This window comes from Blautia sp. MSK.18.38, from assembly GCF_024460535.1.
In the GTDB taxonomy this organism is placed as follows: Bacteria; Bacillota; Clostridia; order Lachnospirales; family Lachnospiraceae; genus Blautia_A; species Blautia_A fusiformis.
Window position 1 is genome coordinate 1 of record NZ_JANFYP010000006.1, and the last position, 115,343, is coordinate 115,343.

At 43.8% G+C, this 115,343-nt stretch carries 99 protein-coding genes (1 of these 99 running past the window's edge); 88 read left to right on the forward strand and 11 right to left on the reverse strand.

Annotation, left to right across the window (positions count from 1 at the left end; translation table 11 throughout):
• From NE638_RS05240 to NE638_RS05350, 23 genes are all read left to right on the forward strand, one after another.
• The coding region (locus tag NE638_RS05240) for a hypothetical protein (protein WP_330603376.1) at window positions 1-1,413 on the forward strand (1,413 nt) is incomplete at its 5' end.
• Complete coding sequence (locus tag NE638_RS05245) at window positions 1,410-1,616, forward strand: hypothetical protein (RefSeq protein WP_173745864.1); 207 nt, start codon at window positions 1,410-1,412, stop codon at window positions 1,614-1,616. The genes NE638_RS05240 and NE638_RS05245, both read left to right, overlap by 4 nt.
• A 29-nt stretch (window positions 1,617-1,645) precedes the next feature.
• On the forward strand, window positions 1,646-2,707 hold the full coding sequence (locus tag NE638_RS05250; RefSeq protein ID WP_173745865.1) for a BppU family phage baseplate upper protein: 1,062 nt from the start codon (window positions 1,646-1,648) through the stop codon (window positions 2,705-2,707).
• A gap of 90 nt (window positions 2,708-2,797) precedes the next feature.
• Complete coding sequence (locus NE638_RS05255; RefSeq protein ID WP_173745866.1) at window positions 2,798-3,229, forward strand: alanine-zipper protein; 432 nt, start codon at window positions 2,798-2,800, stop codon at window positions 3,227-3,229.
• Window positions 3,230-3,232: 3 nt separating this feature from the next.
• Window positions 3,233-4,528 (forward strand): hypothetical protein, encoded by a 1,296-nt coding sequence (locus NE638_RS05260; RefSeq protein ID WP_173745867.1) that lies wholly within the window; start codon window positions 3,233-3,235, stop codon window positions 4,526-4,528.
• A gap of 364 nt (window positions 4,529-4,892) precedes the next feature.
• Window positions 4,893-6,278, forward strand: coding sequence for an RNA-directed DNA polymerase (locus NE638_RS05265; protein WP_173745868.1), 1,386 nt, complete (start codon window positions 4,893-4,895; stop codon window positions 6,276-6,278).
• Window positions 6,187-6,513, forward strand: coding sequence for a hypothetical protein (locus tag NE638_RS05270; RefSeq protein ID WP_173745869.1), 327 nt, complete (start codon window positions 6,187-6,189; stop codon window positions 6,511-6,513). The genes NE638_RS05265 and NE638_RS05270 overlap by 92 nt, the downstream gene beginning before the upstream one ends.
• Window positions 6,513-6,668 carry an XkdX family protein gene (locus NE638_RS05275; RefSeq protein ID WP_173745870.1) on the forward strand — a complete coding sequence of 52 codons (156 nt, stop codon included), beginning with the start codon at window positions 6,513-6,515 and terminating at the stop codon, window positions 6,666-6,668. Before NE638_RS05270 ends, NE638_RS05275 begins: the two co-directional genes overlap by 1 nt.
• Window positions 6,665-6,910, forward strand: a complete 246-nt coding sequence (locus tag NE638_RS05280) for a hypothetical protein (RefSeq protein WP_173745871.1) — start codon at window positions 6,665-6,667, stop codon at window positions 6,908-6,910. The genes NE638_RS05275 and NE638_RS05280 overlap by 4 nt, the downstream gene beginning before the upstream one ends.
• Window positions 6,900-7,205, forward strand: coding sequence for a hypothetical protein (locus NE638_RS05285; protein ID WP_071144195.1), 306 nt, complete (start codon window positions 6,900-6,902; stop codon window positions 7,203-7,205). The genes NE638_RS05280 and NE638_RS05285 overlap by 11 nt, the downstream gene beginning before the upstream one ends.
• Window positions 7,206-7,256: 51 nt before the next feature.
• Window positions 7,257-7,610, forward strand: coding sequence for a hypothetical protein (locus NE638_RS05290; protein ID WP_244094802.1), 354 nt, complete (start codon window positions 7,257-7,259; stop codon window positions 7,608-7,610).
• A complete protein-coding gene (locus NE638_RS05295; RefSeq protein WP_173745872.1) occupies window positions 7,607-7,981 on the forward strand; it encodes a hypothetical protein in 375 nt (124 codons plus the stop codon). The genes NE638_RS05290 and NE638_RS05295 overlap by 4 nt, the downstream gene beginning before the upstream one ends.
• Entirely contained in the window at window positions 7,965-8,330 is a 366-nt protein-coding gene (locus NE638_RS05300; RefSeq protein ID WP_173745873.1) for a hypothetical protein, read from the forward strand. The genes NE638_RS05295 and NE638_RS05300 overlap by 17 nt, the downstream gene beginning before the upstream one ends.
• Window positions 8,327-9,313, forward strand: a complete 987-nt coding sequence (locus tag NE638_RS05305; protein WP_244094803.1) for a hypothetical protein — start codon at window positions 8,327-8,329, stop codon at window positions 9,311-9,313. The genes NE638_RS05300 and NE638_RS05305 overlap by 4 nt, the downstream gene beginning before the upstream one ends.
• A gap of 14 nt (window positions 9,314-9,327) precedes the next feature.
• Window positions 9,328-10,008 (forward strand): hypothetical protein, encoded by a 681-nt coding sequence (locus tag NE638_RS05310; RefSeq protein WP_173745874.1) that lies wholly within the window; start codon window positions 9,328-9,330, stop codon window positions 10,006-10,008.
• Between the two features lie 722 nt (window positions 10,009-10,730).
• On the forward strand, window positions 10,731-11,747 hold the full coding sequence (locus NE638_RS05315) for an O-acetyl-ADP-ribose deacetylase (RefSeq protein ID WP_173745875.1): 1,017 nt from the start codon (window positions 10,731-10,733) through the stop codon (window positions 11,745-11,747).
• 109 nt (window positions 11,748-11,856) lie between these two features.
• Window positions 11,857-12,516 (forward strand): vWA domain-containing protein, encoded by a 660-nt coding sequence (locus NE638_RS05320; protein WP_110104170.1) that lies wholly within the window; start codon window positions 11,857-11,859, stop codon window positions 12,514-12,516.
• Window positions 12,517-12,863: 347 nt separating this feature from the next.
• Entirely contained in the window at window positions 12,864-13,058 is a 195-nt protein-coding gene (locus NE638_RS05325; protein ID WP_129974820.1) for a helix-turn-helix domain-containing protein, read from the forward strand.
• 16 nt (window positions 13,059-13,074) lie between these two features.
• A complete protein-coding gene (locus NE638_RS05330) occupies window positions 13,075-15,087 on the forward strand; it encodes a site-specific DNA-methyltransferase (protein ID WP_244094804.1) in 2,013 nt (670 codons plus the stop codon).
• A gap of 92 nt (window positions 15,088-15,179) precedes the next feature.
• The gene (locus tag NE638_RS05335) at window positions 15,180-18,050 is read left to right on the forward strand and encodes a DEAD/DEAH box helicase (RefSeq protein ID WP_173745876.1); all 2,871 of its coding nucleotides are present in this window, start codon (window positions 15,180-15,182) and stop codon (window positions 18,048-18,050) included.
• Window positions 18,051-18,076: 26 nt separating this feature from the next.
• Window positions 18,077-19,378 (forward strand): DNA cytosine methyltransferase, encoded by a 1,302-nt coding sequence (locus tag NE638_RS05340; protein ID WP_173745877.1) that lies wholly within the window; start codon window positions 18,077-18,079, stop codon window positions 19,376-19,378.
• A complete protein-coding gene (locus NE638_RS05345; RefSeq protein WP_173745878.1) occupies window positions 19,356-20,543 on the forward strand; it encodes a DEAD/DEAH box helicase in 1,188 nt (395 codons plus the stop codon). The genes NE638_RS05340 and NE638_RS05345 overlap by 23 nt, the downstream gene beginning before the upstream one ends.
• 38 nt (window positions 20,544-20,581) lie before the next feature.
• Window positions 20,582-22,240, forward strand: coding sequence for a helicase C-terminal domain-containing protein (locus NE638_RS05350; protein WP_244094805.1), 1,659 nt, complete (start codon window positions 20,582-20,584; stop codon window positions 22,238-22,240).
• On the opposite strand, the gene NE638_RS05355 is transcribed toward NE638_RS05350, so the two are convergent.
• Window positions 22,230-22,517 carry a hypothetical protein gene (locus NE638_RS05355; RefSeq protein WP_173745879.1) on the reverse strand — a complete coding sequence of 96 codons (288 nt, stop codon included), beginning with the start codon at window positions 22,515-22,517 and terminating at the stop codon, window positions 22,230-22,232. The genes NE638_RS05350 and NE638_RS05355 overlap by 11 nt on opposite strands.
• A 354-nt stretch (window positions 22,518-22,871) precedes the next feature.
• Between NE638_RS05355 and NE638_RS05360 the strand changes: the two genes are divergently transcribed.
• The 17 genes from NE638_RS05360 to galE all read left to right on the forward strand — a co-directional run bounded on the left by NE638_RS05360 (window position 22,872) and on the right by galE (window position 42,726).
• Complete coding sequence (locus tag NE638_RS05360) at window positions 22,872-23,171, forward strand: hypothetical protein (protein WP_110104167.1); 300 nt, start codon at window positions 22,872-22,874, stop codon at window positions 23,169-23,171.
• Between the two features lie 855 nt (window positions 23,172-24,026).
• Window positions 24,027-24,404, forward strand: a complete 378-nt coding sequence (locus NE638_RS05365) for a helix-turn-helix domain-containing protein (RefSeq protein ID WP_015527351.1) — start codon at window positions 24,027-24,029, stop codon at window positions 24,402-24,404.
• Window positions 24,404-25,222, forward strand: coding sequence for an ImmA/IrrE family metallo-endopeptidase (locus NE638_RS05370; protein WP_173745880.1), 819 nt, complete (start codon window positions 24,404-24,406; stop codon window positions 25,220-25,222). The genes NE638_RS05365 and NE638_RS05370 overlap by 1 nt, the downstream gene beginning before the upstream one ends.
• A gap of 16 nt (window positions 25,223-25,238) precedes the next feature.
• Window positions 25,239-26,042, forward strand: coding sequence for a hypothetical protein (locus NE638_RS05375; protein WP_021652251.1), 804 nt, complete (start codon window positions 25,239-25,241; stop codon window positions 26,040-26,042).
• Between the two features lie 397 nt (window positions 26,043-26,439).
• Complete coding sequence (cls, locus tag NE638_RS05380) at window positions 26,440-27,996, forward strand: cardiolipin synthase (RefSeq protein WP_173745881.1); 1,557 nt, start codon at window positions 26,440-26,442, stop codon at window positions 27,994-27,996.
• 17 nt (window positions 27,997-28,013) lie between these two features.
• Window positions 28,014-29,003 carry a choloylglycine hydrolase gene (bsh, locus tag NE638_RS05385; RefSeq protein WP_173745882.1) on the forward strand — a complete coding sequence of 330 codons (990 nt, stop codon included), beginning with the start codon at window positions 28,014-28,016 and terminating at the stop codon, window positions 29,001-29,003.
• Window positions 29,004-29,225: 222 nt separating this feature from the next.
• A complete protein-coding gene (locus NE638_RS05390; protein ID WP_021652255.1) occupies window positions 29,226-30,782 on the forward strand; it encodes an ABC-F family ATP-binding cassette domain-containing protein in 1,557 nt (518 codons plus the stop codon).
• 121 nt (window positions 30,783-30,903) lie between these two features.
• Entirely contained in the window at window positions 30,904-31,773 is an 870-nt protein-coding gene (locus NE638_RS05395) for a patatin-like phospholipase family protein (protein ID WP_092068663.1), read from the forward strand.
• An 84-nt stretch (window positions 31,774-31,857) separates the two neighbouring features.
• Window positions 31,858-34,872: a translation factor GTPase family protein gene (locus tag NE638_RS05400; protein WP_173745883.1), complete on the forward strand. Its 3,015-nt coding sequence runs from the start codon at window positions 31,858-31,860 to the stop codon at window positions 34,870-34,872.
• Window positions 34,873-35,088: 216 nt separating this feature from the next.
• Window positions 35,089-35,622 carry a CarD family transcriptional regulator gene (locus NE638_RS05405; protein WP_022427065.1) on the forward strand — a complete coding sequence of 178 codons (534 nt, stop codon included), beginning with the start codon at window positions 35,089-35,091 and terminating at the stop codon, window positions 35,620-35,622.
• Window positions 35,619-35,762 carry a hypothetical protein gene (locus tag NE638_RS05410; protein WP_158526432.1) on the forward strand — a complete coding sequence of 48 codons (144 nt, stop codon included), beginning with the start codon at window positions 35,619-35,621 and terminating at the stop codon, window positions 35,760-35,762. The genes NE638_RS05405 and NE638_RS05410 overlap by 4 nt, the downstream gene beginning before the upstream one ends.
• A complete protein-coding gene (gene greA, locus NE638_RS05415) occupies window positions 35,759-36,259 on the forward strand; it encodes a transcription elongation factor GreA (RefSeq protein ID WP_015527340.1) in 501 nt (166 codons plus the stop codon). The genes NE638_RS05410 and greA overlap by 4 nt, the downstream gene beginning before the upstream one ends.
• Before the next feature lie 286 nt (window positions 36,260-36,545).
• Window positions 36,546-38,366 (forward strand): Na/Pi cotransporter family protein, encoded by a 1,821-nt coding sequence (locus tag NE638_RS05420; RefSeq protein ID WP_015527339.1) that lies wholly within the window; start codon window positions 36,546-36,548, stop codon window positions 38,364-38,366.
• Between the two features lie 157 nt (window positions 38,367-38,523).
• Window positions 38,524-39,198 carry a winged helix-turn-helix domain-containing protein gene (locus NE638_RS05425; RefSeq protein WP_173745914.1) on the forward strand — a complete coding sequence of 225 codons (675 nt, stop codon included), beginning with the start codon at window positions 38,524-38,526 and terminating at the stop codon, window positions 39,196-39,198.
• Window positions 39,195-40,550: a sensor histidine kinase gene (locus tag NE638_RS05430; RefSeq protein ID WP_173745884.1), complete on the forward strand. Its 1,356-nt coding sequence runs from the start codon at window positions 39,195-39,197 to the stop codon at window positions 40,548-40,550. The genes NE638_RS05425 and NE638_RS05430 overlap by 4 nt, the downstream gene beginning before the upstream one ends.
• Window positions 40,551-40,693: 143 nt before the next feature.
• A complete protein-coding gene (locus NE638_RS05435; protein WP_021652265.1) occupies window positions 40,694-41,617 on the forward strand; it encodes a sugar phosphate nucleotidyltransferase in 924 nt (307 codons plus the stop codon).
• Between the two features lie 92 nt (window positions 41,618-41,709).
• Complete coding sequence (galE, locus tag NE638_RS05440) at window positions 41,710-42,726, forward strand: UDP-glucose 4-epimerase GalE (RefSeq protein WP_015527335.1); 1,017 nt, start codon at window positions 41,710-41,712, stop codon at window positions 42,724-42,726.
• Window positions 42,727-42,914: 188 nt separating this feature from the next.
• Here the strand turns inward: galE and NE638_RS05445 are convergent, their stop codons facing one another.
• Entirely contained in the window at window positions 42,915-44,024 is a 1,110-nt protein-coding gene (locus NE638_RS05445; RefSeq protein ID WP_173745885.1) for a tyrosine-type recombinase/integrase, read from the reverse strand.
• 311 nt (window positions 44,025-44,335) lie between these two features.
• Here NE638_RS05445 and NE638_RS05450 point away from each other — a divergent pair, with 311 nt between their 5' ends.
• From NE638_RS05450 to NE638_RS05515, 14 genes are all read left to right on the forward strand, one after another.
• On the forward strand, window positions 44,336-45,571 hold the full coding sequence (locus NE638_RS05450; RefSeq protein ID WP_173745886.1) for a zinc ribbon domain-containing protein: 1,236 nt from the start codon (window positions 44,336-44,338) through the stop codon (window positions 45,569-45,571).
• 329 nt (window positions 45,572-45,900) lie between these two features.
• Window positions 45,901-46,725, forward strand: a complete 825-nt coding sequence (locus NE638_RS05455; protein ID WP_059086096.1) for a DUF4422 domain-containing protein — start codon at window positions 45,901-45,903, stop codon at window positions 46,723-46,725.
• Window positions 46,726-46,736: 11 nt separating this feature from the next.
• A complete protein-coding gene (locus tag NE638_RS05460; RefSeq protein WP_092068645.1) occupies window positions 46,737-47,771 on the forward strand; it encodes a glycosyltransferase family 2 protein in 1,035 nt (344 codons plus the stop codon).
• 31 nt (window positions 47,772-47,802) lie between these two features.
• Window positions 47,803-48,927 (forward strand): glycosyltransferase family 1 protein, encoded by a 1,125-nt coding sequence (locus tag NE638_RS05465; RefSeq protein ID WP_092068641.1) that lies wholly within the window; start codon window positions 47,803-47,805, stop codon window positions 48,925-48,927.
• Window positions 48,928-49,260: 333 nt separating this feature from the next.
• Window positions 49,261-49,950, forward strand: coding sequence for a LicD family protein (locus NE638_RS05470; protein ID WP_237971833.1), 690 nt, complete (start codon window positions 49,261-49,263; stop codon window positions 49,948-49,950).
• A 24-nt stretch (window positions 49,951-49,974) separates the two neighbouring features.
• Window positions 49,975-51,057 (forward strand): hypothetical protein, encoded by a 1,083-nt coding sequence (locus tag NE638_RS05475; protein ID WP_092068636.1) that lies wholly within the window; start codon window positions 49,975-49,977, stop codon window positions 51,055-51,057.
• 48 nt (window positions 51,058-51,105) lie between these two features.
• Window positions 51,106-52,485: an O-antigen polymerase gene (locus tag NE638_RS05480; RefSeq protein WP_092068633.1), complete on the forward strand. Its 1,380-nt coding sequence runs from the start codon at window positions 51,106-51,108 to the stop codon at window positions 52,483-52,485.
• Window positions 52,486-52,561: 76 nt separating this feature from the next.
• Window positions 52,562-53,290, forward strand: coding sequence for an IspD/TarI family cytidylyltransferase (locus NE638_RS05485; RefSeq protein WP_092068630.1), 729 nt, complete (start codon window positions 52,562-52,564; stop codon window positions 53,288-53,290).
• A 50-nt stretch (window positions 53,291-53,340) separates the two neighbouring features.
• Window positions 53,341-54,378, forward strand: coding sequence for an NAD-dependent epimerase/dehydratase family protein (locus NE638_RS05490; protein ID WP_092068627.1), 1,038 nt, complete (start codon window positions 53,341-53,343; stop codon window positions 54,376-54,378).
• A gap of 43 nt (window positions 54,379-54,421) precedes the next feature.
• Entirely contained in the window at window positions 54,422-55,864 is a 1,443-nt protein-coding gene (locus NE638_RS05495) for a flippase (protein WP_173745888.1), read from the forward strand.
• A gap of 45 nt (window positions 55,865-55,909) precedes the next feature.
• Window positions 55,910-56,971 (forward strand): acyltransferase family protein, encoded by a 1,062-nt coding sequence (locus NE638_RS05500; RefSeq protein WP_092068621.1) that lies wholly within the window; start codon window positions 55,910-55,912, stop codon window positions 56,969-56,971.
• A gap of 62 nt (window positions 56,972-57,033) precedes the next feature.
• Window positions 57,034-58,149 carry a UDP-galactopyranose mutase gene (gene glf, locus NE638_RS05505; protein WP_334296280.1) on the forward strand — a complete coding sequence of 372 codons (1,116 nt, stop codon included), beginning with the start codon at window positions 57,034-57,036 and terminating at the stop codon, window positions 58,147-58,149.
• A 24-nt stretch (window positions 58,150-58,173) separates the two neighbouring features.
• Window positions 58,174-59,076, forward strand: coding sequence for a sugar phosphate nucleotidyltransferase (locus NE638_RS05510; protein WP_173745889.1), 903 nt, complete (start codon window positions 58,174-58,176; stop codon window positions 59,074-59,076).
• A 133-nt stretch (window positions 59,077-59,209) separates the two neighbouring features.
• On the forward strand, window positions 59,210-60,232 hold the full coding sequence (locus NE638_RS05515; RefSeq protein ID WP_092068612.1) for an acyltransferase family protein: 1,023 nt from the start codon (window positions 59,210-59,212) through the stop codon (window positions 60,230-60,232).
• Between the two features lie 91 nt (window positions 60,233-60,323).
• On the opposite strand, the gene NE638_RS05520 is transcribed toward NE638_RS05515, so the two are convergent.
• On the reverse strand, window positions 60,324-61,274 hold the full coding sequence (locus NE638_RS05520) for an Rpn family recombination-promoting nuclease/putative transposase (protein WP_202031289.1): 951 nt from the start codon (window positions 61,272-61,274) through the stop codon (window positions 60,324-60,326).
• 236 nt (window positions 61,275-61,510) lie between these two features.
• Here NE638_RS05520 and glf (NE638_RS05525) point away from each other — a divergent pair, with 236 nt between their 5' ends.
• From glf (NE638_RS05525) to NE638_RS05535, 3 genes are all read left to right on the forward strand, one after another.
• Complete coding sequence (glf, locus tag NE638_RS05525; protein ID WP_173745890.1) at window positions 61,511-62,626, forward strand: UDP-galactopyranose mutase; 1,116 nt, start codon at window positions 61,511-61,513, stop codon at window positions 62,624-62,626.
• A gap of 122 nt (window positions 62,627-62,748) precedes the next feature.
• Complete coding sequence (locus NE638_RS05530) at window positions 62,749-63,621, forward strand: hypothetical protein (RefSeq protein ID WP_173745891.1); 873 nt, start codon at window positions 62,749-62,751, stop codon at window positions 63,619-63,621.
• Between the two features lie 39 nt (window positions 63,622-63,660).
• On the forward strand, window positions 63,661-66,588 hold the full coding sequence (locus tag NE638_RS05535; protein WP_173722429.1) for a C1 family peptidase: 2,928 nt from the start codon (window positions 63,661-63,663) through the stop codon (window positions 66,586-66,588).
• Between the two features lie 117 nt (window positions 66,589-66,705).
• Here the strand turns inward: NE638_RS05535 and NE638_RS05540 are convergent, their stop codons facing one another.
• A complete protein-coding gene (locus tag NE638_RS05540) occupies window positions 66,706-67,152 on the reverse strand; it encodes an RbsD/FucU family protein (RefSeq protein ID WP_015527311.1) in 447 nt (148 codons plus the stop codon).
• 348 nt (window positions 67,153-67,500) lie between these two features.
• Between NE638_RS05540 and NE638_RS05545 the strand changes: the two genes are divergently transcribed.
• From NE638_RS05545 to NE638_RS05615, 15 genes are all read left to right on the forward strand, one after another.
• Window positions 67,501-68,352 (forward strand): class II fructose-bisphosphate aldolase, encoded by an 852-nt coding sequence (locus NE638_RS05545; RefSeq protein WP_015527310.1) that lies wholly within the window; start codon window positions 67,501-67,503, stop codon window positions 68,350-68,352.
• A 34-nt stretch (window positions 68,353-68,386) separates the two neighbouring features.
• On the forward strand, window positions 68,387-69,412 hold the full coding sequence (locus NE638_RS05550) for a LacI family DNA-binding transcriptional regulator (RefSeq protein ID WP_147602915.1): 1,026 nt from the start codon (window positions 68,387-68,389) through the stop codon (window positions 69,410-69,412).
• Window positions 69,412-70,929: a xylulokinase gene (gene xylB / locus NE638_RS05555; RefSeq protein WP_173745892.1), complete on the forward strand. Its 1,518-nt coding sequence runs from the start codon at window positions 69,412-69,414 to the stop codon at window positions 70,927-70,929. The genes NE638_RS05550 and xylB overlap by 1 nt, the downstream gene beginning before the upstream one ends.
• 2 nt (window positions 70,930-70,931) lie before the next feature.
• A complete protein-coding gene (locus NE638_RS05560) occupies window positions 70,932-71,984 on the forward strand; it encodes a galactitol-1-phosphate 5-dehydrogenase (RefSeq protein ID WP_173745893.1) in 1,053 nt (350 codons plus the stop codon).
• Between the two features lies 1 nt (window position 71,985).
• Window positions 71,986-72,915 (forward strand): 1-phosphofructokinase, encoded by a 930-nt coding sequence (gene pfkB / locus NE638_RS05565; RefSeq protein WP_022427200.1) that lies wholly within the window; start codon window positions 71,986-71,988, stop codon window positions 72,913-72,915.
• Between the two features lie 46 nt (window positions 72,916-72,961).
• Complete coding sequence (locus tag NE638_RS05570; protein WP_138276506.1) at window positions 72,962-73,963, forward strand: aldo/keto reductase; 1,002 nt, start codon at window positions 72,962-72,964, stop codon at window positions 73,961-73,963.
• Window positions 73,964-74,211: 248 nt separating this feature from the next.
• A complete protein-coding gene (locus tag NE638_RS05575) occupies window positions 74,212-75,828 on the forward strand; it encodes a response regulator (protein ID WP_173745894.1) in 1,617 nt (538 codons plus the stop codon).
• Window positions 75,825-77,612, forward strand: coding sequence for a cache domain-containing sensor histidine kinase (locus tag NE638_RS05580; RefSeq protein ID WP_173745895.1), 1,788 nt, complete (start codon window positions 75,825-75,827; stop codon window positions 77,610-77,612). Before NE638_RS05575 ends, NE638_RS05580 begins: the two co-directional genes overlap by 4 nt.
• On the forward strand, window positions 77,609-78,616 hold the full coding sequence (locus tag NE638_RS05585) for a substrate-binding domain-containing protein (RefSeq protein ID WP_022427197.1): 1,008 nt from the start codon (window positions 77,609-77,611) through the stop codon (window positions 78,614-78,616). The genes NE638_RS05580 and NE638_RS05585 overlap by 4 nt, the downstream gene beginning before the upstream one ends.
• Window positions 78,617-78,773: 157 nt before the next feature.
• Window positions 78,774-79,748 carry an ABC transporter permease gene (locus tag NE638_RS05590; protein ID WP_021652142.1) on the forward strand — a complete coding sequence of 325 codons (975 nt, stop codon included), beginning with the start codon at window positions 78,774-78,776 and terminating at the stop codon, window positions 79,746-79,748.
• A 21-nt stretch (window positions 79,749-79,769) separates the two neighbouring features.
• Entirely contained in the window at window positions 79,770-81,281 is a 1,512-nt protein-coding gene (locus NE638_RS05595) for a sugar ABC transporter ATP-binding protein (RefSeq protein ID WP_114002274.1), read from the forward strand.
• 11 nt (window positions 81,282-81,292) lie between these two features.
• Window positions 81,293-82,270 (forward strand): ABC transporter permease, encoded by a 978-nt coding sequence (locus NE638_RS05600; protein WP_118608415.1) that lies wholly within the window; start codon window positions 81,293-81,295, stop codon window positions 82,268-82,270.
• A gap of 145 nt (window positions 82,271-82,415) precedes the next feature.
• The gene (locus NE638_RS05605) at window positions 82,416-83,585 is read left to right on the forward strand and encodes a substrate-binding domain-containing protein (protein WP_022427194.1); all 1,170 of its coding nucleotides are present in this window, start codon (window positions 82,416-82,418) and stop codon (window positions 83,583-83,585) included.
• A gap of 266 nt (window positions 83,586-83,851) precedes the next feature.
• Entirely contained in the window at window positions 83,852-85,255 is a 1,404-nt protein-coding gene (gene rhaB / locus NE638_RS05610; protein WP_015527297.1) for a rhamnulokinase, read from the forward strand.
• A gap of 24 nt (window positions 85,256-85,279) precedes the next feature.
• Entirely contained in the window at window positions 85,280-86,698 is a 1,419-nt protein-coding gene (locus tag NE638_RS05615) for an arabinose isomerase (RefSeq protein WP_118608413.1), read from the forward strand.
• A 141-nt stretch (window positions 86,699-86,839) separates the two neighbouring features.
• Here NE638_RS05615 and NE638_RS05620 read toward each other — a convergent pair whose 3' ends face one another.
• The 3 genes from NE638_RS05620 to NE638_RS05630 are packed head-to-tail and all read right to left on the reverse strand — an operon-like array spanning window position 86,840 to window position 90,656.
• Window positions 86,840-87,223, reverse strand: coding sequence for a DUF3783 domain-containing protein (locus tag NE638_RS05620; RefSeq protein ID WP_021652148.1), 384 nt, complete (start codon window positions 87,221-87,223; stop codon window positions 86,840-86,842).
• Between the two features lie 47 nt (window positions 87,224-87,270).
• Window positions 87,271-89,094 carry a sensor histidine kinase gene (locus NE638_RS05625; RefSeq protein ID WP_110102891.1) on the reverse strand — a complete coding sequence of 608 codons (1,824 nt, stop codon included), beginning with the start codon at window positions 89,092-89,094 and terminating at the stop codon, window positions 87,271-87,273.
• Window positions 89,091-90,656, reverse strand: coding sequence for a response regulator transcription factor (locus NE638_RS05630; RefSeq protein WP_173745896.1), 1,566 nt, complete (start codon window positions 90,654-90,656; stop codon window positions 89,091-89,093). Before NE638_RS05630 ends, NE638_RS05625 begins: the two co-directional genes overlap by 4 nt.
• A gap of 265 nt (window positions 90,657-90,921) precedes the next feature.
• Here NE638_RS05630 and NE638_RS05635 point away from each other — a divergent pair, with 265 nt between their 5' ends.
• The 5 genes from NE638_RS05635 (at window position 90,922) to NE638_RS05655 (ending at window position 96,795) form a co-directional block, all read left to right on the forward strand.
• Window positions 90,922-92,427, forward strand: coding sequence for a sugar ABC transporter ATP-binding protein (locus tag NE638_RS05635; RefSeq protein WP_110102921.1), 1,506 nt, complete (start codon window positions 90,922-90,924; stop codon window positions 92,425-92,427).
• Entirely contained in the window at window positions 92,427-93,419 is a 993-nt protein-coding gene (locus tag NE638_RS05640) for an ABC transporter permease (RefSeq protein WP_110102893.1), read from the forward strand. Before NE638_RS05635 ends, NE638_RS05640 begins: the two co-directional genes overlap by 1 nt.
• Before the next feature lie 3 nt (window positions 93,420-93,422).
• Window positions 93,423-94,430, forward strand: coding sequence for an ABC transporter permease (locus NE638_RS05645; RefSeq protein ID WP_092068559.1), 1,008 nt, complete (start codon window positions 93,423-93,425; stop codon window positions 94,428-94,430).
• A 99-nt stretch (window positions 94,431-94,529) separates the two neighbouring features.
• Window positions 94,530-95,597, forward strand: a complete 1,068-nt coding sequence (locus NE638_RS05650) for a substrate-binding domain-containing protein (RefSeq protein WP_022427045.1) — start codon at window positions 94,530-94,532, stop codon at window positions 95,595-95,597.
• 214 nt (window positions 95,598-95,811) lie between these two features.
• Window positions 95,812-96,795 carry an AraC family transcriptional regulator gene (locus NE638_RS05655; RefSeq protein WP_092068556.1) on the forward strand — a complete coding sequence of 328 codons (984 nt, stop codon included), beginning with the start codon at window positions 95,812-95,814 and terminating at the stop codon, window positions 96,793-96,795.
• 17 nt (window positions 96,796-96,812) lie between these two features.
• Here the strand turns inward: NE638_RS05655 and NE638_RS05660 are convergent, their stop codons facing one another.
• Window positions 96,813-97,490 (reverse strand): GTP pyrophosphokinase, encoded by a 678-nt coding sequence (locus NE638_RS05660; protein WP_015527292.1) that lies wholly within the window; start codon window positions 97,488-97,490, stop codon window positions 96,813-96,815.
• Between the two features lie 531 nt (window positions 97,491-98,021).
• Between NE638_RS05660 and trpE the strand changes: the two genes are divergently transcribed.
• The 8 genes from trpE to NE638_RS05700 all read left to right on the forward strand — a co-directional run bounded on the left by trpE (window position 98,022) and on the right by NE638_RS05700 (window position 107,064).
• Window positions 98,022-99,509, forward strand: a complete 1,488-nt coding sequence (gene trpE, locus NE638_RS05665; protein WP_118608412.1) for an anthranilate synthase component I — start codon at window positions 98,022-98,024, stop codon at window positions 99,507-99,509.
• Window positions 99,506-100,084 carry an anthranilate synthase component II gene (locus NE638_RS05670; RefSeq protein ID WP_118608411.1) on the forward strand — a complete coding sequence of 193 codons (579 nt, stop codon included), beginning with the start codon at window positions 99,506-99,508 and terminating at the stop codon, window positions 100,082-100,084. Before trpE ends, NE638_RS05670 begins: the two co-directional genes overlap by 4 nt.
• A gap of 57 nt (window positions 100,085-100,141) precedes the next feature.
• Window positions 100,142-101,155: an anthranilate phosphoribosyltransferase gene (trpD, locus tag NE638_RS05675; RefSeq protein ID WP_118368707.1), complete on the forward strand. Its 1,014-nt coding sequence runs from the start codon at window positions 100,142-100,144 to the stop codon at window positions 101,153-101,155.
• 129 nt (window positions 101,156-101,284) lie between these two features.
• A complete protein-coding gene (trpC, locus tag NE638_RS05680; protein ID WP_173745897.1) occupies window positions 101,285-102,079 on the forward strand; it encodes an indole-3-glycerol phosphate synthase TrpC in 795 nt (264 codons plus the stop codon).
• A gap of 107 nt (window positions 102,080-102,186) precedes the next feature.
• Window positions 102,187-102,834: a phosphoribosylanthranilate isomerase gene (locus NE638_RS05685; protein ID WP_173745898.1), complete on the forward strand. Its 648-nt coding sequence runs from the start codon at window positions 102,187-102,189 to the stop codon at window positions 102,832-102,834.
• A gap of 1 nt (window position 102,835) precedes the next feature.
• Complete coding sequence (gene trpB / locus NE638_RS05690; RefSeq protein WP_110102898.1) at window positions 102,836-104,020, forward strand: tryptophan synthase subunit beta; 1,185 nt, start codon at window positions 102,836-102,838, stop codon at window positions 104,018-104,020.
• Window positions 104,013-104,786 (forward strand): tryptophan synthase subunit alpha, encoded by a 774-nt coding sequence (gene trpA / locus NE638_RS05695; protein ID WP_110102899.1) that lies wholly within the window; start codon window positions 104,013-104,015, stop codon window positions 104,784-104,786. Before trpB ends, trpA begins: the two co-directional genes overlap by 8 nt.
• A gap of 184 nt (window positions 104,787-104,970) precedes the next feature.
• The gene (locus NE638_RS05700) at window positions 104,971-107,064 is read left to right on the forward strand and encodes a glycoside hydrolase family 3 C-terminal domain-containing protein (RefSeq protein ID WP_173745899.1); all 2,094 of its coding nucleotides are present in this window, start codon (window positions 104,971-104,973) and stop codon (window positions 107,062-107,064) included.
• A 57-nt stretch (window positions 107,065-107,121) separates the two neighbouring features.
• Here NE638_RS05700 and NE638_RS05705 read toward each other — a convergent pair whose 3' ends face one another.
• Window positions 107,122-108,501, reverse strand: coding sequence for an aldehyde dehydrogenase (locus tag NE638_RS05705; protein WP_110102901.1), 1,380 nt, complete (start codon window positions 108,499-108,501; stop codon window positions 107,122-107,124).
• Window positions 108,502-108,571: 70 nt separating this feature from the next.
• The gene (locus NE638_RS05710) at window positions 108,572-109,786 is read right to left on the reverse strand and encodes an iron-containing alcohol dehydrogenase (RefSeq protein ID WP_092068531.1); all 1,215 of its coding nucleotides are present in this window, start codon (window positions 109,784-109,786) and stop codon (window positions 108,572-108,574) included.
• A 284-nt stretch (window positions 109,787-110,070) separates the two neighbouring features.
• On the opposite strand from NE638_RS05710, the gene NE638_RS05715 reads away from it, so the two are divergent.
• Both NE638_RS05715 and glgP read left to right on the forward strand, forming a co-directional pair.
• On the forward strand, window positions 110,071-110,988 hold the full coding sequence (locus NE638_RS05715) for an AraC family transcriptional regulator (RefSeq protein WP_015527280.1): 918 nt from the start codon (window positions 110,071-110,073) through the stop codon (window positions 110,986-110,988).
• Window positions 110,989-111,203: 215 nt separating this feature from the next.
• On the forward strand, window positions 111,204-113,471 hold the full coding sequence (gene glgP, locus NE638_RS05720) for a glycogen/starch/alpha-glucan family phosphorylase (protein ID WP_173745900.1): 2,268 nt from the start codon (window positions 111,204-111,206) through the stop codon (window positions 113,469-113,471).
• Window positions 113,472-113,675: 204 nt separating this feature from the next.
• On the opposite strand, the gene nudC is transcribed toward glgP, so the two are convergent.
• Window positions 113,676-114,512 carry an NAD(+) diphosphatase gene (gene nudC / locus NE638_RS05725; RefSeq protein WP_173745901.1) on the reverse strand — a complete coding sequence of 279 codons (837 nt, stop codon included), beginning with the start codon at window positions 114,510-114,512 and terminating at the stop codon, window positions 113,676-113,678.
• Between the two features lie 227 nt (window positions 114,513-114,739).
• Here nudC and NE638_RS05730 point away from each other — a divergent pair, with 227 nt between their 5' ends.
• A protein-coding gene (locus tag NE638_RS05730; protein WP_243148535.1) for a TraX family protein crosses the window boundary here: on the forward strand, window positions 114,740-115,343 show its 5' portion. It continues 122 nt past the right edge of the window; the window shows 604 of its 726 coding nt (coding positions 1-604); the start codon lies at window positions 114,740-114,742; its stop codon lies beyond the right edge, outside the window.

Here is a 115,343-nt window from a genome sequence, read left to right on the forward strand (position 1 = left end):
GCAGCGGAGAAGAACGCTAATGCAGCGACCGATGAGAAGCTGACAGAGTATTCCACCACAGAGGAGATGAAATCGGCAATCGACATGAAAGCCGATGAAATCAATTTAGGGGTGTCAAAGACCTATGAGACAAAAACCTCTGTGTCAGAGAAGATCACCGCAGCGAATAAGACGGCACAGGATGCAGCCAATGCAGCGGAGAAGAACGCTAATGCAGCGACCGATGAGAAGCTGACAGAGTATTCCACCACAGAGGAGATGAAATCGGCAATCGACATGAAAGCCGATGAAATCAATTTAGGAGTGTCAAAGACCTATGAGACAAAAACCTCTGTGTCAGAGAAGATCACCGCAGCGAATAAGACGGCACAGGATGCAGCCAATGCAGCGGAGAAGAACGCTAATGCAGCGACCGACGAGAAGTTGACAGAGTATTCCACAACGGAAGAAATGAACTCTGCAATTAAAGTAAAAGCGGATGCGATTGAATCAACTGTTTCAAAAAAAGTCGGAAGTGACGAGATTATCTCAAAAATCAATCAGTCAGCAGAAAAAGTGTCGATAAATGCAGAAAAAATAAGTTTGAACGGAGCAGTGACGGCAAACTCAAATTTTAAAATTAACACAGACGGTTCGGCAGAAACAAAGGCGTTAACAATCACAGGAGGTTCGCTGCTCATTGGAGGAAACTGTGAAATCACCAATGTGGGGAATGTGTTTGCGCTATCGCCGAAATTTTATTCCGGATTGTACATCAATAGTGAATTTAAAATAGGGACATTGTCACAACTCAATTACTCCATGTTACTGGGATATGTCGGGAAAAATATATATGTCGGTGAAGACGGTGGCACTCTATGGGGATATGGATTCACGGCGAATAATGATATATATGCGTATGGAGCTATCGGATGTTTAGGGAAGAAAACACGAATCATACACACCGATGACGGACGGAACATCGAGATGTACGCATATGAAACGGCATCCCCTACATTCGGAGACATGGGAACGGGAAAACTTGACGAGGACGGTCAATGCTATGTGTATCTTGATGATGATTTCCTGCTGACAGTAGAGAGAGACATGAAATATATTGTAATGCTCACCGCAAAGGGAACAGGCGAATTATACGTTGAATCAACAAATGAAAAAGACGGTTATTTTGTAGTAAAAGGCACACCGAAACTTGAATTTTACTGGGAAGTAAAGACAAGACAAAAGGGAAACAGAGACACAAGGATTGAACAGTCTGATATAACGGAAAAAGAAGATATAACGGCAGAGGAGCAGGAAATGCTCAATGAGCAAATGAGAAATCAGATGATGTTACTGTATGAGATGGAAAAGGATGAAATCGAAGTACAGGAAGAACAAAACCGAATAATTGAAAGAATGGAGGAATCAGAATGAGACGAGTTATCACAGGATTCAACGCCACAAATGCAGCACAGGGGCAGCGACTGGGGTTCACATACACGGAAATGACCGACAGCGGAAAAACCACCAGTGACAACAACAAAGGCAGCATGACGGTTTTGAGCGAGGAGGCACAAAGCCATATTGATTGGCTGAAAAAATTCATCAATGACTGGATTGAGGAACAGGGAGAATAAAAGAGGCAGCACCGAGAGGAGGCGAGAGCATGGCAGCGTTGACGAAATTGATAACATACATCAATCTTGAGATGTCCGGAGACACGAAAAGATATTTAGTATCTGCAAAGCAGGGAGACAAGGCAACACGATTCATCATTGCGAAATTACTCAATAACGGTGAAGCGTACACAATCCCGACAGGGTCGAGAGTGGTCATCAATATTGCAAAGCCGGACGGGAAACATGTGTATAACACATGTACATATTCCGGTTCGGATGTGACGGTCGAACTGACAAATCAAGCACTTGCAGCCTCCGGAACGGCGTATTGTGACATTGAAATCCGGACGAGTGACGATTCACAGGTTATCACATCCGCATCGTTCACAATGGAGATTGAACCGTCACAGAGGAACGACAATGCGATTCTATCAGCGAATGAGTTCACAGAACTTGAGAATCGTGTCAAGGGTCACATTGAGAGTATTGACAGCACGAATGAGGCAGTCAAGAAAGCGGAACAGGCAAGAGTGACCGCAGAAAATGCGAGAGTAAAAGCAGAACAGGCAAGAGCGACAGCAGAGAATAATCGACAGCAGAATGAAAACACCCGCATCCAACAGGAGCAGCAGAGGCAGCAGGACACCTCACAGGCGGTCAAGAATACGAACGATGCAACGGATGAATCCAAGAGGGCGACGACAGCCTGCAAAGAGGTCACAGAGCGGGCAGAGGACGCATTGCAGAATCAAGAGCAGCTTGAGGCGACATTGAACACGGCGACACAGATTCGACAGGATGTGTCACAGATGCAGACAGCAGTTGCAGAGGCAAAGAAACAGGTCGAGCAGGACAAAAAGGATATTGATGACACGATTCAAAATTCACTGCTTGCATCAGCAGAGAAAATCCTTGAGAGTGTGCAGGACTATTTCAACCGTGCAGAGGCGTTATATTCGAGCATGTATCTTGATTGTGACGGAGAAACGCCGTATCTGCGAACGGTGACACCGGTATTCATTGACGGAGCAACGCCACAGGTCAGAAATGCGAATGAGGGCGTTGATTTTGACGGAGGAACGCCGACCTCCCGACAATTAGCAGTATAATTCCATGATACTGGAAACAGACGGCGAAACGAACACAAAGGAGTGATTGTGTGATATATTCCATAATCACGGAGCAAAGGAGGTTGAACAATGGCAGCAATCAGACCATGCACCGGAACAACGGCAGACTGGAAAGCAGTTGAGGACACTCTGATTCTCAAGGAAAGAGAAATCGGAGTTGAGATTGACACATCCGGTCATTATCAAATCAGACAGGGAGATGGTAAAAAGAAATTTTTTGACCTGCCGATTATCGTTAACAATGCCCGTTATGAGGAAATACTGACATTGACACAGGGATATATGAACACCGTGAACAATTTCAGTAAGAACATGACGGAGGCGACGAACAGTGCAAACGGTGCAGCAGCAACGGCAAACAATGCAGCGTCGACAGCGAGTGCAGCAGCAAAAGCGTGTCAAGGCATTGTGAACGGTCTCAACACTATGGTTGATACCGTCACAAAGAAAACATGTGTCCTCACGGTTGAGGATGGAATTTTGACGATAAGGGAGGCTTAACACATGGCAAGCGGAGACGTAATTGTAAAAGTAGCAGACAAAGAAACACTCGACCGCACCTATGCGAATACAAACGCAATACTGGCAGCAGTCGGGGAGGATGTAAGAGTAAAGGGAGTAAAGCGTTACGGACTGAAAATCAATAAAAATGACAGCAATCCGGCGACACGCTGCACATACCTTTTCGATGCGGTGGGAATGACACCCGCTGCGATGAATTATTCTGCCGGACGGTTCGATTTTGGAGACTGGGGAAACGTCTTTTTTGTAAAGAACAATTATCCGGCAATGGTCAAATATGACGGCACAGAAGATTATAAACTCGACCCGAACGACCACACAAAGAAAGCAGACGGAAAAACGGCATCCGATGTCTCAAACACGGCATACGGAGGAAATGCAATGAGTGTATTCGATGGCAGCGGTGACAAGGGCAAGATTTGGCTCTCACAGTTTGAAGTCGGAAACTATGAGTACATGATTATTTCAAACGTCCAGTACGATGAATCATACAACGATGACGCATATGTCAGAGAGGACGGTTCACATGCGGACAAACTCTATTTCCCGATGTTCGGCGGTTCGTATGATGGAACACGCATCCGCTCACTTGCAGGACAGGCACTCATGTATAACACAAACGCATCAACAGAGATTGCAAGAGCAAAGGCAAACGGTGCGGGATGGAATATCGGCTCATGGAGCAAACGAAACCTGTTGAATTGTATGCTCAAGATTATGTCAAAGACAGACAATTCACAGACTGCATTCGGACAGGGTCAGACATCCGGATATGTTGATAATGCATCACAGAATTACGGACACCTTGCGACCGGAACACTCAAGGACAAAGGACAGTTTTTCGGATATAACGACACAACACATGAGGTCAAAGTGTTCTACATTGAAAAATGGTGGGGCAACCGTTGGGATAGAATCAATGGTCTGTTGATGGTAGGCGGTGAAATCCTTGCAAAAATGACACCTCCGTACAATCTGACAGGAAAGGACTTTGAAAAGGTCGGAATCACATTCGCATCATCCGGCAACGGTTATCAGAAAGGAACAAAGTCAAGCAGATTCGGACGCATTGTCAATTCAATAGGTGGCAGCAGTAGCACATACACATGTGACTATTTTTGGTGGAATGCCGGAATTACTGCGGTCGTCCTTGTCGGCGGTAGCTGTAGCTATGGCGAGAGCTGCGGTGCGGATTCCTTGATTTTGAGCTATTCTGCGGGCAATGCGTACTGGAGCTTCGGTGCGTCCGTTTTCTTAGAACAGCCTATCGCTGCGTAAGCAGCAGGGGGAGGAACGGAGGGGGAACGCCTCCGCTATTCCCGCCGTTAGGCGGTGTGGTCGTTTTTAGAAAAATGAATATAGGGATATAGGGTGCGGTGTCGGGCGGTGTTCCTGCTCCCTGCGGTCGCCCTTGTCGGCGGTAACTGTAACAATGGCGAGAACTGCGGTGCGGATTACTTGAATTTGAACAATTCTGCGGGCAATGCGAACTGGAACATCGGTGCGTCCAATTTCTTCTCATATCGGAGCGTTTAATCAAATGCAGCCTATATCCCACGCCACAAGGCGAAAATCATTCCGGATATAGGGTCGGTTGAGTAAGCATCCGCACAAAAACCGATAGGAGATAAGAAAATACTATATGAGAAGTTACAACAACCTATATGAACCAATGTTACAAGACGACTACATAAAACAGTGTTTTATAAATGCATCCAAAAAGAAAAAGAACAGGAATGATGTGCGGGAGGTATTAGAGAACCTCGACGAACACACAGAACTCTTGAAAAAGATGTTGACAGAGGAGTTGTTCATTCCGGACTATCACAAACCGAGCATCATCAACGAGAGCAGCAGCAAGAAAACACGCCGTATATTGAAACCGCATTACAAATATGAGCAGGTTATTCATCATTGTGCAATAGGTCAGTTCAAACCGATTGTGATGAATGGATTGTATGAATTTTCATGCGGGAGCATTCCGGGCAGGGGTGTTCATTACGGAAAGAAGTACATGAGAAAATGGCTTGATTCCTACGACGGAAAGAAATTCTTTGTTCTAAAGATGGATGTTCACCATTTCTTTGAATCCATAAACCGGAGAATCCTCAAAAGGAAACTCAAAGAGGTAATTCGAGATAAAGGGTTTTATAGATTACTCTGCATACTGATTGAACATGACAAAATAGCACTCGTTGCAAAGATTTTGACGGATGCAGGCGTTGAGATAGATGCAGAGCAGACAAAAACGCTTGTCGGATGCATAGCATTTGACGACATCTCCGGAGCGTTGGAGATATTGCAGGAAATCGGCATCACAGGAGCGATGTTCGATGAACTGAAAGAAATTATTGAGGAGATGCGAAAAGGCGTTCCGTTGGGATATTTCACATCGCAATGGTTCGGCAATTTTTACTTGAAAGCACTCGACCACTACATCAAAGAGGAACTCCGTGCAGAACATTACATGCGATACATGGACGACATGGTAATACTGGGAAAGAGCAAAAAGAAACTACACAAAATACATGCAGCAATCGAAACATATCTGAATGACAACCTCGACCTTGAAATAAAAGGCGATTGGCAGGTGTTTAGATTTGAATATCCGGTATTTGATAAAGGCGGGAATCCGGTACTTGATAAAGACGGAAAGCAGGTCACAAAGGGTCGTATGCTTGATTTCATGGGATTTCAATTTCACCATGACCGGACAACCATCCGGAAATCAAACATTGAGGCTGCGAGACGCAAGGCAAACCATATCTCAAAGCAGAATAAAATTTCATGGTATAACGCATCGGTGATGTTGTCATATATGGGATTGTTCAAACACACGGACACATACAACTATTACATTGATTACATCAAACCAAAAATCAATGTTAAGAAACTCAAGAGGATAGTTTCAAAGCATAGTAGAAAGGAGAACGAACATGACAGACTGGAAAAAGGTGACAGGAACACAGTCGGAACGTCCGGAGGAAATCGACAGGACATCGTCTCCATCAACGGTTTATCTGCGTAAGAACATCGAGCAGGTGGAGAAAGAGGTTGAGGGAGCAGACGGAAAGATGCAGACCGTGACCGAATGGCAGTATGACGAAAAGGAAATGACGGTCGAGGAATATGAGAACATGGCACTCATGAAGTCCATCGTTGAGGAGAACACATCCGGAATCGTCGAATCCGTGACACAGTTTCAGAAAGATGCGGTCATCGACGAATACACCGCACAGTTAATCGAGGAGGGTCTGATTTAATGAGAATACTTGTTGAAAGTCTGAAAAGAATGTACACAGTCAAAAAAACGCTCACAAAGGAGCAGATCGCCGAGAGAGTGGCGAGAGGTAGCATTTCAGCGGAAGAATATGAATACATCACAGGGGAGAAATACTCCGGCGGTGATGCAGAATGAGTCCGCTTGAAATAATCTCACGATTGTGTGATGTGACGGAGAACCTATCCACAATCGTGAAAAAGCAGCAAACAATCATTGAACAGTCGAAAATCGAGGAGGCGGTCAAAGCAGAACTCCGGCAGGACATAAAAGAGACAGACAGGGAGATGGATGTTCTCGAATATGGGATGCGGAGGTATTGCGACACCGATGACATCGAGGCGACAGAGTTCGGAAAGGAGAACGCCGTTGACGATTGAGATTTCCTTGCTGCTCTCCGGGGTATCTGTTGCGTTTGCGATTTTTTTTGGAATCTGCTCAAAGCAGAGAAATGAGAAAAAGGACACACAGGAAGATGCAGAACAGAGAGCAACGACCGACACAATGGTGATGGTGAAACTTGAGAACATTGCGGATGACCTCAAAGACATCAAACGGGAATCGAGAGAGAACCGTGAGGAGATGAAAACATTGAGAGAGCGTGTTGTCATTGTGGAACAGTCACTCAAGAGTTATCACAAGAGACTGGACGGAGAACAGCATTCCGACCGATAACAGGAGGGCAGGAAACAGGCAAGAATCAACCTCACAGAAAAGAGGCAATACATGAGAATGACAGAACAGGAACGTCGCATCAGAATCCGGCATCTGAAAAGAATGTACCGGATAAGAGAGCGAAAAGAGAGACATGACAAAAAGGTGTCCGGTCTGTTCATGAAACGTGTTGTATTCACTTTGATTCTTGCAGCATTTATCTTTACAGTCGTGATGATATTTGTGTTTTTACGGATGGGTTCAGAGCCGTCGACACTGATTGAGAATGTATTCAGATTTCTTTCGGTTGAGGGCGGGGCAATGGCACTCATTAAGTCCGTGAAAACGGTCAAGGGAACAAAGCCGAACGGAGAAATACAACACAATGATGAACCGGAGCAGAATGACGAGGAGGTACAAGGATGAAATACATCGTCGAGAATTGGTTCGTGATTGTGGGTCTGATTGCGGTATTGGCAGCGGGAGGATATGCGGTATATGTTTTCGTGAAAATGCCGTCAGACAAGCAGTTGAACAAAGTGAGAGAATGGTTGCTTTATGCAGTCACAAAAGCAGAAAAGGAAATGGGAGGCGGTACAGGTCAAATCAAGCTGCGATATGTATATGATATGTTCGTTGCACGGTTCGCATGGCTTGCAAGGGTGATCTCGTTCGAGGCTTTTTCAATGATGGTTGATGAAGCACTTGAGAAAATGAAAAAAATGCTTGAGAGCAACAAAGCGATGCAGGAACTCGTGAACGGTGAGGCAGGTGAGGTCGGTGAAAAAGCTATGTAATTTCGTAATCGGAAATATGCAGATGCTTGTGTTGATATATGCAATCATGGCGGTTGCCGTATTTGCAGCAGTCAATATTTTCTTTTGGAAAATCTCTTTTGATTTAGACAAAGAGATGCGGGAGGAAATGAGGAAATGCGGTGATTGTTATATCGACACGGACGAGGCGAGATTCGGAAAAGCGGTGACAAGGGTGTGCGGATTTATTCTTTCGATACCCGCTGCGTTGATGTGGTGGGGGACACCGTTGATCGTCGGATGCTTGATGCTATATGACAAAATACAGGAAAAGAATCCGGAATTATGCGGATTCACAGCAGATGAATTTGACAAGGAGGAAAACAAATGATTTCAAATTGTGGACATGATGAAAACAACAGATACAGCGGAGGAAAGGCAGGAGACCAGACGAGAACAGAGTGGCGGGTTATAAACTGGTATAATCGCCCGTGGAAATGTGTACTCCGTCATCCGGATGCAAAGGTTAGAAAAATGATCGCAAGCATGGCAAAGGCAGCAGCGGTCAATGACAAAATCGGATATGACCAGTCAGAGAGATACACATTTTGGGAGCATCTCAAGGCATCGAATTACGACCCTGCACAAATCACGATTGCGTGTGAGGCAGATTGTTCATCCGGTGTCGCTGCAATCGTAAAGGGTGCAGGTTACAGACTGGGAAATGAGAAAATGAAGAATGTGAGCATTTATCTCTATACCGGAAACATGAGAGCGGGTCTCAAGGCAGCAGGATTCGAGGTGTTGACAGATAGCAAATATCTGACATCGGATGCGTATTTGCTTGAGGGAGATATTCTCCTCAACGACAACGCTCACGTTGCGACAAATCTGACAACAGGTTCAAAAGCGCCCGAAACATCAGCACCGAGCAAAAGCATCAATGAAGTGGCAAAAGAGGTCGTCAACGGAAAATGGGGAAATGGTAGCGACAGAACGAATTGCCTCACAGCAGCGGGATATGATGCAAAGGCGGTTCAAAATGAAGTCAACAGAATCTTAAAAGGAGAAACATCAGCACCGAGCAAAAGCATCAATGAAGTGGCAAAAGAGGTCATCAACGGAAAATGGGGAAATGGTAGCGACAGAACGAATCGCCTCACAGCAGCGGGATATGATGCAAAGGCGGTTCAAAATGAAGTCAACAGAATCTTAAAAGGAGAAACATCAGCACCGAGCAAAAGCATCAATGAAGTGGCAAAAGAGGTCATCAACGGAAAATGGGGAAATGGTAGCGACAGAACGAATCGCCTCACAGCAGCGGGATATGATGCAAAGGCAGTTCAAAATGAAGTCAATAGAATTTTAAGATAACAGGAGGGATAATCATGTTATACTATTTAGGCAAAGGAACAAAGTTTAAGAAAGAGGACTGCAAAGAGTACAAGAAACTTGATGCAGCACTCAAGGCAGCAGCAAAGGACGAGAGCCTCATTGTTTGGGATGAAACAGGAAAGGCCATCGGTTCGCTCACGGATGATGTTCCGGAGGGAGCGTTGCAGACAAATCCGGACGGCAGTGTCAACACATATGATGCAGACGGAAAAAAGACCGGAACAGTAGACGCAGAGACACTCAAAGAAATGACGACAGTCAATGACGATGTGAGCGAACTTGCCACAGGAGACAATGAACAGAAATACACACAGGAGAACGCAGAGGATGACGAGAGCGCCTCAAACGGGGGCGAGGTAACAAATCCACCGACCGAACAGGAAAACGGCGAAAATGGGGCAAATACAGAGCCGGACGATACATCAGAGGACGAGCCGGAGGACAAAGTTATTATCCCGCAGGGCAAAATGAGAGTGACTGTCGTTTGCGATGGTTCACTCAACATCAGACGTTCAGCAGCGTGGGGCAATGGTAACATCTGCGGTCGTGCTATCAGAGGACAGTCATATTATGTGAAAGAGATTCATGTTGTGGACGGAAAGAAGATGGTCAGAACAATCGGCGACCTTTACCTCTCTGGAGAATCAGAGCATGTACAATTCGAGCAGTTATGATATAATAAAACAACGGGAAACAAGACGGGGTTTTATGTGTAAAACACAGGTAACGAACAAATGCTTGAAAAATGCCCGAAAATAGGCGTTCGGAGTTATGCAAGCGATAATTCCAATCGAATACGGAAATTTATTAAAACCTCGGAAAGCCTTGATTTTCCGGGGTTTTTTATATTTGAAATTTCTAAAATTTTCTAAAAAGGGGTCGATTTTGAAGTGTAGAACACACGTAGCGCACAAAACACCTTAAAAAATATATTGAGTATATTGCAAAGAAAAATTGTGTATGATATAATGCCAGTAGGCAAAAGAAATAATAAGTCCATGAGGACAAAAAGAATGAAGCCCCCAGTACCGCGAATACTGAGGGCTTCTTCTTATTTTTTATAGTGGACAAGAAACCACTAGGTCAGTGCTGTCCTTACTTGTCGCCGTCTAACCATTTGATGATGTAGTGGCAGGCTACACCAGCCATGCAGGAGACAAAGAAAGAAATAATAAATTCCATGAGGTTCACCTCCTCCCGTTGCCGGGTTTCGGTTGGACAACAATAGTATTATAGCATAGAACAATACGGACGGGAAGCAAATATATTTGCCCTTTATGGCAGTGTACTTGCAGGAACGGTGTAGCGCCGAAAAAATTGAAAGCAATGTATGAGACACTTTAATAGATATTTGATCAGACAAGGACTCTGATCGGACGAATGGGAGGTATGCTTCATGTCGTTACAGATTATCAGAAACGATATTACAAAAATGCGCGTTGACGCAATCGTCAATGCTGCCAACACTTCTCTTTTGGGCGGCGGTGGTGTGGACGGCTGCATTCATCGTGCCGCCGGACCGGAACTGCTTGCAGAATGCAGTACGCTGCATGGCTGCGAGACTGGCAGCGCAAAAATCACAAAGGGATATCGCCTGCCCTGCAAATATGTGATTCATGCAGTCGGCCCGCGCTGGCGAGATGGCAAGCATCAGGAACAACAGCTTCTGGAATCCTGTTATCGGACATCTTTGAACCTGGCAAAAGAAAATGGCTGTCAGGCGGTGGCTTTTCCGCTGATTTCCTCCGGCATCTACGGCTATCCAAAAGACCAGGCTCTGAAGGTTGCAGTCGATACCATCAGTGCATTCTTGCTGGAAAATGAGATGATGGTCTACATCGTTATCTTTGATAAGAAGGCATATCAGATTAGCGGAAAACTGTTTGCTGATATCGCGGCGTACATAGATGACTGGTATGTGGATGAACATACCGACAGTCGAGTAGAACAGAGACGGCGGCTTGAAGCGCTGTCAGAGGAATCCTGCTTTGAAGCTGCATCTGCCCCGCTGCCGTCCGAAGCAATCTGTAAATCTTGCAGCAGTCAATCTCTGGAGGAGGCACTGGGGCAGATTGATGAGAGCTTTTCGGAAATGCTGCTGCGGAAGATTGACGAAAGCGGCATGACGGATGTTCAGTGCTACAAGAAGGCAAACATTGACCGGAAGCTCTTTTCCAAAATTCGCTCTGATAAATTCTATAAGCCATCCAAACCAACAGTGCTGGCATTTGCTCTCGCTTTGGAGTTGCCGCTTGCCCAGATGCAGGAGATGCTCGGCAAGGCAGGATTTACCCTTTCCCATTCGAGCAAATTCGATATCATTGTAGAATATTTTGTCGAACGGGGAAACTACAATGTGTATGAAATCAACGAGGCATTGTTTGCTTTTGACCAGAGCCTGATCGGGGCATAAGGACAAAGAAATGTCGTTTTCTATGCGACCACTTCACAAAAGAAAATCGCTATATTATGGCTGTAAGGTACGAAACCGAGCAGCCATAATCTTTTGGGAGGACAAGCATATGAGAAAAAATTTAACAGAGATCGTTTTTATCTTAGACCGCAGCGGTTCCATGAGCGGATTGGAACGGGATACCATCGGCGGATTCAATTCCATGATTGAGCAGCAGAAAAAAGCAGAGGGCGAAGCACTGATCTCAACGGTGCTGTTTGACAATGTGAGCGAAGTCCTGCACGACCGTGTAAATGTAAAGGATATCCGACCGATGACTGACCGTGACTACACGGTTCGCGGATGCACAGCACTCTTAGATGCCATCGGCGGTGCGATTCATCACATTGGAAATGTTCATAAGTACGCAAGGCCGGAGGACGTGCCGGAACATACCATGTTCGTAATCACTACGGACGGAATGGAAAATGCCAGCCGCCGGTACAACAGCGAAAAAGTGAAGCAGATGATCGAGCGGCAGAAAGCGAAATACGGTTGGGAGTTTTTGTTCCTTGGTGCCAATATTGACGCAGTAGAGACTGCAAGCCAATTCGGAATCGGTGCAGATCGTGCAGTCAACTATCAGTGCGACAGTGAAGGAACCGCGTTGAATTATGAAGTGGTCAGCGAAGCAATCAGCTCTGTCCGGTGCAGTGCTCCGCTGAGCGCAGATTGGAAAAAGCGTATAGACGAGGACTACAAAAAGCGTGGAGGTTGCAAGCACAAGTAAATGTTTTTGAAGCCGGGATGATGATTCATTCCGGTTTTTTCTTTGGCGGAACTGCTGTTAAAGCATCCGGAACGGCGCAAGACGTCCGGTGGACGTCTGCTTTGCGCGGACCGGAGTGGAACGGAGACGCAGCAGCCCGATGCCGCAGGCAGCGTTCTAAGGGGATTGGGAAGTTTCCCCAACAAGCAGAAAATCGCTTTCGTGTCACGAAAGCCCTGCTTGCGAATTAGTGGGGTGCACGAAATCCCAAGCGCAATGAGGACAGAACATCTTGATTTTCCGCGAGGTTTGGAGTACAATTATTGTGATTACATGTAGAATTTGCTCGGATTAGATCGGAGAGGTGTATGGGCTATTTATCAATCAGACAGACAGCGGAAAAATGGAACCTTTCGGCAAGGTGGATCAGTGATCTTTGTAAAGCCGGACGAATTCCCGGAGCAACGAAAATCGGTTCATACTGGGCGATTCCAGAGGATGCGGAAAAGCCAGCTGACGCAAGAATCAAGAGTGGTCGCTACGTGAAGACAAAAGAAAACTAAGAAAGGGGTCGTACCAATGGCTGCAATCAATGATTTAATTAGCCAGATCCAAGATGAGACTCTTCGAAATAGAATCCAAGAAGAAGTGAGTAAAATGGCCAAGCAAAAGAAATTCGGCTTGGTCTTTGAAGAACATATGCCAGAAAGCACGCCTCTCTATGATATGCCTATCAAAAGAGGCTGTAATGTTATGCGCCGGGACAGCAAGGATGACAAATCCATCTATGTGGTTCTGAAAATCGAAGGAGATACTGTTGTTTGCGTTAAGTCAGAACAGAAAGATGAAGCAGTCACCTTTGAGCTGAAGGATATTGTTCGTGTTGCAGAATTTGGAGAATCCATCTATCCCTATCTGAAACCGTTGGATTCGGTTTGCAATGCACCGGATAGCGATCTTTGGCACACGCTGATTGAAGCGGATAACTATCACGCCTTGCAACTTTTGGAATATTTGTATGCGGGTAAGGTGGATTGCATTTATATTGACCCGCCCTACAATACCGGCGCTAAGGACTGGAAATATAACAATGACTATGTGGACGGAGCTGATGCATATCGCCACAGCAAGTGGCTTTCCTTCATGCAGCGTCGCCTGAGGCTTGCCAAAAAGCTGCTCAATCCCAAAGATTCTGTACTAATTGTAACCATTGATGAAAAGGAATATCTGCATCTTGGTTGCTTGTTGGAAGAAATGTTTCCAGAAGCGATAATGCAGATGATCAGCAGTGTAATTAGTTTTAAGGGTTCCGCGCGCAAGCAACAGTTTACAAGGTTAGATGAATATATTTTTATTCTTGTATTTGGAGAAGCAACAATACAAAGACTGCCACTATCTGATGAATGGCGTATGAATCCAGATGACGAAAGGGCAACGCATTTAACATGGAAGTATTTGATTAGAAGCGGAAGCGCTGGTTTTCGTGAAAGAAGTCCTGGGAATTTCTATCCTGTGTTTTTTACCACTGAAGGCAAATACCATAGCGTTGGTGAACCATTGCCGCTAGGGACAGACAGAACTACTGTTATTCCTCCGGAAGGAACTTTCGCAGTTTTCCCTGTTGATACACAAGGGAGGGAACATTATTGGAATATAAATCGTGATAAGTTCTTGGAATATAAATCCAAAGGATATATCAAATTTGGTAGGCCGACAAAAAACGGTGTGCCCATTACTTTTCTGACAAGCGGTGAGATACGGAAAGTAGAAGATGGAACATACAAAATTGATGGATACGCTGATGATGGATCTATTATCTCTTCAAATGAAGTGCGTGATATTATGCCGGGAACACAATGGCGCATCAAGTCACATGATGCAACGAGACAAGGAACGGATCTGTTGACAAAAATACTTCTTGGCAGACAATTTCCTTTTCCTAAATCGTTATATGCAGTACATGATGCTATTCGCTTTTTTGTTGCGCAGAAAACAAATGCGCTTATACTTGACTTTTTCTCTGGATCAGGCACGACTATGCATGCAGTGAACTTGCTCAATGCTGAAGATGGCGGGCACAGACGCTGTATCATGGTGACAAACAATGAAGTTTCTGCGGAAGAAGCAGGTACGCTATTAGCTCAAGGATATCAGCCCGGTGATGCGGAATGGGAAAAGCTTGGCATTGCCCACTATGTCACTTGGCCGCGCACGGTCTGCACTATTGAGGGGCATGATGTAAACGGCAATCCGCTCAAGGGTGATTATCTTGGCAGTGAACCGCTGATGCATATGGCAGATGGTTTCAAAGCAAATGCAGCATTCTTCAAACTTGGGTTCTTGGATCCGACAGCGGTTTCTCTCGGTATGCGTTTTTCGGAAATGTTGCCTACGTTGTGGTTGAAAACTGGTGCAAAAGGAAAATGTCCGGAATTGACCGGAGAGCAAATGCCGGACATGCTGATCTTGCCGGAGAATCAATTTGCAGTCTTGATCAACGAGAATACATTTGCCGATTTCGCAGAAAAGCTTGCAGAACATCCTGAAATCCAAACCGTATTCTTAGCAACCGATTATGAAGTGAACTATTAATCGATGGTAAAAAATCTGAATGTTGAAAATGCGTATCAGCTTTACCGGGATTACTTAGATCACTTTCGTGTGAACAGAGGGAGAAACTAAGAATGATTTGTGAATTATTCCCATTCCAAAAACAGGCGGTCAATGAAATGCGCCTCCGCGTGGCGATGGCTCTGAATAACTATCGCATGCTGAAAATCCCTCAGGTGGTGTCACTCCAGGCACCAACGGGTTCTGGCAAAACGATTATCATGTCTGCCCTGATTGAAGATATTTTTTACGGTTCAGAGCAGTTTACTGAACAGCCGGAGGCCATTTTTGTATGGCTTTCGGATTCTCCGCAGCTGAATGAGCAGTCCAAGCAGAAGATCGAGCTGAAGGCAGATAAGGTCCGCATGGATCAGTGCGTAGTGATTTCGGATGAATCTTTCGACCGAGAGATTCTGGAGGACGGTCATATCTATTTCCTGAATACGCAAAAACTTGGCAAGGCCGGTAATCTGAGCCGCCATTCGGATACGCGACAGTATACGATTTGGGAGACCATTGAAAATACAGCAAGAGAAAAAGCTGACCGTCTGTATTTCATTATTGATGAGGCACACCGCGGTATGCAGGGACGCCAGGCGGGAACGGCTACTACCATCATGCAGCGATTTATCAAGGGAAGCAGCGAGCAGAATCTGTCGCCCATTCCGGTCGTCATCGGAATGAGCGCGACCGCCGAACGTTTTAATTCCCTTGTTGGGCAGGCAACAAACTCTACATTGCATAAGGTTGTTATTTCCCCGGCCCAGGTTCGCCAATCTGGATTGCTGAAAGATCGTATTGTAATCACTTATCCGGAGGATCCAATCAAACACGGCGACATGGCTGTTCTCCAGGCTGCAACAGACGAATGGCAGGATAAGTGCAAGCACTGGTATCAGTATACTTATGAGCAGCACTACACCAATGTAAATCCGGTGTTTGTTATCCAAGTCTGCGCTGGTTCCGGTACGAAAGTATCCGACACCGATCTGGACGATGTAATTGCGAAAATCGAAGAACGTATGGGCGATAGCTTCAAGGAAAATGAAGTCGTGCATACCTTCGGTTCAACGGGCACATTGTCGATTCACGGATTGACCGTGCCGCATATCGAGCCATCCGAGATCGCAGAAGATCGCCGCATTCGTGTTGTCTTATTTAAGGAAAATCTGTCCACTGGCTGGGACTGCCCTCGTGCAGAAACTATGATGTCCTTCCGGCGTGCGGAAGACGCAACCTATATTGCGCAGCTGCTCGGACGTATGGTTCGTACACCGCTTCAGTGTCATGTTCTCGTGGATGACTCCTTAAATGATGTGCGGCTATTCCTTCCGTATTTCAACCAGGATACCGTCCAAAAGGTTATTGATGAATTGCAGGCAACCGAAGGTGGAGAGATTCCGACAGTTGTCGATGGTGAATCTCTTGAGGAGCAGAACTATGATACATGGTCGGTTCACAACCAGCGAAAGAAAACGCAAAAACTGACGGTGGGGCAGTTGAGCATATTTGATTATCCGAATGGCTTCCAAGAAGAGCCTGCTGTGGCACCTTCCACAGCAGTTGGCGATATGCCAAATTCTGGAGTTGTGGCAGTGAACCAAGGTAGAGTAGATTCAGAACTTCCCGCAGAAGGACAACACCAGACGATTCCACTGGAAACAGTGCCTAGAAACGATGTGCATGCAGGTCAAGAAATTGAGAGAACCAGTGAAGGTGACCAATCTGAGAAAAAAGAGCAGCCAGTGCTAACACCGGCTGTATCGCAGATGTCGATGCTTCCAACAATAGATCGTGAAGGAATTACAAAGTTCATCAATGAACAGGGATATCTGACTTATATCGTCCGTGCGGTAAAAATCAATAGTTATTTGAAGTCTTTGATGAGCTTGGCAGGGCTGTTATCGCAGTTCAATATCTGTATTACGGCGGCTGAGGATGTGAAAAACGATGTTGCTGAACTTATCCGCAACTATGTGAACGGTTTGCATGATGCTGGAAAATATGACGAGCTTACAAAGCAAGTCATGAAGATGAAACTGTCTGTTCAGATATTCGATGTTTTCGGTGAGAAAATACAAAGCGATAACCAGATAGATATGTTTACTGCATCCGAGTCGGACCTTGATCGTCAGCTAAGAGTAGCAGACGCAAAAATGGGTGGATGTGGTTTCCACTTGGCATATGGGCGTAAATATATCGACTTCGACAATCCGAACGCCTTTAAGGTGGATTGTATTCTGTTCGCATTCGACAGCGAGTGTATTGCGGAATTAAATAAATACGCTGAGAAGAAGTTCCATGAATTGAACGACCAGTATCGTAAATATATTGTAGCTAAACCGGAGAAGTGTCAAAAGCAGTATAGCGATATTGTTGCTAACGGCGATGAAATCAGTAAGCACAACTTTACTCTTCCGGAGACAATCAGTGCCAAGGTTGAAGCAGATGGAATAAAGTACACGGATCATCTTTTTGCCAATGCAGATGGAATAGCAAAAATTAAGTTGAATGGCTGGGAACAGGCTGTTTTGGCAGAAGAGCAAAAACGAGAGGATTATGTTTGCTGGCTGCGTAATCCGTCCCGACAGTCTTGGTCACTGCGGATGCCTTATGAAATGGACGGGAAATGCAAGGAGCTTTATCCGGATTTCATCATTGTTCGCCAAGATCCAATTCTCAAGTACATCGTTGATATTTTGGAACCTCACAATCCGGATTTCAAGGATAACTTGGGCAAAGCTAAGGGACTTGCAAACTATGCTGCAAATGAACCAAGAATTGGCAGAGTGCAGCTGATACGTATTGGAAAAGACGCAGCAGGAGAAAATCGCTTTAAGCGGTTAGATCTTGCAAAAGGCAGTATCCGCAATAAGGTGCTTGCCGCAATCAGTACGGATGAGTTAGACCATATTTTTGACACAGACGGTGTGTTTGAAGACTAAATTAATTACACAGATAGGGGTTCATCATGGAACGTATCAACGCCACAACAGGCTCTTACAATTTTATAGATTTATTTGCAGGAGCTGGTGGATTGTCCGAAGGCTTCATCCAAGCGGGCTTTTCACCTGTAGCGCATGTGGAGATGAACCCATATGCTGCTCAAACATTGGAAACACGAACGGGATACTATTATCTCAAAGCACAAGGGAAACTTGATATCTACAAGGATTATATTAGCGGAAAAATCACCCGCGACGAATTTCTGCAACATATTCCCGAGGAGCAGCTACAATCCGTATTTTGTGAAACGATGTCAAATGAAACTCTTCCAAGGTTATTTGAAAATATAGATAGGATCCTTACGCAAAGAGGCATCAAGCAAGTAGATGTCATTATTGGTGGACCGCCTTGCCAGGCATATTCTTTGGTGGGAAGGGCGCAAAGCAAGCATATGGAAACACCGATGTCAGCGGATCCTAGAAATGATCTCTATAAGTTGTATGCGAGATTCCTTCAGAAATATCATCCAAAGATGTTCGTTTTTGAGAATGTTATGGGAATCAAGTCAGCAAACAGTGGTGCAACCTGGCTGAAAGTCCAGGAAGCGCTGCGTTCCGTGGGCTATGAGATTGAATGCCATGAGCAAAATTCAAAGAATTTTGGTGTGCTGCAAAACCGAAGAAGAATGATCATTGTCGGGTGGCTGAAGAATACCGGGCTTTCTTATCCGCAGTTTGAGCAGACAATAGCGGATGCTACGGTTAACGATATTCTCAGTGATCTGCCAGCGTTGCAGCCAGGAGGGAAATCGGGTGAATACAGATCAGATGATTTCAGCGATTATTTAAGAAGCACTGGAATCCGCAAGGATTCTGACATTCTGACGCATCATTGCGCAAGACCCAATAAAGACAGGGACATTGAGATTTATCGGCGTACAATTGAACTCTGGAATGATGGGCACAAACGTCTGAACTATAATGATTTGCCGGATGAACTGAAGACACACAAAAACCGAAAATCGTTTCTGGATCGATTTAAAGTTGTAGAGGGAGACGAGGCGTACTGCCACACCATGTTGGCTCATATCTCAAAAGATGGACATTACTTTATTCATCCGGATATTGAGCAACACCGTTCGATTACTGTCCGGGAGGCCGCTCGCATCCAATCGTTTCCGGATGATTATTTCTTTGAAGGCCCGAGAACGGCTCAATTTGTACAGATAGGCAATGCCGTTCCTACGTTAATGGCTAAAGGCATCGCAGAAGGAATCGCCAATGAATTAAGTAAGGAGGGTATCGATGGAAAGCAATCTCCTACTTGAACAATATAGCTGGTATAAGAAGCAACAATTGGCCAAGGCTCCATTTGAATGTCTACTGAATGCGGATATTGAGCCAAATCCCCATCAGGTCAATGCCTTTTGTGCGGCCATTCAAGCATTAAAGACAGGCGGTATCATTCTGGCAGATGAAGTTGGTCTGGGCAAAACAATCGAAGCTGGATTAGTGCTTAACTATGTTCTGGATAACGGAGCAAAAAAGGTACTGATATCTCTTCCAGCTACTTTGAGAAAGCAATGGGAAGTAGAACTTTTAGAAAAGTTTGGACGTCAAGCTGTCATTCTGGATCGGTACACGGTTGAGCATGATCTTGCCAATGTGCAAACTCACCTTGGAAACGCAGATGAGGTTAGTATTGTCATTGCTTCTTATGATTATTCATCGAAACTAATTAAGCGTTTTCCCCATGTCAAATGGGACTTCCTGATTATTGATGAGGCTCATAATCTGCGGAATGTTTTTCATGGCACAAAGCGGGCAAAAAATCTATATGATTTGACACATGGGATTCCTAAAATTCTTTTGACTGCTACGCCGTTACAGAATTCCCTTACAGATCTTCATGGACTGGTTTCCTTTATCGATCCACGTATTTTCGGGTCAGAAAAGGTTTTCAACCGTCGATTTGTGGATGGCTGTGATTATGAGGAATTGAAACAGGAACTTCTTCCAGTGTTATATCGCACCCTTCGACGCGATGTCGGAAAATACATGGCCTTCAGCAAGAGAACCTGTATTACGGTCGATTTCCATCTAAGCACAGAAGAAAAAGAACTCTATGATGTGACCAATGATTTTCTGCGTCGTGATCCGCTGTATTCTATTCCGAATGCGAATCGTGGGCTGATTATTCTTGTTATTCGAAAGTTGCTGGCATCTTCCAGCTTTGCTTTGATAGAGACCTTTGAAGTATTAGAAAAACGTCTTGAAAAACTCTATGAAGGCACTAAATCTGCTTATGCCCAGGAGGGCTTCGATTTATTCTGGGGGTTTGTAGAAGATGAAATCGACGAGGATGGTTTCAACGAATACGATGATGAAGAAACAGCAGAGAAGAAACAGGCTATTCAAGCTGAACTTAAGATTGTAAGGCATATTCTTGAAATGGCAAGCGCAAAAATCCTGAGAGTGATATTGCTGGAATGATGTTCCAAGTCAACTTGCGTGCCTATTCCCAGGACAAAATGGATATCTTCGTGGCAGAGCACATATGCAGAAAAATTCTTGCCGTCGATGAATTTTACTTTGCCCAGCGACCTATTTTAGGAAGGGGACGTGGTTGCGCAGCAACTTGGAAAGCCAATAAAAATGGACGTGCTTCTGAAATTGTATCGACATTTATTCCAGAGTACGAATTTCCAGGTGTTAGCGCTGCTTTGGAAGGATTTGACCCGTTCTTCTTCTCTATGAGAACCCTTTCTGTTGCAAAGAAAAAAGACGACATCATTAACCGGCTGAATGTCTTGGCAAACTCCTATGAGGATTGGATTCAGAAAAAACTGATTCATGATTCAAAAATGGATGATGCTAAGTTCAAGAAAGAAATTGGCGACACAGTAATAAATAAATGTATAGAAGCTCTTGGAAGAATCCGCGCTGGCATTCAGCTACTTGTAGCAGACCATGCTCGGCATAATCGTACAGAAGAGTTACCCACATCTACACTTAGATCGATTAAACCATTCCTTCCGCCGGAGCTGATTATCCAAGATGAGCTGCATCTTATCACAGGACCTCTGGGAACCGTATACGGTGCATATGAAACAGTTATTGAAGATCTGTGTTCCTATACGATAGGAGAAAAGAAAATAAAGCCAAAGTATGTTGTTTCTACGGCAACTATCAAAAATGCTGCTGAGCAGACAAAATGCTTATATGGCAGAAAAGTAACTGCGCAATTTCCACCAAATGGGTTTGAAATCGGTGACAGTTTCTATATTCGTGAGGTGCCGGTTGAACAAGATCCGTTTAGAAGATACGTTGGTGTCTGCGCGCCTGGACAGTCTGTAAAGACAGCTTTGCTGCGTGTATATTCGATTATCCTTCAAAGTGCTTATAATCTTTCGCTGGATGATGAGTACAAGGATGTTATTGACCCTTACTATACCCTCGTTGGGTATTATAACAGTATTCGAGAACTCGGCGGTGCCGTTCGATTACTACAGGATGATATTCCTGACAGAATTCAGCGCATTAAGAAGAAATATGGAATGAGTAGGCAGCGTTTCCTTAATCATAAGGTTGAAATTACTTCCCGCATGTCTTCTTATGACATTCCGAAGAAACTAAGTCAGTTGGAAACTCCATATACAGATAGAAATTGCTTAGATACGGCAATTGCAACTAATATGATTGCTGTTGGTATGGATGTGGATCGGCTTGGGCTTATGGTGGTAACTGGTCAGCCAAAACAGAACTCCGAATACATTCAGGCAACTAGCCGTATCGGGCGTTCTTATCCAGGCCTAGTAGTTACTCTATATAACCCTTATCGTCCCCGCGACTTGTCTCATTATGAGAATTTTACCGGTTATCATGCTCAGCTATATCGTTTTGTTGAAGGTACAACAGCGACACCGTTTTCTGCGCGTGCAAGAGATCGCGTGCTGCATGCGCTGGTTATTTCTGCAATTCGTTTGCATTATCCGGAATTTGCAAGTAATGATGGAGCAGCAGCTATTGATAAGCTAACCGATGAGCAGCTTAATGAAGTGAAGGCTCTTATCATGAATCGATTGAACATCATCAAGCCTTCTGCTAAGGCCGATGCCGAACATGAGATTGATGATTTTATAAGCAATTGGAAATTGTTAGCAACTCAATCCAAAGAACTTAGATACTAAAGGGTCTATAGTTCTCTATCAGACTAATCTCATAAAATTCTTTCTTATTGTCTGCAATATTTTCTGATGTATCAAATTCGGCATCATCTGCAAGATAGGTACAATTGATAAAACCTGCCACCTTATCTTTTGTGCTAGAAAGCAACTTATCTGTTGCTCTGATTTTTTTGGTTTGGTATCCACTTTCATCGCGTAGGCAGGCATATATTTCAATACCGCAAACTGAACCAGAAAACATTATCGACTTAATCGATGCCTGAATTTCTTCCTTGGTCATTTGTTCATAGAAGAAAAAAAGGATTCTATGTCACAGGTACTGTCAGATATAAAGCCCCATATGACGAAAAAGTTCATGACGGCTCATTGTATTAATGAGCAAGATATTCAGTCTATCAGTCCAATCTTCCTGCCCAGATATAAGAATGTGTAGCTCATGCAGGGATTGACCAACAACAAGCTGGATTTCAGAATTCAGGTAAAAGGTGTGTTCGGGACAGAAAGAAACTAACGAAGGCTAAGTGGAAAGAAACACAGCTCTGGATTTTTTCTTCACCGTCATGAGGCTCTTTTTCGGAGCTGTCTACGATTGCGAAGAAAATCTAAAAGGCATTCGCTTTTGGACGAGTTGGAAATGAGATGGGAAGATGAACAAAAGCTAAACGGCCTGAGTTCTGTGCATAGCATGGGATTCAGACAGTTTATTTTTTACCTAGCTCATAAAGTTGATTTCATTGCCGAGATATTCCTTTGTACAATGATTTTATTTGGAAATGTAGGTGCTCAACCTGCCGCTTCCTTTTTGCTCAAGTTTGCCAGCTTTGCAAAGTTCCTTAAGCAACCGGAAAGCCTTTGTTGTTTCTGCACCAATCAAATCTTCAACTTCTTTTCTTGTAACACTGCCGTTTTCCAGTGTATATTGAAGAATGAGTAATTTCTGTTCATTCAGTGAAATATCTTTGTCCGCTTTATTAGATATCCGGACATTCGTTTCCGGCTGCTCATTCCTGTTGGGAAGTGTTACGCGGAAAACACCTTTTGCCGTTTCAAACTCTGGCGGGGATGGTCAATTCTTATATGCACATTCAATTTTTTCGATTTCTGTGCCATAACTTTCAATCAATCTCATCCTGGAGAAGACAGCCGCAAGGTTCGGATTTCTCGATTATGAAACACCCAGGAAAATGGATTCCAGTTCCAGACCGGATACAAGACCTCCAAGAGAGACAAATTCGATTCTATCCTCATAGACATTGACCAGATTGCTTCCGCTGAAAGAGTAATCACGGTGAACAATGCTGTTCAGTAAAGATTCTCTGATTGCATCCTCTGGATAATCTCTTCTGTCAGTTCGATCCAGATTTGAAAAGGTTGCCTTTCCTTTCTTTTTCTTTCTTTCTCATTATAAACAAGAAAGAAAGGTCAAGGGGTGTAGAAACAAGCATTTTGTCGACCTGCAACAATTACAAGCCTCGTTGGAAAAGCAATGGGGTGTTTTTTAACCGGTTTTTTGGTGGATTCGTTTTGAGAGCAACTTTGAAATCAAATTTTGTTGCTTCGGCAATGAGCTGTTCTATCATAGAAATCTCTCTGTTGAGGTTGTAGAAGGTCTTTTGAATGAGGAAAATACAGGTTTATAGCGTTAGTGTAAACCACTCTTCTGAAGGTTAGCGATGACTTGTAACTAAAATAGCGACAAAATAAATTAAAAACTAAGATCAGTCTCTAAATAATTGATATTCTATGTGAAAGAGCGTATAATATAAGTACAAGAACAGGAGGCGATTATATGCTGGATGTAAATATGATAATTGCAAACAACATTCAGGCTGAACTGAAAAAAGAAAACAAAAAGCAGGTTGATCTGGCAGAAGGAATTGGAGTCTCCAAACAGACAATGAGCAAAATTATGAATGGTGCAAGAGCAATCAATGCGATTGAACTTCATAAGATTTCTGAATATCTGCATGTGTCGATGGATTCTCTGATGAAGATGCCAGAAAAGCCGATGGATACGAATGTGATTCATGCGTTTATGGGGCGTGTTAAAACAGAAGAAGCAAGAAAGGGAATCCGGCTTGCGGATGAACTGTCCGACATGATTCTGTTCCACACTAGGGCATGCGAGAATGGCAAAAAGATGGAGCAGCTCTGGGAGGATAAGTGATGAACAATGTTCTGAAAGATAGCCTTTTTGTAAGCCAAAACAGGAAATTTGATGAAATTCAATTTGTTGTCAGGCAGTTTTCGGCAGAGTATGTCGGTAATTCTATTATCAAAGATAATATTTTTGCTGTTATACAGAACTATGCAAGAAAGAAAGAAATTGCACTGGAACTGCTTCGTTTTCCAATTCATGATGATGAATTATGGGCATTGACTTTTTTGAAGCAGGATACGATTTTTGTGTGCGTAAATACGGCACTTCCACTATGTAAGCAGTTTTTCGCTGCGTCGCATGAATTGTATCATATCTACTGTTATGTAGAAAATGCAGACCAGAGCTATATAAAAAATGGTTCTATGCTGGATTCGGCAACAGGTGATGAAACAGGAAGAACACAGGAGGACTTGGAAGCTAATGCCTTCGCAGGTCTGCTTTTGATGCCGGATCAACTTCTCCATGAGCAAATTCTACTGTATGGAATTGATAAAGATTTGGTTTCGGTAGATTCCGTTTTGATACTTATGGATATGTTTGCTATGCCCTACAAGGCAGTTGTACTGCGCTTGTTTGAAAGTGGAAACATATCCCACCAGCAGGCTGAAAAGCTGCTGGAGATAAGTTCTGCGAATGTAATGAAAAGGGCATCACTGATAGGTAAGGCAAAGCGCTGGCAGCTTGATGGCAGGGGAACAGAATCTTTTGGCACACTCCTTGAGAAAGTTGAGTATAACAGACAGCATGAGTATCTGACAGAATCCAGAGAAAATGACGATGTGGCTTACATTACTCAACTGAAAAAAGAGTACGGTTTGGATTGAGGGGTGTCAAAGCGAAGTGAAAAAATATGCACTGCTAGATACCGATTTCATTTCCAAAACGCACTCTGTTCAAGATGGCGGCGATAATCATTTGATTGACCGGGTCATGGAATTGCCGGAATATGTGTTCTTTTGTCATGCGCAAATCGTAACAGAACTTAATCGGTATAATGCTGATGCGCCAATCTGGTTGAGCGAAAAGATTGGCGCGCAAAAGATAAAAAGCTACACGGATCAAGAAATTCTTGAAAGCCTGTCACATGTACGAGGGCCGCTGGCGTGTGCGACTTATACACAGATGTTAAAATTGGCCTGTGATGTTTTTTCTAAAGATTACTTTTCGGAACATTATCGAGCATTGGAAGATGCTGATTACACGGCGATATCGAGAGAGGATTATTTGAAAGAGCTTGAACGACTCGATATCGAAGTGGGCAAGAAAAATAATCTTGGAGAAATCAAGTCTTTTGTGCTGTTGCAGGTCTTGTCGGTGATGCTTGGGGAGCAGATTTATGTGTTCTGCTCCGATGACCGAAATGCTCGGAATGGCGCTACAAATTTTGAAGATGTTCGATGTATTAGTCTGGTATCGGTATTCTCGCGTTTGAAGGAGGAAGCAAACTGGACGTTTGAAGATGCTGAGCCGTATATTGAATCGCTCATTGCATTTTATCAAGATCATCACCAAACTACTTTCCGAGTAATGGAAGCGTCTGAGGTTAGAAGATTGCAACGGATACCATGCAGACAGGTGTTGCAGGAAATCTTTAACGGAAAATTTATTGAATTGAAAAATGGTATGTTGCGGTACAAGCGGTAAGTGAAAACAGGTTAAAGAATACCAACAATCACATGTCTAGTTGGGAAACCAGCGGAGAAAGTTATTGCAATGATAGAAGCAAAGAGTTCAGTAAAAACAGAAACATCTTAAAAAGTATACAGAGTATATTGCGAAGAAAAATCGCATATGCTATAATGCTCGCAGGCAAAAAAGAATTAAAGTGTTTATAACAAAAAAATCAAAAGCCCTCGAAGTTGCAGCTTCCAGGGCTTTCTTCTTATTTCATTTTTTATTACAGTGGACAAGGAATCATCAGGTCAGAGCTCCGCTGTTTGTAGTATAGACGATAATTGTTGATTTTATTACGCAACAGGAATATTCAGTTAGGCTTACGCACAACAGAAAATTCTCATTCAATGCAGAAAGGGGCGGTTTTATGAAGCAGGATACACTGGAGGGCAGAGCAAAAACGAAAAACGGTGTCATTCGATTATGCTTTTCGGTGCTTTGCATTTTATTGGAAGCAGCTTTTATCATTATCGTGATCACAAGGCTGAATGAATATGCGGAGATCGTTAATCTGCTGACTAGAGTCTTTGCAGGAATTCTGGTTCTGGCACTATATGCATCCGATCAGACCTCTTCCATGAAAATGCCGTGGATCATTCTGATACTTGTGTTTCCGATTATGGGTGTAGCACTGTATCTGCTGATCGGATTAAATGGCGGAACCCGTAAAATGCGAGAACGATATGCGGATATCGACAGAAAGCTTCTGCCGCTTCTGCCGGATAATCGGGAAAAACTGGAAAATATCAAAAACAAAATCCCAAAAGCAGGAAATATCAGTGAGTATATTTGGAAAAATGCAGGTTATCCCGTATACCAGAATACGGATATTGTTTATTATGATGAGGCGGTAAAGGGATTAGAAGCACAGTTATCAGCACTGTCAAAGGCTGAAAAGTTTATTTTTATGGAATACCATGCGATAGAAGATGCAGAGGCCTGGAAAAAGATCCAGAAAGTGCTGGAGGAGCGTGTGCAGGCAGGCGTGGAGGTGCGAGTATTTTATGATGATATGGGCTCTATTGGCTTTATTAATACGGATTTCGTAAAAAAGATGGAGCAGATCGGAATCCACTGCCGGGTATTTAATCTTTTTATGCCGGGTCTGAATGTATTTCTGAACAACCGTGATCATCGAAAAATAACCGTGATCGATGGAAAAGTAGCTTTCACAGGCGGCTATAATCTGGCAAATGAATATTTCAATTATACCCATCCCTACGGACAATGGAAGGATACCGGGATCCGTCTTGAAGGCGATGCAGTTCAGTCGCTGACAGCAACATTCCTTGAAATGTGGAATGCAGCCAATGACAGGAATAATAATGAGGATTTCAGCAAATATTTTATAAGATCAGAATATAAGGCAGCTCAGAACGGATTTGTACAGCCTTATGCAGATAGTCCAATGGATGATGAACAGGTAGGAGAGGAAGTTTATATCAGCATGGTCAACAAAGCTGAAAAATACTGCTGGTTTATAACGCCATATCTGATCATTACGGATGAAATGACACATGCGCTGTGTCTTGCTGCAAAGCGGGGGATTGATGTCAGGATCATTACACCGGGAATCCCGGATAAAAAAATGATTTACAGTGTTACACGTTCCTTTTATCATGGACTGGTTAAAAATGGAGTGCGGATCTACGAGTGGACACCTGGCTTCTGTCACGCCAAGATGAGCGTGGCAGATGACTGTATGGCAACATGCGGAACCATAAATCTGGATTACAGAAGTCTTTATCATCATTTTGAAAACGGATGCTTTATGGCAGACAGTCCGGCTGTGTTATCCATAAGAAATGACCTGGAAGAAACAATGAAGGAATGTCGGGAAGTAACAGAACAATACCGTACAGGACGCAGTGCATATCTTCGTCTGGGACAGCTTTTCATGAGATTGTTTGCAGGATTATTGTAAGGAAGAGGTGTAGATCTATGTGTACAGCAGCAACGTATCAGACAAAGGATTTTTATATGGGAAGAACTCTTGACTATGAGTTTTCCTATGGTGAAGAGGTGACCATAACCCCAAGAAATTATGAGTTCGATTTCCGATATGCAGGAAAAGCAAAAACACATTATGCTCTTATAGGAATGGCGTTTGTAGCAGGAGATTATCCGCTTTATTATGATGCGGCTAATGAAAAGGGACTGGGTATGGCAGGACTTAACTTTGTGGGGAATGCGGCATATGCAGATGAAGCGACAGAGGCAGATAAGGATCTTGTCCAGGTGGCGCAATATGAATTTATTCCATGGATCCTTACCCAGTGTGCTTCGGTGGCTGAAGCAAGGAGGATGCTTTCCAATATGAAGCTTATGGGAACACCCTTCAGTGAACAGCTTCCAACGGCACAGCTTCACTGGATGATCGCAGACAAGGAGGAATGCATCGTTGTAGAATCCATGAAAGACGGAATGCACATCTATGACAATCCTGTTGGCGTACTTACAAATAATCCTCCATTCCCCGGTCAGATGTTTGCACTTAACAATTATGCAGGTGTATCCAGAAAGCAGCCGGAAAGTACATTTGCAGGAGTGCTGGAGCTGGATCCATACAGCAGAGGAATGGGCGGAATGGGAATTCCGGGAGATCTTTCAAGCCAGTCAAGATTTGTAAAGGTTGCATTTACAAAATTAAACGCAATATCCGGAGATGGGGAAAACGAAAGTGTCAGCCAGTTTTTCCATATTTTAGGCTCTGTTGATCAGCAGCGGGGATGCTGTGAGGTATCAGAGGGCGCATATGAGATCACGATCTATACTTCATGCTGCAACACGACAAAGGGAATTTATTATTATACCACATATGATAATCACCAGATAACCGCAGTAGATATGTATGCGGAAAACCTTGATTCAGACAAGCTGATCCGTTATCCGATCATATTAAACGGTGAGATCCGATGGCATAATAAATAAGAACAGGATTTTTACAGAAGATAATGAGATAGGAAGATGGAAAATTATTCAATAGTATTCAGCAGCTTAACCGGTAATACAAAAAGCTGCCAGTCAGCCGATCGCAGTGTATACAGAGATTTGACTTTACAGCAGAGAAAAATATCAAGTATAATACTATAGCATTATTAAAAATCCCTTCCGGGAAAACAGAAAAACCACAATGATAAAGGAATATAACAAATGAGTATTTTAAATGTAGAACACCTGACTCACGGGTTTGGAGACAGAGCGATTTTCGAAGATGTGTCTTTTCGGCTTCTTAAGGGAGAACACATCGGACTTGTAGGCGCTAATGGCGAAGGAAAGTCCACATTTATGAGTATCGTGACTGGAAAACTGATGCCGGATGAGGGCAAGGTAGAGTGGGCAAAAAATGTCCACGCAGGCTATCTGGATCAGCATGCAGTTCTGGAAAAGGGGATGACCATCGGCCAGGTGCTGAAATCCGCTTTTGATCCTCTTCTCAAAAAAGAAGAACGGATGAACGAGATCTGCGACAAGCTGGGAACTGCAGATCCTGACGAGATGGATGGTCTGATGGAAGAGCTTGGAACGATCCAGGACGAACTGACACTTCACGATTTTTATGCGATCGATGCCAAAGTGGAGGAGGTTGCCAGAGCTCTGGGCCTTCTGGATCTTGGGCTTGACCGTGATGTTACGGATCTAAGCGGCGGACAGAGAACCAAGGTACTTCTTGCGAAGCTTCTTCTCGAGAAGCCAGATATCCTGCTTCTGGATGAGCCTACCAACTATCTGGATGAGGAGCATATTGCATGGCTGAAAAGATATCTTCTGGATTATGAGAATGCCTTTATCCTTATTTCCCACGATATTCCCTTCCTGAATTCTGTAGTTAACATTATCTATCACATGGAAAATCAGGAACTGAACCGTTATGTAGGAGATTACGATCATTTTCAGGAGGTCTATGCGGTCAAGAAGGCACAGCTGGAGGCTGCTTACCGCAAACAGCAGCAGGAGATCAGTGAGCTGAAGGATTTCGTAGCAAGGAATAAGGCACGTGTTTCCACAAGAAACATGGCTATGTCCCGCCAGAAAAAGCTGGACAAGATGGATGTGATCGAGCTGGCAGCAGAGAAGCCGAAGCCGGAGTTCAAATTCCGTTATGGCCGAACACCAGGAAAGATGCTTTTTGAGACACATGACCTTGTGATCGGTTATGATGAGCCGCTTTCCAAGCCACTGAATTTTACTATGGAGCGAGGACAGAAGATCGCACTGGTGGGAACCAATGGAATAGGAAAAACAACACTTCTTCGAAGCCTTCTTGGACTGATCAAGCCTCTTTCCGGAAGCGTGGAGCAGGGCGAGAACCTTGAAATCGGATATTTTGAGCAGGAAGTTAAAGGTGAGAATCGAACTACCTGTATCGAAGAGCTCTGGCAGGAATTTCCGTCATTTTCCCAGTATGAAGTGCGTTCCGCACTGGCAAAATGCGGCCTGACGACCAAGCATATTGAGAGCCAGGTACGAGTTTTAAGCGGTGGTGAGCAGGCAAAAGTGCGTCTTTGCAAGCTGGTGAACCGTGACACCAATATTCTTCTTCTGGACGAGCCTACCAATCATCTGGATGTAGATGCAAAAGACGAGCTGAAAAAAGCTCTCCGGGAATACCGCGGAAGTATCCTTCTCATCTGCCATGAACCGGAATTTTACCAGGATGTGGTAAATGAAGTCTGGGATATGAGCAAGTGGACAACCAAGATATTCTGATAATGGATATAGATATATGGCAGAAAAGACCGATATAATTCGAAAAGTACAATAAATGGGACATAAAGATGACAGCATAAGGGCAGCAGAGTCTGCCAGACAGAATACAGAGGACAAATAAATGAAAGAAACACAATTGAAAAAATTCAGTATCGTTATGGAGGGCGGCGGTATGCGGGGCTTGTATACAGCCGGTGTGATCGATGTTCTGATGGAAAATGAGATTTACGCAGACAGTGCGGTGGGCGTATCGGCTGGAGCTGTTTTTGGATGCAATTATAAGTCCAGGCAGATCGGAAGAGTTCTTCGCTATAACAAAAAGTACTGCAAGGATAAAAGACTTGCAAGCATCCGGAACTGGATCACCACAGGAGATGTATACAGCCGGGAATTCGGATATTATGAACTGCCCTGGAAACTGGATATTTTTGACCGTCAGACCTACGCAGAAAATCCCATGAAATTTACAGTGGTGTGTACGGACCTGGATACAGGAAAACCGGTGTATCATGAATGTCCCAACGGAGATGTGGAGGATATTGAATGGATGCGCGCATCTGCATCGATCCCGATAGCCTCCCGACCGGTGAAGCTTGGGGGAAAGAGACTTCTGGACGGTGGTGTGTCTGATCCGATCCCGGTTAAGTGGATGCTTTCCAGGGGATACGAAAAAAACGTAGTGGTGCTTACCAGAGATGTGAAGTACCGAAAAAAAGCGAACCCGAAGATGCAGCTTTTTCTGAAAGCAGTATTACATAAATATCCGGCTTTTCTGAAGGATCTGGAGGAACGGCATATCCATTATAATGAAACACTGGAGGAACTGTCTGCTCTGGAAAAAGAGGGTCGCGTTCATATCATCCGTCCGAGCAGTCCCATCCAGGCGGCGATGATCGAGCGTGATGAGAGCAATCTGGAGCGGATCTACCAGACAGGAAGAGCAGATATGAAAAAGGATCTGGAGAAGCTGAAAGCCTACCTGGATTCCTGAATCACAGACCGAAACAAAATTCGACTTATACCCCTTTCTATGTTATGATATTGGATATCATTACAACAGAAAGGGGTATTTTCAATGGGAGAAAAACCTCAGAATATAAAACACAGACATATAAGCCTGGGCGTGCTTGCCCATGTGGATGCAGGAAAGACGACATTATCGGAAGGCCTGCTTTTTAAATGCGGAAGGATCCGGAAAATCGGAAGAGTCGATCACAAGGATGCGTATCTGGATACCTATGAGCTTGAGAGGGAGAGAGGAATCACCATTTTTTCAAAGCAGGCAGTTTTTTCCATGGGGGATATGGAAGTGACACTTCTGGATACGCCGGGGCATGTGGATTTTTCTGCTGAGATGGAGCGTACCCTGCAGGTGCTGGATTATGCGATCCTGGTGATCAACGGAGCAGATGGTGTGCAAGGGCATACACAGACATTGTGGAGACTGCTGACACAGTATAAGATCCCAACATTTCTTTTTGTAAATAAAATGGATCAGGAAGGAACAGACAGGGAAAGACTTCTTGAGGAGCTGAAGAAGAAATTAAGCGGATGCTGTGTGGATTTTAGTGGAGAACTGGAATGCTCCGGTGCAGAAGCAGCAGGGAAAAAGGAGAATCCTGTGGATAACTCCGGGAAATCTCCGTCAGCTGAAGGAATGCAGCTGAAAGACAACGCCAATGAAGCAGAAAAAGAGAATATATTCGAAACGCAGGGCGCTTCTGATAAAATAAATGGAACTGATGATTTTCTGGAAAATATCGCCATGTGTGAGGAGAACCTTCTGGAAAGCTTCCTGGAAACAGGAACGATCACAAAAAAGGACGTGGCAGAGCTGATCTTGGAACGAAAGCTTTTTCCATGCTTTTTTGGATCTGCCTTGAAGATGGAAGGCGTAGATGCTTTTATCCATGGAATGGAGACCTACATGGCAGTACCGTCCTATCCCGCGGAATTCGGAGCCAGGATCTTTAAGATCGCCAGAGATGAGCAGGGAAACCGTCTCACTTATATGAAGATCACCGGCGGCAGCCTGAAGGTTAAGGAGACGCTGACCAATGCAGGAAGAAATGGTATTCCGGCAGATGAAATCTGGGAGGAAAAGGCAGATCAGATCCGTATCTATTCCGGTGCAAAATTTGAAATGCTCAAAGAGGCAGAGGCAGGAACCGTCTGTGCAGTTACAGGTCTTACCGAAACATATCCGGGAGAGGGACTTGGCATTGAGGCGGATTCTGCCATGCCGGTGCTGGAACCGGTACTGAATTATCAGATCATCCTTCCGGAGGGCTGTGACGCTCACAGGATGCTGAAAAGCCTGAAGGAGCTGGAGGAGGAAGAACCGCAGCTTCATATCATGTGGGATGAGCAGCTGGGAGAGATCCACGCCATGCTGATGGGCGAGGTACAGATCGAGATCCTGAAGCATCTGATCTGGGAGCGCTTTCATGTGGCAGTAGAATTTGGAACCGGTAATATCGTATACAAAGAAACCATTGCCGCACCGGTGGAAGGCGTGGGACATTTTGAACCGCTTCGTCATTATGCAGAGGTGCATCTTCTTCTGGAACCGGGAGAGAGAGGAAGCGGACTGCAGTTTTTTACCGCGGCAAATGAAGATCAGCTGGATCGGAACTGGCAGCGGCTGATCCTGACACATCTGGAGGAAAAAGAGCATCTGGGAGTCCTTACCGGATCACCCATCACCGATATGCAGATCACACTTCTCACCGGGCGGGCACATCAGAAGCATACGGAAGGTGGAGATTTCCGGCAGGCGACCTACCGTGCTGTGCGCCAGGGCCTCAAGAAAGCGGAGACAGTTCTTCTGGAACCCTATTACAGCTTCCGACTTGAGGTTCCGGCAGAAAATGTAGGACGTGCCATGACGGATATCCAGAGGATGCAGGGAACCTTTCAGGGGCCGGAAACCCAGGGAGAGCTGTCGGTGATCACAGGAAGTGCGCCGGTGGCAAAAATGAGGGATTATCAGAGCCAGGTAGTTTCCTACACAAGAGGCAGAGGTCATCTGACCTGTACTCTGAAGGGCTATGAACCCTGTCAGGATCAGGAGCAGATCGCAGAGGAGATCGGCTATGATTCCGAGAGAGATCTTGAGAATCCTACAGGCTCTGTATTCTGTGCCCATGGAGCAGGCTTCGTGGTTCCCTGGTATGAGGTAGAAGAATATATGCATCTGGAAGGAGCTCAGCTTTCGGACAGTAATGATGCCTATGAGGATTCCGACAACAGCTTTGCAGGAGTGCGTTCAGTTCAGGGAACAGCCAAAAACAGTCCGGATCACAGAACAGCCAATGCCGGCCGTGGAAAATATACCTCCATGTATGGAAGCTACGAAGAGGAAAAAGAACTGAAGGCAATCTTTGAGAAAACCTTTGGTCCGGTGAGCTCAAAGAAATACAGCAGTAACAGCCGAAGCTTCGGAAATCCGGAAAGCGGAAGCAGCTTTTCCGGGAAGGGAGGCAAAGGTGCAGCAGATTCCGGCCTTCCGGCAAAAACCGGTCACGGCGCCTGGAGAAACAGCAGTCCGGCCATCCACAGAGAGGACTATCTGCTGGTGGACGGCTGCAATATCATATTTGCATGGGAGGATTTAAGAGATCTGGCACAGGCAGACTTTCATGCGGCACAGTCCAGGTTAATGGATATATTAAGCGATTATCAGGGAATCAAGGGCTGCATCCTGATCCTGGTATTTGATGCCTACCGTGTGGAGGGCCATCCGGAGGAAACCTTCCAGTATCATAACATTCATGTTGTCTATACAAAAGAAGCGGAAACTGCAGACCAGTATATTGAACGCACTGTCCATAAAATCGGACGGAAGCATAACGTGACAGTTGCCACATCAGACGGACTGGAGCAGATCATCATTATGGGACAGGGAGCCGCCAGGATCTCAGCGCGCGGATTCAAAGATGAGATCGCTTCCGCAAAACAGCAGATGAGAGAAGAATGGCAGGAGCGCAGGGACAACAGCAAAACCTATCTCTTTGACAGTATGACACCGGAACTGAAATCTCATATGGAAGACATCCGTCTGGGAAGAAAGAAAAAAGAAGAATTATAACAAAAAATATATGCCCTCATTGTGGGCATATTTCACAAAAATAAAAAAACTTTTTGAATTCTTTTGCAAATAAATGGGAAAAGTAGTAAAATAAGGATAGAATCCTCAGTGAGAAGCTCCTTGTCTGGATATATAACCTGGCAGGGAGCTTTCATTAGAGCACAATAAGCGCCAGGATAACAAAAGAAAAGTAAAAAAATGAAAGGAAGTGGAAAAATGTTTGAAACAGGCGAATATGTTGTGTATGGTCGTACCGGCATCTGCCAGGTAACAGGAGTTACCACAATGAGGGTGGATGGTTCCTCCGGCGAGAAGCTTTATTATGTACTGAGGCCCGGAGGAGAAACAGATGGGAAGATATTTACACCGGTGGAAGGTGGAAAGCAGGTGCTTCGCGGAATCATTACGAGGGAAGAAGCGGAGAGGCTTATCGATGAGATCCCATCCATTGAGACACTGAGTATTGAGAATGAGAAATTCCGGGAGGATAGCTACAAGAAATGCATCCGTACCTGTGAATGCAGAGATCTTCTTCGGATCATCAAGACGATCTACGTCAGAAAACAGGCCAGATTATCTCATGGCAAAAAAACAACCGCTACAGACGAGCGGTATCTGAAGCTTGCAGAGGATCATCTCTATTCTGAATTTTCCATGTTACTGGATATCCCCAAAGAACATATGGCAGATTATATTGAACAGCGAGTACACCAGCAGAAGGAAGCCGAAGAACAGGTATGCGCTGTTTGACAAAGCAGAGCGTATCTGCTATGGTATTTCCGGTAACCTTCCAGAAATCCTGTATCTGTGACAGAAGCTTCACAGGAAGTGGAGAACAGATCCAGGATCAGTCTGAATGTTATAAAGAAAAGGAGATGCCAGAGAAATGAGAGAACAGCTTACCCGCAAGGATGTTGAAAAAATAGAGCAGGAGATTGAACACCGTAAACTGGTAGTACGTAAGGAAGCCATTGAGGCGGTCAAGGAGGCACGTGCCCAGGGAGACTTAAGTGAGAACTTTGAGTATTATGCAGCCAAGAAGCATAAGAATCAGAACGAGAGCCGCATCCGTTATCTGGAGAGGATGCTGAAGACGGCATCCATTGTATCCGATGCTTCCAGATCTGACGAAGTGGGAATGGACGATATCGTGGAAGTTCTTTTTGAAGAAGATAATGAGGTGGAGAAGTACAAGCTGGTTACTTCCATCCGCGGAAATTCCATGGAAAACCGTATCAGTATCGAATCGCCTATCGGCAAGGCACTGCGCGGTCATCGTGTAGGAGACCGGGTGGAAGTAAAGGTCAATGATGATTACAGCTATTACCTTGTAATAAAATCCATCGACAAGACCGGATCTGAGGATGAGGAGATCCGCGGATTCTGATCACAGATCGCAGGGCAACTCTGCTCATGAGCATGCAGCTCAGCGGAATGAGAATATCCGCAGCACAAAACACATCATAAGGATAAAAACCACTGTACGATATATAGGACAGAGAGATCCTGACGGGAAATCGGTTTCCCGTAACAGGATCCTCTGTTTTATTTTTTTTACACAGATTTTACATTCCAGTGGGGAAAATTTTACAATAGGCCGCTATTATGAAAATCGTTGAAATGAGAAAAAAGGAAATCAAACATATCAAAAAGAGAAAGTGAAGGAGAGTATTATGGACTTTTTCAGCGTACTGGCATTGCTTGGCGGCCTTGCTATTTTCCTTTATGGAATGAACTTAATGGGAGACGGGCTTGCGAAGGTTGCAGGCGGAAAGCTTGAGCGGATCCTGGAGACACTTACCTCCAATCCCATCAGAGCCGTTCTTCTTGGAATGGGTGTGACTGCAGTGATCCAGTCATCCTCGGCAACTACCGTTATGGTCGTTGGTTTTGTAAACTCGGGAATCATGAAGCTGTCCCAGGTTGTGGGAATCATCATGGGTGCCAATATCGGTACTACCGTAACCTCATGGATCTTAAGTCTTACAGGTATCCAGAGTGATAACTTTATTATCCGGCTTTTTAAGCCGACGTCATTTTCACCGATACTGGCACTGATCGGCGTGGTTCTGATCATGTTTACAAAAAGCCAGAAGAAAAAGGACGTGGGAGCGATCTTTGTAGGCTTTGCGATCCTGATGTATGGAATGAATGCCATGAGCGGAGCTGTGGAACCTCTTGCAGAGGTACCGGAGTTTACCGGAATGCTGGTGAAATTCTCCAATCCGATCCTTGGAGTTGTGGCCGGAGCAGTGCTGACAGCGATCATCCAGTCGTCCTCCGCATCGGTTGGTATCCTCCAGGCACTGTGCCTTACCGGAATGGTACCGTTCAGTGCAGCACTTCCTATTATCATGGGACAGAATATCGGTACCTGTATCACTGCGATCCTTTCAGCCATCGGAGCCAGCAAAAACGCAAAACGTGCGGCTATGGTCCATCTGTATTTCAATCTGATCGGAACCATGCTGTTCATGGCAGTATTTTATGCGATAAATGCAGCAGTACATTTTTCATTTATGGCACAGGCAGCGACTCCGGCCGGGATCGCGATCCTGCACAGTGCCTTCAATATCACGGCAACTCTTGTTCTTCTTCCGTTTGGAAAGGCTCTGGAGAAGCTTGCCTGTCTTACTATCCGCGACAGGAAGGAAGAGGAGGAGAAGGTGGCAGCAGATCCGGATTTCATGATCCTGGAAAGCCGTTTTCTGGAGAAACCTGCATTTGCAGTTGAGCAGAGCAGGAATGCAGCGAAAAAAATGGCAGAGGATTCTCACAGAACTCTGTTTACCGCCCTGGACCTTCTGAAGAATTTCAGCGCAGAAGGAAAGGCTCTGGTGGAAGAAGCAGAGAAAAAGGTAGACCGTTATGAGGATGAACTTGGAACCTATCTTGTAAAACTGAACCAGAAGGATCTTTCCGTTCATGACAGTCATAGTGTTTCCATCATGCTCCACTGTATCGGTGATTTCGAGAGGATTTCCGATCACGGTGTGAACATCATGGAATCCGCACAGGAGCTTTATGAAAAAGGCCTGAAGTTTTCGGATAAGGCGCTGGAAGAGTTACGTGTCATGGAGCATGCGGTGGAAGACATTGTAGATATTGCTTACAAGGTTTACGAAAATCAGGATGTGCAGCTTGCGAGAGAGATCGAGCCACTGGAGGAAGTGATCGATGAACTCAGCAAGGAACTGAAATACCGGCATATCCAGAGACTTCGCGCCGGAGAATGTACTATTGAAATGGGATTCATCCTGTCCGATGTGACTACCAGCCTGGAGCGTGTGGCAGATCACTGTTCCAATATCGGTGTTTGTGTGACACAGGTTCATGAAGATGCTTTTGATACACATCAGCACCTGAAGCAGATCAAACATGGGCCGGACGAAACCTTCTACCGTGCGCTGGAGGTGATCCGGAGTCAGTATCAGCTTCCGGAAATAAAGGATGAGCCGGCGGCAGCCCAGATGGCAGCGGCAGGCAGCCAATAAAAAGATATCGAAATAATGCCATGCCCTGGTTATCTGTATCAGCAGACGGCCAGGGCTTGTGCAGTAAAAAGAAAGCAGTTATACTGAAGGCATGGAACAAAAAAGACCAGACGATTATGAAGTGCCAACGGCAAAAAAAGAACAGAGAGGATATAGAATGATCTACTGTGTGGAAGATGAGAGAAATATCAGAGAGCTTCTTGTCTATACCCTGGAGACAACAGGCTTTGAGGCAGAAGGTTTTGAAACCGGGGCAGAACTTGACACAGCCATGAAAAAAAATCTGCCGGAACTGATCCTGCTGGATATCATGCTCCCGGGTGAAGATGGGTATAATATTTTGAAACGACTGAAAAGTGATACCAGGACCCGGGATATCCCGGTGATCATGGTCACAGCCAAAGAAGCGGAGTTTGACAAGGTAAAAGGTCTGGAGGGCGGCGCAGATGATTACATCACCAAGCCCTTCGGGATGATGGAATTTGTAGCCAGGGTCAAAGCGGTCCTTCGGCGCTGCGCAAGGCAGAGCGAAGAGAGAGAGCTGTACTGTAAGGATCTTCGTGTCAATGTGTCCCGTCACGAAGTCAGCTATCAGGGTGAGGTGAAGGAGCTGACCAGAAAGGAATTCGAGCTTCTGGAATATCTTATGGAGAACAAAGGACTGGTCATGTCCAGAAACCAGATCCTGTGCCATGTGTGGGGCTATGATTTTGACGGAGAAACAAGGACTGTAGATGTTCATGTACGGACTCTTCGACAAAAGCTGGGGGAAGCCGGAAATCTGATCGAGACAGTGCGTGGCGTGGGATACCGGATCGGAGATCATGTATGAAAAAGAAAATTCTGCATCATACAAGCATTATGATCATTTTTGCTGTTCTTGTCACGTTTCTGGCAGCAAGTGTGGTCACCTACAATAAATTAAACACATACATGCAGCGGGGAGTCCGTGAGGAAGCGCAGTATATCTGCCTTGCCATGGATGAGTATGGAGATTCCTTTCTCACAAAAAAGCTTCAGACAGTATCATCAAGTCGTGTGACTCTCATCCGTAAAGACGGAACCGTTCTCTACGATTCTGAGGCCTCTCCGAAAAAACTGGCAAATCACAGTAATCGTCCGGAATTTATACAGGCAGAAAAAAATGGAAAAAGCGAAAGTATCCGTTATTCAGAAACCTTTGCAAAAAAGACCTTTTATTATGCGGCGAAGCTGGATGACGGAAACGTGCTCCGTGTAGGAAAAACCGTAGACTCCATATATTCCACATGGATCTCAAGTCTTGCTGTGCTGGGACTTCTGATGCTCCTGGTACTGATCCTGGAGTTTGTTTTTGCACAGAGACAGACCAGAGAGCTGATCCGTCCGGTCAACGATCTGGATCTGGAGCATCCGCTGAACAATGTGTGCTATGAGGAGCTGCGTCCCCTTCTTGTGCGGGTGGATGAACAGAACCGGCAGATCCGGCAGCAGGTAAAAGAACTGAAGGAGGCAGAGGAGATCCGGAAGGAATTTTCTGCAAATGTTTCCCATGAGCTGAAGACCCCTCTGATGTCCATTTCCGGTTATGCGGAGCTTATGATGAACGGCATGGTTCCGGCAGATCATATACAGGAATTTTCCGGAAGGATCTACCATGAATCAATAAGACTTTCCAATCTGGTAGCGGATATCATCCAGCTTTCCAGACTGGATGAAAGCAACAGTGAGGTTCCTTTTGAAGAGGTGGATCTTTATGAGCTTGCGGAAGACGTAAGAAATAATCTCAGACATCCTGCCGGAAAGAAAAATATTTTCCTTGAGCTTGCCGGAAGTGCAGAGAAGATCAAGGGTGTCCGCCATGTACTCTATGAGATGCTTTTTAATATTGCAGACAATGCAGTTCGCTATACAGAACAGAATGGTCATGTGCGGATCATGGTAGGCAACCGGAAAGGGCATCCGTTCTACTGTGTGGCAGATGACGGGATCGGAATCCCGAAAAGTGAACAGGGAAGGATCTTTGAGCGCTTTTACCGGGTAGATAAAAGCCATTCCAGACAGACCGGCGGAACAGGTCTGGGGCTTTCCATTGTGAAGCATGGAGCAACGCTTCATCATGCACAGATCAACGTGGAAAGTGAACAGGGAGTTGGAACCAGGATGGAGATCGTTTTCCCGGAGAATACTTCTGACCGAAAATAAACTGAAAATAATCAGTAGGATTTCACGGTGAAGTGTAGTATAATAAAAAAAGGTTCAAAGGCCGGTCGGATGAGAATCTGACCGGCTTAAACTATGTATGGGAAAAAATCCCTGTATTTCTAAAAATCAGGAGGAACAAAATTATGAAAGAGCCGGTTCTGGTAGTAATGGCAGCAGGAATGGGAAGCCGCTACGGCGGACTGAAACAGATCGATCCTGTAGATCAGGAAGGTCATATCATCATGGATTTTTCCATTTATGATGCCGTACGTGCAGGCTTTAAGAAAGTGATATTCATCATAAAAAAAGAGAATGAACAGGATTTCCGCGATGCCATCGGCGACCGCTTAAGTGACAAGGTGGAGATCGTTTATGTGCATCAGGATCTCAACAACATCCCGGAAGGCTTCCAGGTTCCGGAAGGCCGTGTGAAGCCATGGGGAACCGGACATGCGGTATTAAGCTGTGCCGGAGAGATCGACGGACCGTTTGTGGTGATCAATGCAGATGATTATTATGGAACCCATGCCTTTAAGATGGCGTATGATTTCCTGATCCAGGCCCAGGAGGACACCGTACCTGCCCAGTATATGATGGTAGGCTACCGTCTTGAGAATACCCTGACAGACAACGGCTACGTTTCCAGAGGTGTCTGTGAGACAGATGAAAATGGATATCTTGCAGATATCAATGAGCGAACACACATTGAGAAACGTGACGGCGGAGCAGCCTACACAGAGGACGATGGAAAAACCTGGACAAGTCTCCCGGGAGAGACTCCGGTATCCATGAACATGTGGGGATTCACCGGCGGATTTATGAAAGAGCTGGTAAAACGCTTCCCGGTATTCCTTGAAAAGAGCATCCCGGAAAATCCTCTGAAATGCGAATATTTCCTTCCGTTTGTAGTTGACGAGCTCCTCCAGGAAAAAAAGGCAGCAGTCAGGGTCCTTACCACACAGGATAAATGGTACGGAGTGACCTATAAAGAGGACAAACCGGTAGTGGTAGCCGCGATCCAGAATCTGAAGGATCAGGGACTTTATCCGCAGGGACTCTGGGATTAAGTAGTAAACCTGGTTTTCTGCTATTGTGGAAACAAAGGAACAGTGCTAAAATAAACAGGAACAGTTAGATCCAATAGAGGAGGAGAAAAACTATGGCAATTTTAGTAACAGGTGGAGCAGGATACATTGGAAGTCATACCGTTGTCGAGCTGCAGAGCGCAGGATATGATGTTGTAGTAGTTGACAATTTATGCAATTCCAGTGAGAAGGCTCTGGACAGAGTATCCAAGATCACAGGCAAACCGGTGAAATTCTATAAAGCAGATATCCTGGACCGCGAAGCATTAAATGAAGTTTTTGACAAAGAAGAGATCGACTCCTGTATTCATTTTGCAGGACTGAAAGCAGTTGGTGAATCTGTTGCCAAGCCGTGGGAGTATTATGAGAACAATATCGCAGGAACCCTTACTCTTGTAGACGTGATGAGAAAACATAATGTTAAAAATATTATTTTCTCTTCCTCAGCAACCGTATACGGAGATCCGGCAATGATCCCGATCACCGAGGAGTGCCCGAAGGGACAGTGTACCAACCCATATGGCTGGACCAAATCCATGCTGGAGCAGATCCTTACAGACATCCAGAAGGCAGACCCGGAGTGGAACGTAGTTCTTCTTCGTTACTTCAACCCGATCGGTGCTCATAAGAGCGGAACCATCGGTGAGAATCCAAATGGTATCCCGAACAACCTGATGCCATATATCACACAGGTAGCAGTAGGCAAGCTGAAAGAGCTTGGCGTATTCGGAAACGATTACGATACACCGGATGGAACAGGTGTCCGTGACTACATCCACGTAGTAGACCTTGCCAAGGGCCATGTAAAAGCCCTTAAGAAGCTGGAAGACAATTCCGGATTAAGCATCTACAACCTTGGAACCGGAAAAGGCTACAGTGTTCTTGATATCGTTAAGAACTTTGAGGCAGCTACCGGCGTCAAGATCCCATATGTGATCAAACCACGCCGCCCAGGCGACATCGCAACCTGCTACTCCGATGCAACCAAAGCTGAGAAAGAGCTTGGCTGGAAGGCAGAGAACGGAATCCGCGAGATGTGTGCAGACTCCTGGAGATGGCAGAGCCAGAACCCTAATGGATATGAGGCTTAAGGAACAGAAAGCTTAATTACATAAAAACATAAAAGCGATATAAAACACGGCAGACAGCCCCGGAGGGATGTCTGCCGTGTTGTTTTTTTGAGGGTAAAAAAGTCGCTTATCATTTCCATAAGCGACAAGCAAGCCGGAAACCCGTATAAATGCGGACTTCCGGCCTGCTTTGACCATAATTCTGACTGCTAATAGTTTAGCTTTTCCATGCACTTCTGCTTTTGTTTTATGCTGCTGTGCACATAAATATCCATGGTGATCTTGACGGACGAATGTCCCAGAATTTCAGAAAGTGTCTTGCTGTCAAATCCCATTTCCGTACAACGGGTGGCAAAAGCATGCCGGAGAGAATGAATGTTGATACTGGGGATTTCACATTGCTGAAGGAGCTTCTGGAATTTACGCTGTATATTTCTGGGCTCCATACATTTACGATTCGTACCCGTCAGCAGGTATGAATCAGGTTCAGCAGCAATCCGCTTCATTTTTTTCAATAAAAAATCAGGGATTGGAATATCCCTGATGGATGAGACTGATTTAGGAGGACCTATCATTAAAACGGTTTTGGGTTCGTCATCAGATTCACCAGAATAATCAAGATTTTTTATCCGTGAGATCGTTCGCCTTATATGTAGCAGCTTTTTATCAAAATCAATATCTTCCCAACGGATGCCGCTGAGCTCGCCAACGCGGATCCCTGTATAAATACATAGCAGGATGCCGATGGGAAATTCTGAGTCCTCAGCAGAGAGAACGGTGATCAGCTTTGTGAGATGTTCATGAGAAATAAGCTGAAAAGGACTGGTATTTATTTTGGGATACCGAAATTCAAGCTGTGAAAGATTCAGATACCCCTGTTTTTCACCATAGCGTAAAATGCTGTGGAACAGGATCAGAAGATTTTTGATGGTACGTGGCGAAAGCCCCTGCCGTTTCAGCTTTTCAGAGAAGGCATATACAGAAGCAGAAGAAATGTATCTCAGCGGCATATCACCAAATTCCGGAAGGATATGTGTATCAAGAAGTGTTTCGTAGCAGGCATAGGTGCTGAGCTTTACAGCGTAACGCATGGATAACATCCATTCTTCACTGAGGTTTCGAAATACATAACACTTTCCCGGAGAGTTTTGAAGATTATTCTGACATAAAATAGCCAGCTTTTTCTTTTTTACAGCCTCGTATGTACGACCATACAGATATCCGTACTGGATCCGTCCATTCTGGTCACGACATTTTTCATAGCGTGCTTCCCATCGGCCATCTTTTCTTTTTCTGATATTTTCCCCTTTTCTAGGCATAATCGTAGTCTCCTTTTCGCACTATTATAGCAAAAGTCTGACCATTTTTGTGACCACTAATAAGCGAAAAAAAGGAAAATTTGTCGTATATAAAAAAATTTAACCGAAAAAACCTGCATTTTTGGTCGAAAGTGGTGCATTTTTCGTATCTTGACAGTGACAGGGTGCAATGCTATCATTGATTAAGATTCAAAAACTATGCAATTTGAGAGAAAATCACCTGTCGCTTATGGAAATGATAAGTGACAAAAATAATAATTTAGATAAGTTATATTATAATGATTTTTCTTTGCAAAAAACGGAGAACCAAAATGAAAGAACCGGAAACCGGCAAAAAAGAAAACACCGGAAAAAGCGGCTACAGCATCACTACCTGGCGACTGCATCTCTGGTGCAGACATCCGGAATGGCTGCGGACCACGCAGGAATTTTATAACCGGATCGCTGAATTTTATTACAACCTGCTTCTGGATCATACGGATCTCTGGGAACTGGGAAGCCAGCAGACTTTGCGCGAGCTGGAGATCATGAGCATTCCGGGACGAGGCGGACGCATACCATCAGATCCCCTCCCCTGGCAAAAGGTTCCACTGTATTTTCGAAGAGCAGCAGCCAATGAAGGAATTGCTTCAGCCAAAAGCTATCTCAGCCGTTTTGCCCAGGATGAGAAGATCGGCAGAGCCGAGAAACTAAATGCAGCAGTTACCTATTACAAAGGAATGTATCAGGATTTTTCCGCTAAAGAGATCACGTTGCGTGTCTGGACAGGAGACACATGGACCTGGATGCATTGCCGGCTGTCAGGCAGAGACTTTCCGGAAAACGCCAGACTCATGTCACCATCCGTAGTTTTTGAATACAAATATGACATGCTGCATGTTCCAGTACGTCAGAACAATGAAAATACAGCAACCGTACGTCAGAGGATGCAGGCAGGATGCAGGATACTCTGTATTCAGTTTACAAACAGTGATGCCTTTGCGGTAGGCGTTGTTCTGGACGGAACCGGTCAGGAGATCGCAGTGAAGTTCTGGAAAGGCGGAAAGGAATACAGGCACCATTGCAGAAAGCTTCTGGAAAAGATCCAGAAGTCCCAGGAAGCAACCGGAGGCAGACAGACAGGCAGAGTTGATCAGAAATACTGGATGCATCTGAAACATCTTTCTGAACACTATGGACACCAGGTCACAAGCCAGATCTTACGTTTTGCTGTAGAGCAGGACGTTTCTGTGATCGTACTTCCACGTTATAACCAGGAATATTCCAGAAACGTCATGAAAGGCTCAGGAAACTGGGGCCCGCTCCACTTAAGCACCAGGATTCGCCAGTACCTGGACTACAAAGCCTGGAAAAACGGAATCATTGTTATCGAAGTCCACGCCACCGGCATCAGCAAAATTTGTGCAAAGTGTGGTGCAGAAATCATTCGGACTGACACCAGAACAGAACTATGCTGCTGTGCCAACGGACACCAGACGAATCGGTATCTGAATGCTGTGAGAAATCTCGGGAAAAAGTGCCTGACACAGTTTGGACGCAGAGCATGAAGGGAAGAACAAAGGAAACAGAATATCAGTATGAAAAGCGAGCAGGTGGATTGACCTTATGGCATGTCAGAAAACAGATGTCATAAAGTCAGTGCATCGGCTTTGCCGTGCTGACAAAAAGAAAGCGAAAGCAAAACACGGTGTATATCAGTGATAAACACCGTCGGGTTGAATACCGCCTGTCGTGTGTGTACCTGAAGAAGGTGTGGGCACGGCGAAGAATGTGCCGGCTTTTGAGTTGGGGAGTGTATTCGAAGTTATGAAAAATAAAAACTTGCATATGGAGGATGAATAGAAAAAAGAGAGAAAGCATGTAAGGAAATATTGAAATGACGAAGAATACGCCTACAGTAAAAATTATAGTAGCAACACATAAAAAATATGAAATGCCTCAAGATGCAATGTATCTTCCACTGCATGTTGGCGCAGAGGGAAAAACAGATCAGAATGGAAATCCGCTGGATTTAGGGTATCAAAAAGATAATACAGGAGAAAACATTTCAAACAAAAACGCTGCGTATTGTGAGCTTACAGGCTTATATTGGGCGTGGAAAAATCTTGACACGGATTATACAGGATTGGCACATTACAGACGCCATTTTGGAAAGAAAACCAAGGCACCATTTGAAGGTGTTCTTACGTATAATGAGCTGCGCCCAATGTTGGAAAAATATAAAATTTTTGTACCTAAAAAAAGAAAGTATTATATAGAAACCTTATATTCCCATTATGAACATACACATTATGCATCTCAATTAGATATCACCAGAGAGATAATCGCTGAAAAATATCCCGACTATCTGAAAAGTTATGATGAAGTTGTAAAACACACTTACGGATATATGTTCAATATGATGATCATGCAAAAAAGATATCTGAATGATTATTGTGAATGGTTATTTGATATTCTCTTCGAGTTAGAAAAACGCATCGATCCACAGGAATTATCAGCATTTCAGGGGCGATTTTATGGAAGAGTAAGCGAGATAATATTTAATGTGTGGCTTGATGGTGAGATTAAACTAGGAAAAATTAAGAAAAATGAGATTAAAGAGTTGCCTTACCAGCATATGGAAAAGATTAATTGGTGGAAAAAGAGTACAGCGTTTTTAAAAGCTAAGTTTGTTGGAAAAAGATATGAAGGGAGCTTTTAAATAAGAGGATTATGAATGAAAAAATATTAATTTCATATATTATTCCAGCATATAATGCGGCTGATACATTAGAAAGAGCTGTGGAAAGTATTACACATACTTGTAACATGGAGAAATGTGAAATATTGATTGTTGAAAATGGATCAACTGATTACACCAATAGTGTTGCATTAAAATTAATTCAAAAATATGGAGAAAATGTTAAACTAATTCATTCGGAAAAAGGAGTGTCAAGAGCTAGAAATGAAGGATTGAAAAACGCCAGAGGAGAATGGATTGTCTTTGTCGATGCAGATGATTATATAGTATCTAAAAGCAAAAAATATATTTACGAAGATATATTAAATGCTAAAGCGGATTTGTATGTATATAGTTACGAGATTGGTAATAGAGCAAATTATATAAACAATAAAGAAGAGAAAACATATTATTTTAATGACTCTGCAGAAAAAATGAAGTTGGAAATGATCGCAAATCCAACAAAATTCATGCAGGTTTGGGGAAAGATTTTTAGGAAAAGCATTATTTATGAAAATAGAATTGGCTTTAATACAAAAATGCAGCTTTCAGAGGATAGTGATTTTACATTACATTATTTAATGCATTGTTCCAGAATTAGCATAAGTGATACGATATTTTACCATTATTCTATAGACAATGAGTCTACGATGAGGAGTAACGCAGATAAAAAAGTACTTCAATATATTGAAGCTATGAATATAACGAGTAAGTATATTGAAAAACAACATGAAAATGTACAATTGGCATTTAATGATTATATTTTAATGCATTTAAATATAGCCTGTGTTAGAGGTATATTTTGCGTTAATAATAAAGAAAATTATGTAAAAAAAATAGAGCATATAAAAAAAATTATAAATACACCTGTATTCAAAGATGCGATAAAAAAGTTCCATATAAAGAATAATTTTTCAGCGAGAACATTGCCTGTTTTTTTTATGAAATATAAATTGGTTCATATTGCAAGTATCATATATATTGTGCGGGCATATCAAAATTATATTTACGAAAAAAGTAGAAATTAAAATAGTCAAACATTAAATTGTGAGGAAACCTATGTATAAAATATTAGTTTTTGGTATGACAGAAAATCCAGGTGGGGTAGAGAGTGTTATTATGAATTACTATCATTACATGGATAAGAATACCTTTCATTTTGATTTTTTATGTAATTCATATAATAAAATCGCTTTCGAAGAAGAAATTATTTCCAATGGTTCACAAACCTTTCATTTTCCTGCGAGAAGTAAAAATTATAAAAAATACAAAAAAGAATTAAAAAATTTTTTTGAAAATAATGCCTCTAAGTATGATGCAATATGGGTGAATGTGTGTAGTCTTGCCAATATTGATTATCTGAAAATGGCAAAAAAATATGGGATAAAAAGAAGAATTATACATAGCCATAATTCTCAAAATATGGATAGCAGGTTAAGAGGAATTTTACATAAATATAATAAAAAAAGAATTGCTTATTATGTAACGGATTTTTGGAGCTGCTCAAAAGAAGCTTCGGAATGGTTTTATGATTCTTCAATAATAAAAAAATCTATTATTATCAGTAATGCGATAGACGTAGAAAAATATTGTTTTGATGATGTGAAGCGAAAAAAATTGCGGCGAGATTTGAAGTGGGAAGAAAATTATATCATAGGAAATATAGGAAGGTTGCATTTCCAAAAAAATCAAATGTTTATTTTAGACATATTTGAAAAACTTATAAAAAAAGAACCAAAAGTAAGATTGATTTTAATAGGTGATGGAGAAGACAGGACAAAGCTTGAAAAAGAGATTGATAAAAAGAAACTAAATAAGTATGTACATATGGCCGGAATTCAGAAAGACATATGTGGATGGTTGAGTACATTCGATCTGTTTTTGTTTCCATCTAAATTTGAAGGCCTCAGCATGGCTGCGATGGAAGCTCAGGCAAATGGAGTACCTATGTTAGCATCTGACAGTGTAATTCCTAAAGAAGTTAAAATTAATCCATCATTTATATTTTGGAATTTGGAAAATTCAGCGGAGTCTTGGGCAGAAGAAATTTTAAATATCAAAGAAAATATAAACCGAGTGTCCCAAAAGGAGATAGTGGATAATTTTACAATGCGAGGATACGAAATTCATACTGAAGCAAAAAAATTAGAAAAATTATTGTTGAATGGTGTGGTGAACAAATAAGTTTAAAAATAAAAGAAACGGTAGTGGAATAATGGACTGATAAAGAGAAAATAAAAAAAACAATCAGACAATCAGACAATAAGGCTATTTCTATGAGACGTTTAATAGGGAAGAAAGATAGGAGCGCGTTTTATGGATATATATCGCACAATAACTATTTAACCTTTATATATTAAAGAAAGGACAGTGAGATAAGAGATTTGTGTTTTATCTCTGTAAAGTATGAGAAAGTTAGATAATACGGAAGTTAAAAAGTATATTTTGAATATATTATGTGAGTTTGCGGCATTCTGTGATCAGAATGGGCTGAGATATTATTTATCGGGAGGAACTTTGTTAGGAGCAGTACGCCATAAAGGGTTTATTCCATGGGATGATGATGTTGATTTATTAATGCCACGTCCAGATTTTGATAAATTACATGATTTATTAAGAAAAGGAAATATTCGACCATATTATAAATTAATCAGTCTACAGATGGGAAATAGTTTTTGGCCATTTGCCAAAATTATTGATACAAGAACCTATGTAAAAAATGAATATTCAAATGTTGATCAACATTTGTGGATTGATATTTTTCCGATGGATGGTCTTCCGGATGATAAGGAAGAAAGTGATATATTGTTGAGTAAAGCGGAACCATTAAAAAAATGGATTAATCGATGCAGTGCAACTATAGGAAAAGGAAAAGGTTTTGTACGAAGTATAGTTAAAATACCGATGATTCTTTTTTTGCGAATGTATACACCAGAAAGATTTGGGAGAAAATTAGATAAACTGGCTCATCAGTATGATTTTGACAAACAGGAGTATATTGGTGGAGTTGCTTGGAGTTTGGGTCCTAATGAAAGAATGAAAAAGAAAGAATACTTACCATATAATGATGTGGAATTTTGTGGGAAAAAATTTCATGCGCCAGCATGTTGGAAGTTTTATTTGACACAAATATATGGAGACTATATGCAACTTCCGCCAGAAAGTAAGCGGATAAATCATGAGTTTGATGCTTATATTGAGGGATGATTGAGGGAAAGGCGGATATAATAAATGAATTATTATGTTGTGGAAACCGATAAACATAAGTTGATACAAAAAACAGCTGGAGTTAAAGCCAGACAAGATGTAGAAACTATTTTTAAGTGGAATAATTTAAAAAAAATTGAGATTCCATGCCTGATAGAAGGACGTGAAAACAAAACAAGATTAGGAAAAATAAAAGCACATTATGATGTTTATATGTTATGGAAGAATGCATTAAAAAAAATAAAAAAAAATGATTGGATATATATTCAGTTTCCATTGTTAGAACATACAATGCTGTTTTCATTACTTATAAAAAATTTGGAAAAAAGAGGAATACATACTTCAATAATCATACATGACGTTGAGGCAATTCGTTTTACATTAAGAAATGATGTTCCATTATCTCGAAAAATTAGAATGAGATTTGAAGAAATTAGTTCATTTAAGAATTGCAGTAAAATCATTGTGCATAATGAAAAAATGAAGTCATTTATGCATGAAAAATGGAAAATACATAAAGATAAAATGGATATATTAGGAATATTTGATTATTTAGTTGAGAATTATAATGAAGAATTATTAGAAAAGAGAAACTTAAGCAGAAAAGGTCCAGTTATCATAGCGGGAGCATTGAGTAAACATAAGGCTGGATATATATATAATTTACCGGAAAATTGTAACTTTAATTTATATGGAATTAATTTTGAACGAGAAAAAGCTTCTTCAAATACAAATTATGTTGGGGCATTTAATCCAGAAGAATTAATTTATAATCTACAAGGTAGTTTTGGCTTGGTCTGGGATGGGGACAGCAGTGCTACTTGTACTGGAGTTTATGGAGATTATCTTAAAATTAATAATCCGCATAAGACATCAATGTATTTGGCAGCTGGAATTCCTGTAATTATATGGGAAGAAGCTGCATTAGCAAATTTTATTAAGAAAAATCATTGTGGAATAACAATAAAGTCAACAGATGAAATTAGAAACATAATAGACAATATGCTCGATGAAGAATATGAAACATTAAAAGCTAATGCGTGCAAAATTGGTGGGAAATTAAGAAGAGGATATTTCTTAAAAAGTGCAATGAAACAAAGTATATAATATTTGTGAAGTTATATTGAACTTCTAATATATGAGGAACAGGTGAAAATGTTTAATCTTATAGTACTTATTTTAGTAACAATTGTATTTTTAATGTTTGGGTATTTAATTACTCATGCAGATATTTTTTCTCCATTTTGCGTTTTTTGTGAAATGTTTTTAATTGCAGAATTTTTGTGCCTTTTTTTTGTAAGGATGTACAAGGTAGAAATTCATTTGAAGACTATTTTAGTAATTGCTTTAGGAACGATTTCATTTGGAATTGTTAGTGCTTTTTTTAACATGAAAAGAGTTGATGTTCGAAATTATGGAGAACAACATTCTAGAAATTATATTTCTATAAATTATTTGATTCAACTAGTATTTCTTATTTTGGAAGTTCTAGTAGTGTTTTATCATGCTAAATATATAAAAGATGTTGTAGCTGCGTTTGGGTATAGTACTTCATCAATTTTTGATATAGCCGGCAAGTACCATGTCATTGCACTGTTCAATTATAATAATTTTATTGAAAAGGCAGTCTCTGCATCTTTTATATATAGACATGGTATTGTTTGGATAACTGCATATGCATATGTATTGCTTTATATTTTAATTAATAATTTAGCCGTAAAGAAAAAAATAGAAATTATACAGATAATATATTTGGGAATTTATGCATTTGATCAGATGTTATCAGGTGGTAGAACTGCATTATTTAGGATGATAACTGCAATTTTGATAATAACGGTAATATGTTTTGGACTTAATAAACGTCGAAATTTTACAAAGTTATTATTTAAAATTGTAGGTATTATTTTTGGAATAATTTTATTACTTATCGGAATCAATATGCTTTTGAATCGTACGGGTGAGAATAGCACTTTAAATCTAATTCTGGAATCAATTTATGTATATATTGGAGCTCCAATACAAAATTTGGATACGTATTTACAAGGAACTCGTCATACACCTGAATTGTGGGGAAGTCAAGTGTTTCGTAATATCTATACGTACTTGGGAGGAAAATATGGAATAAGTCAATATTTATATCAATTAGATCTTCCATTTTTAAAACATAATGGATTAAATACTGGTAATGTATATACAACTTTTTATCAGTTTTATTATGATTTTGGTTATGATGGTATTGTACCGCTTATGGCAATAATTGCTTTATATTTTAGTTGTGCTTATAGAAAAATATATAACAATAAACCTTTTACAATAATAATATATGCATATTTATTTAATGATTTAATTATGTTGATTTTTTCAGACAGATTTTACGAAACGGTAGCATCAATAGGTTTTGTGAAGCACTTGTTAGTCACATTTATATTATATAAGGTGTTGATTGATAAAGGAGTTGCATTGGAGTATAGACATGGGATTAAACTTAAATTCAAAAGGCAAAAGAAAACAGTAATACCAATGGGAACAAATTAGAACAAAAAAAATGGACAAATAATCAAGAGATAATTGAATTTGATTAACACGAGCTAGAGACTAGGAGGTTCAAGGGATGAATATTGCAGTGATTTTTGCTGGAGGTGTTGGAAGCCGTATGCATAGTAAAGATCGACCGAAACAGTTTCTTGAAATGTATAATAAACCAATAATAATACATACATTGGAATATTTTGAAAACCATTCTATGATAGATGCGATTGTGGTTGTGTGTATAAAAGATTGGATTCCATATTTAAATAAACTTCTTTATAAATTTCGTATTGAAAAAGTAAAATCTGTAGTTCCTGGAGGGGAAACAGGTCAATTATCCATATACAATGGTCTTAAATCTGCAAAACAGATTGCAAAAGATGAAAAAAGCATTGTTTTAATTCATGATGGCGTTAGACCATTGATTAATGAGAAAGTAATTAGTGATAATATTCAATCGGTGATTAAATATGGTTCTGCAATCACAACAGCTAAAGTAAAAGAGACAATACTTGTTGTTAATGAGGGAACAGCAACAATTGATTATGTCCCAAGTCGGAACAATTCAAGAGTTGCCAAAGCTCCACAAAGTTTTTGGCTAGATGATATTTTGAAAGCTCATGAAAAAGCACTTTCAGAAGGTGAAAAGAATTGTATTGATTCTTGCACAATGATGCAAAGATATGGATATGATCTTTATCTGATTGATGGACCAGGAGAAAATATTAAAATTACAACACCAGAAGATTTTTATACTATGCGAGCTATTCTTGAAGCAAAAGAAAATGAGCAAATATATGGGCTTGAATAAGGATAATAAAAAGCTTATAAAGAAAAATAAATTAAAGGAGGAGATGCTGGATGAGAAAAGGACCGCTAGAGGATGATTTGCAATATATCGCAAAATATCCGTTACAGTATGAGCAGCTGAAGGAAACCACTGTTCTGGTAACTGGGGCAACTGGGCTTATCGGAGCTTCAATAGTAAGAGCGCTTATAGCAGTAGAAGGTATTCATATTATTGCATTAGTGAGAAATATTGAAAAAGCAAATAAATTATATAGTAGACATGAGTTGGACAATATTGAGCTTATTGTTGGTGATATCACATTTCCTATTAATGTTAATAAAAAAGTTGACTGGATCTTTCATTGTGCTGCTGTAACAACATCTAAATTAATGATTGAAAAACCAGTAGAGACATTATCTACAGCAATAGAGGGTACAAAAAATATTTTAGAACTTGCTCGTAAAAATAAATGTAAATCAATGGTATATATTTCATCAATGGAAATGTATGGAACATTTAATAATTCTGATACAGAGATAACAGAAGATAAGATTGGTTACATTAATCCATTGAAAGTACGTAGTAATTATCCTGAAAGTAAGCGGTTATGCGAAAATATGTGTGTTGCATATATGAGAGAATACGGAGTTAAAGTCAAGATTGCTAGGTTAGCACAAACGTTTGGCGCAGGAATTTTGCCAGGGGAGAATCGTGTATTTGCTCAATTTGCTAAAAGCGTAATTTCAGGAAGAGATATAGTATTGCATACGAGAGGATTATCGGAAGGAAATTATTGTTATACTCGAGATTGTGTTTTAGGATTATTTATAATTTTACTTTGCGGAGAAAATGGTGAAGCATATAATGTGGCAAATCCAAAATCACATACTACAATTGCAGAAATGGCGCATATGGTTGCGGATAAAATTTCAAATGGGAAAATTAAAGTAATATACGATATTCCTAAAGATAATGTATTTGGTTATGCAGAAGATACGAAAATGAAGTTAAATTCTGATAAATTACAAGCTTTAGGGTGGACACCAGAAATAGGCTTAGAGGATGCATATAAGAGAATGATTGAACAGATGAAGATTGAGGAAATATAGAGTAAGTACGAAAATCTTATAAGTAAGAGAGTAGAAAAAATAAATGAAAAAGAAATCAATAAAACTAAATTTTGTTATGAATATAATTCTGACAATGTCTTCTTTCATTTTTCCATTGATAACTTTTCCGTATGTATCAAGAGTTTTATTGCCAGTTGGAACAGGAAAAGTGTCGATGGCAACATCTGTTATTACATATTTTTCTATGTTTGCTCAATTAGGTATTCCTACATATGGAATTCGGGCGTGTGCAAAAGTTAGGGATAATCGTGAGAAACTTTCCAAGGTGGCACAGGAACTTTTGATCATTAATATAATCATGAGTATGATTTCTTATATGGTATTGATTATATTGTTGTTTTATGTATCTAAATTTAGATGTGAAAAAGAATTGTATGTAATATTGAGTTTTAACATTATTTTGACATCTATCGGCATGGAATGGTTATATAAAGCCTTGGAACAGTATACTTATATCACAGTACGATCAGTTATTTTCAAATTTATCGCGCTGATTTTTATGTTCTTTCTCGTACATAAACAGACGGATTATGTTATTTATGGTGGAATAACAATTTTTGCAGCTTCTGCATCGAATATTTTAAATTTGATTAATGCACATAAATTTATAAATCTGAAGCCTGTTGGAAATTACAATTTTAGACGACACCTAAAACCAGTATTGATATTCTTTGCTATGTCATGTGCAACAACAATATATACAAATCTTGATACGGTAATGTTGGGATTTATGACAACAGATACAGATGTGGGATATTATAATGCAGCAGTAAAAATTAAAGTAATCCTTGTGAGTGTTGTAACATCATTAGGGACAGTATTGTTGCCTAGAGCATCTTATTATATACAAAGAGGAGAATTGAAAGAGTTTCATAGAATTACAAGAAAGGCATTGAATTTTGTCTTTTTAATGGCAACACCTTTGTTTGTATATTTTATTTATTTTGCAAAAGAAGGGATTTTCTTTTTGTCAGGTAATAATTATGTTGGCTCTATTATACCCATGCAGGTGATTATGCCAACTCTTTTATTAATTGGTATTACAAATATACTTGGAATTCAGATACTTGTACCAACAGGACGAGAGAAAATTGTATTATATTCTGAGATTGTTGGTGCTGTCGTGGATGTCATTATCAATGCACTATTGATCCCGGTTTATGCGTCAACGGGAGCTGCAATAGGTACATTGGTTGCTGAGTTTGCAGTTTTTGTTGTCCAGTTTTATGCGTTAAAAGATGAAATTTTGAATACTTTTCGACAGATACATTATATAAAAATATTAATTGCATTGTCTGTCGGTAGTATTGTATCTTTGTGGGTGAAAATATTAAATTTAGAATGTTTTTTTTCATTAGTAATATCATCACTTCTTTTTTTTGGTGCATATGGATTTGTATTACTGATTTTGAAAGAAGAACTGTTTCTTGAAATTTTTAATACAATAAAAAATAAAATAATATAATATCTGTTGCATTAAATGATGAAAGGGAGAGATTAAATAAAAAGAATGGAAAATGTAAACAAAAACAACATATATCGGCAAGAAGATAAGGATATATTAAGAATTATATTGGTAGCTTTGGTAGTTATAGGTCACGGGACATATTATAATATAACTACAAAATTTGGAGGCATTAATTACGGAACTATGATGTCAGATGCGTCTATATCTGATACAATGTTTCATAAAATTACAAGCATTTTAACAAATTTTATTTATACATTTCATATGCCAGCATTTATAGCGCTATCTGGAAGTCTTTTTTCATTGAAAAAGAATATTAATACCAGGGGAACTATTATAAAAAAGACAAAAAGGTTACTGGTTCCATTTATTGCTGTATGGATTTTCTGGAATTTACCTGTTAAATATTTTTCGGGTTATTACCATGGTGTTAGTATAAAGGGAATGCTATTGCAGTTGATTTTTCCTTCATGTGTATATTTATGGTATTTAGAATGTTTGTTTTTGGTGTTTGTCATTGCAAGTTTTGTTTGTAAATTAGAAACAAAAAAGCAAATAGTTATAGTTAGCTTTTGTTGGTGCATAGGAGTAATCTTATATAAAGGATTGGATCAATATCACGTTTTGGGAGATCCTTTATATTATCTTTTATGGTTTTATCTGGGATATAGATTGGAAAATATGATTGAGTGGTTGAAAAAACATAATATTTGGAAAGATTCATCGATATTATGTTTGTTTGGGCTGGTATGTTTATCTTTTATTGTCGATAAAATAGTAAAGATTCATTTTTTCCATTTTTTGAGTTCGTATATTGTATGTCCATTTTTTATGTTGATAGTTTTAAACTATATAGTAAGGCATATAAAAATAAATGGTAGAGCAATAAAGTCATTGAGTGACTATGGAATGGGAATATATTTGTATGCAGAACCATTAAATTATTTATTTTTATTTTGGTTTTATCGTTTTTGTGGAATTGAATTTTTTGGTTCAGAGTTCGGGGCAGCAATAATATATTTTTCAAGAATTGTTATAACACCAATAATAGCAATAGGTATTACATGGATATTAAAAAAATTTAATTTGAAATATTTATATTAATAAGGCAGATAGAAAGTTAAAGATGTAACTAAAGAAATTGATAACAGGGAGAAATTAAAATGATGTACAATTATTTAGTAGTAGGTTCCGGCTTATACGGAGCAATCTTCGCGCACGAAGCAAAAAAATCAGGAAAGACAGTTCTTGTAGTAGACAAGCGACCGAATATTGCTGGAAATGTTTACACAGAGAAAACAGAAGGTATTAACGTACATAAATATGGAGCACATATTTTCCATACTAACAACAAGAAAGTATGGAATTATATCACTCAGTTTGCAGAGTTCAACAGGTTTACAAACAGCCCGGTCGCTAATTATAAAGGGGAACTTTACAGTCTTCCTTTTAATATGTATACATTTAATAAAATGTGGGGTGTGGTAACACCGGAGGAAGCTGCAGCGAAGATTGAGGAGCAGAGAAAAGAAGCTGGAATTACAGAACCAAAGAATCTGGAAGAGCAGGCAATTTCACTGGTCGGACGTGACATTTATGAAAAGTTGATCAAGGGTTATACCGAGAAACAGTGGGGACGTGACTGTAAGGATCTTCCTTCGTTTATTATTAAACGTCTGCCGGTTCGTCTGACATTTGATAATAACTATTTTAATGCTTTGTATCAGGGTATCCCAGTTGGAGGTTACACGAAGATGGTAGCAAATCTTCTGGAAGGTATTGAGGTTCGTTTGAGTACAGATTATCTGGAAAACAAAGATGAATTAGATGCGATGGCTGAAAAAGTAGTTTACACAGGTCCGATCGATGCATATTTTGATTATAAGCTTGGTACACTGGAATATCGTTCCGTGCGTTTTGAAACAGAAACTCTGGATAAACCGAATTTCCAGGGAAATGCAGCTGTGAATTATACGGATCGGGAAACTCCATGGACGCGTATCATTGAGCATAAATGGTTTGAATTTGGTAAGGATGAGGAAGGTAACGATCTTCCTAAGACAGTGATCAGCCGAGAATTCAGTTCTGAGTGGAAGCCGGGGGATGAGCCGTATTATCCTGTTAACGATGAAAAGAATGGAGCTCTTTACGCAGAGTATAAAAAGCTGGCAGAAGCTGAGACAAATGTGATTTTTGGCGGACGTCTTGGTGAATATAAATATTATGACATGGATCAGGTTATTGCGGCTGTATTAGACCGCTGTGAAAAAGAATTGCATTAAGATCAGGAAATGAGGGGAAATTAAATGCAAACAACATTACTTATCATGGCTGCTGGTATCGGTTCCCGTTTTGGCGGTGGTATCAAACAGCTGGAGCCGGTTGATGAACAGGGCCATATCATCATGGATTATTCGATTCATGACGCAATCGAAGCAGGTTTTAACAAGGTGGTTTTTATTATCCGAAAGGATATTGAAAATGAATTTAAGGATGTGATCGGGAATCGGATCGAGGCGGTCTGCAAGGCGCATTCTGTTACTGTGGAGTATGTTTTCCAGGATATCAACGATATTCCGGGAGAACTTCCGGAAGGCCGTACGAAGCCTTGGGGTACCGGACAGGCGGTTCTGGCTGCAAAGGATGTTTTGACAACGCCTTTTGTTGTGATCAATGCAGATGATTATTATGGAAAAGAAGGATTCCGTGAGATTCATGATTATCTTGTAAAAGGAGGCCAGTCCTGCATGGCTGGTTTTGTGTTGAAGAATACGTTGTCTGATAATGGTGGTGTGACACGTGGCATCTGCAAAATGGATGAGTATAATAATCTGACGGAGATTGTGGAGACTTCCAATATTGTAAAGAATGCAGAAGGTGCCGAGGCGGACGGCGTAAAGCTGGATACAGAATCACTTGTTTCTATGAATATGTGGGGATTGGCACCGGAGTTCCTGAAAACGCTGGAAAGTGGTTTTCAATATTTTTTTGAAAAAGTGGTCCCGGAGAATCTTATAAAGGCGGAATTTTTGATTCCAACATTTATTGGAGAACTTCTGGCAGAAGGAAGGATATCCGTAAAGGTTCTTCGTACCAATGATACTTGGTATGGTATGACTTATAAAGAGGATGTTGTTGCAGTGAAGGATAGTTTCAGAGAGATGTTGGAAAAAGGAATTTACAGAGAAGAGCTTTTTGCTGATTTATAAGAGTTTTTTTGTATAAAAGCGAGACCGTCAGTAAATGGGGATAATGTTACTATTATTTTATATAGAAGGCATATAAGAATATAGAATCATTTGCAAATGGCCCCAATATATAAAGAAATAAAGGAACATTGTGATGAATATATCGGTGATGAATTCGAAGGATAATTGGAATATATTTAGCAAAAATCGTAATGCAATTTATGGTGTGGCGATAATTTCAATTATGATATTTCATTTTTTTGAAGATATAGCAAATTCAAATTTATCCGGAGGGGGATTGGGATTTTTAGGCAAGTTGTATAACACATTCATTGGTAGTGTTGGAGTTGAGTTCTTTGTTTTTCTGTCCGGCGTTGGATTATATTTTTCGATGTCAAAAGATTCCAATATTTTGCATTTTTTTCAGAAGAGAATAAAGAGAATTTTGCCAGCTTATCTTATGGTTGCTATTCCATATTGGATTGTGATTGATCTTATTATCATGCAAAAAGGTGTCAAGATGTTTGCATTTGATTTTGGCTTTGTTACATTTTTTACACAAGGGACAAGAACCTTTTGGTATGTGTTATTTATTGTTTTTGCATATTTAATTTATCCATTTGTTTATAAGATATTGCATGTAAAGTGGTCAGATTGGGGGCAACTGTTAATTCTTCTTATTATAGCTTTAGTTATTCAATTTTTACCGAGAATTGTAGCTCCTGTATTGAATTTAAATATAGAAATTCTATTGGGAAGATTTCTTGTTTTTTTCATAGGGTGTTGGTGTGGAAAAAAAGTTTACCAGAATGCTTGTATTAATAATATAGATAAAATGGGAATTTTATTTGGAGTAATGATAATGCTGTGCGGCTTTTTACCGGTAACCAAAATAGTTGTGTCAAAACTAGGATTTAGGATTTTGATGTGTTTTTGGGGGATTTTTTTGCTGTATTGTATTGCTGTAAGTATGCGAAAGATGCCTAAAAGAATTGTAAAGATATTGGAGCAGTTTGGAAAAATGTCTTATGAATTATATTTGACTCATGTTGCAATTAGAGCACTTATGAATGTTATAGGGATAAAGACATTTTATTTTCAAAATTATGTTTTTTGTATTTTGATAAGTTTGTTTTTGACATACACAATTGTAAAATTACAAAAAAAGCTGATTTAGGGTAATAGATAATAATCGGCTTCTGCCTTGGTCAGAAGAATAGCAAAATGCTCAGATCCTCTGTAAAGGATCTGAGCATTTTCAATACGAACTATTTCTTCTGTAATTTCAGCACGTCCTCAAGAGAAAGGCCTGAAAATCTGGAGATGTCTTCAGGAGAGAATCTTGGATCCTGAAGCATACGCTGTGCTGTCAGCATAGCTTGTTCCTGATGGCCTTCGGCACGCGCATCATCGCACATTTCCTGAACAGCCTGACACATATTAACCCTCCCTTCTGTTTCTGTGAAACGTAAATTGATACCGGTTATGGAGTCGATGACCCGGGCTGCTTTGAGCTCGAGTGAGCGGAAGCCGGGGGTCTGTGAGGTAAGCTCCTGGAGCTTCCGTTTATCTTTGGAATATTTGATGAAGAGCATGACTTCTTTGAGATTGCTCTGGAGTTTGTCAAGTTCTTCATCCTTTATCTCGGCAGGTGAGAAGAGATTGATCCGGTAATCCGGGACCATGGAAAGAATTTCGGGGTCCTGGACAGAGAGCATTTCGTGGAGGCTCCTGGGAGCGTTCCAGGTGTCGGAACCGAAGTACACGACCGTGGTTATGACTGGGATGAGCCGGTCATCCTTGTAGAAGCCGGTGAGATATTCTCCGGATGTGGAAGGCCATTGTTTCGCTTCTCTGTGGGATCTGGCGGAATTTTCTACCTGCCCTGCGTATTCTAATGCATCATAGACCATGTTCTTGACCGGCATTGCGAAGTGAGGTTCCGACTGGTTCTCAATCCCCAGGAGAAGATAGATCCTTGAATCGTCGTGCATAACATTAAGAGATTTGAATTCGTCCCGGAATTTCTGGACAGGAACTTCTGAAATGCCGGATCCGTAGGGGACAGCGAGAGCTGTGGTATCCAGTGGATGAAGCGTGTCAGGGTCTATGACGTTTTTTCCTTTGTACAGCATATGGTTGAACACATCCGCAAAAACGCGGTTGTCAGCCATGTAATCTTTGGTGATGGTATCCTTTGTACCTATAGGTTTCACCATCTTCGATCTGTTTATGTGATCAGAGTAGTTTATTATCTGATCCAGTTACAGGGTATCATACATTTTGGTGTTTGAGAAGCGGATATCTGATATTTTATCATTTTTGCAGCTTGCGGAGATCTGTTTGACAACATTCTTATATAAGATTTACCGGGATTTTACAGTGCTTCTTGCCAGCTGCCCTTTTTCGGTGTTAAAATAACAGCATCAATGAAAGAACAGGGAGAATGAAATCAATGTACGATTATCTTATCGTAGGTGCCGGTCTTTACGGTGCGGTTTTTGCACAGGAGGCGAAGCGTGCCGGGAAGTCAGTGCTTGTGATCGACAAGCGTCCGCATATTGCGGGAAATGTATATACAGAGAAGGTGGAAGGAATCAACGTGCATAAATACGGTGCACATATTTTCCATACCAATAATAAGAAAGTCTGGGATTATATCACCCGGTTTGCCATCTTCAATCGTTTTACCAACAGTCCGGTTGCCAATTATCACGGGGAGCTGTACAGTCTTCCGTTTAATATGTATACCTTTAACAGGATGTGGGGCGTGGTGACTCCGGAAGAGGCTGCGGCAAAGATCGAGGAGCAGCGGCAGGCTGCAGGGATCACGGAACCTTCAAATCTGGAGGAACAGGCTATCAGTCTTGTAGGTACGGATATTTATGAGAAGCTGATCAAGGGCTATACAGAGAAGCAGTGGGGACGTCCATGTACGGAGCTTCCTGCTTTTATCATCAAGAGGCTTCCGGTGCGTCTGACTTTTGACAATAACTATTTCAATGCGCTGTACCAGGGAATCCCGGTGGGTGGTTATACGAAGATGGTTGCCAATCTGCTGGACGGTATCGAGGTACGGCTGAATGAGGATTATCTGGAGAAAAAAGAGCAGTACGATGCAATGGCGGAGAAGGTGATCTACACAGGTGCCATCGACGCGTATTTTGACTATAAGCTGGGAACTCTGGAGTATCGTTCTGTGCGTTTTGAGAATGAAACACTGGATAAACCTAATTTCCAGGGAAATGCAGCAGTGAATTATACGGATGTGGAGACTCCGTGGACCCGTATCATCGAGCATAAATGGTTTGAGTTCGGAAAGGATGAGGAGGGTAATGATCTTCCGAAAACGGTGATCAGCCGGGAATACAGTTCCGAGTGGAAGCCTGGAGATGAGCCGTATTATCCGGTCAATGATGAGAAGAACGGAGCGCTTTACGGACAGTATAAGGAGCTTGCAGAGAAGGAACCGAAGGTGATCTTCGGCGGCCGTCTTGGCGAATATAAATATTATGACATGGATGCGGTGATCGCTTCTGCGCTGGATATGTGTGAGCGGGAGCTTGCATAAAAAAGATACTGGATATAACTAATGATAAGATCCTCTTATATTTCGGAGCCAAGGCAAAAGAGAAATATAAGGGGATTTTATGCATAGAATGGCAGTGAGATTTTTTGAGGGAGGAAAGAGCAATGAAAAGGTGCAAAGGTGTGCTTCTGGCAGGAATGCTGGTGCTGAGTATGAGTGTTCCGGTGTATGCGGACAAGTCGGTTGTGGTGAAGGTGGAGGCTCCGGCGGATACCACAGATTATTATATGACTGTGGATTCCGGTGGAGTTGGTGTGGATATCTATCCGTCCACCGACGGAAAAGGTGAAAAGCTCAATGATAAGACGGTAAGGGATGGTACTGTCCTGCATATCGAAGGGGAGACAGAGAAGAATGGTGAGACCTGGGGATATACAGAGTATAATGGCAGATACGGTTATGTGCCGCTGGAGGAGCTGCGGCCCTCAAAGGATGCGGAGCTGGCGAAGGCCGGAATCGCAGGGAGCACGGAGAAAGAGACTTCTGCAGTGAATCAGGGAGACGCATCCGATACGCAGAATTCCGCAGCCGGCGAGACTCAGGGGAAAGCAGCAGGAACGGACAATACAGGCAGCTCTCAGGCTCAGAATGGCGAAGGACAGGGAACGTCTGCAGGGACGGACAATACAGGCAACTCTCAGGCTCAGAATGGCGAAGGACAGGGAGCGTCTGCAGGGACGGCCAGCACAGATGAATCTCAGGCTCAGAGAGGTGAGGTTCAGGGGCCACCTACAGGGACGGCCAGCACAGGTAGTTCTCAGGCTCAGAGCGGCGAGGTCCAGGGACCGCCTGCAGCGGATGGAACAACAGAAGGTGGGAAATCTGCGGATGAAGCTGTCACTAAGCCGGTCAATGGCACAGCTGCGACATCCTTTAAAGAAGAAAATTCCTGGTATAAAAGTCCGTTTATCTGGATCGGGATCGCAACAGTACTTGCAGTAATCGGAATTCTGGGTTATCATTTGAAGAAACGTTAACAGATAAACCAGATCAATATAAGAAAAGTGGAGAATTTTGTGAAGAGACTACAGCTTGTCAGGAAGAAATTACTGCCGCTTCTTCTGTGTGTGGCAGTTGCGGGCAACCAGGTTCCGGTCATGGCAGCCGATGTGGAAGGCTTCAGTGATTCTGCGGAAGGCTTCAATGAAGAATGGTCTGAAGATACACAGACGCAGTCGGCGGAAGCAGAGGATACGACGGAGACCGTAGAAGGGAATACCACAGAGAACACCGGTATCCCTGATGAACAGACCGAGGATATTGCAGAGGCAGCCGACGGGGATACCGAGGATATAGCCTTGCAGAGCTCCGAGGAGGATACAGAAACTCCCGAAATATCAGAAGGATCGTCTTCAGATTCCCAGGAGGAGGCTACCTTTGGCGACGGTGAGGAGAGCTTCGGGGATGCCTCAGACAGTGGTGAGTCCGGCATCGAATATATCAAGGGCCGTCCGCTTACGGAGGAAGAGGAGCAGGAACAGCTGGCACCCTTTGATAATCTGACCTCTTATTCCACCGCCGTGGAGATCGGAAATGATGTGGATGAGGTACCGATGGGAAGAGCTGCGGCCTATCCGTCCTATTATAATGCAGCGGATCAGGGATATGTCACTTCCGTAAAGAATCAGGAGCCCTACGGTATGTGCTGGGCATTTGGAATGGCCTCTCTTCTGGAAACCTCGTTTCTGACCCAGGGCCTTGGGGCTTATGATCTGTCGGAAGAGCATCTGGCGTATTTTTTTGCAAACAGAAAGAATGACCCGCTTGGAAATACCTACGGGGATGTCAATAAGCATATGGGGACAGATGATAAAGGAAACGCAGATTATCATGAGGGCGGAAATGATCTTCTGGCTTCCATGTTTCTGAGCACCTGGTCCGGAATGACAACAGAAGGGGATGTGCCTCTGGCAACAGATTCCACGCATACACAGAAAACCGGTGTGACTCCGGCGGCATCCAAGGCGTACAATGCAGCTGCTTATCTGAAAAATACCTATTTTTCCGATTATTCCGTAAATGCCATGAAGAAGCTTCTGGTTGCAAATAATTCAGTTACTGTGATGTATAATGCACAGAATGCCTATTACAATGCAAGTACAGCGGCCTATTCCTATCCTACCAGCACCAAGAACGTGAATCATGTAGTTACAGTGGTGGGTTGGGATGACAATTATTCTGCGAAGAATTTCCGGGCATCTTCCAAGGTAAAGGGAGACGGAGCCTGGATCGTTAAGAACAGCTGGGGTACAGGCTGGGGAAAATCCGGATATTTTTATATGTCTTATGAGGATAAGTCTGTCAGTGAGCTGGTTGCGGCTACGGCTGTCAATACACCGAAATATAGCAACAATTATTTTTATGACGGAACGTCAGGGCTTGGCTCCATCCGCATGTATGCGGGAGAACAGCTGTCCACGGTTTTTCGTGCCAGTGCAGGAAACGGAAAAGCGGAATCGCTTGGCGAGGTGACTCTTAGCTCCATGTCTGCCAATAATTCCTATACTGTGCAGGTATACACAAATCTGAAGGATGCCAGTGATCCTACCAGTGGAACACCGGCATATTCCACACCGGTTTCCTGCAGTCAGCCGATGGCTGGGGTTATGACCTTTCAGATCCCAGAGGTTCTGCTCAGCCAGAACAGTCTGTATTCTATTGTGGTGACAAATGCAGGAAGCACATATATAAAATACTGTGTGGAGGCAGAGGTCAGTTATGGCTGGTGCAGCTTTTCTCCGTCTATCGTATCCGGTCAGAGCTTTCTGCGATATAACGCGGAGGATACCTGGATGGATGCGGTTGAATTTAATCCATCGGTAACGCCGAGGATCAAGGCGCATACCAGGACTCTGAGCAGTGCGGCCAGGATGCAGCTTTCTTCCTCTGAGATAAGTCTGTATTCCAAAGATCAGAAAACACTGAATGCTTCAGCTACCAGATCCGAGATGGATGCTTCCGGCATTGTCTGGGAAAGCTCAGATACCAGTGTGGCTGCTGTAAATGGCAGCGGCGTTGTTACTGCAAAAAATCCGGGAACAGCAACCATAACCTGCTACGGAAAAAATGCCAGGGGAATCCGAGCTACCTGTAAGGTTACGGTGAAGCTTCGTCAGACCACAGGTGTAAAACTGGTTTCCAAGGCATTTAACAGGATACGGATCTCCTGGAAAGCAGTTCCCGGCTGCAATCGTTATGCTATCTATCGCTGGGATGAAAGCGGAAATTCAAAAAAAATGGCAACCGTGACAGCAGATGTAGTGACCTGGCAGGATACTGCAGTGAAAACAGGAAGCACTTATACGTATCGGATCCGGGCTTCTTATGTACGTTCCGGAAAGAAGACTGTTTATGGAGCCGTATCTTCGCCGTTCTCAGCAAAAGCGGAGCTGGGGAAGGCCCGTGCAGTGGCTGAAGCTGTCAGCGGACCATGTAACAGGGTATCCTGGAAGAAGGTTTCCGGAGCCAGTGGCTATCATATCTACCGGAAGCTCCAGGGGAAAAGCTGGGTTCGGATCGGAACCGTGAACAACAAAGTATTGTCCTGGCAGGACACGAAGATTGAGGGAATCACCTCCTACGCTTATGCTGTGAGGCCATATAAGAATGTAGACGGGAAAAAAGTTTTCGGAGGATATCAGGCAAGCAGCTATATCCTGTCCTATCCGGAACTTCAGAAGATATCCAGTGTCAGGAAGACCTCCAGGGGGCTGAAGATCTGCTGGAAAGCGCAGAAGAAAGCAGATTGCTATCAGATCTACCGTAAGACCGGAAAGGGTTCATGGAAAAAGATCAGTACAGTTTCCGGAGGCAGCAGCTCCTCCTTTGAGGATAAGACCGCAAAAAAGGGAACAACGTATTACTATGCGGTGCGTGCAGGGATAAAAACCTCCGGTGGAAAAGTACTCTGCGGAGGATACGCCGCAAAAGCAGCAAAGAGATAAAAGTGTTAAAATATAAAACGCCCGGATCTGGCTTGAAACATTCCAGATCCGGGCGTTTTATGTTTTGGTTGAATATGTGTATTATATATGATTATATCAGGCAGTTCAAAAGAAAGATCAGTCGTTGTTGATCACAACGCCTTTCTGAAGCATGATGTTGGCATAAAGTGCTTTCTCACTTGTGGAGATGATGCAGTATGCAGTTTTTGCTTCGTCATAGAATGCGAAACGCTCGATGTTTCCGACGGCTTTTTCGCCACGCTCGTCATGCTTGGAAACGATTTCTTTATATGTATCCCAGATCGGTGTCTCCACATTATCGCCAGGCATTACTTCCATCAGGTTTACAGGATGTTCTACATAAGTATCCAGCGGGAAGAGCTTCAGGATGGCATCCAGGATCTCCGGAACGCCATGTCCGTCACAACGGATGGTGATGGCATTTTTTCCCATGGATTCTACAGGGAAGTTTCCGTCAGCGATAACAAGACGGTCACTGTGTCCCATCTCACATAAAACCTTCAGTAATTCTGGTGATAAGATTTCTGGAATTCCTTTTAACATAGTTCATATCCTCCTAAAATCATTGTGTACTTACAGTATTTTCGGAAATTATGGCATCAGGCTCAGGTGATCAGAACAGGATACATGGATTTCCGAAACTGTTATGACGCCGGTAGTATCAGACAGACCTGCCCGGCCACAGGCTTTAGAACTCTTATTAATTAATCTAACGGTATTTGGTCTTCTTTTCAAGGGAATATTTTCCTGTAAATGATGAAAATTTTATGGTTGACAGAAAACGTATGGAGCGCTATGATGAACTCAAACGGAAACGTTTCGGTTTCTGAACCAAATGAGAAAATAATACAAAACAAACACAATGATTATGATTCCAAGGAGGAGAAGATTATGCCACTGGTTACATCGAAGGAAATGCTGTTAAAGGCACAGAAGGGCGGATATGCAGTAGGAGCATTCAACGCAGAGAATATGGAGATGGTGAAGGCGATCATCCAGGCAGCTGAGGAGCTGAAAGCACCGGTTATGATCCAGACAACACCTTCTACTGTTAAATATGGTACGGTTGAGACTTACGCTGCGATCGTAGCAGCAGAGGCAGCCAAGGCTTCCGTTCCGGTATGCCTTCATCTTGACCACGGCAGCAGCTTTGAGCTTGCGATGCAGGCAATGCATGCAGGCTATACTTCTGTGATGATCGATGGTTCCAAGCTGGATTTTGAGGATAATATCAGAGAGACCAGGAGAGTTGCGGATGTGGCAGCAGCCCTGGATATCCCATGTGAGGCTGAGCTCGGTAAGGTCGGTGGTAAAGAGGATGATCTTGAGGCTGAGGCAGACACTAATACCGACCCGCAGGAGGCGAAGGAATTCGTGGAGCGTACAGGTGTTACTTCCCTGGCAGTTGCCATCGGAACCGCACATGGTTTCTATGTGGGAACACCGGTTCTTGACAAGGAACGCTTAAGCGAGATCCGCGAAGTCGTAGATATCCCCCTTGTTCTTCACGGGGCATCCGGACTCAGTGATGAGGATGTCAGCGACTGTGTAAAACGTGGTATCTGCAAGGTTAACTTTGCAACAGAGCTTCGTGCTGCATATTCCAGGGCAGTGAAGGAGACCTTTGCAGAGAATGAGAACACCATCGACCCGAAGGCCTACGGAAAGAAAGCGATCCAGGCAGTGAAGGAGCTGGTTGAGGCGCGTATGAAGGTTTGCGGCTGTGATGGAAAGGCAGAATGATCTTCTGTAAAAAAACAGAAACGGAGTAATCAGTATGGCAGCAACCATGAAAGATATTGCCAGGCGGACCGGACTTGGGCTCGCAACGATTTCTTCTTATTTTAACGGCGGAAACGTAAGAGAAAAAAACAGAATAAAGATCGAGGAGGCCATTCAGGAGCTGCATTATGAGGTCAATGAGGTGGCCAGAGGGCTTAAGACTAATGCTACCAAGACCATCGGCGTGGTGATCCCGGAGCTTAACAATACCTTTTGCGCGGAGATCATCACAGGAATGGAGGATGTCTTAAGGAGTCACGGATATGCGACTATTGTCTGTGACTGCCGTACCGATAAGAGACTGGAGCGGGATGCAGTGGAGTTTTTAAGCCGGAAGCGTGTGGACGGGATCATCAGCATGCCGGTGGATGCGGAAGGTAATCATCTGAAAAAATTTCAGAAAACCGGAAAGCCCATCGTACTCATTGACCGCAGGATCAGGGAGCTTTCCTGTGACAGTGTTCTTGTAGACAACGAGAAGGCGGCTGAGGACGCAATGAGAGTTTTTTTTCAGGCAGGACACCGTAAGATCGGGATCATTGGCGGACCGGAGGAAATTTCCACAGCTCAGGAACGTCTCCAGGGGTACCGCAATGCATACGAAAAAGAAAATATACCGGTACGGGAATCTCTGATCTATCACGGCGATTATACCATTCAGGGCGGTGTGCAGGGAATTGAGAAGCTTGTTGCGGACAATCCGGATATGACGGCCGTGTTTGTTACCAACTATGAGATGACCATGGGGGCGGTGATCGGGATGAATGAGCTGGGTCTTAAGATCCCGGAACAGCTGTCTATGATCGGTTTTGACAATCTGCAGTTTGCCAGAGCATGCAATCCCAAGCTTACCATTGTGGCACAGCCTACACAGGGGATTGCCGGAGAAGTGGCGGGAATCATGCTGAAACGGCTGGAAGGGGCTGCAAGTGAAGAAACAGAACCGATCACGGAGAAGCTTGGCGCAGAGATCATCATGGGAAAATCCGTCTGTGTGCTGGACGAGAAGGAGAAGCTATAATGAAACCATATTTATTAGGTATTGATATCGGAACCAGTGCCTGTAAGGTTGCGGTTTTTGAAAAATCGGGAACGGTTGTGGCTGCGGCCAACGGCGATTATCCGGTTTACTATCCGAAGGAGGGCTGGGCAGAACAGAATCCGGAAGAATGGTGGAGTGCTGTTTGTCAGGCGGTAAAGAAGGCCATCCAAAAAGTGGGGATAGCACCTGAGGAGATCGCAGGCATAGGTATTGACGGTCAGAGCTGGTCAGCCATTGCCATGGATAAGGACGGAAATGTACTGACAAACACTCCGATCTGGATGGATACCAGAGCACAGTCTATCTGTGACAGATTGAATGAAGAGATCGGGGCAGAGCAGATTTTTGAAATATCCGGTAATTCCCTTCAGCCGTCCTACACAACTGCAAAGATCCTCTGGTATAAAGAAAATCTCCCGGAGGTGTACCAAAGGATCCACAAGATCCTGCAGTCTAACAGCTACATTGCATATAAGCTGACGGGTGTGATGAGCCAGGATGTTTCCCAGGGCTATGGCCTGCATTGCTTTGACATGAGAAAGGCAGCCTGGGATGAGGATATGTGCAGAAAGCTTGGGATTCCCATGGAATTTCTTCCTGAGATCTGTGCCTGTGATCATGTTGTGGGAACAGTTACAGAGAAGGCGGCGGAGGAATCCGGCCTTGCTGTGGGAACACCGGTTGTTGCCGGTGGTCTGGATGCGGCATGCGGAACACTGGGGGCTGGAGTGATCCATCCGGGTGAGACACAGGAGCAAGGCGGACAGGCCGGCGGAATGAGCATCTGCATGGATGCGTACAAGGCAGATCCCAGACTGATCCTTGGCTATCACGTGGTTCCGGGACAGTGGCTCCTTCAGGGAGGAACCACCGGAGGTGGTGGTGTCATGCGCTGGTTTGAACGTGAGTTTGCAGATTATGAGCGCTCTGTAGCAGGGGAAAAAGGCTCTTCTCTGAACCAGCTCAATGAGATCGCGGAAAGGGTCGCACCAGGCAGTGACGGAGTGGTATTTCTTCCATATATGTCCGGTGAGCGTTCCCCGATCTGGAATCCTAATGCGAAGGGCGTATTCTACGGACTGGATTTTGCCAAGACCAAGGGACATATGGTACGTGCCTGTATGGAAGGCGTAGCACTTTCTCTGAAACACAACCTTGAGGTGGCAAAGGAAGCAGGAGCAGATGTGGAAGTTCTCCGTGCAATGGGAGGCTCTGCAAATTCTCTTCTCTGGACACAGATCAAATCCGATATCACAGGAAAACCCATCGTAGTGCCGTCCTCTGATACGGCAACAACACTTGGTGCAGCGATTCTGGCAGGTGTTGGTGTTGGAATGTATCAGGATTATGATGAGGCCATCCGTCTTACGGTAAAGGAAACAAGAAGACATGAACCGAACCCGGAAAACCGGGACGTTTATGAGAAAACCTATAAAACCTATTTAAATCTCTATAAATCTCTTGAACCTATGATGAGAAATGAGGAGGAAAAGTGATCATGAAAGCAGCAGTAGTAGTAGCAAATGAGGATGTTCAGTATCAGGAAGTGGAAGAACCTCAGGTAACACCGGGCCATGTGAAGATCAAGGTAAGATATTCCGGGATCTGCGGATCTGATATCCCGCGTGTATTAAATCACGGCGTACATTTTTATCCCATCGTGCTTGGACATGAATTTTCCGGTGATGTGGTGGAAGTGGGAGAAGGCGTTACCAAGGTGAAGGTCGGCGACCGTGTATCCGGTGCACCGCTTCTTCCCTGTATGAAATGTGACGACTGCCAGAAGGGTAATTTCTCTCTCTGCAAGCATTACAGCTTCATCGGTTCCAGAGAGCAGGGAGCAAACGCAGATTATGTAGTGGTTCCTGAGCAGAATGCAGTACCATTCGCAGACAATGTTCCATATGAGCAGGGAGCCATGTTTGAGCCTGCAACCGTAGCTATCCACGGTGTATTCCAGAACGATTACCACGGCGGTGAGTATGTGGCAATCCTTGGCGGCGGTACAGTTGGTATGTTCACCATGCAGTGGACAAAGATCTTCGGCTCTAAGAAGGTAGTGGTCTTTGATATCAGCGATGAGAGACTTGCTCTTGCAAAGCGTCTCGGCGCAGATGAGATCATCAACACAAAGGAAGAGGGATATATGGAAAAAGCCATGGCCATTACAGGTGGAAAGGGCTACGGCTTCGTATTTGAGACAGCCGGACAGGTTCCTACCATGCATATGGCATTTGAGCTTGCAGCAAACAAGGCACATGTATGCTTCATTGGTACTCCTCATGAAAACCTTACCTTTACACCGAAGGAGTGGGAGAACATGAACCGTAAGGAGTTCAAGCTTACCGGTTCCTGGATGTCCTACAGTGCCCCGTATCCGGGACGTGAGTGGGATCTGACTGCTCATTACTTTGCAACCGGCCAGCTGAAATTTGACCCGGGCTTCATTTATAAGAAGATCCCGATGAGCCAGGCACAGGAAGCCTTCCAGCTGTTCAAGACACCGGGCCTTGTAAAAGGAAAGATCCTTCTTTCCAATGAGGAAGACTGATATGATCCTGACAGTAACCTTAAACGCTGCCATTGACAAGCGTTATGTAGTGGATGATTTTAAAGTGGGCGAAGTGAACCGTGTGCGTGAATGTACCTACGTTCCCGGCGGAAAGGGACTGAATGTTTCCAAGCCGGCGTCCATTTACGGTGCTGAAGTGGTTGCCACCGGCTTTGTAGGCGGCCACGCAGGCAATTATATAGAAGCTGCCCTGAAGCCTTTTGGCATTAAGAGTGCTTTTTACCATGTGGATGCGGAGAGCCGCTCCTGTATCAACATCTGGGATGAGGTGAATCATGTACAGACCGAATTCCTGGAGCCGGGATTTACACTGACAGAGGCAGATTTTGAGGGCTTTGAGAAAAAATTCCGCCAGCTTGTAAAAGACGCTTCTGTTGTGGCGATGTCCGGCAGCGTGCCGAAGGGACTTGACGGAAGTGCCTACCAGCGCCTTGTGAAGATTGTGAAAGACGCCGGAAAACCGGTGATCCTGGATACCAGCGGCAAGCTTCTGGAAGAGGGAATCAAGGCAGCACCGACACTGATCAAGCCTAACATTGATGAGATCCGTATGCTGACAGGCAAGCATTGTGACGATATCAACGATATCATTGAAGCAGCGAAAGCCATCCATGCCGGTGGTGTGGAGATCGTGGCGGTCTCGCTTGGAGCAGATGGCTCCCTGGCAGTCGGAGAGGAAGGGATTTTCCGTGCGGTGGTTCCGAAAATCGATGCGGTAAATACCGTAGGCTGCGGAGATTCCATGATCGCAGGTTTTGCCCTTGGATTAAGTGAGGGACTTTCCCTGGAAGAGACTCTGCAAAGAGCCAGTGCGATCTCAGCGGCGGCAGCCATGCGCGAAGAAACGGGCTTCTTTGTGATGGAGGATATGGAGGCTCTTCTTCCGAAGATCGAGATCAGGCGTTTATAAGATAAGCTTATAATAAAAAAATTTTTATAAAAAAGGAGATGTAAAGATGGCAGAAGTTATCAATCCGGCAATTGTGCCGAAAGTGACACTTCCTTCCGGCGAGCAGGTTCCGTGTGTCGGAATGGGAACATTCGGTTCCGACCGTGTATCCGCAGAAGATGTATCTGCAGCTGTTGCAGGCGCGATCCGCAGTGGCTACCGTATGTTTGACTGTGCCGCATGCTACGGAAACGAGCATGAGATCGGCCAGGTATTTAAGGACGCTTTTGACGAAGGTGTTGTAGAGCGTAAGGATCTTTTTATCATGACAAAGGTATGGAACGACATGCACAGAAGAGTAGAGGAAGCCTGTGATAAGAGCATTAAGGATCTTCAGTGCGATTATGTGGATATGTATTTCATCCACTGGCCATTCCCGAACTATCATGCACCGGGATGTGATGTGGATTCCAGAAATCCGGATTCCAAACCCTTCAGTGTGGAGGAGTTTATGGATACATACCGCCAGTGTGAGGCGTTGGTAGAAAAAGGAAAGATCCGTTACATTGGTATTTCCAATATGACCATTCCGAAGCTTGAGGCAGTTCTTCCGCTTATGAAGATCAAACCTGCAACCTGTGAGCTTGAGCTTCATGTATGCTTCCAGCAGCAGGAGCTTTATGATTATCTGGTAGCACATAACATCCAGCCGGTAGGTTACATGCCGATCGGTTCCCCGCGCAGACCTGAGAGAGATATCTGCCCGGAGGATGTTGCAGATCTGGAAGTACCGGAAATGCAGGCAATCGCAAAAGCACATGGGGTTCACCCGGCTCTGATCGCTCTGAAGTGGGCACATCAGAGAGGCGAGATCTCCATTCCGTTCTCTGTCCACAACTATGCAAGCAACCTGAAATGTGTCACAGAGGATCCACTTACAGATGAGGAAATGGCAACCATCGCAACTCTGGAAAAAGGCAACCGTCTTGTAAAAGGCCAGGTATTCCTGTGGCATGGTGCAAATGACTGGCATGACCTCTGGGATGAGGATGGCGTTATCGTAAAATAATAAAAATATGCAGGAAAATCCCGTATCCCATATGTTGGATGCGGGATTTCTTTATATTTAATTTGGACTAAGAAACTCCGTTGTAAATTTTAACCAAACATGTTAACATATAAAAAGAATTAACAGTTATTGTTCACAGAAAGGACAGTAATCTTACCAATGAAAATGACAGAGACGGGGGGAAGGATCTGTCAGGGGGATGTGCAATAAAAACAACAGAAACTGATCAGAGGGGGACAACAGAAATTATGTATCGTATTTTACTGGTAGATGATGAGATACTTGTTCGAGATGCGATCCGGGAGAATATTGACTGGAAAGCAATGGACTGTGAGCTGGTAGGAGACTGTGATAACGGGAAAGCAGCAGCGGAATTTGTACAGAACCATCCGGTGGATATCGTGCTTACAGATATCCTTATGCCATATATGGATGGTATGGAACTGAGCCGTTTTCTCCATGATAATTATCCGGACATCGTGATCGTGATCTTCAGCGGATTTGGAGAATTCGAGTATGCCAAGAAGGCAATCCAGTATGGTGTCAGTGAATATATGCTGAAGCCGGTGACAGCCATGGAACTCAGAAATGTTATCGGAAAAATGAAGGAGAAGGTGGACCAGCAAAGAAAAGAAAAAGAGAAGCTGGAACGTCTGACACAGACTTCCGAGAATTATCAGAAAAACGCCATTGTGATCCGTTCCAGAGCGCTGCAGGGCTTTGTGGATAATATCAAGACACGGCAGGAAAGTCTGGAAGAGCTTGCAGCACTGGGAATCGATCTTGAGGCAGCATGCTATCGTGTGGCTGTTTTTGATCTGGATCTGTATTCGGACGGCAGTCAGCTTACTGCGGAGAAACGCCAGGAGAGTGCACTGATGTCTTTTGTCCTTTTTAATATCAGTGATGAGATCATCAGCAAAGAAAAAGCAGGAGTGGCATATCAGGCCGGAAATAACAAGGTCGGTGCTCTTTTCATGGGAAACCGTACCAGAGAGTTTGAACACAAGATCATGGAGATCTGCAGGACGATCCAGGATAATCTGAAGGAACTGATGTCGCTGGATATTTCTATCGGTGTGGGAAGCTGGGCCAGAACTCAGCAGGAGCTTCGTGTATCCCATGAACTTGCAGAGAAAGCTATTGAATATCGTTATCTTCTTGGCGGAAGCCTTCTTATTGATATGGAAGAACAGCCGGAGGAAAAAAATCTTTCCATTAAAGCTTATGTAGAGAAGCTGGCAGCTGCTCTGAAAGCGGGTAAAAAGGAAAACGCAGAGCATATTCTGGAACAGATCTCTTCTGAGATCAAGGAAGCGCGGGTGGATAAGAGTCGTGCCTGCGTGTATCTTCAGCAGATCATCCGTGCAGCAGATGAAACCTGTGAGGATATGGTTCCGGACAACAGGCTTTTTTCCAAAAGAGAAGCACTTCTGCAGCAGGTTACGGAGCAGAATTCTTTTGACAGTGCTGTTGAACTGGTCAGGAATCATATCGGAGAGATTTTCCAGACACTTTCCGATGCAAACAGCTCCAGCGGACAGCGTCAGGCCAGACTTGCCCTGGATTATATCCAGAAGAATTATATGGATCCGGATTTAAGCCTGAACAGTATCTGTTCCTATCTGAATATCAGTACAAGCTATTTCAGTACGATCTTTAAGGATCTTACGGGAGAGACTTTTACAGAGGTTCTGATCCGTACCCGTATGGAGAAGGCGAAGGAACTTCTGGAGAATACAACTATGAAGAATTATGAAATTGCCGAGAAAGTCGGATTTGCAGATCCCCATTATTTTGGGATCTCCTTCAAAAAAATGACCGGCTGCACACCAACAGAATATGCAAGGGAGAAACGTAAATGAGAGATATCCGGTTTGCGGCAAAGATCATAGGAAAATTTAAGAGTATCCAGAGTGCGATCTTTGCGGTAGTGACGGTGCTGCTTTTAAGTGCGGTGCTGGTCATAACAGGTGTTTCCATGAGATATACCCGCAATTCTATTTTTGAAAATTCTGCTGTCTACACCCAGAATATCGTGCAGCAGATGAATCAGAATATTGATTCCTATATTGATTACATGGAAAATATAGCCTATATGATCTCCAGTAACGAGGATGTACAGCAATATCTTTTTGGTGAAAATGTGGACAATGGAACAAGAGAGCGTCTGATCAATCAGTTCAAGACTATTCTGGATGGACGAAGTGATATCCGAAATCTTGGGATCATTGGAAGTAATGGACGGAAGCTGATCAACGAAGGCAAACAGTCTGTGAATCCGGATCTGAAGCTTTCCACCCAGGAGTGGTATCTGGAAGCTTTACAGAAGCCGGAAGGCCCGCTTCTTACATCTTCTCATGTACAGCACATCATCAGCGGAGAGCGTCCGTGGGTGATCACTTTAAGCAGGGGAATCCGTAATTTTTCCAACAGTGGTGAGAAAGAGGGAGTCTTTTTTATTGATCTGAATTACAGTGCCATCAGTGAACTTTGTGATCAGAATACGATCGGGAAAAAGGGATACGCATTCATTCTGGATGAAAGCGGAAATATTGTATACCATCCCCAACAGCAGCAGCTTTACAATGAATTGCAGACTGAGAATATCGACCTGATCGTGAAATCAAAAGAAGATACGGTACGTACCGAAAAGGGAAACAGAGGAAAGCTGTATTCCATTTCCAGATCAAATAAAACCGGATGGACCGTTGTGGGCTGTATGAGCGTCAGCGAGCTTCTGCGCAAAAGCAATCAGGCACAGAGTATTTATGTGCTTATTTCCGCACTTCTGATGATCGTGGCACTGCTTTTTTCCAGATTTCTGGCAAAGAGTCTTACATATCCTCTTCAGCGTCTCAGAGATTCCATGTCCAGAGTACAGGAAGGACATTTTGACGGAGCAGATGTGGAGATCGATTCAGAGAATGAAATCGGAAGCCTGACGAAATCTTTCAATGTGATGACACATAGGATACAGGATCTTATGGAGCAGAACGTGAAGGAACAGGAAGCAAAGAGAAAAAGTGAGCTTAAGGCCCTTCAGTCCCAGATCAATCCTCATTTTCTCTACAATACCCTGGATTCGATCATCTGGATGGCAGAGGGCAGAAAGTACGAAGAGGTTGTTTTGATGACAGCATCCCTGGCGTGTCTTCTTCGTCAGAGCATCAGTAATGAAGATGAAGTGGTTCCTCTTGCAAGGGAAGTGGAGTATGCCAAGGGTTATCTTACGATCCAGAAGATGCGTTACAAGGACAAGCTGGAATTCGAGATCGATGTAGAACCTTCTATATTAAATATCCCTCTGATCAAGCTGGTTCTTCAGCCGATCATTGAAAATGCCATCTATCATGGACTGAAATATAAAGAGAGTAAGGGACTTTTGCAGGTAAAAGGCTTTATGAAGGACGGAAATGCAGTTCTTCAGGTGATCGACAACGGTGTAGGTATGGATGAGGAAACATTGTCACATATTTATGATAAGCATAAGGTGAATTATCATTCCAATGGTGTGGGTGTTTACAATGTACAGAAACGTCTGAAGCTTTATTATGGAGAAAATTACGGGATCACCTATGAAAGTGAAAAAGGTGTCGGAACCACTGCCACGATCACCATTCCGGGAATACAGGAGGAATCAATATGAAAAAACATAGAAAACTCCTGACTTTAGGAGTGGTCATCTGCCTTGTGGCGGGGCTTGTAGCCGGAATAGTCTATTATAAACAGGTAGAAGAAGAGAGAAAACTATCGCTGATCTATATTCCGAAGGTTGTGGACGGTACCAACGATTTCTGGACATCACTGATCCAGGGGGCGGAGATGGCTGCAAAGGAATATAATGCAGATATCCGCGTATGGGCACCTGAGGAAGAGAATGATGTGGCTGGGCAGAACAAGCTGATCGAAAGGGCAATAGAAGAAAAACCGGACGCGATCCTGATCTCGCCGTCCAGCTTCACTGAATCCGACCAGCTTTTGAAGAAGGCAAAGGAACAGGGAATACATATCGCATTTATTGATTCCTACACACAGGAAGAGGTCCAGGATCTTACCGTTGCGACCGATAATCTGGAAGCGGGACAGATCCTTGGCAGGTTTGCGAAGGATCTTGTGGGAACGGATGATCAGATTGCGATCGTTTCACATGTAAAGGGTGTATCTACGGCAGTTGAAAGAGAAAAAGGTTTCCGGACAGGACTTGGCAGTCTGAAGGATAATATCGTAGATGTGGTATACTGTGATTCTCAGTATGACAAGTCCTATGAGCTTACAAAAGAGCTGATGAAAAAATATCCGGATCTCAAGATGATCGCGGGAATGAATGAATATTCCTCTGTAGGTGCTGCAAGAGCAGTAAAGGCAGCAAAAGCAGAGAATCGGATCAGGGTGGTGGGAGTAGACAGCTCACAGGAGGCCGTCCAGCTGATGGAACACGGAATCTTCCAGGGAATCGTTGTACAGAAGGCATTTAAAATGGGGTATGTGGGTGTTCGGGAAACTGTTAAGATGCTGCGTGGAGAAGACTATAAGAAGAATATTAATTCCGGGTGCCAGCTGGTGACTCCTGACAATATGTATACCAGTGAGATCGAAAAACTGCTTTTCCCGTTTAATACGTTAAAAACATATGGTGATCTTACACCGTAAATAGTCATAAATGCACAAAGAAAAGGGTTAAATATTTACCATACAGTAAATATTTAACCTTTTTTTGAAAGATATTCTATTACAATTATTGATTTTTGACGGTATTATAATAACCAAGAAAACACAAGATACGTGCAAAACGTGAGGAGGGTAAAAATTGGAAAACTTAAAACAAAATCCAATCGTTAAGAAGCTCGGATTGAACAGAATACTTCTTGTCTGTGTTCTGATTCTTATGTTCCTGGTTTTTAAAGTAGTTCTTGGAAACAAGTTTCCGGCTGTTGATAGTATCAAGTCTACTTTGAACTATGTGTACTTCCTGGGCTTCTTGTCACTTGGCGTTACATTCGTAATCGCTACAGGAGGAATTGATTTCTCCATCGGACCTGTAATGTTCTGCTGTGCACTGGTATCCGGTTACTGCATGACATCTTACAAGGTTCCCTGTGCAGTTGCCATGATCCTTTGCATTCTGATCGGTCTCTGCTTTGGTATTTTCAATGGCTGGATGGTTTCTTACATGTCAGTGCCACCATTCATTATTTCCATGGCATCCATGAACATTGCAAAAGGTATTGCTTCTGTATTCACAAAAACACAGTCTGTAAGCTGGCCGGCAGCCAGCGATGCAAACGGCTGGTTCCGTAATATCGTTTCCGTAAACGGCTTCCCTGTAGGAATCATTATCTTCCTGGGAATGGCAGTTATCTGCGGTATCGTTCTTTACAACACAAAACCGGGACGTTACATCCTCTGCCTTGGTTCCAACAAAGAGGCTGTCCGCCTTTCCGGTGTTAACACAAAGAAATGGGAAATGCTTGCTTATGTGATCTGCGGATTCCTGGTAGGTATTGGAGCACTCTTCTTTGTAGCTACATACACAACTGTTCAGCCTGGCTATGGCGATCAGTACAACAACGAGGCTATTGCAGGCTGCGTTATGGGTGGTACATCCATGGTTGGTGGACTTGCTTCCATCGGCGGTACTGTAATCGGCGTATTCATCATCTCTCTTCTTCAGCAGGGCATCATGGCATTTGGTCTTGGTAAAGGACAGCAGATGATCATCACAGGTATCATCGTTATCGTTGCAGTTTATATCGACGTTTCTGCAAGACGCAGAAAGAACTGATCTTAGAGGGAGGATGCGACAATGGGTGAAGTTATTTTAACTATGAAGGACATTGATAAGTCCTTTCCTGGAGTTCATGCTCTGGATCACGTTAATTTCGAAGTAAAACGCGGCGAAGTACATGCACTTATGGGAGAAAACGGTGCCGGTAAATCAACACTGATGAAGGTTCTTACCGGTATTTATCAGAAGGATTCAGGTTCCATCGTTTACAAAGGACAGGAAACAGAATTCCACAATACACGTGAGGCACAGGATGCCGGCGTTGTAATCGTACATCAGGAGCTGAACATGGTAGGTGATCTTACCGTTGCTCAGAACATCTTCATCGGACGTGAACCGAAAAAAGGTTTCCGCATTGATGACAAAAAGATGATCGAGGATTCAAAGAAGCTTTTCCAGGATCTGAACATTGAGATCAATCCGAAGGAAAAGATGAAAAACCTGACAGTCGGAAAACAGCAGATGTGTGAGATCGCAAAAGCAATCTCTCATAAAGCTGAGGTTATCATCTTCGATGAGCCTTCCGCAGCACTTACCGAGAAAGAGATCGCGGATCTGTTTGAGATCATCCGTGACCTTCGTAAGAAAAATCTTGGTATCGTGTATATCTCACACCGTATGGATGAGATTAAAACCATCACAGACCGTGTAACCGTTATGCGAGATGGTGGATATGTAGGAACTCTGATCACAAAAGACAGTACAAAAGAAGATATCATCAACATGATGGTTGGTCGTGTTATTTATGAGGATCCGAAGCAGGAGAGTGCAGTTCCGGCAGATGCACCGGTAGTTCTTAAGGTTGAACATCTGAACGCAGGCAAGATGGTTCAGGATGTAAGCTTTGAGCTGAGAAAAGGCGAGATCCTTGGTTTCTCAGGACTGATGGGTGCAGGACGTACTGAGACAGCCAGAGCACTGTTCGGAGCAGATCCGAAGCAGAGCGGTAAGATCTCCGTTATGGGTAAAGACGGTCAGCTTCATGAGGTGACCATCAACAGCCCACAGGATGCTGTTAAATACGGTATCGGTTATCTGTCAGAGGACAGAAGAAGATACGGCTGTGTTGTACAGAAATCTGTAACAGAGAATACAACACTGGCAACAATGGAAGAGTTTACCAATGGTATCTTTATCAACAAAGCAAAAGAGAAAAAAGTTGCTGAGAAATATGTAAACGAACTTGCAACTAAGACACCTACTACAGACCAGCTGGTAGTTAACCTTTCCGGTGGTAACCAGCAGAAGGTAGTTATCGCAAAATGGCTGACACGAGACAGTGACATCCTTATTTTCGATGAGCCTACCAGAGGTATCGATGTTGGTGCTAAGAACGAAATCTACAAATTAATGAACAGACTGGCAGCAGAAGGAAAATCCATTATCATGATTTCTTCTGAGATGACGGAAGTTCTCCGAATGAGTGACCGTATCATCATCATGTGTGAGGGTAAAGTTACCGGATGTATTGATATCTCCGAGGCAACCCAGGAAAACATCATGGACAAGGCCACACGGAATATCGATTAAGGAGGAAAGTCATGACTAAGAAGAAAAAAAGTATTTTAAGTGATCAGAGATTTATTGTTTTGCTCGTTATCATTGTCCTGTGTGCAATATTCTCAGGCTTGAGTAAAGAATTCAGACAGTACACCACGATCCTGAGTATGCTGGATTTCTCATATTACGATCTTCTTATGGCGATCGGAGTTACATTCCCGCTTATCACTGGTGGTGTTGACCTGTCAATCGGAACTGGTATGGTAGCATACGCACTGATCGCCGGAACATTGATCAGAAACAACAATTGCCCGGTAGCTCTGGCAATGCTGATCTGTGTTGTTCTTGGTATCGCAGTCGGTGCACTGAACGGTGTACTGATCGGTGTTATGAACCTGCCGCCATTTTTGGCAACACTTTGTACCTGTATGATCACCCGTGGTGCCGGATCTCTCTGCAGTGCGACACCTTGGCCGGGACTTACACAGGATGGTGGATGGTTCCACACAATCTTTAAAGTAACTGTTGGTACAGGAAGAAGTGCTTCCCGTTATCCGCTTGGATTCCTGTGGATGGTCATTCTGGTTCTTCTTATGGAGTACATCCTGAACCACACCAAATTCGGTCGTTATACAATTGCAATCGGTTCCAACAAAGAGGCAGCAGCCCTTTCCGGAATCAATACAAAGTTCTATCACGTAATGGTATACGTTGTCTGCGGTCTGTTTACAGGTCTTGCAGCGATCGCATACGCAGCAGTAACACCTACTGTACAGCCTGGTACTGGTGCCGGACTTGAGATGGATGCTATCGGTGGTGTATTCGTTGGTGGTGTAGCAGCTACCGGTGGATATGGTTCCGTGATCGGTACATTCGTTGGTATCTTCGTCATCATGCTTCTGAAAACAGGTCTTCCATATATCGGCCTGCAGGCAAACTGGCAGCAGATCATCACCGGTATCGTTCTGATCGTAGCCGTTCTGATCGATATCCTGAAAGAGAAAAAAGCAGCACACTGATAAGCAGTGAGATATAATGTGAAAAAGGGTGCTGTTCACAGAGAAATGTGACAGTACCCATTATCAAAGATGTGAAACGCCAAGGGGTAGCAATGGCGTATGAACATAAAAAAACTATATAATATATTTAAGGAGGAAATATTATATGAAAGCAAAAAAGGTTATGGCATTAATGCTCTGTGCAGCAATGGTAACAAGCATGAGCGCAACTGCAGCTTTTGCAGCTGAGGAGAAAGAAGATGCAGCAACAGAGAAATCTGCAGATTCCACAGCAGCTGAGGATCCTACTGCACAGTTCGACGGACTGAAAGCAAACGAAGCTTATGTGTTCCCGATGATGGTTAAATCTTTCCAGTCCACATACTGGGATGCAGCTCAGGAAGGTATGAAGAAAGCATCTAAGGAGCTGGGCGTTGATTATAAACCACAGGGACCGAACAGTGAGTCCGATATCGCTGACCAGGTTAACATGATCAACACAGCTATCGCTTCCAATCCTGTTGGATTAGGACTTGCAGCTTGTGATACATCTTCCGTTACAGATGCACTTAAGACATGTGCAGAAAAAGGAATCCCGGTTGTAACATTCGATACAGGTATCGCTGATGCTCCAGAGGGATCTGTAGTATGCGAGGTTTGTACAGACAACGCACAGGCTGGTGCAGTAGCAGCTGAGAATATGTACAACAGCATTAAAGACGTTGTTAAAGATGCTGACGGACAGGTTGTAATCGGTGAGGTTAACCAGGATGCAACAGCTCAGAATATCCAGCAGCGTGGTACAGGATTCATCAACAAGATGATCGAGCTTCTTCAGGCTGATGGAAAGACAGTTGCAGTAAGCGGCAACGAGTTCTATGTAAACGCAGCAGAGGGTGCTGACGCAGACGCTAAAGACGCTGACGTTGTTATCCAGGTAGCTGTTCCGGCACAGACAACTGTAGAGCTCTGCTCCACAGAGGCACAGGCAATCCTTTCCCAGGAGAACTGTATTGCAATCTTCGGTTCCAACCAGGTTTCCGCAGAGGGTGTTCTTGCAGCAAATGCTAACCTTAACGTTCTTGGTTCTGACCCGGCAAACGGTGATGTAGTTGGTGTTGGTTTCGATGCTGGTTCTATCATCAAAGCAGCTGTTAAAGATGGCACACTCGTTGGTGCTGTTACACAGTCTCCTCTTATGATGGGATACTATGCAATCTACGCTCTGACAGCAGCAGCAAACGGCCAGAAGCTTGAGGATGTTCCTACAGAGGGTTACTGGTATGATGCAACAAATATGGAAGACGAGAATATCGCACCTAACCTTTATGACTAATCATATAATTGATAAGATCGTGAAGTTATAATGAACGCGGATTGCGTTCACGGACGTATGAAATAAGAGATCCGCTGGCTGATTCAGTCAGCGGATTTTTTAAACAAATAATGTAGTAGTTCATAAATAATCGCTGTATTATTGGCAAATAAAGACACTTTTTTTGACAAAAGAGGTTCTTATCACCGGAAGGATCCTGATGTATGATAAATACAACATCAGATATGAAAGTGATCAGAAGCTTACATATTGAGGAGGATTTAAAAATGGCAACATATTATTTAGCAGTAGATATCGGAGCATCCAGTGGACGTCACATTCTGGGACATATGGAAAACGGAAAAATGATCCTGGAAGAAATCTATCGTTTTGAGAACGGCATGGTTAAGAAGGATGGAGAGCTCTGCTGGGAGTTTGACCGCCTTTTCAACGAGATCGTAAATGGTCTTAAGAAATGTAAAGAGATCGGCAAGATCCCGGTAAGCATGGGTGTTGATACCTGGGGTGTTGACTTTGTGCTTCTAGACAAGGATGACAAGGTTCTTGGCAACACGGTAGGCTACCGTGATCATCGTACAGAGGGAATGGACGAGGAAGTTTATAAGACAATTTCCCTGAAGGATCTGTATGCAAGAACCGGTATCCAGAAAGCAATCTACAATACAGTATATCAGCTGATGGCAGTGAAGAAGAAACATCCTGAGTATCTGGAGCAGGCTGAGACACTTCTTCATGTACCGGACTACTTCCATTTTCTTCTTACAGGCGAAAAAACTTGCGAGTACACAGAGGCAACCACAGGACAGCTTGTATGCCCGACAACCAAGGACTGGGATTATGAGCTGATCGATATGCTGGGATATCCAAGAAAGATATTCCAGAAGCTGATCATGCCTAGCACAAGCATCGGACATTTAACAGACGCAGTGAAGGAAGCAGTTGGCTTTGATCTTGAGGTTGTAGCACCGGCTACACATGATACAGGGTCTGCAGTTCTGGCTGTGCCTGCAAATGATGACGATTTCATTTATATCAGTTCCGGAACATGGTCTCTGATGGGAATCGAGAGAAAAGAAGCAGACTGCTCTGAGAAGAGCTGTGAGATGAACTTCACAAACGAGGGTGGATATGCAGGACGTTTCCGTTATCTGAAGAACATCATGGGTCTCTGGATGATCCAGTCTGTACGTCATGAGTTTGATGATGCGTACAGCTTTGCACAGATCTGCGAGATGGCTGAGGAGGCAAAAGACTTCCCGTCAAGAGTAAACGCAAACGATGAGTGCTTCCTTTCTCCTGAGAACATGACAAAAGAGGTTCAGGACTACTGCCGCAGAACAGGACAGCAGGTTCCGGAAACTCTTGGCGAGATTGCAACCGTTATCTATACAAGCCTTGCAGATTGCTACGCTAAGATCGCAAAAGAAATCGAGGAGATGACAGGAAGAACCTACAGCCGTATCCATATCGTAGGCGGTGGTTCCAATGCAGGATACTTAAATGAGCTGACTGCAAAAGCTACAAAGAAAGAAATCCATGCAGGCCCTGGTGAGGCTACTGCAATCGGTAATATCACAGCACAGATGCTGAAGGCCGAGGAGTTTAAAACGATCGAGGAGGCTCGTACAACCATCCATGAGTCCTTCGGTATCAAAGTATACAAAGCATAAATAAAAATAACTGGAGGTTTTATTATGTTAGTTAACACAAAGGCAAAAGTTGGTGTATTTTCAATTGCTTTAGGCGCATATCTTCCGCAGTTCCCGTCACTGGTGTCGGAGTTTGAGGCACAGTACGACGCATTCAAGAAAACGATCCCGGATACAGTAGAGATCGTTGACGGCGGAATGGTGACAACAAAAGAGCAGGCAATGGTGGCAGGAGATAAGTTCCGTGCAGCAGATGTTGACCTTGTATTTCTTCAGATGCTGACATACGCAACATCCTACAACATGCTTCCGGCAATCCGTGATCTGGATGTTCCGGTTGTTCTTGTAAACGTTCAGAAGATCAAAGCGCTGGATTATGAGCACACTGACATTGCCTCCTGGCTGGGTGAAGGCTATGCATGCGGTGCTGTAGGCGAGGCAGTTGCTGACCTTGAGAGAGCAGGCAAGAGACATGCGGTTATCACAGGCGTTGTAGAAGGCGGAGATCCTGCAGTTCAGGCTGAGATCGAAGACTGGTGCAAGGCTGCTCAGGTAAGAAGAAGATTCCGTGAGACTAACATTGCGCAGATCGGAAGACCATATCCGGGTATGATGGATCTGTATATTGATGAGACAAACCTCTATAACAGAATGTTCCTCTACACAAAACAGTTCGACTGGGAGAAGATGTGGGCGATCGCTGATGATATTACAGATGAGGAGGCAATCCGGGCAAAAGCACAGGATATCCTTGATACATTCGATATTGAGGGCGGCGGCACCATTGAGAAAGTATGGGATATGGCAAAATATGTAGTTGCTTTTGAGGAGTGGGTAAAAGACGAGCATCTTGGAATGATCGCTTCCCATTACGACGGATTTGCACAGGGTAAAGCAGGAGTCCTTGACAGTATGCTGATCCCGGCTTTCTCCATGCTGATCAAACAGGGTACTGCATGTGCGGTAGAGGGTGACATGAAGGTTGCCATGGCAATGAGTATCTTAAAGACAATTTCCGGTACAGGCCAGCTTTCTGAGATGTACTCCATCGATTTCAACGATGACATCTGCATCATCGGACATTCCGGAAGCGGTGACGCGGACATCTCCGACAAGAAACCAACCATGAAAATCGTGCCGGTATTCCACGGCAAAACAGGCGGCGGATACCTGACACAGTTCTATCCATACACAGGCCCTGTAACCTACCTTGCAATCACTCAGGATAAAGACGGAAACTTCAAATTCGTTGTAGCTGAGGGCGTAAACGAGGAGGGACCGATCCTTTCCTTCGGTGATACAAACATGAGAACACGCTTCACATGCGGAGCAAGAGAGTTCGTTAACCGCTGGAGCGAGGCTGGCCCGACACATCATATGGCAGCTGCTACAGGAAGACACATCGATACGATCCTGAAGGTTGCAAAAATCTTTAACGTACCGGTAGATATCGTGACAAGATAAATTCTTTCTTATGTATTCAACCTAAAACATATTCAAAAAAGGAGACTGCGCGGAGCGGTCTCCTTTTTCAGTGGGAAAAATAAGATAAAAAAGATCTGCCGGAAATGCAGCAGGCAGATTCGGCAGATTTTGGTTTTGCAGTTATTTTTTATGCATAAGTGTGTGCTCCCTGGAAAGCTCATCGTGCAGCTGGATGGAAGACCAGTGCTGAGTTACCGGTGTGAGCATGGCCTTCAGTGCAACAGGCGGGATCTGGTTTTCACGGAAAAAAGCAAGAAAATCATCCATCTGTGCACTGGAAAAATCCTTCAGCACGATCATCTCATCACTGAAATTGCTTCCCAGATTAAACTGGGATGAGGGATGAAATCCCGGAATCTCAAAAAGATATCCCAGCGGATGAAGAAATTCCGGCGCAGTGACGATCCGTGTCTTAACCTTCTGACGGTTCAGATAGCGGCGGATCTGGCGAAGCCGTTCTGGGTCGTTAAAATTATATAAAAGAGCTTCTGGCTGTGTATTCATATAGTGTCATACCTCATTTCTGAATAAAGATTTTTGTGGAACATAAGTTACTTTTCGCGATGTGCAGGGAAGCGGATCTCAACCTCTGTCCCCTCTCCAGGCTTGCTGGAATAAGTGAGTCCGTAATTATTTCCATAGAGAATTTGGAGTCTCCGGTGGGTATTATAAACTGCGATATTTGTGCCGCCGGACTGGCTTTTTCCCTTTCCGGAAAGGATAGTTGACAGGATTTCCGGCGAAATCCCAACACCGTCATCGGAAATCAGAAGAACAATATCCTCATTTTCCATCCATCCGGTAATAACAATAGTGCCGGATTTTGATTCTTTTTCCAGGATCCCGTGAAGAATGGAATTTTCCACAACAGGCTGAAGAGTCAGCTTCGGGATCTGGTATTCTGAAAGCTCATCCGGGATATCCGTGATCAGCTCAATGCTGTCGTGGTAGCGCATATTCTGAAGCTGCACGTAGATGGTTACATGCTCCAGCTCCCTTGCAATGGTAGAGATTCCTTTTTTGCGGCTCAGAGTCAGCTTATAAAAACGGGAAAGACTTTGCACTGCGTGACTGATCTCATCGGTCTGTCCCTGCAGTGCCATCCAGTTGATCATATCCATGGTATTATAAAGAAAATGCGGATTGATCTGTGCCTGGAGGGAATTGAATTCTGCAATCCGGAGATCTTCTGCAGCCTTAGCCTGCTTCTCCATTAGTTCCTCCATTTTTCGAGTCATATAGTTGTAGGTATCGATAAGATTACCGATCTCATCATGTGCCTGTGGACTTTCCATAGGAGTAGGCGGGCCGTGGCGGACGGTCTGCATCTGCCGGATCACAGAAGAAAGTCTTCCGGTAATGGAATGAGCCAGTACATTGGCAAAAATCAGAGCCAGAACCAGAAAAACTGCATAGATCAGTACGATCTGGACCATCAGTCGGTTGCTCGCATGGATCAGCGGCGGGGAAGGAAGGACCGTCACCATAAACCAGTCCGTATTGGAAATGCTGTAAAAACCGGCATAAACCTTTGTGTCCAGAATGTTCCGCTCAATGAAGTTATTGGAAGACATAAAGGAAGCCTTGATGGTGTCGTAATCCAGTTGGTAGATTCCGGATAATGACAGATCTGAGGTAGCAACAATGGCATCACGTTCGTTTACAATATATGAAACACTTCCTTCCAGAGATAGATTGTCGGAAAGAATGGAAGTAAGCTTGTCATCGGAATAATACACTGCCAGATAAGCCTTATAGGCAGTGGAGTGATAATAAAGGCTTAAAGGGCAGATATATGCCATATCACCATAATTCTTTTTTTCCCTGGGACCAAGATAGAAGGAAGGACAGAACATTTCCTGGGTGTTCCGGTTTCCCTGAAAGATACCGTACCAGTAGGTACCTTTCGCCTGACTTAAGGGAGCAAGGATATTCTTAGTGTTGGGATAAGTATCCAGTGTCTTCAGATCATCAGGAAAATCCACATAGATCTGTACATCGGTAACAATGGAATCTGTGGTCAGACGCTGAACGGCATTTTTAAAATCAGTGGCATGGTTAGATGTTGCAAGCTGTTCTGCTGAATCGCTGACCGGCATATAAAAAAGTTCCTGAAAAAAATTCTGTCCTGTAATATTCCGGGTAGTAGCGAGGATCGTATCCATAGTCCGTTCGATCAGAGGTGCAGTTTTTGCGGAGGCGTCCTGCTCCTGCCGGATGGTATTGGAAACCACCATGCTATAAAGTCGTCCATAAAAAAGAAAGGCGGTAAGACAGGCAGGAATTACCACAATGCTGATCAGGGCAATGGTGAATTTTGTCTGCAGGTTTAAATTCAGGTAGCCGTTTTTGAAACGGCGCCAGAGGGCCCTCATGACATTTTCTCCCGGTATTCAGACGGGGAAAAGCCGGAGTATTTTTTGAAGCTTTTTCCGAAGTAATTGCCATCCGTATAGCCTACCTTGGAAGAAATCTCGGAAATCTTGTATTTGGGATCGGAAAGCAGCTGCTTGGCCTTTTCCATTCGGTATTCTGTCAGATATTGATTGAGAGTCTGTCCGGTCTCGCTTTTGAAAAAAGTGCATACATAAGATGCGGAAAGGTATACATGGCTGCTGATATCTTTTACGGAAAGTGTATCGTTCATATAGTTCCGGCTGATATAATCCTTGATCATAAAGATCGTGGAATTTTCCGGCTGGGAATTTTTCGCATCTTCAAAATACTGGGCGGTTTTTTCTTTCAGAGCTTTGTGAAGCTCTTCGTAGGTGAAGGCGTTGTTTAACGTATCTACGATCAGATCCTGCTTTTCATGAAGTTCGGTTTCCAGCTGATTTTTTTTACGGGAAGCCGAAAGTGTATTAAATAGCTGGTAATAAAGATCACGGATCTGGTTAGGCATAAATGTGTGATTGCAGCTATAATACCGGAAAAGCTCATCAAGAAACTGAAAACAGGGTTCTTCTTCTCCGGCCAGGAGATATTTGGAAAAAGTATTTTCCGGTGAATGCAGGGAATCCGGAACCGGTCCCTTCGGTGAAAGCAGGCGGATGGAATTTTCCGTCAGAAATGTTTTTTCCGGAAAGAAAAAACAGTTCTGCAGAAGGATCACGGCAGAAGCGTAGGACTGATAAACCCTGAAAATATCCGTTACGGTATTTCCGGCAGCGATCAGATGCTTTCCGCAGGTGTCATATTGTCTGGAAATATAGCTTCCCACTGCGGAAAGGGTAGTCGGGGAAAGGGCATTCCTTCCATATATATGGTGGACCAGATACTGAACTCTTTTTTCCACAAAAAGACATTTCAGATGGTAATGCTCCAGAAAACAGGAAATGTCGTTCTGGAGATCTTCCAGGAAAATACCGGAAGCCTCCACAGATTCATTAAGCTTTACGATCACAGAGGTAAAATTCATGCCGTTCTCAAGAAGCTCCGGCTGCCCCAGTTCCAGACAGAGATCTGCAATTTTGTTGTTATCGGAAGGTGGAAGAGTCAGCTGTTGTGCCAGCCGGGTAGCGATTTCCTGAGAATGGATCGCTTCGCCACGATGGGAGCGGAGCTTTTGTTTGTAAAGAGTCTGCGCTTCCAGAACTGCCGCCTGTACTTCCTCGGGATGCAGAGGCTTTTCGATGTAATTGATGGCTTTTAGTTTGATGGCAGCTTTCAGATACTCTTTGTCAGAATATCCGCTCATAAAGATAGGGATACTGTCCGGCAGGAATTTCTCCAGACGCTCCAGCATGGCAATGCCTGTCATCCGCGGCATCCGTACATCGCAGAGAATGATCTCAGGTTTATACAGTCTGGCCATTTCCAGTCCGTTCACACCATCATCTGCCTGAAGGATCTCGGTGATTCCCAGAGAATCCCAGTCGATAGATGAGATCAGTCCGGTACGCGTAAGTTCTTCGTCATCGACGATCAGTAATTTCATATACAATTCTCCAATCGAGCATAGCTTTATAGCTTCGTAAATCGGACGTTTACAGCTCTGTTTATATTCCCAGAAAACTGTAACGTCAGCGTTATCATTATAGCATAAAGTATATAGAAATACGAGAATGGGACAATGGTTTATGAGTAATATTTTACAGGGAAAAGAAGAATATTTTACCCTTATCCAAAAATATTCCCATTATCAATCTGTGGGCCGGATGATAGAATATAATCAGATTAAAGGAAAGGGAGGAGAAAGAGCCGTGTCAGAATATGTTCTTGAATTAAAAGGTATTACGAAGATATTCCCCGGTGTCAAAGCTCTGAATAATGTACAGTTCCAGCTCAAACCTGGCGAAGTTCATGCGCTGATGGGTGAGAATGGTGCTGGTAAATCTACGTTTATCAAGGTTATTACCGGAGTACATAAGGCAGAAGAGGGTGAGATGTTCTTAAACGGACAGAAGGTTGACTTCAAAGGTCCGAAGGATGCCCAGGAGGCAGGTATCGCTGCCGTATATCAGCACCCTACATCATATCCGCATCTTACAGTAGCCGAAAATATTTTTATGGGTCATGAGATCATTAAACATCATATGATCCAGTGGAAAGAGATGAATCAGGAGGCAAACAAGTACCTGAAGGAGCTGGATGCAGACTTTGACGCAACAGCAGAGATGGGTACACTTTCTGTTGCACAGCAGCAGATGGTCGAGATCGCCAAGGCACTTTCCACAAATGCGAAGATCATCATTCTGGATGAGCCGACAGCAGCACTTACCAGAAACGAGTCCGAGAAGCTTTACACACTGGTTGACAAGCTGAAAGAGAATGGTGTTTCCATTATCTTTATCTCCCATCGTTTCGAAGATATGTACCGTCTGGCTTCCAGAGTTACCGTATTCCGTGATTCCCAGTACATTGGAACCTATGATGTAGATGGAATCACAAACGCAGATCTGATCAAGGCAATGGTTGGTCGTGAGATTAACGATCTGTTCCCGAAACCGGAAGTGAAGTTTGGAGATGAGATGCTCCGTATCGAACATCTTTCCAGAATAGGATTTTTCAAGGATGTTTCTTTCAATGTACATGCAGGCGAGATCGTAGGTCTTACCGGTCTGGTTGGTGCAGGACGTACAGAGGTTATGGAAGCTGTCTGTGGAATTACCCGTCCGGACGAAGGAAAAGTTTTCCTTGAGGGAAAAGAAATTTATATCAAGACTCCGTCTGATGCAATGGAAAAAGGTATCATCCTTCTTCCAGAGGACAGACAGAAACAGGGTCTGGTTATGAGCTGGGGACTTGGAAGAAACGTAACACTTCCGATCATCAGCAAATATGCAAAATCCGGATTTAACGATGAGAAGGCAGAAAGAGAACTTTCCAAGAAACTTCTTGAGGAAGTAGATACCAAGGCAGTCGATATCTTCCAGCCGGCAAGCTCTCTGTCTGGTGGTAACCAGCAGAAAGTTGTTGTTGCGAAAGCTCTTGCTCAGGAAATGAAAGTAGTTATCATGGATGAGCCGACAAAGGGTGTCGATGTCGGAGCCAAAGCTGAGATTTATGCGATCATGGGAGACCTTGCAAAGAAAGGATATGCAATCATCCTGATCTCTTCCGAGATGCCGGAGATCCTGGGTATGGCGGACCGTATCATTGTTATGTGTAATGGCCGCAAGACAGGAGAACTGAACAGAGGAGAGGCAACACAGGAGGGAATCCTTGAGCTGTCCATGGAAAAGAGCACTGGAAAGGGGACTAAATAATGGAAAAGAAATCTGTCATCAAGAAGATTACAGGCTCCCGAGAGGCTCTGCTGGCAATTATCGTAATCGTGCTGTTTGCAGTTGTCACAGCGATCAGCCCGTCATTCCTTACGCCAAAGTCACTCATGGAGATGCTGAAAAATAATGCAGTAACAATGGTAATGTCACTTGGTATGTTATGTGTCATGCTGGTAGGCGGAATTGATATTTCCATTATGTCAACTCTGGCACTTTCCGGTATGTCCATCGGTATGCTTCTGAAATACGGACATATCACAAGCACATTACTTGCTTTCATCATTGCAATGGCAATCGGTATTGCCTGCGGACTGGTTGTAGGTCTTGTAATTTCAAGAGCAAACGTTCCGCCGATCATTGCAACCATGGGCTTTATGTACATCTACAGAGCAATGGGATATCTTGTTTCTCACGGTGGTGAGTGGGCAAGTGCCGCAGCTCTCGGTGATTTTAAGAATTTTGCCACCACAAATTTCCTTGGAATCAACAAGGTAATCTGGGTGATCATCGTATGCTACGTAGTATTCTTCTTCTTTATGAAATGGACAAGAACCGGTCGTAGGATCTACGCAGTAGGAAGTAACGCAAGTGCAGCACAGGTTTCCGGTATCAATGCAAAGAATATCAACCTTCTTGTATATGTGATCATGGGATTCCTCGCAGGTCTTGGCGGAGCACTTCAGGTATCTGTTTATGCTTCTGCAATGCCTGATATGCAGTACGGTGGTGAGATGGATGTTATCGCAGCCTGCGTTATCGGTGGTGTAAGCATGAGCGGTGGACGTGGAACCGTAGTAGGTGCATTCCTCGGTTCCATTATCCTTGCAACGATCGCAAAAGCTCTTCCGCTTGTAGGTATCAGTTCACTGTGGCAGAACATGATCAAGGGTGTTATCATCCTGGTAGTAGTTGTGATCAACGTTGTTCTGCAGAGAATCGCAGATAAAAACGCATTAAAGGGAAGGGAGATGTAAATCATGGCTGGAAAATCTGGAAGAAGTATTAACAATGTGCCGGAAAATCCGATGAAACACATCATATTCAGTTGGGAAGGCATCCTGGTCATTCTCTTTATCCTGGTAAATATTTTCTGCGCATCATTTTCTGAGTTTTATAATATGAAGAGTGTTCTTCGTCAGATGCCGGTTTACCTTGCAGAGGTATTCATGATGTTTCCAATGGCGTACATCCTGGTATTAGGCGAGATTGATATTTCCGTAGGTGCGATCGTGTGTCTCTCCGCTACCTTAAGCTGTATGGTCTGCAACACAAACGCTCCGTTCATTGTAGTAGTACTTACAGCACTGGTTGTTGGTGCCCTCTGTGGTGCGGTTAACGGATTTATCCTTACCCGTTTCAAGGAGCTGCCTCCAATGATCGTAACACTGGCAACACAGATCATCTTCCGTGGTATCGCTGAGGTAACACTTGGAGCCGGCGGAAGTATTGCGATCACAAACACAGATGGCTTCCGTGCTATCGGTGGAAAGGTTGGAAATATTCCATATATTCTTTTCCTGGTGCTGATCCTTGGTGTACTTTTTGCGATCTTTCTTGGAAAGAGTACATTTGGACGCCGTACATATGCGATCGGAACAAACCGTGTGGCAGCTTATTACGCAGGTGTTCACGTAGAGAAGATCCGTTTCATCATCTACACAGTTATGGGACTTATGTCCGGACTTTGCGCAGTATTCCTGGTATCCTCTTCCTACGGTGCAAATACAACAACCGGTAACGGATTTGAGATGGATGCCATTGCAATGGCAGTATTCGGAGGTATCTCCTCCACAGGTGGTAAAGGTAACCTGGCCGGCGGTATCATTTCTGCATTCATCATCGTATGCTTACGAGTTGGCCTTGGACAGAAGAACGTAAATGCTCAGGTGATCCTTCTCATCATCGGTGTACTTCTGGTAGCAGCAGTAGCTCTTCCGAATATCATCGGCGATGTGAAAAAAGCAGTCGCAATGAAGAAAAACTAAATATCACTTTTGAAACTCATATGATTGTTAGCTGCCTCCATTGGTGTAGCGGAGGCAGTAGCATATAAAAAAATTATATTCTTATAGGGAGGAACAACAATGAAAAAAAAGGTAATTAGCGCAATCCTTTGTGGAGCAATGGTTCTTGGTACAGTTTGCCCGGTTCTTGCAGCAGATGACAAATCCGAAGATACTAAGACAGAAGCAGCAGCTGGCGATTCTGCAAAAGGCAAAAAGATCGCTCTGGTTGGTAAAGCAGCCGGTAATGCATTCTTCGAGATCGCAGCGAAATCTTTCCAGGAGACAGTAGAGGCTGAAGGCGGCGAGGTTCAGGTCGTTTATCCTGAGACAGCTACAGCTGATGCGCAGATCAAGGTTCTTGACAACCTGATTTCTCAGGACTTCGATGCAATCTGTATCTCCGCTAACGATGTTAACGCTCTTCAGGCTAAGCTTGAGGAAGCTATGGATGAGGGAATCAAGGTATCTTCCTTCGACTCCGCACCGAACAAAGACAGCCGTGAGATTTTCGTAAACCAGGCTGGTACAAAAGAAGTTGCTCAGGCACTTATGGATGCAGTTCTTGATATTTCCGGTGGTGAGGGACAGTTCGCTATCCTTTCCGCTACATCTCAGTCCGCTAACCAGAACGCATGGATCGACGCGATGAAGACCATCATGGAAGGCGATGACAAATACAGCAAGCTTGAGCTTGTAGACGTTGTATACGGTGATGATGAGCCGCAGAAATCCACAGACCAGACAGCAGCTCTTCTTCAGAACTACAAGGATCTGAAGGTTATCTGCGCACCTACAACAGTTGGTATCGCAGCAGCTGCTAAATATCTTCAGGATAACGGATCTTCCTGCAAGCTGACAGGTCTTGGACTTCCATCCGAGATGCAGGAGTACACAGGTGATGATGATTCTCATTCCTGCCCATACTTCTATCTGTGGGATATGCAGGGCCTTGGAAAACTCAGTGCTTACACAACAATCGCTCTGATCAACGAAGACATCACAGGTGCTAAAGATGACAAATTCACAGCTGGTGACCTTGGTGACTACACAGTAACAGAGGCAGATGACGGCGGTACAGAGGTTGTTCTTGGTGCACCTCTGAAATTCGATACAAGCAACATCGAGGAGATGGCTAAGCTGTACTAATCAATCCTCAGATTGACTGTATAATCATATGATAAATCCTTTTGGGACAAGGCGGAGTCTTCGGACTCCGCCTTGTTTCGTATATTTGAATTTGGTGTATAGAAGGTTTCCGAAAAAATTTCAGTCTTTTGATTCTGGTTGTACTCTTATGGCTGCGGTGTTAAAATGAGGACAGCAGAATAGAAAACCATGAACAGATGAAGGAGCAAAACACATGCAGCAGGCATTACTGGATCAGCTGAGAAAGATCACAGAGGAAGAGAGAAAAATCCTGGATGGAGAAGCAGAGGTGGATAGAGATCTCTACACATCCGGTCGGGACTTTACTGTGGACAGCCGTAAAATGCTGAAAGAAGGCAGGCTGATCGCTGTGCGTACACACACCCGTTTTGTGTATTTTCCGGCTCACAGGCATAATTTTGTGGAAGTGCTGTATGTGTGTGAGGGATCTCTGACTAATATCATTGACGGAAAAAAAGTCATAGTTAACAAAGGCGAGCTGCTTTTTCTCAATCAGTTTACGAAGCATGAGATTCTGAAAGCGGGGCAGAATGATATTGCGATCAATTTTATGGTGCTGCCGGAGTTTTTTGATGTGGCCTATTCCATGGCGGGCAATGACAATATGCTGGCAGATTTTCTGGTGAATGTCCTGCGACAGGATGAAGAGCGTGGGGAATATCTTCATTTTAAGGTTGCGGAAGTGCTGCAGATCCAGAATCTTCTGGAAAATATCATCTATTCTCTTGTAAACGGTGAGGAGAACAGAGAGCGGATCAATCAGACCACAATGGGCCTGATATTCATGTATCTGATAGAATCGGTGCAGTATGTGGAGATGCGTCTGCCCAATCAGTACGAAAATATGATCTCTATGACAACACTGGATTATATTGAACAGAAATACCGGACTGCTACGCTGACGGAGCTTTGTGGTCGTCTGCATCTTCCCATGCATGTCCTCAGTAAGATGATCAAGAAAAGCACAGGGTTTAATTTCAAGGAACTTCTTCAGAGAAAACGTCTGAACAAGGCTGTAGAGCTGATGTGTGAAACAGATCTGCCTGTCAGTGACATCATTGCGGCTGTAGGCTATGAAAATAACAGTTATTTTCATCGGGTATTCAAGGAACATTATCACATGACACCACGGGCGTTCCGGGTGAAAAACAGTGAGAAAGAACAGGTGAGGCTGTAACAGCCTCACCTGTTTTTTTAAATATCATGGAATTGTCCGATCTTGTTTTTGATCCGCTGCATTTCGTTATCCATATCGATCACAGTGCGGGCGCAGTTCAGCAGTTCATTGCTGACATCCTCATAACCGTCCATTTCTTCGATATTCTGCTTGTAACGCAGCTGATGCTCCAGAGTTGCCCAGAAATCCATACCGTTGGTACGGATCTGGATCTCTGCACGCATGGGAGTTTTTCCCTTGGAGAAGAATACGGGGATTTCCACGATCATGTGATAACTGCGGTAGCCGTTTGGCTTTGGATTTTTGATATAGTCCTTTACCTGGATGACGGTAATGTCATCCTGCCTGGTGATCAGGTCTGCAATAGTGTAGATATCATCGATAAAGGCACAGACAACACGGATGCCTGCCACGTCATTCAGCTGATTCTGAATATTCTCCGCAGTAAACTCATAGCCGAGCTTTTTGAGCTTTTTGTAAATGCTTTCCGGCTTTTTGATCCTTGTTTTGATGAAGGAGATCGGGTTACGTTTATATTCCAATGAAAATTCATCGTTGAGGACTTCCAGCTTGGTGCGTACCTCACGGACCGTACATCGATACATCATCATCAGATCATTAAATTTTGCGGAATTTTTGATAAAAACCTGTGGATCAGGGGTATCCAGCCAGGTGTTTGTATTTCTTTCAGCCATAGTGTTTTTCTGGTGAAACTCCTTTCTTATGTAATATTTATAACAATTACTTTCATACAATTATAGAACAAAATGATATTTTTTTCAACATTTGTATTGACATATCAGAAAAGCTGTGCTATTTTATAGAAAAAGTTTAATTAAGTAAACCACTAAACCACTAAACCGTTGAAGCGGAGATAAAGATATTCATGCGCGCACAGAGAGTCCGGGAGGGTGAGAGCCGGGTCGAGAGGCAGTTTATCAAATGGACCGCAGAGGGCACAGGGAAAGATATTTTCGGGTATCAAGTATTCTGTGACGTGAGGGCATACGTCAGTTGCCGGGAATATGAAGGTATTCCGCCAAGTGCACGGGTCAGACCGTGAATCAGGGTGGCACCGCGGGTGATTTTGAATTTAGAGCTCGTCCCTGACAGAACCAGATTCTGTCGGAGACGGGCTTTTCTTTGATTTCATGAGCAAGCAGCGAATGCAGATCACGAATGTCCCGTCCTCCGGTAAGGAATGAAAAACTCAGGAGGGCCTGTATATGTATCCAACATTAGAAAAAATCAAAGAACTCGCACAGTCAGGCGAATACCGGCGAATCCCTGTATGCAGAGAGCTGTATTCCGACCGCTATACACCCGTAGAAGTCATGAGGACCTTACGCACAGCCAGCAGACATTGCTATCTTCTGGAAAGTGCCAGCCAGACAGAGGTATGGGGACGCTATTCCTTCCTGGGATATGAGCCATCCATGGAGATCACCTGTACAGACGGAAAGCTTCAGATCCGCAGGATCCATGAGGACGGAACTGAAGAAAAAACCGTACAGCAGGCGAAGCATCCGGGAGATGCTATTCGGGAGATCCTGAAAGAATACAAAAGCCCGGTGCTGGAAAATATGCCGACCTTTACCGGAGGTCTGGTAGGATATTTTTCCTACGATTATATTAAGTACAGCGAGCCGAAGCTGAAGCTTACCGACGAGACAGTACAGGATTTTCGGGACATGGATCTGATGCTTTTTGACCAGGTGATCGCCTTTGACCATTACAGACAGAAGGTGCTTCTGATCACCGGTGTGATGACGGATGATCCGGAAAATTCCTATCAGAAGGCGGAAGCAAAATTAAAAGAGATGGCAGATCTGATCCGAAACGGAAAACAGAAGGAATTTCCGTCTTTGAAACTGAAATCTTCCATTGAGCCGCAGTTCCCGAAAGCAAAATACTGTGAGATGGTTGAGAAAGCGAAGCATTACATACACGAAGGAGATATTTTCCAGGTGGTGCTCTCCAATCCGATGCGAGCGAAAGCAGAGGGAAGTCTGTTTGATACATACCGTGTTCTCAGGGCTACCAATCCTTCGCCGTATATGTTTTATTTTTCCAGTGATGATATTGAGATTGCAGGAGCCTCCCCGGAAACACTTGCCAGGCTTGCAGGAACAGAATTAAGTACCTTCCCGCTTGCAGGAACAAGACCAAGAGGCAAGACAAAAGAAGAAGACCTGGCGCTGGAAAAAGGACTCCTGGCTGATGAGAAGGAACGTGCCGAGCATAACATGCTGGTGGATCTTGGTCGAAATGATATCGGAAAGATCAGTAAGATCGGTACCGTGAACGTAGAAAAATATATGTGCATCGAGCGTTTTTCTCATGTGATGCATATTGGTTCCACAGTTACCGGCCAGATCCGGAATGACAGGGATGCGGTGGATGCAGTGGATGCCATCCTTCCGGCAGGAACACTTTCCGGAGCACCGAAATTCCGTGCCTGCCAGATCATCCAGGAACTGGAACAGAGCAAGCGAGGCATTTACGGCGGTGCTATCGGATATCTGGATTTTGCCGGAAACCTGGATACCTGTATTGCCATTCGCCTGGTTTATAAGAAAAACGGTGAGATCTGTATCCGGTCAGGAGCAGGGATCGTAGCAGACAGTATTCCGGAAAGTGAATTTCAGGAGTGCTGCAACAAGGCAAGAGCCGTTGTACAGGCAATTGAAACTGCACAGGAGGGACTGGAATGATAGTACTGATCGATAATTATGATAGCTTTTCCTACAATGTTTACCAGCTGATCGGTTATGTGGAGCCGGATATCAAAGTGGTAAGAAATGATGAAGTGACCATCAAAGAGCTGGAGGCCATGAAGCCGGAGGCATTGATCCTTTCCCCTGGTCCGGGAAAACCGGAGGATGCGGGAATCTGTATTGAATCCATAAAATATTTCAAAGACAAGCTGCCGATCCTGGGTATCTGCCTTGGACATCAGTCCATCTGTGAAGCCTTCGGAGGGACAGTATCCTACGCAAAAGAGCTGATGCACGGAAAGCAGAAAGAGATACATAAAGTTGGAAAGAGCCGGATGTTTGAAGGACTTCCGGAAACTTTTCCGGCAGCCAGATATCACTCACTGGCAGCTATCCGGGATACTTTACCGGAGAAACTGGTTGTTACCGCTGAGTCTGAGGACGGAGAGGTGATGGCACTGGAGCATAAAGAATATCCGATATTCGGATTACAGTTCCATCCGGAATCTGTTATGACACCGGATGGAAAAACAATGATCGAGAACTTTATGAAGGTTATCAGAGACAGATAAGACCGAGAACAGCAATCCATAAAAGATAGAATCGTTACAGAACAGGAGGAAACAACAATGATCAAAGAAGCAATCATCAAGCTTTCAAAAAAAGAAGATCTTACATATGACGAAGCAGAAGCCGTAATGAATGAGATTATGGACGGAGCGGCAACACCGGTACAGATGGCATCCTACCTTACTGCACTTTCCCTGAAAGGAGAGACTATTGATGAGATCACTGCATCAGCAGCCGGAATGCGTGCACACTGCATCAAGCTTCTCCACGATATGAATGTTCTGGAGATCGTAGGAACCGGTGGTGACGGAGCAAACTCCTTTAACATTTCCACGACATCTTCTCTTGTGATCGCAGCAGGTGGCGTTCCGGTAGCAAAACACGGAAACCGTGCAGCATCTTCCAAGAGCGGTGCAGCAGATGTTCTGGAAGCACTTGGCGTAAAGATCACCATCCCGCCGGAAAAAAGTGCAGAGATCCTGAAAAAGATTAACATCTGTTTCCTGTTCGCCCAGAATTATCATATTGCCATGAAATATGTGGCACCGATCCGTAAAGAGCTGGGAATCCGCACGGTATTTAATATCCTCGGACCATTAAGCAACCCGGCAGGCGCAAACATGGAGCTGATGGGAGTCTTTGACCAGTCTCTGGTAGAGCCGCTGGCACAGGTTATGATGAAGCTTGGCGTGAACCGCGGAATGGTAGTTTTCGGGCAGGATAAGCTGGATGAGATCTCCATGAGCGCACCGACTTCTGTGTGCGAGATCAAGGACGGATGGTTCCAGTCCTATGAGATCACACCGGAGCAGTTCGGCTATACACGCTGCAGCAAAGAAGATCTGGCAGGCGGCACACCGGCAGAGAACGCAGAGATCACAAAAGCCATTGTAAACGGAAACGAAAAAGGCCCGAAGCGTCAGGCGGTCTGCATGAACGCAGGTGCAGCACTTTATATCGCCGGAAAGGCAGAGAGCCTGGAAGCCGGCGTAAGAAAGGCTGAAAACCTGATCGACAGTGGTGCAGCTGCTGCTAAGCTTGCGGAATTTATCAAATTAAGTAACGAGATTTGAAAATAATAGCGGCAGAAGAGAAATCGGCAATCCCTATCGGAAGAGATACGAACGGAAACATTAATCGGTCAGACTTCTTGAAATTGCCGAATGAGAGTTGAACTGAAATATCAAGGAGACAAACAAAGAATGAGCGAAAAAAACATTCTGGAGGAAATCGCAGAAAAAACAAGAGAACGTATCCGGAAGGAAAAACTTCAGTTTCCCCTGGATCAGCTGAAAATCCTGGCAGAAAAAGCACCACAGCAGCCGTCCTTTCTGGAAGCGTTGAAAAAGCCGGGTATGTCCTACATCTGTGAAGTAAAAAAAGCTTCCCCCTCCAAGGGGCTGATCGCACCGGAATTTCCGTATCTGGAAATTGCGAAAGAATACGAGGCAGCAGGTGCATCTGCGATCTCCTGCCTCACAGAGCCATTTTATTTCATGGGAAGTGACACTTATCTCCGTGAGATCACAGAAACAGTGGATATTCCGGTTCTTCGGAAGGACTTCACGGTGGATAAGTACATGATCTATCAGGCAAAAGCATTCGGTGCATCGGCTTTACTTCTGATCTGTGCTATCTTAAATGACCAGGAACTCCTGGAATACCGAGAGCTTGCAGAAACTCTGGGAATGGATGCACTGGTGGAAGCTCATGACGAGAATGAAGTGGCAAGAGCATTAAAGACAGGTGCAAAGATCGTCGGTGTAAACAACCGTGATCTGAAAACCTTTAAGGTTGATATGAATAACAGCATCCGTCTTCGAAACCTGGCACCGGACAATGTGGTATTTGTGTCTGAGAGCGGAATCAAAAACGCAGGTGATATCGCTATCCTGGAAAGAAACCGGGTAGGTGCAGTCCTGATCGGTGAGACCCTGATGCGAAGCCCGGATAAGAAAGCTGCATTGGAAAATCTGAATGGTGGAGCGCTTGTATAAAGGCCAAACGAAAGAATAGAGCAAATAAGTAACAGAGCTGACCAGCAGCAAATAGTAACGAAACAGGAAGGGGCAGGGTCAGACAGAAAGGGCAGGATTGGCTGAATATGAGAGAACAACCGTTGAAACATGGGAGCAGAACCAGGATCAAGATCTGCGGCCTGACCCGCCCGGAAGATATCCAGGCAGTTAACCAGGCTAAACCGGACTTTGCAGGATTCATTGTAGAATTCCCAAAAAGCAGAAGAAACGTCACCGTGGAGCAATTGAAGGCTCTCCGGGAAGAACTGGATGATAGCATTTTGCCGGTAGGCGTATTCGTCAATGCACCGGTGGAGCTTCCCGCACAGCTTTTAAACGAAGAAACCATCGCACTGGCACAGCTTCACGGCCAGGAGGACGAGAATTATATCAGACAGCTTAAGACCATGACAGACCAGATTCTGATAAAGGCTTTTTCCATAAAAACAGAAGCAGATATAAAGAAAGCGGTCCGTTCGGAAGCAGACTATATTCTGCTGGATCAGGGCGCAGGAGGAACAGGAGAAACTTTCGACTGGAGTCTGGTACCGGCGATCAAACGTCCCTGGTTTCTGGCAGGAGGTCTGGGCTGTGAAAATCTGGAATCGGCCATACATCTGCTTCACCCCTGGGCAGTAGATTTAAGCAGCAGTGTAGAAACCGACGGTCACAAAGACCCGGATAAAATATTAGAAGCAGTATACGCAGTAAGGAACATAAAGGAGGAAATATAACATGTTAAAAGGAAGATTCGGCATCCATGGCGGACAGTACATCCCGGAAACACTGATGAACGCCGTTCTGGAGCTTGAGGAAGCATACAACCATTACAAAAACGACCCGGAATTCAACCGTGAGCTCACAGAGCTTCTCAATGAATACGCAGGAAGACCATCCCGTCTTTACTATGCGGCACATATGACCGAGGACCTTGGCGGAGCCAAGATCTATCTGAAAAGAGAAGACTTAAACCACACAGGAGCCCACAAGATCAACAACGTACTTGGTCAGGTGCTCCTGGCAAAAAAAATGGGCAAGACCCGTGTCATCGCAGAGACAGGAGCCGGCCAGCACGGTGTTGCAACTGCAACCGCAGCAGCACTGATGGGAATGGAATGTGAGGTATTCATGGGAAAAGAAGACACGGAACGTCAGGCACTGAATGTTTACAAAATGCGTCTTCTCGGAGCAAAAGTCCATGCAGTCACAAGCGGAACCGCAACCTTAAAGGATGCCGTTTCCGAGACCATGCGTGAGTGGACAAACCGTATTGCAGATACCCATTATGTACTGGGATCTGTTATGGGCCCGCACCCGTTCCCGACCATCGTACGTGATTTCCAGGCCGTGATCTCCAAGGAGATCAAAGAGCAGATGCTGGAAAAAGAGGGCAGACTTCCGGATGTTGTCCTGGCCTGTGTGGGCGGCGGCTCCAATGCTATCGGAACTTTCTACAATTTCATTGAGGACAAAGACGTTCGTCTCATCGGCTGTGAGGCAGCAGGACGTGGCGTGAATACTGCGGAGACTGCGGCAACCATCGCAACTGGTCGTCTCGGAATCTTCCATGGTATGAAATCTTACTTCTGCCAGGATGAATACGGACAGATCGCACCGGTATACTCCATCTCCGCAGGTCTTGATTACCCGGGTGTAGGTCCGGAGCATGCACACCTTTATGATATCGGAAGAGCAGAGTACGTTCCTGTTACAGATGACGAAGCAGTAGAGGCTTTTGAATATCTTTCCAGAACAGAAGGAATCATTCCTGCGATCGAAAGTGCCCACGCAGTGGCCTATGCGAAAAAGATCGCACCGACACTTGGAAAGGACAAGATCATGGTAGTTACCATTTCAGGACGTGGAGATAAGGACTGTGCGGCAATCGCCCGCTACAGAGGGGAGGATATTCATGAATAAGAGAATTACAGAGGCATTTGCAAACGGAAAAGCATTTATTCCTTTTTTGACCTGCGGAGATCCGTCTCTGGAGGTAACAGAGCAGCTGGTTTATGCAATGGAAGAAGCAGGAGCAGATCTGATCGAGCTTGGGATCCCGTTCTCAGATCCTACCGCAGAGGGACCTGTGATCCAGGAAGCCAATGTCCGGGCATTTGCAGGCGGCGTGACTACAGATAAAGTTTTTTCAATGGTAGAAAAAATCCGTAAAAATACAAAAATCCCAATGGTATTCATGACCTATGCAAACGTAGTATTTTCTTACGGAACAGAGCGTTTTATCAAGAAAGCAGCGGAAGTTGGAATGGATGGACTGATTCTTCCGGATGTTCCGTTTGAGGAAAAAGAAGAGTTTGATGTTGTGTGCAAACAGTACGGCCTTGACCTGATCTCCCTGATCGCACCGACCTCCCATGAGCGGATTGCCATGATCGCAAAAGAGGCGGAAGGCTTTGTTTACTGCGTATCTTCCCTTGGTGTAACAGGAATGCGTACCAGCATTACCACAGATATCGGAGCTATGGTGAAATTAGTAAAAGCTCAGAAAGACATTCCATGTGCAGTAGGATTCGGAATCTCCACACCGGAGCAGGCAAAAAAAATGGCAGATCAGTCAGACGGTGCCATTGTAGGATCTGCGATCGTGAAGCTCTGTGGTGCCTACGGCAAAGACTGCGTGCCGAAGGTGAAGGCTTATGTGAAAGAGATGAAGGATGCGATCAGATAAGTTCCCGGCTGAAATTGGAACACAGATCACAAAGTGTAATAAAAATCTGCTTTATCCCAAAGAAAGGGTAAAGCAGATTTTTTTCTGCTCTGAACAGAGGCCGGAAAAATTGCAGGAAATATCTACTTGACAGTCAGAGACCAAATGATAGATGATATAAAAAAAGGTGAGGAGGAAATTGGGGATGAATCGGGAAGAAGCAAAGAAGAAAGCAGAAGCGCTGGTTGCCAGGATGACTCTGGAGGAAAAGGCCAGTCAGTTAAGGTACGATGCACCTGCAATAAAAAGATTGGGAATTCCGGCGTATAACTGGTGGAATGAGGGACTTCACGGTGTTGCCAGAGCAGGGCAGGCAACGGTTTTTCCACAGGCGATCGGAATGGCGGCAGCTTTTGACCGGAAAAGCGTGGCAGAGATGGCCGGTATCGTGGCAATAGAGGGCAGAGCAAAGTATAATGCATATTCCGTAAACGGTGACAGAGATATTTATAAGGGATTGACGTTCTGGTCTCCTAATGTCAATATTTTCCGTGATCCACGATGGGGTAGAGGCCATGAAACTTATGGGGAAGATCCGTATCTTACAAAAGAACTGGGAGTTTCCTTTGTAAAAGCACTTCAGGGAAATGGGGATACAATGAAGGCAGCAGCCTGTGCCAAACATTTTGCAGTACATTCCGGGCCGGAGGCACTCCGTCATGAATTTGATGCGGAAGCATCCGCAAAAGATATGGAAGAAACGTATCTGCCGGCATTCGAAGGTCTGGTAAAAGAAGCCAAAGTAGAAGCGGTTATGGGAGCTTATAACCGGACAAACGGGGAACCCTGCTGCGGAAGTCCCACATTACAGAAAAAACTCAGAGGCGAATGGAAATTTCAGGGGCATTTTGTATCAGACTGCTGGGCGATCCGTGATTTTCACGAACACCATATGGTAACGGATACAGCCGTTGAATCTGCAGCTCTGGCGATTAATAATGGCTGTGATCTGAATTGTGGAAATACCTATCTTCACATTATGAAGGCATACGAAAAGGGGCTTGTCACAGAAGAAACCATAACCCGGGCAGCAGTGCGGCTTTTTACCACAAGGTATCTGCTGGGGTTGTTTGATGGAAACGAATATGACAATATCTCCTATCTGGAGGTAGAATCTCCCAGGCATCTGGATGCAGCGGAGAAAGCAGCGGAAAAAAGCTTTGTTCTGCTGAAAAATAACGGGATTCTTCCGCTTGATAAAGAAAAACTGAAAACAATAGGGATCATCGGACCAAATGCGGACAGCAGACAGGCGCTGATCGGCAATTATCATGGGACAGCTTCCAGGTATGTTACCATACAGGAAGGCATCCAGGATTATGTGGGAGACGATGTAAGGATCCTTACTTCCAGAGGCTGTGATCTGTTCCGAGACCGGACGGAGCACCTTGCGTTTACCAGAGATCGTATTGCGGAAGCGAAGGTGGTTGCGGAAAACAGCGATGTGGTGATCTTATGTATGGGACTGGATGAGACACTGGAAGGGGAAGAGGGAGACACCGGAAACAGCTATGTATCGGGAGATAAAGAAGATATTGAACTTCCCGGAGTACAGCGAGAACTGATGGAAGCGATCGCAGATACCGGAAAACCGGTAGTATTCTGTCTGCTGGCAGGAAGTGACCTTAATCTGAAATATGCGGCAGAGAAATTTGATGCAGTCATGATGCTGTGGTACCCTGGATGCCAGGGCGGGAAGGCAGCGGCAAGGGTATTGTTTGGAGAAATCTCGCCATCAGGAAAACTTCCGGTGACATTTTATGAAAGCCTGGAAGAACTTCCGGATTTTACCGATTATTCCATGAAAGGCAGAACATATCGCTATATGGAACGAAAAGCACAGTTTCCTTTTGGATATGGTCTGACGTACAGTAAGGTGGCAGTAGATAAAGCAGAGGTCAAAACATGTGGACAGAAGATAAACGTGGAGGTAGAAGTGCAGAATAACGGCGCATATGATACAGAGGATGTTGTTCAGATTTATGTAAAAAATATCGACAGCAAAAATGCCATTCCAAATCCGATGCTGGCCGGTTTTCATCGGATATTCCTGAAGGCGGGAGAATGCCGAAAAATAGAAATCCCAATATGGGAAAAAGCATTCACCGTAGTAGATGAAACAGGAAAACGGATGGAAGAAGGAAAGAAATTTGAAATTTATGCAGGCTGCAGCCAGCCGGATGAAAAAAGCAAAGAACTGACCGGGATCATGCCGGTAAAGATCATCTGGGAAAAATAATAAGAAAATCTAAAGTAACAGGAGGGCGATGCATCAGGTAGCGCCCTCCCTTTATATCTAACGCATAAACAACCGTACCATTTTCTCATAAATCTTCCGATATTTCTGATACCGCATAGGAAGATCGATCCAGGTCTTTTTATCTACAATACTCTTATAATGAGAGAATGTCCGGAAGCCGTCGATGCCATGATAGGATCCCATGCCGCTTTCACCAAAGCCGCCGAAGCCCATATTGCTGGTTGCCAGATGTATGAGGACATCGTTGATACAGCCACCGCCGAAACCACATCGGGAAGTAACTTCCCGGGCATTTTTTTCATCTTCGGTGAAGATATAAAGAGCCAGCGGATGTGCCATGGAATTGATCTTTGTTACGGCACCTCCGAGAGAGTCATAGGTGAGGACCGGAAGTACCGGACCGAAGATTTCCTGCTGCATGACCGGATCTTCGAAGGTTACGTTATCAAGAACCGTCGGCTCGATCTGAAGTGTTTCACGGTTGGAACCACCGCCGCAGACAGTTTTGGAAGGATCGATCAGACTGTTGATACGGTCGAAATGCTTTTCGTTGATGATCTTTCCATAATTCCGGTTCTTCAGTGCTTCTTTTCCATACTGGCGTGTGATCTGTCTGCGAAGCTCTGCGACCAGGGCTTCTTTGATCTCCGGATCACAGTAGATGTAGTCCGGAGCCACGCAGGTCTGGCCACAGTTCAGGAACTTGCCGAATACGATACGTTTTGCCGCAAGGCGGAGATTGGCTGTTTTGTCCACGATGCAGGGGCTTTTTCCACCCAGCTCCAGAGTGACTGGTGTGAGGTGTTCGGAAGCCTTTCTCATGACCTCTTTTCCCACAGACTGGCTTCCCGTGAAGAAGATGTAATCAAAGTGCAGACTGAGAAGATGTGTGTTTTCCGCACGTCCGCCTGTGACAGTTGCAACGTATTTTTCATCGAAACATTCATGGATGAGAAGACGGATCACTTCACTTGTTGCCGGTGAGTAGGCGCTTGGTTTCAGGATGACTGTGTTTCCGGCTGCAATGGCGTCTACCAGTGGTTCTATAGTGAGAAGAAACGGATAGTTCCACGGACTCATAATGAGAACAACACCGTAGGGGGATGGTTTGCGGAAACTGTGGGAATGGAACTGTGCCAGTGGAGTTGGAACGGTCTGTTCTTTTGCGTAGGAGCGGATATTTTTCAGCATATGTGTGATCTCGGAGAGCACCAGTCCGGTCTCACACATATAGCTTTCGAAATTACTTTTTCCAAGATCCTTTTTCAGCGCGGCGTGGATCTGATCTTCGTGTTTCCGGATGGAAGCGCGGAGACGTTTCAGGGCGCTGATGCGAAAATCAAGGTCAAGAGTTGCGCCGGAGTAGAAGTACTGGCGCTGTTTATCTAAAAGCTGGTTGATCTGTTCTTTTTCCATGGAATTGTAGTCCTTTCTGAAAAAACTGTATTCGAAATATCGAAAAAATCTTTCTATGCCAATGGCTGTTTTAGCAATTGCCTGCCGGAGGCATCAGTCTGTAATACAGTGTCTCAAGTTCGCCGGCATCCATCAGCACAGGAACCGGGTACAGAGGATTGGCTTCTTTATCTGCGTAATGGGCAAGCTCCGGGATGTCTGTTTCCTGGATTTCCGGGATATAGTCTCCGATGCCATAGCGTTTTTTCATATCTTTTATTGCATCAATAAACATCCGGGCAGCAGTTTTATCGTCTTCATGTTTATCGCAGAGACCGGCAGTTACGGCAAGGTTGCGGAGTTTGTGAGTGATGGAATCTCCGTATGTTTCCAGTACCATAGGAAGGATCACTGCATTGGCAAGCCCATGTGGAACATTATATTTTCCGCCGAGGGAATGTGCAATTGCGTGGACATATCCAACGTAGGATTTGGTGAAGGCACAGCCTGCGAAATAGGAGGCGCGGAGCATATTTCGTCTTGCTTCAATATTATTGCCGTCTGTGTAGGCGGTATCCAGATTTTCAAAGATCAGTCTGACAGCATCCAGGGCATTTTTTCTTGTGCCAGGTGTAGTGGAATTTCCAATGTAGGCTTCCACTGCGTGAGTCAGGGCATCCATGCCGGTGGTAGCTGTGATAAACGGCGGAAGGCTTAAAGTCACTTTCGGGTCAAGGACTGCGTAGCGTGGGATCAGCGGAAAATCGTTGATGGCATATTTGTGCCGTGTTTCTGCATCGGTAATGACAGCAGCAAGTGTTGTTTCACTTCCTGTTCCTGCAGTCGTGGGGATGGCGATGAGAAGAGGAAGCTTTTTGTGGATCTTCAGGATTCCCTTCATCTGAGCAAGAGACTGGTGTGGCTTGGCAATGCGGGCTGCTGTGGCTTTTGCACAGTCCATACTGGAACCTCCGCCGAAGCCGATGATCGCCTGGCAGTCATTGTCCAGATACATGTGAAGGGCTTCGTCCACATTGACGGTTGTTGGATTGGCAACGGTTTTGTCGTAGATGTGGTAAGAGATGCAGCTTCGCTTCAGTGTCTGCTCCAGTCTTTCTGTAAGGCCAAGGCTTCGGATCCCTGCATCTGTGATGATGAGTACATTGTTATAGTTTCTTTTTTCCAGAACTTCCGGAATACCTTTGACGCTTCCGATGATCTTCGGATTGCGGTAAGGAAGCAGTGGAAGGGCGAATTTAAAGACATTCTGGAAAACCCGGCAGTAAGCTTTTTTTAATGGATTCATGGTAGTTTTCTTTCCTTTTAAAGTCAAATTATTTTATTCTAAATATTATATATAGCAGTTGGAAGGGGAAAAGTCAAGATTGCCGTTTATGGAAGTGTATCGCGAAGCGTGTTGCTGAGAACAGAGTAACCGTAACGTCATAAAAAAGAAAACAGGAAATATAATATTGTCATGGTTGTAAATATCCTTTACACTAAGGGAGTCAAACAGAATCATTATGTAAGGATTGGATATCCAGCGGAAGGCAAATGTCCGCAGGATAGATATTGATCACGGAGGAAATCATGCCAGAAACAGACACATCCGCAAAAAATCCTCTTCACGTATCCGAAGTGGATGATAATTTAAAAGAATTAAGCCCTCACGGTTCCTTTGAGCTGCCGGTGGAAACCTATATGGCGAACTGTGAAATCTTTCATGCACTGTATGACCACTGGCACAGTGAGATGGAGATCATGTATATTGAAAAAGGCAGTGGCTTTGCCAGACTGAACCGGGAGAGCATCCGCCTGAAAAAGGGGGATATCCTGATCGTGAACTGCGGAGTTCTCCATAGTATGCGCACGGATCTTAAGAAGCCTCTTTATTATAAGAGTGTGGTTTTCAGCCTGGGCTTCCTTGCAGGTCAGCCGGGAGATATCTGCCAGGAATGTGTGGTATCACCATTAATAGAAAACAAGGCAGAATTCTGCCATCATATAGAAGAAGGAGATTCCGGATATGAGAAGCTACGGGAAATTTTTCTGGAGATCCATGACTGTCATACGGAGAAGAAGCCATATTTCTATGTGAAGCTGAAAATGCTGTTCTTTGATTTCTTTTATGAGATGCTGACGAAGCATTATATTATCCCGGTAAGCACAGAGCAGAACAAGAGCCTTGCGGCAGTAAAGGAAGTGCTGGATCATATCAGCCTTCACTACCAGGAGAATCTTACCGTTTCAGAGCTTTCCGGACTTTCCAATTACAGTGAGTATTATTTTATGAAGCTTTTCCGCCAGTATACGGGAAAAACCCTGGTGGAATACATCAATGACTTCCGTATGGAGAAGGCGAAGTATCTTCTTACGCATTCCGATGCACCTGTGACGGAGATCGCCATGCAGGTGGGATTTAACAGTACAAGTTATTTTATAAAGAAATTTCAGCAGTCCAATAAGGTTTCACCGCATAAGTACAGGAAGAGTATGAGACAGATCTGAGAAATCTCCCGAAGCAACCGCATATGTATCGGTTATGTTTTTATGCAGAGCTACAGTAAAAAGTGAAAAACAGTCTGACAAATATCTTGCATATCATGACAGGATTGTTATATTTTTGAAAAGAAATGCGTGATATCCTAATATCATCAAAAACAAAGCAAACAACCTTGTAAAAACATATTTCATCCCATCAAGATCCATGAAAGGAGATCAAAATGGAAACATTAAGCAAAGTATTTGAAGACAAATATAACAAAAATGTAAAAGATTGTACAAACGAGGAAATCTATCACGGACTTCTCTCCTGGACAAAGGAGCAGCTGAAGGGCCGCGGCTACCAGGAAGGAAAAAAGAAAATTTATTATATTTCCGCAGAGTTCCTTATCGGTAAGCTTCTTTCCAACAACCTGATCAATCTGGGCGTTTATGATGAAGTTGCGAAATATCTTAAAGAAAACGGAAAAGAGCTTTCCATGATCGAGGAGATCGAGCCGGAGCCATCTCTTGGAAACGGCGGACTTGGCCGTCTGGCAGCATGCTTCCTGGATTCCATTGCAACTCTGGGACTTCCGGGAGAAGGAATCGGACTTAATTATCACCTTGGACTTTTCAAACAGGAGTTTAAGGATCATCTTCAGTTTGAGACACCGAATCCTTGGATCCAGCCGGAGAGCTGGCTTACAGATGCAGGCGTTTCCTATTATGTCCCATTTAAGGGCTTTATGCTGAAATCCACACTGTATGATATTGATGTTGCAGGCTATGAGAACAAAGCGATCAAACTTCGCCTTTTTGATATTGATATTGCAGACGAGAGCATTGTGGGCGAGGGAATCTCCTTTGATAAGAAGGATCTGCTCCACAACCTGACACTGTTCCTTTATCCGGATGACAGCGATGATGCAGGAAGAAAGCTTCGTATCTATCAGCAGTACTTCATGGTAAGCAATGCGGCACAGCTGATCCTGGATGAGGCAACAGCAAAAGGCTGCAATCTTCATGACCTTGCCGATTACGCAGTGATCCAGATCAACGATACACATCCGAGTATGGTAATTCCGGAGCTTATCCGTCTCCTTACAGAGCGTGGAATCGAGTTCGAGGAGGCATGCGAGATCGTATCTCATGTATGCGCTTATACCAACCATACCATTCTTGCAGAGGCACTTGAGAAATGGCCGATCTCCTATCTTGAGGAGGTTGTTCCGGATCTGATGCCGATCATCCGCAAGCTGGACGAGCGTATCAAAGCAAAATATCCGCAGGAAAATCTTGCCATCATCGACAAGAACGACCTGGTACACATGGCACATATGGACATCCACTACGGATTTTCCATCAACGGTGTTGCATCCCTTCATACCGATATCCTGAAGGAGACAGAGCTTCATCAGTTCTATGAGATCTATCCGGAGAAATTCAATAACAAGACAAACGGAATTACCTTCCGCAGATGGCTCCTTCACTGCAACCATCCGCTGACAGAGTACATCACATCCATGATCGGTGACGGCTTCCGCAAGGATTCCTTTGAGCTTGACAAGATGCTTGGCTTCAAGGGAAATCAGGACGTTCTTGCAAATATCCTTAAGATCAAGCAGGATGCAAAGAAGAGATGTGCGGAGTTTATCAAAGCCAACACAGGTGAAGAGATCAATACACACAGTGTTTATGATATCCAGATCAAACGTCTTCATGAGTACAAACGTCAGCAGCTGAATGCACTTTACATCATTGACCGTTACCTGAAGATCAAGGCAGGCGAGAAGCCGCAGCGCCCGGTAACCTTTATCTTCGGTGCAAAGGCAGCTCCGGCATACGTTATCGCAAAGGATATTATCCACCTTCTCCTCTGCTTACAGGAGCTTATCAACAATGATCCGGAGGTTTCCCCGTACATGAAAGTTGTTATGGTGGAAAACTACAACGTAAGTGCAGCAGAGAAGCTGATCCCTGCCTGCGATATCTCCGAGCAGATTTCTCTTGCTTCCAAGGAGGCCAGCGGAACAGGAAACATGAAGTTCATGCTCAACGGCGCTGTAACACTGGGAACCATGGATGGTGCAAATGTGGAGATCAGCCAGCTGGTAGGCAAGGATAATATCTATATCTTCGGAGAGTCCAGTGAGCAGGTTATCGAACACTATGAAAAGGCGGACTACTGCTCCAGAGAGTTTTATGAGAAAGACGAGCGCATCCGTCGTGCAGTAGACTTTATCGTAGGAAACGAGCTTCTTTCTATTGGAAGTGAGGAGCATTTAAGAAGACTGCATCATGAGATCGTAAGCAAAGACTGGTTCATGACTCTTCTTGACTTCGAGGATTATGCAAAGGTGAAAGATCAGGCACTGTCCGATTATGAGGACAGAACCGCATGGGCAGAGAAAATGCTTGTAAATATCGGAAAAGCAGGATACTTCTCTTCAGACAGAACCATCGAAGAGTACAACAGAGATATCTGGCATCTGACACCGGAGAAATAAAACGGTTTTAGGCAGATTGCTCCGGCTCGGAAGAAAAATAGAAAAATAGAAAATAAAAACACCGGCATTCATTGGAATATGTACTGGGGCTGAGATGTCAGAGATGATCTGGCAGCCTGGACAGGACATGTTACAGATGAATGGCCGGTGTTTTTTGTGAAATTGGTTGCGAAAAATTGTTTACGGAATCAGGCAAGCGATACTTCAGGCTTTTCCATGCTTAAATGCCATCATCATCTCCTTGGTAAGGCTGATATTATCTCCTTCATCCGGAATGTCTTTCCGGTTGAACCAGGAGGCCATGGAAAGCTCATCGTGGTCTACAGTCAGAGTGTCGTCGCCATCCAGATCACAGTAGAAGCCAAACAGAAGTGTTCCGGAGAAGGACCATGGCTGGCTTTTGTAGTAGCGGAGATTTTTGACCTTTACGCCGATCTCTTCCATAACTTCACGGTGGACAGTCTCCTCGATGGTCTCGCCAATCTCGGCAAAACCTGCGATCATGGCGTAGCGGGTGTGATTTCGGCCCTCATATTTGGAGAGAATCAGCTTGTCACCGTTGGTAACGCCTACGATCACAGCCGGAGAAAGCACCGGATATTCACCGTTTCCACAGGCAGGGCAGATCATCTTGCGCTCATGTTTATCATGTACCATCGGTTTGCCGCAGCAGCCGCAGAAACGGCGCTTGCTGTACCACTGAAAGAGCTGATATCCGGTGATTCCTGCGAAAGCCAGATACTGTGGCTCCGCTGTGCGGAGAACTCTTGTGATCTCAAACTGATAACCAGGAAGGAGACTGGTGTCAAGATCCGGGATCAGATAAAAATGCTCTTCGTCAATGGAGAAGAGATAGATATAATTCTCATAGAGATTTTCAACTTTTCCTTCCAGCTCTCCAAAGCTTGGAAGAGTCATAGTCTCGCCATCTTTTTTCATAAGGATCTTTCCTTCTTCATAGGCGAGGATGTGGCTTTCTTTATCCGGGGCCACAGGTTTGTACTCATTGTGATAGGCATGTGGTGCGATATCCTGGATCATGATCGATAATTCCTTTCCGAATTTATTGTTTTACAGTGTTTGCTGAGAAATTTTGCCATATAAAATACAGCACGCTTTCTACAGTATAAGCTTACCTTAAGAAAAAGGCAACTCCAGCAATAACAAAAAAAGTTGTATGAGTCAGAAAATCAGTGTAAGATAAATGTATTATATTGTGCAGAAGATGTGAAAGGTCTGAAAATTTTTCTGCACAGAAGGAGAAGATCATGCCAACAACAGAAAAGCCGGGACTGACCCGGGATGCCATTAAATATCTGGCAATTTTTACCATGCTTCTGAATCATATCGCCAACGTGCTTCTGCCGGAAAACACGATCCTGTGGGAAGTGTTTATAGACATTGGCTACTTCACAGCCATTACCATGTGCTATTTTCTTGTGGAAGGTTTTTACTATACACATTCCAGGAGAAAATATGGCGAAAGACTTCTGATCTTTGCCGGGATCTCCCAGGTTCCCTATATGATGGCCTTTGGGAATTCACAGCTGAATATGATCTTTACTCTGTTTATCTGCTTTATGATCCTGGTTGTTCAGGAAAGGATGATGGCAAGTAAATGGAGAATTCCACTTCTGATCCTGCTTCTTTTACTATCCGTTTGTTCGGACTGGGCAATCCTGGCACCGGTTTTTACCATCTGGTTCCATGAGAGCTGGGGGAACAGGAAGAGGATGATAACAGCGTACGGAGTCGGTGCTGCCCTTTTTGTGCTGTTTAACTACAGCTCCTACGTGGAAAAAATGGCAGCCGGACCGGCAATGATCCATGCTCTGTTTTCGGCAGCAGGGATCGTGGCATCAGGAATCATCA

Bases quoted from the DNA above. Each gene is read 5' to 3' on its own strand.
- NE638_RS05245 (WP_173745864.1), top strand. From the start codon at position 1,410: ATGAGACGAGTTATCACAGGATTCAACGCCACAAATGCAGCACAGGGG.
- NE638_RS05250 (WP_173745865.1), top strand. From the start codon at position 1,646: ATGGCAGCGTTGACGAAATTGATAACATACATCAATCTTGAGATGTCC.
- NE638_RS05255 (WP_173745866.1), top strand. From the start codon at position 2,798: ATGGCAGCAATCAGACCATGCACCGGAACAACGGCAGACTGGAAAGCA.
- NE638_RS05260 (WP_173745867.1), top strand. From the start codon at position 3,233: ATGGCAAGCGGAGACGTAATTGTAAAAGTAGCAGACAAAGAAACACTC.
- NE638_RS05265 (WP_173745868.1), top strand. From the start codon at position 4,893: ATGAGAAGTTACAACAACCTATATGAACCAATGTTACAAGACGACTAC.
- NE638_RS05270 (WP_173745869.1), top strand. From the start codon at position 6,187: ATGACAGACTGGAAAAAGGTGACAGGAACACAGTCGGAACGTCCGGAG.
- NE638_RS05275 (WP_173745870.1), top strand. From the start codon at position 6,513: ATGAGAATACTTGTTGAAAGTCTGAAAAGAATGTACACAGTCAAAAAA.
- NE638_RS05280 (WP_173745871.1), top strand. From the start codon at position 6,665: ATGAGTCCGCTTGAAATAATCTCACGATTGTGTGATGTGACGGAGAAC.
- NE638_RS05290 (WP_244094802.1), top strand. From the start codon at position 7,257: ATGAGAATGACAGAACAGGAACGTCGCATCAGAATCCGGCATCTGAAA.
- NE638_RS05295 (WP_173745872.1), top strand. From the start codon at position 7,607: ATGAAATACATCGTCGAGAATTGGTTCGTGATTGTGGGTCTGATTGCG.
- NE638_RS05305 (WP_244094803.1), top strand. From the start codon at position 8,327: ATGATTTCAAATTGTGGACATGATGAAAACAACAGATACAGCGGAGGA.
- NE638_RS05310 (WP_173745874.1), top strand. From the start codon at position 9,328: ATGTTATACTATTTAGGCAAAGGAACAAAGTTTAAGAAAGAGGACTGC.
- NE638_RS05315 (WP_173745875.1), top strand. From the start codon at position 10,731: ATGTCGTTACAGATTATCAGAAACGATATTACAAAAATGCGCGTTGAC.
- NE638_RS05320 (WP_110104170.1), top strand. From the start codon at position 11,857: ATGAGAAAAAATTTAACAGAGATCGTTTTTATCTTAGACCGCAGCGGT.
- NE638_RS05325 (WP_129974820.1), top strand. From the start codon at position 12,864: ATGGGCTATTTATCAATCAGACAGACAGCGGAAAAATGGAACCTTTCG.
- NE638_RS05330 (WP_244094804.1), top strand. From the start codon at position 13,075: ATGGCTGCAATCAATGATTTAATTAGCCAGATCCAAGATGAGACTCTT.
- NE638_RS05335 (WP_173745876.1), top strand. From the start codon at position 15,180: ATGATTTGTGAATTATTCCCATTCCAAAAACAGGCGGTCAATGAAATG.
- NE638_RS05340 (WP_173745877.1), top strand. From the start codon at position 18,077: ATGGAACGTATCAACGCCACAACAGGCTCTTACAATTTTATAGATTTA.
- NE638_RS05345 (WP_173745878.1), top strand. From the start codon at position 19,356: ATGGAAAGCAATCTCCTACTTGAACAATATAGCTGGTATAAGAAGCAA.
- NE638_RS05350 (WP_244094805.1), top strand. From the start codon at position 20,582: ATGGATATCTTCGTGGCAGAGCACATATGCAGAAAAATTCTTGCCGTC.
- NE638_RS05355 (WP_173745879.1), bottom strand. From the start codon at position 22,517: ATGACCAAGGAAGAAATTCAGGCATCGATTAAGTCGATAATGTTTTCT.
- NE638_RS05360 (WP_110104167.1), top strand. From the start codon at position 22,872: ATGAGATGGGAAGATGAACAAAAGCTAAACGGCCTGAGTTCTGTGCAT.
- NE638_RS05365 (WP_015527351.1), top strand. From the start codon at position 24,027: ATGCTGGATGTAAATATGATAATTGCAAACAACATTCAGGCTGAACTG.
- NE638_RS05370 (WP_173745880.1), top strand. From the start codon at position 24,404: ATGAACAATGTTCTGAAAGATAGCCTTTTTGTAAGCCAAAACAGGAAA.
- cls (WP_173745881.1), top strand. From the start codon at position 26,440: ATGAAGCAGGATACACTGGAGGGCAGAGCAAAAACGAAAAACGGTGTC.
- bsh (WP_173745882.1), top strand. From the start codon at position 28,014: ATGTGTACAGCAGCAACGTATCAGACAAAGGATTTTTATATGGGAAGA.
- NE638_RS05390 (WP_021652255.1), top strand. From the start codon at position 29,226: ATGAGTATTTTAAATGTAGAACACCTGACTCACGGGTTTGGAGACAGA.
- NE638_RS05395 (WP_092068663.1), top strand. From the start codon at position 30,904: ATGAAAGAAACACAATTGAAAAAATTCAGTATCGTTATGGAGGGCGGC.
- NE638_RS05400 (WP_173745883.1), top strand. From the start codon at position 31,858: ATGGGAGAAAAACCTCAGAATATAAAACACAGACATATAAGCCTGGGC.
- NE638_RS05405 (WP_022427065.1), top strand. From the start codon at position 35,089: ATGTTTGAAACAGGCGAATATGTTGTGTATGGTCGTACCGGCATCTGC.
- greA (WP_015527340.1), top strand. From the start codon at position 35,759: ATGAGAGAACAGCTTACCCGCAAGGATGTTGAAAAAATAGAGCAGGAG.
- NE638_RS05420 (WP_015527339.1), top strand. From the start codon at position 36,546: ATGGACTTTTTCAGCGTACTGGCATTGCTTGGCGGCCTTGCTATTTTC.
- NE638_RS05425 (WP_173745914.1), top strand. From the start codon at position 38,524: ATGATCTACTGTGTGGAAGATGAGAGAAATATCAGAGAGCTTCTTGTC.
- NE638_RS05430 (WP_173745884.1), top strand. From the start codon at position 39,195: ATGAAAAAGAAAATTCTGCATCATACAAGCATTATGATCATTTTTGCT.
- NE638_RS05435 (WP_021652265.1), top strand. From the start codon at position 40,694: ATGAAAGAGCCGGTTCTGGTAGTAATGGCAGCAGGAATGGGAAGCCGC.
- galE (WP_015527335.1), top strand. From the start codon at position 41,710: ATGGCAATTTTAGTAACAGGTGGAGCAGGATACATTGGAAGTCATACC.
- NE638_RS05445 (WP_173745885.1), bottom strand. From the start codon at position 44,024: ATGCCTAGAAAAGGGGAAAATATCAGAAAAAGAAAAGATGGCCGATGG.
- NE638_RS05450 (WP_173745886.1), top strand. From the start codon at position 44,336: ATGAAAGAACCGGAAACCGGCAAAAAAGAAAACACCGGAAAAAGCGGC.
- NE638_RS05455 (WP_059086096.1), top strand. From the start codon at position 45,901: ATGACGAAGAATACGCCTACAGTAAAAATTATAGTAGCAACACATAAA.
- NE638_RS05460 (WP_092068645.1), top strand. From the start codon at position 46,737: ATGAATGAAAAAATATTAATTTCATATATTATTCCAGCATATAATGCG.
- NE638_RS05465 (WP_092068641.1), top strand. From the start codon at position 47,803: ATGTATAAAATATTAGTTTTTGGTATGACAGAAAATCCAGGTGGGGTA.
- NE638_RS05475 (WP_092068636.1), top strand. From the start codon at position 49,975: ATGAATTATTATGTTGTGGAAACCGATAAACATAAGTTGATACAAAAA.
- NE638_RS05480 (WP_092068633.1), top strand. From the start codon at position 51,106: ATGTTTAATCTTATAGTACTTATTTTAGTAACAATTGTATTTTTAATG.
- NE638_RS05485 (WP_092068630.1), top strand. From the start codon at position 52,562: ATGAATATTGCAGTGATTTTTGCTGGAGGTGTTGGAAGCCGTATGCAT.
- NE638_RS05490 (WP_092068627.1), top strand. From the start codon at position 53,341: ATGAGAAAAGGACCGCTAGAGGATGATTTGCAATATATCGCAAAATAT.
- NE638_RS05495 (WP_173745888.1), top strand. From the start codon at position 54,422: ATGAAAAAGAAATCAATAAAACTAAATTTTGTTATGAATATAATTCTG.
- NE638_RS05500 (WP_092068621.1), top strand. From the start codon at position 55,910: ATGGAAAATGTAAACAAAAACAACATATATCGGCAAGAAGATAAGGAT.
- glf (WP_334296280.1), top strand. From the start codon at position 57,034: ATGTACAATTATTTAGTAGTAGGTTCCGGCTTATACGGAGCAATCTTC.
- NE638_RS05510 (WP_173745889.1), top strand. From the start codon at position 58,174: ATGCAAACAACATTACTTATCATGGCTGCTGGTATCGGTTCCCGTTTT.
- NE638_RS05515 (WP_092068612.1), top strand. From the start codon at position 59,210: ATGAATATATCGGTGATGAATTCGAAGGATAATTGGAATATATTTAGC.
- NE638_RS05520 (WP_202031289.1), bottom strand. From the start codon at position 61,274: ATGGTGAAACCTATAGGTACAAAGGATACCATCACCAAAGATTACATG.
- glf (WP_173745890.1), top strand. From the start codon at position 61,511: ATGTACGATTATCTTATCGTAGGTGCCGGTCTTTACGGTGCGGTTTTT.
- NE638_RS05530 (WP_173745891.1), top strand. From the start codon at position 62,749: ATGAAAAGGTGCAAAGGTGTGCTTCTGGCAGGAATGCTGGTGCTGAGT.
- NE638_RS05540 (WP_015527311.1), bottom strand. From the start codon at position 67,152: ATGTTAAAAGGAATTCCAGAAATCTTATCACCAGAATTACTGAAGGTT.
- NE638_RS05545 (WP_015527310.1), top strand. From the start codon at position 67,501: ATGCCACTGGTTACATCGAAGGAAATGCTGTTAAAGGCACAGAAGGGC.
- NE638_RS05550 (WP_147602915.1), top strand. From the start codon at position 68,387: ATGGCAGCAACCATGAAAGATATTGCCAGGCGGACCGGACTTGGGCTC.
- xylB (WP_173745892.1), top strand. From the start codon at position 69,412: ATGAAACCATATTTATTAGGTATTGATATCGGAACCAGTGCCTGTAAG.
- NE638_RS05560 (WP_173745893.1), top strand. From the start codon at position 70,932: ATGAAAGCAGCAGTAGTAGTAGCAAATGAGGATGTTCAGTATCAGGAA.
- pfkB (WP_022427200.1), top strand. From the start codon at position 71,986: ATGATCCTGACAGTAACCTTAAACGCTGCCATTGACAAGCGTTATGTA.
- NE638_RS05570 (WP_138276506.1), top strand. From the start codon at position 72,962: ATGGCAGAAGTTATCAATCCGGCAATTGTGCCGAAAGTGACACTTCCT.
- NE638_RS05575 (WP_173745894.1), top strand. From the start codon at position 74,212: ATGTATCGTATTTTACTGGTAGATGATGAGATACTTGTTCGAGATGCG.
- NE638_RS05580 (WP_173745895.1), top strand. From the start codon at position 75,825: ATGAGAGATATCCGGTTTGCGGCAAAGATCATAGGAAAATTTAAGAGT.
- NE638_RS05585 (WP_022427197.1), top strand. From the start codon at position 77,609: ATGAAAAAACATAGAAAACTCCTGACTTTAGGAGTGGTCATCTGCCTT.
- NE638_RS05595 (WP_114002274.1), top strand. From the start codon at position 79,770: ATGGGTGAAGTTATTTTAACTATGAAGGACATTGATAAGTCCTTTCCT.
- NE638_RS05600 (WP_118608415.1), top strand. From the start codon at position 81,293: ATGACTAAGAAGAAAAAAAGTATTTTAAGTGATCAGAGATTTATTGTT.
- NE638_RS05605 (WP_022427194.1), top strand. From the start codon at position 82,416: ATGAAAGCAAAAAAGGTTATGGCATTAATGCTCTGTGCAGCAATGGTA.
- rhaB (WP_015527297.1), top strand. From the start codon at position 83,852: ATGGCAACATATTATTTAGCAGTAGATATCGGAGCATCCAGTGGACGT.
- NE638_RS05615 (WP_118608413.1), top strand. From the start codon at position 85,280: ATGTTAGTTAACACAAAGGCAAAAGTTGGTGTATTTTCAATTGCTTTA.
- NE638_RS05620 (WP_021652148.1), bottom strand. From the start codon at position 87,223: ATGAATACACAGCCAGAAGCTCTTTTATATAATTTTAACGACCCAGAA.
- NE638_RS05625 (WP_110102891.1), bottom strand. From the start codon at position 89,094: ATGAGGGCCCTCTGGCGCCGTTTCAAAAACGGCTACCTGAATTTAAAC.
- NE638_RS05630 (WP_173745896.1), bottom strand. From the start codon at position 90,656: ATGAAATTACTGATCGTCGATGACGAAGAACTTACGCGTACCGGACTG.
- NE638_RS05640 (WP_110102893.1), top strand. From the start codon at position 92,427: ATGGAAAAGAAATCTGTCATCAAGAAGATTACAGGCTCCCGAGAGGCT.
- NE638_RS05645 (WP_092068559.1), top strand. From the start codon at position 93,423: ATGGCTGGAAAATCTGGAAGAAGTATTAACAATGTGCCGGAAAATCCG.
- NE638_RS05650 (WP_022427045.1), top strand. From the start codon at position 94,530: ATGAAAAAAAAGGTAATTAGCGCAATCCTTTGTGGAGCAATGGTTCTT.
- NE638_RS05655 (WP_092068556.1), top strand. From the start codon at position 95,812: ATGCAGCAGGCATTACTGGATCAGCTGAGAAAGATCACAGAGGAAGAG.
- NE638_RS05660 (WP_015527292.1), bottom strand. From the start codon at position 97,490: ATGGCTGAAAGAAATACAAACACCTGGCTGGATACCCCTGATCCACAG.
- trpE (WP_118608412.1), top strand. From the start codon at position 98,022: ATGTATCCAACATTAGAAAAAATCAAAGAACTCGCACAGTCAGGCGAA.
- NE638_RS05670 (WP_118608411.1), top strand. From the start codon at position 99,506: ATGATAGTACTGATCGATAATTATGATAGCTTTTCCTACAATGTTTAC.
- trpD (WP_118368707.1), top strand. From the start codon at position 100,142: ATGATCAAAGAAGCAATCATCAAGCTTTCAAAAAAAGAAGATCTTACA.
- trpC (WP_173745897.1), top strand. From the start codon at position 101,285: ATGAGCGAAAAAAACATTCTGGAGGAAATCGCAGAAAAAACAAGAGAA.
- NE638_RS05685 (WP_173745898.1), top strand. From the start codon at position 102,187: ATGAGAGAACAACCGTTGAAACATGGGAGCAGAACCAGGATCAAGATC.
- trpB (WP_110102898.1), top strand. From the start codon at position 102,836: ATGTTAAAAGGAAGATTCGGCATCCATGGCGGACAGTACATCCCGGAA.
- trpA (WP_110102899.1), top strand. From the start codon at position 104,013: ATGAATAAGAGAATTACAGAGGCATTTGCAAACGGAAAAGCATTTATT.
- NE638_RS05700 (WP_173745899.1), top strand. From the start codon at position 104,971: ATGAATCGGGAAGAAGCAAAGAAGAAAGCAGAAGCGCTGGTTGCCAGG.
- NE638_RS05705 (WP_110102901.1), bottom strand. From the start codon at position 108,501: ATGGAAAAAGAACAGATCAACCAGCTTTTAGATAAACAGCGCCAGTAC.
- NE638_RS05710 (WP_092068531.1), bottom strand. From the start codon at position 109,786: ATGAATCCATTAAAAAAAGCTTACTGCCGGGTTTTCCAGAATGTCTTT.
- NE638_RS05715 (WP_015527280.1), top strand. From the start codon at position 110,071: ATGCCAGAAACAGACACATCCGCAAAAAATCCTCTTCACGTATCCGAA.
- glgP (WP_173745900.1), top strand. From the start codon at position 111,204: ATGGAAACATTAAGCAAAGTATTTGAAGACAAATATAACAAAAATGTA.
- nudC (WP_173745901.1), bottom strand. From the start codon at position 114,512: ATGATCCAGGATATCGCACCACATGCCTATCACAATGAGTACAAACCT.